General features: G+C 39.2%; 123 protein-coding genes, 1 other RNA gene, 1 pseudogene and 3 riboswitches (1 of these 128 running past the window's edge). Of the genes and pseudogenes, 90 read left to right on the top strand and 35 right to left on the bottom strand.

Going from position 1 to position 115,343, the window contains the following annotated elements:
- The 15 genes from COD92_RS17340 to COD92_RS17270 form a co-directional block, all read left to right on the top strand.
- On the top strand, positions 1 to 795 hold the 3' portion of the coding sequence (locus tag COD92_RS17340) for a GvpL/GvpF family gas vesicle protein (RefSeq protein WP_098527531.1). Its footprint begins 36 nt before the window's first position; only the last 795 of its 831 coding nucleotides appear in the window; its start codon lies beyond the left edge, outside the window; it ends in the stop codon at positions 793 to 795.
- Positions 795 to 1,034, top strand: coding sequence for a gas vesicle protein GvpJ (gvpJ, locus tag COD92_RS17335; protein WP_098527532.1), 240 nt, complete (start codon positions 795 to 797; stop codon positions 1,032 to 1,034). Before COD92_RS17340 ends, gvpJ begins: the two co-directional genes overlap by 1 nt.
- Entirely contained in the window at positions 973 to 1,269 is a 297-nt protein-coding gene (locus COD92_RS17330) for a gas vesicle protein K (RefSeq protein WP_098527533.1), read from the top strand. Before gvpJ ends, COD92_RS17330 begins: the two co-directional genes overlap by 62 nt.
- A 14-nt stretch (positions 1,270 to 1,283) precedes the next feature.
- On the top strand, positions 1,284 to 1,628 hold the full coding sequence (locus tag COD92_RS17325) for a gas vesicle protein (protein ID WP_098527534.1): 345 nt from the start codon (positions 1,284 to 1,286) through the stop codon (positions 1,626 to 1,628).
- A 197-nt stretch (positions 1,629 to 1,825) separates the two neighbouring features.
- Positions 1,826 to 2,335, top strand: coding sequence for a metallophosphoesterase family protein (locus tag COD92_RS17320; RefSeq protein ID WP_098527535.1), 510 nt, complete (start codon positions 1,826 to 1,828; stop codon positions 2,333 to 2,335).
- Complete coding sequence (locus COD92_RS17315) at positions 2,328 to 2,567, top strand: glutaredoxin family protein (RefSeq protein ID WP_098527536.1); 240 nt, start codon at positions 2,328 to 2,330, stop codon at positions 2,565 to 2,567. The genes COD92_RS17320 and COD92_RS17315 overlap by 8 nt, the downstream gene beginning before the upstream one ends.
- 65 nt (positions 2,568 to 2,632) lie before the next feature.
- A riboswitch (TPP riboswitch) is annotated at positions 2,633 to 2,743 on the top strand.
- An 89-nt stretch (positions 2,744 to 2,832) separates the two neighbouring features.
- Complete coding sequence (gene thiM / locus COD92_RS17310) at positions 2,833 to 3,639, top strand: hydroxyethylthiazole kinase (protein WP_098527537.1); 807 nt, start codon at positions 2,833 to 2,835, stop codon at positions 3,637 to 3,639.
- 14 nt (positions 3,640 to 3,653) lie between these two features.
- On the top strand, positions 3,654 to 4,463 hold the full coding sequence (thiD, locus tag COD92_RS17305) for a bifunctional hydroxymethylpyrimidine kinase/phosphomethylpyrimidine kinase (RefSeq protein WP_098527538.1): 810 nt from the start codon (positions 3,654 to 3,656) through the stop codon (positions 4,461 to 4,463).
- Positions 4,460 to 5,104: a thiamine phosphate synthase gene (gene thiE, locus COD92_RS17300; RefSeq protein WP_098527539.1), complete on the top strand. Its 645-nt coding sequence runs from the start codon at positions 4,460 to 4,462 to the stop codon at positions 5,102 to 5,104. The genes thiD and thiE overlap by 4 nt, the downstream gene beginning before the upstream one ends.
- Before the next feature lies 1 nt (position 5,105).
- The gene (gene thiW, locus COD92_RS17295) at positions 5,106 to 5,621 is read left to right on the top strand and encodes an energy coupling factor transporter S component ThiW (protein WP_098527540.1); all 516 of its coding nucleotides are present in this window, start codon (positions 5,106 to 5,108) and stop codon (positions 5,619 to 5,621) included.
- A gap of 12 nt (positions 5,622 to 5,633) precedes the next feature.
- Complete coding sequence (locus COD92_RS17290; protein ID WP_098527541.1) at positions 5,634 to 6,917, top strand: acetylornithine deacetylase; 1,284 nt, start codon at positions 5,634 to 5,636, stop codon at positions 6,915 to 6,917.
- Between the two features lie 4 nt (positions 6,918 to 6,921).
- A complete protein-coding gene (gene tenA, locus COD92_RS17285) occupies positions 6,922 to 7,593 on the top strand; it encodes a thiaminase II (RefSeq protein WP_098527542.1) in 672 nt (223 codons plus the stop codon).
- Positions 7,594 to 7,600: 7 nt separating this feature from the next.
- Positions 7,601 to 8,341 (top strand): ABC transporter ATP-binding protein, encoded by a 741-nt coding sequence (locus tag COD92_RS17280; protein WP_098527543.1) that lies wholly within the window; start codon positions 7,601 to 7,603, stop codon positions 8,339 to 8,341.
- Complete coding sequence (locus tag COD92_RS17275; RefSeq protein ID WP_098527544.1) at positions 8,328 to 9,101, top strand: ABC transporter permease; 774 nt, start codon at positions 8,328 to 8,330, stop codon at positions 9,099 to 9,101. The genes COD92_RS17280 and COD92_RS17275 overlap by 14 nt, the downstream gene beginning before the upstream one ends.
- A gap of 18 nt (positions 9,102 to 9,119) precedes the next feature.
- Positions 9,120 to 10,127, top strand: a complete 1,008-nt coding sequence (locus tag COD92_RS17270) for an ABC transporter substrate-binding protein (protein ID WP_098527545.1) — start codon at positions 9,120 to 9,122, stop codon at positions 10,125 to 10,127.
- Between the two features lie 92 nt (positions 10,128 to 10,219).
- Here the strand turns inward: COD92_RS17270 and COD92_RS17265 are convergent, their stop codons facing one another.
- A complete protein-coding gene (locus COD92_RS17265; RefSeq protein WP_098527546.1) occupies positions 10,220 to 10,948 on the bottom strand; it encodes a protein-glutamine gamma-glutamyltransferase in 729 nt (242 codons plus the stop codon).
- 127 nt (positions 10,949 to 11,075) lie between these two features.
- The gene (locus COD92_RS17260) at positions 11,076 to 12,314 is read right to left on the bottom strand and encodes an MFS transporter (protein WP_098527547.1); all 1,239 of its coding nucleotides are present in this window, start codon (positions 12,312 to 12,314) and stop codon (positions 11,076 to 11,078) included.
- Between the two features lie 334 nt (positions 12,315 to 12,648).
- On the opposite strand from COD92_RS17260, the gene COD92_RS17255 reads away from it, so the two are divergent.
- From COD92_RS17255 to COD92_RS17240, 4 genes are all read left to right on the top strand, one after another.
- Positions 12,649 to 12,849 (top strand): cold-shock protein, encoded by a 201-nt coding sequence (locus tag COD92_RS17255; protein WP_098527548.1) that lies wholly within the window; start codon positions 12,649 to 12,651, stop codon positions 12,847 to 12,849.
- A gap of 146 nt (positions 12,850 to 12,995) precedes the next feature.
- Positions 12,996 to 13,805 (top strand): hypothetical protein, encoded by an 810-nt coding sequence (locus COD92_RS17250; RefSeq protein ID WP_098527549.1) that lies wholly within the window; start codon positions 12,996 to 12,998, stop codon positions 13,803 to 13,805.
- A gap of 120 nt (positions 13,806 to 13,925) precedes the next feature.
- Positions 13,926 to 15,296 (top strand): MATE family efflux transporter, encoded by a 1,371-nt coding sequence (locus COD92_RS17245; protein ID WP_098527550.1) that lies wholly within the window; start codon positions 13,926 to 13,928, stop codon positions 15,294 to 15,296.
- Between the two features lie 136 nt (positions 15,297 to 15,432).
- Entirely contained in the window at positions 15,433 to 15,801 is a 369-nt protein-coding gene (locus COD92_RS17240; protein WP_098527551.1) for a hypothetical protein, read from the top strand.
- Positions 15,802 to 15,834: 33 nt separating this feature from the next.
- Here the strand turns inward: COD92_RS17240 and COD92_RS17235 are convergent, their stop codons facing one another.
- Both COD92_RS17235 and COD92_RS17230 read right to left on the bottom strand, forming a co-directional pair.
- Positions 15,835 to 16,032, bottom strand: coding sequence for a hypothetical protein (locus COD92_RS17235; protein WP_098527552.1), 198 nt, complete (start codon positions 16,030 to 16,032; stop codon positions 15,835 to 15,837).
- Positions 16,033 to 16,151: 119 nt separating this feature from the next.
- A complete protein-coding gene (locus COD92_RS17230) occupies positions 16,152 to 16,349 on the bottom strand; it encodes a hypothetical protein (RefSeq protein ID WP_098527553.1) in 198 nt (65 codons plus the stop codon).
- 313 nt (positions 16,350 to 16,662) lie between these two features.
- On the opposite strand from COD92_RS17230, the gene COD92_RS17225 reads away from it, so the two are divergent.
- The 3 genes from COD92_RS17225 (at position 16,663) to clpP (ending at position 18,226) form a co-directional block, all read left to right on the top strand.
- Positions 16,663 to 16,803 (top strand): YrzI family small protein, encoded by a 141-nt coding sequence (locus tag COD92_RS17225; RefSeq protein WP_098527554.1) that lies wholly within the window; start codon positions 16,663 to 16,665, stop codon positions 16,801 to 16,803.
- A 107-nt stretch (positions 16,804 to 16,910) separates the two neighbouring features.
- On the top strand, positions 16,911 to 17,615 hold the full coding sequence (locus COD92_RS17220; protein ID WP_098527555.1) for a sigma-70 family RNA polymerase sigma factor: 705 nt from the start codon (positions 16,911 to 16,913) through the stop codon (positions 17,613 to 17,615).
- 29 nt (positions 17,616 to 17,644) lie between these two features.
- Complete coding sequence (clpP, locus tag COD92_RS17215; protein ID WP_098527556.1) at positions 17,645 to 18,226, top strand: ATP-dependent Clp endopeptidase proteolytic subunit ClpP; 582 nt, start codon at positions 17,645 to 17,647, stop codon at positions 18,224 to 18,226.
- A 262-nt stretch (positions 18,227 to 18,488) separates the two neighbouring features.
- Here clpP and COD92_RS17210 read toward each other — a convergent pair whose 3' ends face one another.
- From COD92_RS17210 to COD92_RS17200, 3 genes are all read right to left on the bottom strand, one after another.
- Entirely contained in the window at positions 18,489 to 19,598 is a 1,110-nt protein-coding gene (locus COD92_RS17210; RefSeq protein ID WP_255286515.1) for an AbrB family transcriptional regulator, read from the bottom strand.
- Positions 19,599 to 19,921: 323 nt separating this feature from the next.
- Positions 19,922 to 20,923, bottom strand: coding sequence for a DUF3231 family protein (locus tag COD92_RS17205; RefSeq protein WP_098527557.1), 1,002 nt, complete (start codon positions 20,921 to 20,923; stop codon positions 19,922 to 19,924).
- Between the two features lie 241 nt (positions 20,924 to 21,164).
- The gene (locus tag COD92_RS17200) at positions 21,165 to 21,455 is read right to left on the bottom strand and encodes a DUF2642 domain-containing protein (protein ID WP_098527558.1); all 291 of its coding nucleotides are present in this window, start codon (positions 21,453 to 21,455) and stop codon (positions 21,165 to 21,167) included.
- Between the two features lie 182 nt (positions 21,456 to 21,637).
- Positions 21,638 to 21,739: riboswitch (SAM riboswitch) on the top strand.
- 69 nt (positions 21,740 to 21,808) lie between these two features.
- Between COD92_RS17200 and COD92_RS17195 the strand changes: the two genes are divergently transcribed.
- The 10 genes from COD92_RS17195 (at position 21,809) to COD92_RS17150 (ending at position 32,199) form a co-directional block, all read left to right on the top strand.
- Entirely contained in the window at positions 21,809 to 21,964 is a 156-nt protein-coding gene (locus COD92_RS17195; RefSeq protein ID WP_480254348.1) for a YezD family protein, read from the top strand.
- A 74-nt stretch (positions 21,965 to 22,038) separates the two neighbouring features.
- The gene (locus tag COD92_RS17190; RefSeq protein WP_098527560.1) at positions 22,039 to 22,755 is read left to right on the top strand and encodes a phosphoadenylyl-sulfate reductase; all 717 of its coding nucleotides are present in this window, start codon (positions 22,039 to 22,041) and stop codon (positions 22,753 to 22,755) included.
- 154 nt (positions 22,756 to 22,909) lie between these two features.
- The gene (locus COD92_RS17185) at positions 22,910 to 23,977 is read left to right on the top strand and encodes a sulfate permease (protein WP_098527561.1); all 1,068 of its coding nucleotides are present in this window, start codon (positions 22,910 to 22,912) and stop codon (positions 23,975 to 23,977) included.
- Positions 23,978 to 24,040: 63 nt separating this feature from the next.
- Positions 24,041 to 25,192 (top strand): sulfate adenylyltransferase, encoded by a 1,152-nt coding sequence (sat, locus tag COD92_RS17180; RefSeq protein ID WP_098527642.1) that lies wholly within the window; start codon positions 24,041 to 24,043, stop codon positions 25,190 to 25,192.
- Between the two features lie 15 nt (positions 25,193 to 25,207).
- Positions 25,208 to 25,807, top strand: a complete 600-nt coding sequence (gene cysC, locus COD92_RS17175) for an adenylyl-sulfate kinase (RefSeq protein WP_098527562.1) — start codon at positions 25,208 to 25,210, stop codon at positions 25,805 to 25,807.
- Between the two features lie 21 nt (positions 25,808 to 25,828).
- The gene (gene cobA / locus COD92_RS17170) at positions 25,829 to 26,608 is read left to right on the top strand and encodes a uroporphyrinogen-III C-methyltransferase (RefSeq protein WP_098527563.1); all 780 of its coding nucleotides are present in this window, start codon (positions 25,829 to 25,831) and stop codon (positions 26,606 to 26,608) included.
- Positions 26,609 to 26,626: 18 nt separating this feature from the next.
- On the top strand, positions 26,627 to 27,352 hold the full coding sequence (locus COD92_RS17165; RefSeq protein ID WP_098527564.1) for a sirohydrochlorin chelatase: 726 nt from the start codon (positions 26,627 to 26,629) through the stop codon (positions 27,350 to 27,352).
- A 190-nt stretch (positions 27,353 to 27,542) separates the two neighbouring features.
- Complete coding sequence (locus COD92_RS17160) at positions 27,543 to 29,342, top strand: assimilatory sulfite reductase (NADPH) flavoprotein subunit (protein ID WP_098527565.1); 1,800 nt, start codon at positions 27,543 to 27,545, stop codon at positions 29,340 to 29,342.
- Between the two features lie 28 nt (positions 29,343 to 29,370).
- Positions 29,371 to 31,089, top strand: a complete 1,719-nt coding sequence (gene cysI / locus COD92_RS17155) for an assimilatory sulfite reductase (NADPH) hemoprotein subunit (RefSeq protein ID WP_098527566.1) — start codon at positions 29,371 to 29,373, stop codon at positions 31,087 to 31,089.
- A gap of 402 nt (positions 31,090 to 31,491) precedes the next feature.
- Positions 31,492 to 32,199: a rhamnogalacturonan acetylesterase gene (locus COD92_RS17150; protein WP_218011255.1), complete on the top strand. Its 708-nt coding sequence runs from the start codon at positions 31,492 to 31,494 to the stop codon at positions 32,197 to 32,199.
- 155 nt (positions 32,200 to 32,354) lie between these two features.
- Here COD92_RS17150 and COD92_RS17145 read toward each other — a convergent pair whose 3' ends face one another.
- Positions 32,355 to 33,350: an NADPH:quinone oxidoreductase family protein gene (locus COD92_RS17145; protein ID WP_098527567.1), complete on the bottom strand. Its 996-nt coding sequence runs from the start codon at positions 33,348 to 33,350 to the stop codon at positions 32,355 to 32,357.
- A gap of 387 nt (positions 33,351 to 33,737) precedes the next feature.
- On the opposite strand from COD92_RS17145, the gene COD92_RS17140 reads away from it, so the two are divergent.
- Positions 33,738 to 34,301 carry a DUF2062 domain-containing protein gene (locus COD92_RS17140; protein WP_098527568.1) on the top strand — a complete coding sequence of 188 codons (564 nt, stop codon included), beginning with the start codon at positions 33,738 to 33,740 and terminating at the stop codon, positions 34,299 to 34,301.
- 60 nt (positions 34,302 to 34,361) lie between these two features.
- On the opposite strand, the gene COD92_RS17135 is transcribed toward COD92_RS17140, so the two are convergent.
- The 3 genes from COD92_RS17135 to COD92_RS17125 all read right to left on the bottom strand — a co-directional run bounded on the left by COD92_RS17135 (position 34,362) and on the right by COD92_RS17125 (position 37,410).
- Positions 34,362 to 35,180, bottom strand: coding sequence for a GDSL-type esterase/lipase family protein (locus tag COD92_RS17135; protein ID WP_176541046.1), 819 nt, complete (start codon positions 35,178 to 35,180; stop codon positions 34,362 to 34,364).
- Between the two features lie 87 nt (positions 35,181 to 35,267).
- The gene (locus COD92_RS17130; protein ID WP_255286516.1) at positions 35,268 to 36,272 is read right to left on the bottom strand and encodes a C40 family peptidase; all 1,005 of its coding nucleotides are present in this window, start codon (positions 36,270 to 36,272) and stop codon (positions 35,268 to 35,270) included.
- A gap of 232 nt (positions 36,273 to 36,504) precedes the next feature.
- Positions 36,505 to 37,410, bottom strand: coding sequence for an MBL fold metallo-hydrolase (locus tag COD92_RS17125; protein ID WP_098527571.1), 906 nt, complete (start codon positions 37,408 to 37,410; stop codon positions 36,505 to 36,507).
- A 266-nt stretch (positions 37,411 to 37,676) separates the two neighbouring features.
- On the opposite strand from COD92_RS17125, the gene COD92_RS17120 reads away from it, so the two are divergent.
- The 4 genes from COD92_RS17120 to COD92_RS17105 all read left to right on the top strand — a co-directional run bounded on the left by COD92_RS17120 (position 37,677) and on the right by COD92_RS17105 (position 41,272).
- Positions 37,677 to 37,859: a Fur-regulated basic protein FbpA gene (locus COD92_RS17120; RefSeq protein ID WP_098527572.1), complete on the top strand. Its 183-nt coding sequence runs from the start codon at positions 37,677 to 37,679 to the stop codon at positions 37,857 to 37,859.
- 185 nt (positions 37,860 to 38,044) lie between these two features.
- The gene (locus COD92_RS17115; protein ID WP_098527573.1) at positions 38,045 to 39,475 is read left to right on the top strand and encodes an amino acid permease; all 1,431 of its coding nucleotides are present in this window, start codon (positions 38,045 to 38,047) and stop codon (positions 39,473 to 39,475) included.
- A 186-nt stretch (positions 39,476 to 39,661) separates the two neighbouring features.
- Positions 39,662 to 40,129, top strand: a complete 468-nt coding sequence (locus COD92_RS17110) for an SRPBCC family protein (protein ID WP_098527574.1) — start codon at positions 39,662 to 39,664, stop codon at positions 40,127 to 40,129.
- A gap of 138 nt (positions 40,130 to 40,267) precedes the next feature.
- On the top strand, positions 40,268 to 41,272 hold the full coding sequence (locus COD92_RS17105; RefSeq protein WP_098527575.1) for a DUF3231 family protein: 1,005 nt from the start codon (positions 40,268 to 40,270) through the stop codon (positions 41,270 to 41,272).
- A 71-nt stretch (positions 41,273 to 41,343) separates the two neighbouring features.
- On the opposite strand, the gene COD92_RS17100 is transcribed toward COD92_RS17105, so the two are convergent.
- The gene (locus COD92_RS17100; RefSeq protein ID WP_098527576.1) at positions 41,344 to 42,207 is read right to left on the bottom strand and encodes a YhcN/YlaJ family sporulation lipoprotein; all 864 of its coding nucleotides are present in this window, start codon (positions 42,205 to 42,207) and stop codon (positions 41,344 to 41,346) included.
- 193 nt (positions 42,208 to 42,400) lie between these two features.
- Here COD92_RS17100 and COD92_RS17095 point away from each other — a divergent pair, with 193 nt between their 5' ends.
- The gene (locus COD92_RS17095; RefSeq protein WP_098527577.1) at positions 42,401 to 43,426 is read left to right on the top strand and encodes a threonine aldolase family protein; all 1,026 of its coding nucleotides are present in this window, start codon (positions 42,401 to 42,403) and stop codon (positions 43,424 to 43,426) included.
- A 172-nt stretch (positions 43,427 to 43,598) separates the two neighbouring features.
- Here the strand turns inward: COD92_RS17095 and COD92_RS17090 are convergent, their stop codons facing one another.
- The 3 genes from COD92_RS17090 to COD92_RS17085 form a co-directional block, all read right to left on the bottom strand.
- On the bottom strand, positions 43,599 to 43,943 hold the full coding sequence (locus COD92_RS17090) for a YkgJ family cysteine cluster protein (RefSeq protein WP_098527578.1): 345 nt from the start codon (positions 43,941 to 43,943) through the stop codon (positions 43,599 to 43,601).
- 151 nt (positions 43,944 to 44,094) lie between these two features.
- On the bottom strand, positions 44,095 to 44,253 hold the full coding sequence (locus COD92_RS32065) for a hypothetical protein (protein WP_176541047.1): 159 nt from the start codon (positions 44,251 to 44,253) through the stop codon (positions 44,095 to 44,097).
- Between the two features lie 70 nt (positions 44,254 to 44,323).
- Positions 44,324 to 44,545, bottom strand: coding sequence for a hypothetical protein (locus COD92_RS17085; RefSeq protein WP_098527579.1), 222 nt, complete (start codon positions 44,543 to 44,545; stop codon positions 44,324 to 44,326).
- Positions 44,546 to 44,709: 164 nt separating this feature from the next.
- On the opposite strand from COD92_RS17085, the gene COD92_RS17080 reads away from it, so the two are divergent.
- The gene (locus COD92_RS17080; RefSeq protein WP_098527580.1) at positions 44,710 to 45,027 is read left to right on the top strand and encodes an antibiotic biosynthesis monooxygenase family protein; all 318 of its coding nucleotides are present in this window, start codon (positions 44,710 to 44,712) and stop codon (positions 45,025 to 45,027) included.
- Between the two features lie 103 nt (positions 45,028 to 45,130).
- Here COD92_RS17080 and COD92_RS17075 read toward each other — a convergent pair whose 3' ends face one another.
- Positions 45,131 to 45,481, bottom strand: coding sequence for a VOC family protein (locus COD92_RS17075; RefSeq protein ID WP_098527581.1), 351 nt, complete (start codon positions 45,479 to 45,481; stop codon positions 45,131 to 45,133).
- A 154-nt stretch (positions 45,482 to 45,635) separates the two neighbouring features.
- Between COD92_RS17075 and COD92_RS17070 the strand changes: the two genes are divergently transcribed.
- From COD92_RS17070 to COD92_RS32060, 7 genes are all read left to right on the top strand, one after another.
- Positions 45,636 to 46,403 carry a TSUP family transporter gene (locus tag COD92_RS17070; protein ID WP_098527582.1) on the top strand — a complete coding sequence of 256 codons (768 nt, stop codon included), beginning with the start codon at positions 45,636 to 45,638 and terminating at the stop codon, positions 46,401 to 46,403.
- Positions 46,404 to 46,423: 20 nt separating this feature from the next.
- On the top strand, positions 46,424 to 47,035 hold the full coding sequence (locus COD92_RS17065; RefSeq protein ID WP_098527583.1) for an NUDIX hydrolase: 612 nt from the start codon (positions 46,424 to 46,426) through the stop codon (positions 47,033 to 47,035).
- Positions 47,036 to 47,568: 533 nt separating this feature from the next.
- Entirely contained in the window at positions 47,569 to 47,958 is a 390-nt protein-coding gene (locus tag COD92_RS17060; RefSeq protein WP_098527644.1) for a VOC family protein, read from the top strand.
- Between the two features lie 229 nt (positions 47,959 to 48,187).
- Entirely contained in the window at positions 48,188 to 49,765 is a 1,578-nt protein-coding gene (locus tag COD92_RS17055) for a phytoene desaturase family protein (protein WP_098527584.1), read from the top strand.
- Positions 49,766 to 49,934: 169 nt separating this feature from the next.
- Positions 49,935 to 50,168 (top strand): DUF3231 family protein, encoded by a 234-nt coding sequence (locus COD92_RS33360; RefSeq protein WP_306418530.1) that lies wholly within the window; start codon positions 49,935 to 49,937, stop codon positions 50,166 to 50,168.
- A gap of 4 nt (positions 50,169 to 50,172) precedes the next feature.
- A complete protein-coding gene (locus tag COD92_RS17050) occupies positions 50,173 to 50,955 on the top strand; it encodes a DUF3231 family protein (RefSeq protein ID WP_306418531.1) in 783 nt (260 codons plus the stop codon).
- Between the two features lie 145 nt (positions 50,956 to 51,100).
- Positions 51,101 to 51,238 (top strand): hypothetical protein, encoded by a 138-nt coding sequence (locus tag COD92_RS32060; protein WP_176541048.1) that lies wholly within the window; start codon positions 51,101 to 51,103, stop codon positions 51,236 to 51,238.
- Positions 51,239 to 51,305: 67 nt separating this feature from the next.
- Here the strand turns inward: COD92_RS32060 and COD92_RS31615 are convergent, their stop codons facing one another.
- Entirely contained in the window at positions 51,306 to 51,458 is a 153-nt protein-coding gene (locus tag COD92_RS31615; protein WP_141561117.1) for a lmo0937 family membrane protein, read from the bottom strand.
- Between the two features lie 158 nt (positions 51,459 to 51,616).
- On the opposite strand from COD92_RS31615, the gene COD92_RS17045 reads away from it, so the two are divergent.
- A complete protein-coding gene (locus COD92_RS17045; protein WP_098527585.1) occupies positions 51,617 to 52,459 on the top strand; it encodes an aldo/keto reductase in 843 nt (280 codons plus the stop codon).
- 58 nt (positions 52,460 to 52,517) lie between these two features.
- On the opposite strand, the gene thiC is transcribed toward COD92_RS17045, so the two are convergent.
- Complete coding sequence (thiC, locus tag COD92_RS17040; protein ID WP_098527586.1) at positions 52,518 to 54,302, bottom strand: phosphomethylpyrimidine synthase ThiC; 1,785 nt, start codon at positions 54,300 to 54,302, stop codon at positions 52,518 to 52,520.
- 133 nt (positions 54,303 to 54,435) lie between these two features.
- A riboswitch (TPP riboswitch) is annotated at positions 54,436 to 54,550 on the bottom strand.
- A gap of 173 nt (positions 54,551 to 54,723) precedes the next feature.
- Between thiC and COD92_RS32055 the strand changes: the two genes are divergently transcribed.
- Complete coding sequence (locus COD92_RS32055; protein ID WP_176541049.1) at positions 54,724 to 54,894, top strand: hypothetical protein; 171 nt, start codon at positions 54,724 to 54,726, stop codon at positions 54,892 to 54,894.
- Between the two features lie 99 nt (positions 54,895 to 54,993).
- Here COD92_RS32055 and COD92_RS17035 read toward each other — a convergent pair whose 3' ends face one another.
- From COD92_RS17035 to COD92_RS17025, 3 genes are read right to left on the bottom strand one after another with little or no spacing between them, the layout of a single operon-like run.
- Entirely contained in the window at positions 54,994 to 56,109 is a 1,116-nt protein-coding gene (locus COD92_RS17035) for a Ger(x)C family spore germination protein (RefSeq protein WP_176550451.1), read from the bottom strand.
- A gap of 6 nt (positions 56,110 to 56,115) precedes the next feature.
- Entirely contained in the window at positions 56,116 to 57,585 is a 1,470-nt protein-coding gene (locus COD92_RS17030) for a spore germination protein (protein ID WP_098527588.1), read from the bottom strand.
- The gene (locus tag COD92_RS17025) at positions 57,575 to 58,651 is read right to left on the bottom strand and encodes a GerAB/ArcD/ProY family transporter (RefSeq protein WP_098527589.1); all 1,077 of its coding nucleotides are present in this window, start codon (positions 58,649 to 58,651) and stop codon (positions 57,575 to 57,577) included. The genes COD92_RS17030 and COD92_RS17025 overlap by 11 nt, the downstream gene beginning before the upstream one ends.
- Before the next feature lie 217 nt (positions 58,652 to 58,868).
- Between COD92_RS17025 and COD92_RS17020 the strand changes: the two genes are divergently transcribed.
- Positions 58,869 to 60,437, top strand: coding sequence for an amidase family protein (locus COD92_RS17020; RefSeq protein WP_098527590.1), 1,569 nt, complete (start codon positions 58,869 to 58,871; stop codon positions 60,435 to 60,437).
- A 476-nt stretch (positions 60,438 to 60,913) separates the two neighbouring features.
- On the opposite strand, the gene COD92_RS17015 is transcribed toward COD92_RS17020, so the two are convergent.
- On the bottom strand, positions 60,914 to 61,594 hold the full coding sequence (locus COD92_RS17015) for a GntR family transcriptional regulator (RefSeq protein WP_255286523.1): 681 nt from the start codon (positions 61,592 to 61,594) through the stop codon (positions 60,914 to 60,916).
- A gap of 340 nt (positions 61,595 to 61,934) precedes the next feature.
- On the opposite strand from COD92_RS17015, the gene allD reads away from it, so the two are divergent.
- Both allD and COD92_RS17005 read left to right on the top strand, forming a co-directional pair.
- Positions 61,935 to 62,960, top strand: a complete 1,026-nt coding sequence (gene allD / locus COD92_RS17010) for an ureidoglycolate dehydrogenase (RefSeq protein WP_098527592.1) — start codon at positions 61,935 to 61,937, stop codon at positions 62,958 to 62,960.
- 208 nt (positions 62,961 to 63,168) lie between these two features.
- Positions 63,169 to 64,431: an MFS transporter gene (locus tag COD92_RS17005; protein ID WP_098527593.1), complete on the top strand. Its 1,263-nt coding sequence runs from the start codon at positions 63,169 to 63,171 to the stop codon at positions 64,429 to 64,431.
- 227 nt (positions 64,432 to 64,658) lie between these two features.
- Here COD92_RS17005 and COD92_RS17000 read toward each other — a convergent pair whose 3' ends face one another.
- On the bottom strand, positions 64,659 to 65,888 hold the full coding sequence (locus tag COD92_RS17000) for a Bcr/CflA family efflux MFS transporter (protein ID WP_098527594.1): 1,230 nt from the start codon (positions 65,886 to 65,888) through the stop codon (positions 64,659 to 64,661).
- Positions 65,889 to 66,124: 236 nt separating this feature from the next.
- On the opposite strand from COD92_RS17000, the gene COD92_RS16995 reads away from it, so the two are divergent.
- The 4 genes from COD92_RS16995 (at position 66,125) to COD92_RS16985 (ending at position 68,787) form a co-directional block, all read left to right on the top strand.
- The gene (locus COD92_RS16995) at positions 66,125 to 66,571 is read left to right on the top strand and encodes a MarR family winged helix-turn-helix transcriptional regulator (protein ID WP_098527595.1); all 447 of its coding nucleotides are present in this window, start codon (positions 66,125 to 66,127) and stop codon (positions 66,569 to 66,571) included.
- 241 nt (positions 66,572 to 66,812) lie between these two features.
- Complete coding sequence (locus COD92_RS16990; RefSeq protein WP_098527596.1) at positions 66,813 to 67,844, top strand: NADH:flavin oxidoreductase/NADH oxidase; 1,032 nt, start codon at positions 66,813 to 66,815, stop codon at positions 67,842 to 67,844.
- A gap of 163 nt (positions 67,845 to 68,007) precedes the next feature.
- The gene (locus COD92_RS32885) at positions 68,008 to 68,136 is read left to right on the top strand and encodes a hypothetical protein (RefSeq protein WP_255286518.1); all 129 of its coding nucleotides are present in this window, start codon (positions 68,008 to 68,010) and stop codon (positions 68,134 to 68,136) included.
- A 105-nt stretch (positions 68,137 to 68,241) separates the two neighbouring features.
- Positions 68,242 to 68,787 carry a hypothetical protein gene (locus COD92_RS16985; RefSeq protein ID WP_098527597.1) on the top strand — a complete coding sequence of 182 codons (546 nt, stop codon included), beginning with the start codon at positions 68,242 to 68,244 and terminating at the stop codon, positions 68,785 to 68,787.
- 33 nt (positions 68,788 to 68,820) lie between these two features.
- Here the strand turns inward: COD92_RS16985 and COD92_RS16980 are convergent, their stop codons facing one another.
- On the bottom strand, positions 68,821 to 69,717 hold the full coding sequence (locus COD92_RS16980) for a TetR/AcrR family transcriptional regulator (RefSeq protein WP_098527598.1): 897 nt from the start codon (positions 69,715 to 69,717) through the stop codon (positions 68,821 to 68,823).
- Positions 69,718 to 69,909: 192 nt separating this feature from the next.
- On the opposite strand from COD92_RS16980, the gene COD92_RS16975 reads away from it, so the two are divergent.
- From COD92_RS16975 to COD92_RS16960, 4 genes are all read left to right on the top strand, one after another.
- Entirely contained in the window at positions 69,910 to 71,436 is a 1,527-nt protein-coding gene (locus COD92_RS16975; RefSeq protein WP_098527599.1) for a DHA2 family efflux MFS transporter permease subunit, read from the top strand.
- A gap of 386 nt (positions 71,437 to 71,822) precedes the next feature.
- Positions 71,823 to 72,998: a glucose-1-phosphate adenylyltransferase gene (locus tag COD92_RS16970; protein ID WP_098527600.1), complete on the top strand. Its 1,176-nt coding sequence runs from the start codon at positions 71,823 to 71,825 to the stop codon at positions 72,996 to 72,998.
- A gap of 286 nt (positions 72,999 to 73,284) precedes the next feature.
- Positions 73,285 to 73,884 (top strand): hypothetical protein, encoded by a 600-nt coding sequence (locus COD92_RS16965; RefSeq protein ID WP_098527601.1) that lies wholly within the window; start codon positions 73,285 to 73,287, stop codon positions 73,882 to 73,884.
- Between the two features lie 190 nt (positions 73,885 to 74,074).
- A complete protein-coding gene (locus tag COD92_RS16960; RefSeq protein WP_098527602.1) occupies positions 74,075 to 75,658 on the top strand; it encodes a glucose PTS transporter subunit IIA in 1,584 nt (527 codons plus the stop codon).
- 73 nt (positions 75,659 to 75,731) lie between these two features.
- On the opposite strand, the gene COD92_RS16955 is transcribed toward COD92_RS16960, so the two are convergent.
- The gene (locus COD92_RS16955; protein WP_098527603.1) at positions 75,732 to 76,118 is read right to left on the bottom strand and encodes a GNAT family N-acetyltransferase; all 387 of its coding nucleotides are present in this window, start codon (positions 76,116 to 76,118) and stop codon (positions 75,732 to 75,734) included.
- Positions 76,119 to 76,454: 336 nt separating this feature from the next.
- On the opposite strand from COD92_RS16955, the gene COD92_RS16950 reads away from it, so the two are divergent.
- Entirely contained in the window at positions 76,455 to 76,745 is a 291-nt protein-coding gene (locus COD92_RS16950; RefSeq protein WP_098527604.1) for a hypothetical protein, read from the top strand.
- A gap of 109 nt (positions 76,746 to 76,854) precedes the next feature.
- On the opposite strand, the gene rnpB is transcribed toward COD92_RS16950, so the two are convergent.
- An RNA gene (rnpB, locus tag COD92_RS16945) (RNase P RNA component class B) lies at positions 76,855 to 77,237 on the bottom strand.
- Between the two features lie 227 nt (positions 77,238 to 77,464).
- Between rnpB and COD92_RS16940 the strand changes: the two genes are divergently transcribed.
- The 3 genes from COD92_RS16940 (at position 77,465) to COD92_RS16930 (ending at position 78,991) form a co-directional block, all read left to right on the top strand.
- A complete protein-coding gene (locus COD92_RS16940) occupies positions 77,465 to 77,839 on the top strand; it encodes a MerR family transcriptional regulator (RefSeq protein ID WP_098527605.1) in 375 nt (124 codons plus the stop codon).
- 18 nt (positions 77,840 to 77,857) lie between these two features.
- Positions 77,858 to 78,166: a thioredoxin family protein gene (locus tag COD92_RS16935; RefSeq protein WP_255286524.1), complete on the top strand. Its 309-nt coding sequence runs from the start codon at positions 77,858 to 77,860 to the stop codon at positions 78,164 to 78,166.
- A 690-nt stretch (positions 78,167 to 78,856) separates the two neighbouring features.
- Positions 78,857 to 78,991, top strand: a complete 135-nt coding sequence (locus COD92_RS16930) for a BA3454 family stress response protein (protein ID WP_098527607.1) — start codon at positions 78,857 to 78,859, stop codon at positions 78,989 to 78,991.
- Positions 78,992 to 79,134: 143 nt separating this feature from the next.
- Here COD92_RS16930 and COD92_RS16925 read toward each other — a convergent pair whose 3' ends face one another.
- Positions 79,135 to 79,623, bottom strand: coding sequence for a hypothetical protein (locus tag COD92_RS16925; protein ID WP_098527608.1), 489 nt, complete (start codon positions 79,621 to 79,623; stop codon positions 79,135 to 79,137).
- Between the two features lie 381 nt (positions 79,624 to 80,004).
- On the opposite strand from COD92_RS16925, the pseudogene COD92_RS32880 reads away from it, so the two are divergent.
- The 19 genes and pseudogenes from COD92_RS32880 to COD92_RS16825 all read left to right on the top strand — a co-directional run.
- A pseudogene (locus tag COD92_RS32880) lies at positions 80,005 to 80,206 on the top strand (hypothetical protein); the annotation flags it as partial.
- Positions 80,207 to 80,765: 559 nt separating this feature from the next.
- Entirely contained in the window at positions 80,766 to 81,578 is an 813-nt protein-coding gene (locus COD92_RS16910; RefSeq protein WP_098527609.1) for a formate/nitrite transporter family protein, read from the top strand.
- Between the two features lie 156 nt (positions 81,579 to 81,734).
- Positions 81,735 to 84,707, top strand: a complete 2,973-nt coding sequence (gene fdhF / locus COD92_RS16905) for a formate dehydrogenase subunit alpha (protein ID WP_098527610.1) — start codon at positions 81,735 to 81,737, stop codon at positions 84,705 to 84,707.
- A complete protein-coding gene (locus COD92_RS16900) occupies positions 84,707 to 85,186 on the top strand; it encodes a helical membrane plugin domain-containing protein (RefSeq protein ID WP_098527611.1) in 480 nt (159 codons plus the stop codon). The genes fdhF and COD92_RS16900 overlap by 1 nt, the downstream gene beginning before the upstream one ends.
- Positions 85,187 to 85,223: 37 nt before the next feature.
- The gene (locus tag COD92_RS16895) at positions 85,224 to 85,580 is read left to right on the top strand and encodes a Na-translocating system protein MpsC family protein (protein WP_098527612.1); all 357 of its coding nucleotides are present in this window, start codon (positions 85,224 to 85,226) and stop codon (positions 85,578 to 85,580) included.
- A 16-nt stretch (positions 85,581 to 85,596) separates the two neighbouring features.
- Positions 85,597 to 86,403: a formate dehydrogenase accessory sulfurtransferase FdhD gene (gene fdhD, locus COD92_RS16890; protein WP_098527613.1), complete on the top strand. Its 807-nt coding sequence runs from the start codon at positions 85,597 to 85,599 to the stop codon at positions 86,401 to 86,403.
- A 402-nt stretch (positions 86,404 to 86,805) separates the two neighbouring features.
- Positions 86,806 to 88,305: a nitrate/nitrite transporter gene (locus tag COD92_RS16885; protein ID WP_098527614.1), complete on the top strand. Its 1,500-nt coding sequence runs from the start codon at positions 86,806 to 86,808 to the stop codon at positions 88,303 to 88,305.
- Positions 88,306 to 88,409: 104 nt separating this feature from the next.
- Complete coding sequence (locus COD92_RS16880) at positions 88,410 to 88,874, top strand: hemerythrin domain-containing protein (RefSeq protein WP_098527615.1); 465 nt, start codon at positions 88,410 to 88,412, stop codon at positions 88,872 to 88,874.
- Entirely contained in the window at positions 88,867 to 89,163 is a 297-nt protein-coding gene (locus COD92_RS16875; protein WP_098527616.1) for a hypothetical protein, read from the top strand. Before COD92_RS16880 ends, COD92_RS16875 begins: the two co-directional genes overlap by 8 nt.
- 15 nt (positions 89,164 to 89,178) lie before the next feature.
- Positions 89,179 to 89,469, top strand: a complete 291-nt coding sequence (locus COD92_RS16870) for a hypothetical protein (protein ID WP_098527617.1) — start codon at positions 89,179 to 89,181, stop codon at positions 89,467 to 89,469.
- Positions 89,456 to 93,121 (top strand): nitrate reductase subunit alpha, encoded by a 3,666-nt coding sequence (locus COD92_RS16865; protein WP_098527618.1) that lies wholly within the window; start codon positions 89,456 to 89,458, stop codon positions 93,119 to 93,121. Before COD92_RS16870 ends, COD92_RS16865 begins: the two co-directional genes overlap by 14 nt.
- The gene (gene narH / locus COD92_RS16860; RefSeq protein WP_098527619.1) at positions 93,111 to 94,613 is read left to right on the top strand and encodes a nitrate reductase subunit beta; all 1,503 of its coding nucleotides are present in this window, start codon (positions 93,111 to 93,113) and stop codon (positions 94,611 to 94,613) included. The genes COD92_RS16865 and narH overlap by 11 nt, the downstream gene beginning before the upstream one ends.
- Complete coding sequence (gene narJ / locus COD92_RS16855) at positions 94,610 to 95,212, top strand: nitrate reductase molybdenum cofactor assembly chaperone (protein WP_255286519.1); 603 nt, start codon at positions 94,610 to 94,612, stop codon at positions 95,210 to 95,212. The genes narH and narJ overlap by 4 nt, the downstream gene beginning before the upstream one ends.
- 16 nt (positions 95,213 to 95,228) lie before the next feature.
- A complete protein-coding gene (gene narI, locus COD92_RS16850) occupies positions 95,229 to 95,912 on the top strand; it encodes a respiratory nitrate reductase subunit gamma (RefSeq protein WP_098527620.1) in 684 nt (227 codons plus the stop codon).
- Between the two features lie 450 nt (positions 95,913 to 96,362).
- Complete coding sequence (locus COD92_RS16845; RefSeq protein WP_098527621.1) at positions 96,363 to 96,926, top strand: hypothetical protein; 564 nt, start codon at positions 96,363 to 96,365, stop codon at positions 96,924 to 96,926.
- A gap of 334 nt (positions 96,927 to 97,260) precedes the next feature.
- The gene (locus COD92_RS16840) at positions 97,261 to 97,506 is read left to right on the top strand and encodes a cation transporter (RefSeq protein WP_098527622.1); all 246 of its coding nucleotides are present in this window, start codon (positions 97,261 to 97,263) and stop codon (positions 97,504 to 97,506) included.
- Between the two features lie 38 nt (positions 97,507 to 97,544).
- Positions 97,545 to 98,255 (top strand): Crp/Fnr family transcriptional regulator, encoded by a 711-nt coding sequence (locus COD92_RS16835; RefSeq protein ID WP_098527623.1) that lies wholly within the window; start codon positions 97,545 to 97,547, stop codon positions 98,253 to 98,255.
- An 84-nt stretch (positions 98,256 to 98,339) separates the two neighbouring features.
- Positions 98,340 to 98,795, top strand: a complete 456-nt coding sequence (locus COD92_RS16830) for a flavodoxin (RefSeq protein ID WP_098527646.1) — start codon at positions 98,340 to 98,342, stop codon at positions 98,793 to 98,795.
- A 114-nt stretch (positions 98,796 to 98,909) separates the two neighbouring features.
- Complete coding sequence (locus COD92_RS16825; protein ID WP_098527624.1) at positions 98,910 to 99,410, top strand: hypothetical protein; 501 nt, start codon at positions 98,910 to 98,912, stop codon at positions 99,408 to 99,410.
- Positions 99,411 to 99,625: 215 nt separating this feature from the next.
- Here the strand turns inward: COD92_RS16825 and COD92_RS16820 are convergent, their stop codons facing one another.
- From COD92_RS16820 to COD92_RS16810, 3 genes are all read right to left on the bottom strand, one after another.
- Complete coding sequence (locus COD92_RS16820; protein WP_098527625.1) at positions 99,626 to 100,057, bottom strand: HIT family protein; 432 nt, start codon at positions 100,055 to 100,057, stop codon at positions 99,626 to 99,628.
- 106 nt (positions 100,058 to 100,163) lie between these two features.
- On the bottom strand, positions 100,164 to 100,442 hold the full coding sequence (locus COD92_RS16815; RefSeq protein WP_098527626.1) for a hypothetical protein: 279 nt from the start codon (positions 100,440 to 100,442) through the stop codon (positions 100,164 to 100,166).
- Between the two features lie 57 nt (positions 100,443 to 100,499).
- Complete coding sequence (locus tag COD92_RS16810; protein ID WP_098527627.1) at positions 100,500 to 101,024, bottom strand: CarD family transcriptional regulator; 525 nt, start codon at positions 101,022 to 101,024, stop codon at positions 100,500 to 100,502.
- 148 nt (positions 101,025 to 101,172) lie between these two features.
- On the opposite strand from COD92_RS16810, the gene COD92_RS32875 reads away from it, so the two are divergent.
- Together COD92_RS32875 and COD92_RS16805 are read left to right on the top strand one after the other, a co-directional pair.
- Positions 101,173 to 101,472 carry a YoaK family protein gene (locus COD92_RS32875; protein ID WP_255286521.1) on the top strand — a complete coding sequence of 100 codons (300 nt, stop codon included), beginning with the start codon at positions 101,173 to 101,175 and terminating at the stop codon, positions 101,470 to 101,472.
- 11 nt (positions 101,473 to 101,483) lie between these two features.
- A complete protein-coding gene (locus tag COD92_RS16805; RefSeq protein WP_369689366.1) occupies positions 101,484 to 101,873 on the top strand; it encodes a YoaK family protein in 390 nt (129 codons plus the stop codon).
- A 414-nt stretch (positions 101,874 to 102,287) separates the two neighbouring features.
- On the opposite strand, the gene COD92_RS16800 is transcribed toward COD92_RS16805, so the two are convergent.
- The gene (locus COD92_RS16800; protein ID WP_098527628.1) at positions 102,288 to 103,439 is read right to left on the bottom strand and encodes an SLC13 family permease; all 1,152 of its coding nucleotides are present in this window, start codon (positions 103,437 to 103,439) and stop codon (positions 102,288 to 102,290) included.
- A gap of 186 nt (positions 103,440 to 103,625) precedes the next feature.
- Here COD92_RS16800 and COD92_RS16795 point away from each other — a divergent pair, with 186 nt between their 5' ends.
- Together COD92_RS16795 and COD92_RS16790 are read left to right on the top strand one after the other, a co-directional pair.
- On the top strand, positions 103,626 to 104,714 hold the full coding sequence (locus tag COD92_RS16795; protein ID WP_098527629.1) for a CdaR family transcriptional regulator: 1,089 nt from the start codon (positions 103,626 to 103,628) through the stop codon (positions 104,712 to 104,714).
- Between the two features lie 113 nt (positions 104,715 to 104,827).
- Entirely contained in the window at positions 104,828 to 105,967 is a 1,140-nt protein-coding gene (locus tag COD92_RS16790) for a glycerate kinase family protein (protein ID WP_098527630.1), read from the top strand.
- Positions 105,968 to 106,022: 55 nt separating this feature from the next.
- Here COD92_RS16790 and dctA read toward each other — a convergent pair whose 3' ends face one another.
- Complete coding sequence (gene dctA, locus COD92_RS16785; protein ID WP_098996430.1) at positions 106,023 to 107,297, bottom strand: C4-dicarboxylate transporter DctA; 1,275 nt, start codon at positions 107,295 to 107,297, stop codon at positions 106,023 to 106,025.
- A 601-nt stretch (positions 107,298 to 107,898) separates the two neighbouring features.
- On the opposite strand from dctA, the gene COD92_RS16780 reads away from it, so the two are divergent.
- Both COD92_RS16780 and COD92_RS16775 read left to right on the top strand, forming a co-directional pair.
- Positions 107,899 to 108,996, top strand: coding sequence for a tartrate dehydrogenase (locus tag COD92_RS16780; protein WP_098527632.1), 1,098 nt, complete (start codon positions 107,899 to 107,901; stop codon positions 108,994 to 108,996).
- A 188-nt stretch (positions 108,997 to 109,184) separates the two neighbouring features.
- On the top strand, positions 109,185 to 109,970 hold the full coding sequence (locus COD92_RS16775; protein WP_098527633.1) for a GntR family transcriptional regulator: 786 nt from the start codon (positions 109,185 to 109,187) through the stop codon (positions 109,968 to 109,970).
- A 224-nt stretch (positions 109,971 to 110,194) separates the two neighbouring features.
- Here COD92_RS16775 and COD92_RS16770 read toward each other — a convergent pair whose 3' ends face one another.
- Genes COD92_RS16770 through COD92_RS16760 form a run of 3 tightly spaced genes read right to left on the bottom strand, consistent with a single transcriptional unit; the run spans position 110,195 to position 113,926 of the window.
- On the bottom strand, positions 110,195 to 111,304 hold the full coding sequence (locus tag COD92_RS16770; protein WP_098527634.1) for a Ger(x)C family spore germination protein: 1,110 nt from the start codon (positions 111,302 to 111,304) through the stop codon (positions 110,195 to 110,197).
- Entirely contained in the window at positions 111,301 to 112,401 is a 1,101-nt protein-coding gene (locus COD92_RS16765) for a GerAB/ArcD/ProY family transporter (protein ID WP_098527635.1), read from the bottom strand. The genes COD92_RS16770 and COD92_RS16765 overlap by 4 nt, the downstream gene beginning before the upstream one ends.
- On the bottom strand, positions 112,382 to 113,926 hold the full coding sequence (locus COD92_RS16760; protein WP_098527636.1) for a spore germination protein: 1,545 nt from the start codon (positions 113,924 to 113,926) through the stop codon (positions 112,382 to 112,384). The genes COD92_RS16765 and COD92_RS16760 overlap by 20 nt, the downstream gene beginning before the upstream one ends.
- 385 nt (positions 113,927 to 114,311) lie before the next feature.
- Here COD92_RS16760 and COD92_RS16755 point away from each other — a divergent pair, with 385 nt between their 5' ends.
- Both COD92_RS16755 and COD92_RS16750 read left to right on the top strand, forming a co-directional pair.
- On the top strand, positions 114,312 to 114,530 hold the full coding sequence (locus COD92_RS16755) for an SMI1/KNR4 family protein (RefSeq protein WP_098527637.1): 219 nt from the start codon (positions 114,312 to 114,314) through the stop codon (positions 114,528 to 114,530).
- Between the two features lie 165 nt (positions 114,531 to 114,695).
- A complete protein-coding gene (locus COD92_RS16750) occupies positions 114,696 to 114,974 on the top strand; it encodes a hypothetical protein (protein ID WP_098527638.1) in 279 nt (92 codons plus the stop codon).
- The last annotated feature ends 369 nt before the right edge of the window (positions 114,975 to 115,343 follow it).

Raw genomic sequence — 115,343 nt, 5'->3', positions numbered from 1 at the left:
TTGTATGGGGTCATTCTTGCAAAGGAACTTCAAACTTCAGAAGTTCCTTCCATAATGGGGATAGATGGGAATTCGGTCATAATTAAACATTTAAATGAGTTAGCAGCCATTATTACAACCGTCAATGCCCAACACTTTTCACAGGAGCAAATAGATTTGCAGATTAAAGATGCTGATTGGCTGAAAGAGAAGGCCTTTCACCATCATGAAATCATCTCCACTTTTCATAAGGAATTTACGGTTTTGCCAATGTCGTTTTGCACTGTTTTTCAAAATACCGAAAATTTAGAGACCATCCTGAATGATCAATATCCTGAAATATATCAAATGCTGCTTTCCCTAAAAGATAAACAGGAGTGGAATTTAAAGGTTTATTGTCAAGTCGATAAAACATTAGCGTACGTATACGAACATAATTCGGCCGTTGTGGGGTTAAAAGAAAAATTAACCTCTATGCCAAAAGGAAAGCAATACATTATGAAGAAAAAGCTTGAACAGCTGATTGCTTCTGAAGTTGAACTCGAGCAGTCCAAATGGTGGCAGGGAATGAGTGAAGAATTATCTCCTTATGTAGGAGCAACAAATCTTCGGAAAATTTGGGGTCGAGATGTGACGGACCGGATAGATGACATGATGGTTAACTGTGATTTCCTGGTTGATCGGGTAACATCGAGCGGATTTTTACACAAATTACAAGATCTGGAAAAGAAGTATGAAGCATTAGGCTGCAGTTTTCACATAACCGGACCATGGCCTCCATATCACTTTTCAAAAATTGATAAGGGGTCTCCATGATGGAGCAGTATGAACTTTTTGAGAACAAAGAAATGACGTTATTGGACCTCTTGGATGGTATCATCGACACAGGCGTCGTCGTACGAGGTGAAATACTGATTTCCATTGCAAATATTGATTTAATCATCATAGATTTGAAGCTGCTGATTTCATCGATTGAAAGTGCATTTGGGACCTATGAGCACAAAAACCGCAGGGAGGCAATCGACCGTGGAACGATTACCGCTGGACTCAAGTAAGGTGGAGCAAGGATTAGCTAAGCTTGTCTTAACAATTATCGAACTCCTCCGTCAACTAATGGAGAGGCAGGCAATGCGAAGAGTGGAGAATGATTCGCTGTCGGATGAACAATTAGAGGAACTAGGGTTGACCCTGATGAGACTGGAAGAAAAAATGGATGAATTAAAAGTCATTTTCGGTCTGGAAAAGGAAGAGCTCAATATTGAACTCGGACCGCTGGGGAAACTTCTTTGAGAGGAGAGAAAGTTATGCCCATTCAACATCCTTCAAACTCATCCAATTTACTAGAAGTGTTAGAAAAGATCCTAGACAAGGGCGTAGTTATTGCAGGGGATATAAAAATATCGTTAGCTGATGTGGATCTGTTAACGATCAAAATAAGGCTGCTTGTTGCCTCTGTTGACAAAGCAAAGGAAATCGGCATGAACTGGTGGGAAAATGATTCGTACTATTCTTCAAGAGCCAAACTAGCGGAGCAAGAAAATGCCTTATTACTAGAGAGAATCGACCGTTTGGAACAACTAGTAGAAGCAAAAGCGCTACCGGTTTTACAAGAGCCAGTTAAAGAGAAAGATCAACAAGAGAGAGATTAAAAGAAACCTTGACTTTTCCTCAAGGTTTTTTTGGTTTGACATTTTGTTCTATAACAGTAGTTTTTCCGACATGACTACGCGAGAAATGTCTGTTCCTGCGCTTTCCCGAGCAATAAAAGGCAGAAATCACGAGATTTCAACATACAGAAGCCTTTGTTATATAATAGTGATAGACTATTTTGAACGAGGGATAAAATATGAAGATTGTTGTTATTTCCGACACCCATATGCCTAGACGAGCCAAGGGACTTCCAGCCAGATTGAAAGAGGAATTATCGGACACGGATTTGATCATTCATGCCGGCGACTGGCAGACCATAGACGTTTTCCATGAGCTTCAATCCTATGCGAAAGTGGAAGGGGTCTTTGGGAATGTCGACGATGATAACATTCAGGAACAATTCCCCGAAAAAAGGATTCTAGAGCTAGGCGGGTTTAAGATAGGTATTACCCATGGACATGGTAAAGGGAGAACGACTGAAAAGCGGGCCACTCTAGCATTCAACGGGGAAGCAGTAGATTGTATCATTTTTGGTCACTCTCATATCCCGATAAAACGCTATGAAGACGGTGTGCTTCTTTTTAACCCTGGCTCACCCACAGATAAACGGCGTCAGAAGATGTATTCCTTTGGAATTTTTTATATTGGTGATACCATAGAAGCACAGCATATCTTTTTTTCAAATAAGGGAGAAACCAATGAATAAAACAGTGATTGTCTATACAACCAACGATTGCATTGAATGTACAATGGTTAAAAAGGTACTAACGGAGGAAGGAATACCGTTTGAGGTCAGGGACATTTCAAAAAATGCTTCCTTTCAAAAAGAAGTCGAACACTATGGCTTCCTAGGGGTTCCAGTAACTGTACTAAATGACCGGGCAATAAAGGGATTTACAAATGAGTTAAAGGATATTATTGACTTAGCAAAATGTTAAGGTGTCAATAAAAATTCTTTACATTGTAGAAAATTAGCGTTAATATGAGTGTAATTTAATAACCAAAGATCTACTAGGGGTGCCCTGTGTATCAGGCTGAGAGAAAACAATAAAGTTTTTAACCCTTTGGACCTGATCTGGGTAATACCAGCGTAGGAAAGTAGCTAAACGAGATATTTTTTTGCGTTTTTCTTTCAAAACACTAACCAGATCCATTTTAGGGGTCTGGTTTTTTTATTTTTAAAAAAGAAAAGGGGAGTTTAGATTGGAAACAAATTTCGTATATGAAACATTACAGAAAGTAAGAGAGGTTAGCCCGCTTGTACATAATATTACGAATGTCGTTGTGACAAATTTTACAGCAAATGGTCTGCTTGCCTTGGGTGCATCGCCTGTCATGGCTTATGCCAGTGAAGAGGTAGCGGATATGGCAAGGATTGCAAGTTCACTGGTTTTAAATATCGGTACGTTAAATGCCCAAAATGTTAATAGCATGGTGATTGCAGGGAAAGCGGCTAATGAGCAGGGCGTTCCTGTCATTTTTGACCCAGTGGGAGCTGGGGCAACCACATATCGAACCGAAACGGCCCACAAAATCATGAGCGAAGTCAAAGTTTCAGTGGTCCGAGGAAATGCAGCTGAGATTGCCAATGTAATTGGTGAAAAATGGCAAATAAAAGGTGTTGATGCAGGTGCGGGAAATGGAGACAAAGTCGAACTTGCGATCAAAGCAGCTAAGATAAGTGGATGTGTTGTTGTCATAACTGGTAAAGAGGATATTGTATCAAACGGTGAAACCACTTATGTCGTATCGGGCGGACATCCAATTTTAACAAAAGTGACTGGTACGGGCTGCCTATTAACTTCCGTTATCGGTGCCTTTGCTGGAGTGGAAAAGGATGTACTTCGAGCAGCGGTTGCTGCGTTAGCCTATTACGGGATTGCTGCGGAAAAGGCGGCAAAGAAAACAGCTGAAGCGGGACCAGGCAGCTTTCAAATTGAATTTTTAAACCAATTAGCATTAGTCACTGAAGAGGATATTAAGGCAAATGCTTCAATTAAAAAGATTTAACGGAGGTTTGTAAGATGAATAAAGCATTAACAATTGCCGGCTCAGACAGCGGAGGCGGCGCCGGAATTCAAGCGGATTTAAAGACCTTTCAAGAATTAGAGGTCTTCGGTATGTCCGCCATAACTGCAGTCACCGCGCAAAACACCTTGGGCGTTCATGGGGTTTATCCGATGACACCGGAAGCGATCATTCAACAAATTCAAGCGATTGGAGAAGATATCGGTACGGATGCGGTGAAAACGGGGATGCTGTTTAGCTCAGATATTATTGAAGCTGTTTCTGAGCAAGTGCGGAAATATAGATGGGAGAATCTCGTCGTTGATCCTGTGATGATTGCTAAAGGCGGTGCATCTCTACTGCAGCAGGAAGCTATTTTCGCGATGAAAACCTATTTATTACCGCTCGCAAAGGTGATTACACCGAATATTCCTGAGGCGGAGGTTCTAACGGGATTGACCATAAGAAGCGCCGAAGATAAAAAGGAAGCTGCCTTAAGATTGGTTGAGCTGGGTGTTCAAACGGTCGTCATCAAAGGCGGTCATGATGAAGATGAATCAGAGTCAACGGATTTACTATATGATGGTGCAGAGTTTCATACCTTTACCAATAAACGAATTCCGACAAAAAATACACATGGAACCGGGTGTACGTTCTCAGCGGCGCTAACGGCTGAACTTGCGAAAGGTGCTTCAGTATATGATGCAGTCTTAACAGCCAAGGAGTTCATTCAAGCGGCAATCGAGGATGGCATTGAGGTCGGCCATGGACATGGGCCGACAAACCATGGAGCGTTTCGGAAGAAAAGGGAGCGGGGAAATCGATGAAAAACCTGAGCGAGGCTTTAAAGGTATATTTTATCATGGGCAGTCCTAACTGCCTCAAAGGACCGGTCGAGGTTTTAAAAGAAGCAATCGCTGGCGGAGTTACCATTTTTCAATTCCGTGAAAAAGGGAAGGGTGCTTTAACTGGGGCAGAAAAATACGAACTGGCTAGACGGTTACAAAGTATCTGCAAAGAACATCAAATCCCCTTCATCGTGAATGATGACATTGAGTTGGCAATCGAGCTGGATGCGGACGGAGTACATATCGGGCAAGAAGATGAGCCAGTAAAGGTGGTACGTGAAAGGATTGGTGACAGTAAAATCCTTGGTGTATCCGTCCATACCCCGGAAGAAGCCGAGACGGCACTTAACGATGGTGCTGATTATTTCGGAATTGGACCCATCTACCCCACTAGCTCAAAGGATGACGCGAAGCCTGTCAGGGGAACAGAGCTAATCGAAATTCTCCGCCAACAAGGCTATACCATTCCAATGGTCGGAATAGGTGGTATTACTAGTGAAAATGCAGCGGCAGTCGTAAAGGCCGGAGCAGATGGTGTTTCCGTTATTACGGCCATCAGTCATGCAGATTCACCACTCGAAGCAACGAAGGCATTAAAAAATAGTGTGGAGGGCCGATAACATGAATAAAACGTATAAGCTGACACTAACGGCGATGATGGTCGCGATAGGCACGATTACTAGTAATCTCGTAGCTATACCTATCGGGTTTACAAAGGTATTCCCCATGCAGCATTTTTTAAATGTTTTATCTGCTGTCTTACTAGGGCCCTATTACGCCGTTGCCCAGGCCTTTTTGGTCTCATTGATCCGCAATTTAATGGGTACAGGCTCTATTTTTGCCTTTCCTGGCAGTATGGTCGGTGCCCTACTCGCATCGCTTTTATTTTTAAAAACAAAAAAGATGTACCTTGCATTTGCCGGTGAAGTAATCGGAACAGGGATCCTTGGTGCGCTTCTATCCTATCCGATCGCCACGTTAATCCTTGGACAAAAAGCAACACTATTTGGATTTATTCCGTTATTTATCTTCAGCTCGTTTGCAGGTGCACTGCTTGGATTTGTGGTCTTAGTCGTATTTTTAAGAAAGAAAGTATTAGTAATGAATGATAGTAAATCTCCAGCTATAAAAAACTAGGGTGTGTGAAAATTGAACGAGGAATTGATTGCAAAAATCACGAGTGAAATTGATGCGAGAAAAGGGGAATTGTTAGACCTTTTATCTGATCTTGTTGCCTTTCCAACAGTCAGTCCTCCCGCCCGTAATACGAATGAGGTTCAGGAATTTATTAAAGGATATCTTGAAGAGTTAGATTTCAGCACGGATAAATGGGATGTCTATCCTGGTGACCCAAACGTGGTCGGGATTTTACAAGGTAAATCTTCTGGTCAGTTTAATAGTTTAATCATAAACGGCCATGTAGATGTCGCCGAGGTTGGCGACACAAAAGAATGGAGCTCCTCCCCATTTGAGGCTTACCAAAAGGATGGCTATATATATGGACGGGGCGTCGCGGATATGAAAGGCGGAATTGCCGCATCACTCTTTGCCATAAAACTATTAAAAGAATTAGGTGTCACCTTACAAGGCGACCTTCAATTCCAATCCGTCATTGGCGAAGAGGTCGGTGAGGCCGGAACTCAAGACTGTGTCGAGCGCGGATATAGTGCAGACTATGCCGTAGTGGTGGATACAAGCGACTTACATATTCAAGGACAAGGAGGCGTCATTACCGGCTGGATCACCATTCAAAGCAAGGAAACCTATCACGATGGCATTCGCCGGAAAATGATTCATGCCGGCGGTGGTGTTAAAGGGGCTAGTGCGATTGAGAAAATGATGAAGGTTATCGCTGGCCTCCAAGAACTTGAACGCCACTGGGCTGTAACCAAAAGCTATGAAGGTTTCCCGCCAGGTACTAATACTATTAATCCTGCGGTAATCGAAGGTGGCAGACATGCGGCGTTTGTTGCGGATCGCTGTGCATTATGGGTGACGGTTCATTTTTATCCGAATGAAGATTTCGAAGAAGTGATTACGGAAATTGAACAGCATATCAATGCCGTTGCCGCTGCTGATCCGTGGCTCAGAGAAAATCCTCCACAGTTTGTCTGGGGAGGGAAATCTATGATTGTCGACCGCGGTGAAATTTTTCCTTCATTAGAAATAGACCCGGAGCATCCAGGTACAAAACTGTTAACGAACTCCTTTGAAAAAATGTTACACCAACAGCCGAATGTAGGCATGTCAACAACGGTGACTGATGCAGGCTGGCTAGGTCGTGCCGGGATTCCGACTGCTATATTTGGACCTGGAAAGTTAGAGGATGCACATGCAGTGAATGAAAAGCTGCAAATCCAGCAGCTGCTGGATTTTACCAAGGTATTAGCTATTTTTATCGCGGAGTGGTGTAACACCAAGAAGGAGGAATAACAGCATGACATTTTCTGAGCGACTTTTTCAAAAAGTAAGTGATATTTGGGAGAAAACCCATCAGCATCCATTCGTTGTCGGGATGGGGAAGGGGGACCTTCCGGTTGAATCATTTATTCGCTACATGAAACAAGATTACGTGTTTTTAATCGATTATTCGAAGCTGTTTGCTTTTGGTACTGTGAAAGCAAGAGACATTGAAACAATGGCAGCCTTTGCCAAGCTACTTCATGAGACATTGCATGGAGAAATGGATTTGCATCGCCAATATGCGGAGAAATTTGGGATAACGAATGAACAGCTTGAAGAGACAAAACCAACTCCGATGAATTTAGCCTATACCCGTTACATGTTAAATGTCGCACAAAATGGTTCATTAGAAGAATTGATTTCGGCATTATTGCCTTGTATGTGGAGCTATTGGGAGATTGGCAAGATGCTAGCAAAAGAATATCAAGGTGCTAGCAACCACTATCTTTATGGTGAGTGGGTGAAAATGTACTCTTCTGATGAATTTGGTGCCCTAGCCCAGTGGCTGATCGATTTATTGAATCAATTGACTGAAGGAAAGCCAGAATGGGAATTAACCATCCTAGAAGAACACTTCCTGACGACATCCCGTTTTGAATATATGTTCTGGGATATGGTCTATCAGGGGGGCGAGTGGCCTGTCTAATTCATCAATGCTACAGATCAACGAACTATCTTATACCTTTGGTGCCGAAAAACCGATTTTTGAAAAAATTTCACTCGACGTAAAAGCTGGGGAATTTGTTTCCGTTATCGGGGCGAGTGGTTCTGGTAAAAGCACTCTCTTTAAGTTGGTAACCGGGTTACTCGAACCTCAACAAGGAGAAATTCTGATTAATGGTGAGCAGGGTGCCGGAAAGAGACTAGGAAGTGTGGGCTATATGCCGCAAAAGGACTTGCTTTTACCCTGGAGAACCGTTTTAGACAATGTTCTACTTCCGCTCGAGGTGTCGAAGGAAAATAAGAAAGCGAAATTACCAGAAGTGCGGGAGTGGCTGGCTCGCTTTGGACTTGCCGATTATGAAAATGCTTATCCCAAAGAACTGTCAGGAGGAATGCGGCAGCGGGTCGCTTTTTTACGAACTCTTATGACTGGGAAAGACCTATTATTGTTAGATGAACCGTTTGGTGCACTGGATTCGATGACGAAACGTAATATGCATAGCTGGTTATTGGGATTGTGGGGCGATTTACAAAAGACAGTACTGTTTATCACCCATGATCTAGAGGAAGCCTTACTGCTAAGCGACAGGATTTATGTGCTAAAAGTGGATGGAATAGAAGAATGGAAGGTTAACCTGCCGAGACCGAGAAGTTCAGAACTAATCTATGAAGCTGATTTTATCAGGATGAGAAAAGAACTGGAGTGGCTGATTCAACATGAAAACAACTAGATTAAAAAAATGGACGAGTGATTACGGTTTATTTATTATCGTCGTCATTCTTCTGGTCAGCGTATGGGAAATGGTTGTAGAGCGGGGAATCATTCCAGCCTTTATCTTGCCGTCACCTTCAGCTATCTGGAGCTCATTAATAGACAACCGTGAGCTTTTGTTTGAGGAGCATTTGCCAGCCACTCTGAATGAGGTGCTGATTGGGTTTGCGATTTCCGTTACTGCCGGAACCCTACTCGGAGTAGGCATGCACTTTTCGCGTCCATTAGAGAAAGTACTTTATCCGTTTCTAGTGATTTCACAAACGATTCCGCTGATCGCGATTTCGCCAATATTTATTATGTGGTTTGGCTATTCGATTTGGAGCAAAATTGCCGTCACGATTTTAACGGCGTTCTTTCCGATTGTCGTTAGTACTTATGATGGGTTGAAGTCGGGTGGTCAGGAATATCGTGAATTATTGTTAACAATGGGGGCAAACCGCTGGATGATTTTTAAGAAAATACAGGTGCCAATGGCCCTGCCAGCGTTTTTGTCAGGTTTGAAAATGTCGGTTGTCTATTGTGTTGTCGGGGCGACGATAGGGGAATGGCTTGGAGCCAGTGAAGGTCTGGGCTACTTTAGCCGCCGGATGTCGGGGAGCTTAAAGGCAGATGCCGTGTTTGCCGCGATATTTTTATTATCGTTACTTGGAATTATTCTGTTTTTATTGATTAGTTTCATCGAAAAACAATTATTGAAAAATAAATACCACATCTAAGAGGGGAAGTAGAAATCAATGAAGAAAACTGCTTTAATCCTGTTTAGCCTTTTGCTGCTAATATTAAGTGCATGCGGGAAAAACGACGAAAAGGCAACAGAAAAGAACACAACAAGTGGGGACAAGAAGCTTGAGAAAGTGACCTTAATGTTAGACTGGTATCCAAACGCCGTACACTCTTTCCTTTATACAGCACAGGATAAGGGCTACTTTAAAGAGCAAGGCTTGGATGTAGAGATTCAAATGCCTGCCGATACAAATGATCCGTTAAAACTTGTCGCTGCCGATCAAATCGATATGGCGCTCAGCTATCAGCCGCAGGTATTGGTGGCACGCGGGGAAGATATCCCTGTTCAATCGTTTGGAGCGATTGTCCGTCATCCGCTTAATCAATTAATGGTGCCAGCAGATAGTTCAATCAAATCACCTAAGGACTTAGCAGGTAAAACAATCGGCTATCCATCGATTCCTTTGGATGAAGCAATCGTCCAATCCATGGTTAAGTCTGACGGTGGAGATGCTTCTAAGATTAAAATGGTTGACGTTGGCTGGGACTTAATCCCGGCGATGGCAACGAAGAAAACAAACGCTCTAATTGGCGGTTATATTAATCACGAGAAGTTATTGCTTGACAAGGAAGGTCATCCAATGCGCACTTTAAATCCTGCTGACTACGGGGTACCAGATTACTATGAATTAGTATTGGTCGGAAGTGAAAAGGAACTAAAAGCAAAGCCGGAAGTATTTAAGAAGTTTATGACTGCGATTGGGAAAGGACAAAAATATGTTCAGGATCACCCAGAAGCAGGCTTGACCGTTTTATTAAAGCATGAAGACAAATCATCTCCATTAGAGAAGGACATTGAGACAAAGAGCTTACAAATCCTCTTGCCGCTCATGGACGCAAAAGACAAATCATTCGGCTACCAAGACCCACTAACATGGGAACAAGTTGCAGAGTGGTTAAAAGAAAACAAAGTAATTAAGAACAACGTAAAAGCAGAAGACGCATTTATTAACTTTTAGTATATAAATAGAGTAAAAAAAGGTGACAGGCACCGCCCGTGGACATTGCCCACGAGCGGTGCCTGTCACCAATTTCACTATTTCTACATTCATCAGTTTGACAATGATAGATAGTAGGGGCGTGTAATCATGTTCATGAGGTAAGCTGAATTCTTTGGATTCGGCATTCTTTTTTTGTTTAGGAAGTTGATGATCGTACTGGCTGGCTGGATGCCAACGCCATGACCGTAATACTTGTCATCGCCAAAATAGACAACATTTTCGGCGCGCCAATGTGGCTGTTTCGGGTCAAAATCAGGATTGTTAAAATGTAAGATATCGCCAGGCAGGAAATCATCCGAATACATATTATAAACCGGCAGATCCTCATCGAATTGCCAGCCCATTAAGTAAATCCGGGCAAATAACACATCAAACCTCTGACGTCCAATGGAATAAAGAGTGGCAATATATAAAACGATCGCAATGGCAGTGGAACATTCAAACGCATAAAGTTTCCCGTTTTTCAGGATGTCCAGGATCGCAACAGATGGGCTTACCGATGGCTTCAGCAAAAATCCACCGTTCGATAGCCGATCCCAGTACGTCTTATTACAAAAAGCATACGTGAATGTCGTAAACTTTGCCCCGCTCTTGTTAAGTTCTTGAGCTGCTTTCATTGTGTTGGTACGAAACAAGAGTTCAAATTCCAGCTGATTTACTGATTCATATCCAAACGTCGAATGATAACCCGCCATAAGTTTAATAATATTTCTTTCACCTGGTTTGGTAATTCCCTTTAGGTCTCCCGGCTCAACAACCTGATGATTGATTTTAATCATTGGCCCCTCCCGTTTTCAGAAATCAACTCCTTCTAAAAATATGAACCTTTTTTAAATATATTAGCAGGTTTAAAAATTTACAGGTATCTCACCACAATTTTCGCTGTAAAAAAACGCCCCATCAAAATTAAGATGATGGGGACGCACTTTTGGATGAAATCATTTTGGTTGATCTTTTGTTTCTCATAAATTTTACATACATCAAGAAAAAGACAAAGGCGCTGATACCTCGCAAGATCGTGCAGATCTCCATCGATATCCGCATGTTGGAGAGTTCTAAAAACCAAATGCCAATTTGTGGAGCAATAAAAGCTACAAAAGATAAGAGGACATTATAGGTAGTTATACAATAGGTTCGCTTTTCTTCTGGTGATTGCTCCAACAATAGATTAAACAATAAAAGCGTTGTACCAGAAACAAAAAATCCCGAGGTCATCGAAACAAAGGTTATATAAAATACATTTGTCGACAAAATGTTTAACACAGGGGCTGTAGCCATTCCCACTGCTACCCAGACGAGCATTAAAGTGTTAGACCTTTGCTCCGCCCATTTCTTCCACAAGGGAAACGAGAAAATCTGGACTAGCTGATTGGCAACCGAAAAAATACTAATCCAAAGGATGGTGGCATGCACATATTTAACATTGTAAATATTAAATAACCCCCAAGCCATCTGCCAAGTAAAATTAAAGCAAAGTGCCGTAATCAGAAACCATTTGTAGCCTCGATCCTTAAAAATCGACCAATCCATCGAAGATTTCTTTTGCTCCTGTATTATTTGTGGTTCTTCCCGATGCTTCATTAAATAAAATACTTCTAGAAAACCAAACAGGAAAGCAATCACAAACAAAATTTGATAGGCCCAGGCATGATGGGTTTGACTTTTCATCACCACCCCGATAATTAAAGTAGTGATCATTCCCACGACCGTCAAGAGCCGGTTGCGGTCACTAAAAAAGGCCCCGCGCCGATTTTCTTTTATCATCCCACTAATCAACGTCTGCCAGCCTATATTCGAAATCGTTCCAGGAACATTCATAAGCGCTACGATAATCAGAAATGTCCACGCTTGATAGGAGGTATGAATGAAAACGACGCCTGCCAACAGTAAAAACATCATTCTCGCCCAGAGAACAGACATGGCGACCGTTTTCTTTTGCAGTTCCAACCGGTTTAGTAAAATAGCTGCCGGAATCGTCATCATCAATGCGACCAAAGGCGGTAGAGAGCTGATTAAGCCCACTTGGTAATTGGTGGCACCTAGAATTGAGATAGCGAAGATAGGAAAATAATTACTTGCAAGATTCACAGCAATGGTAGACACCATTCCATGGTAAATACTGATCTTTTCGTTATATGTGCGCATGTGTCGTCACCGATTTCTTTTTAAATTCCATAGTAATTATACAATCAAAAACCACAATCTAATAGAAGAATATTAGAAGTTTTTAAAAAAAATTCGAAACACTAAATATAAAGTAAAGCGCTTACAAAATTTGGCTTAAATGGCCGACTTTTCTACCAAAATAAAATTAAAAGTCCAAATGAGTTTGCTTTATAGATATCATTCTGCTATAGTTAAGTAGAATTATTTTTGTGAGTCGGAAAGAACGTTAAAGTGAACACTGCTTTTTGTCTTGAAGATTTGAGCAAGGATAGTAACAAATTGTGTGCAAAGCACACAGCAGGAGGAACCACACATGGAACAAGGTAAAGTAAAATGGTTTAACGCAGAAAAAGGATTTGGATTTATCGAGCGCGAAGCTGGAGACGACGTATTCGTTCACTTCTCTGCAATCCAAGGCGAAGGCTTCAAATCTTTAGACGAAGGTCAAGCAGTTTCTTTCGACGTTGAACAAGGTCAACGTGGACCACAAGCTTCTAACGTTCGTAAAATATAGTTTTAAGCCAAATGAAAAAAGACTCTCTTGCGGAGTCTTTTTTTTATGCCGATTGATCGATCAGTGTTAGAGTGGTCAAATTATTCTTTTCTAAAATAAATGTTATAATCAAAGAACATACATAAATAATGGAGGGAATTGTCAGTATGGCCATTCTGCGTTCACAATTAGAACAGTCCGATTTAACTAAATATATTCCGCCCAAAGGGGATTATGAACCATTTCGAGATGATGATCATTATAAGGAAAAGCTTAAGGAATGGGGCCTGCCAACGGCGAAAAAGGAGTTTTGGTACAAAGAAGGCAACTATCAGCGTCTTGTAACAATTAAAGGCTATGAGACCTATGGGAATACCGGAGAATTTAACACACTTGTGATTGAATTTCAAGATGGCAATTTGACCTGTATTCATCCTGCTTTTTTAAAAGAAATGCAGTCGTCCAGCTTCGGCAAGGAGAGTTTAATTAACCTTGAAGACAAGGATAATTCGGATGAAGGAACAGTGCCTAAATCAGCAGAGGCCACACAGCAAACCGAAACAGTCTCACCTGTAGAAGCTCCCAAGAAGGAAAAGGCAGCGAAACCAGCCAAGGAACCTAAACCAAAGAAAGAAAAAGCTCCAAAAATTGAACTCCCTGCCGATAAAGTACATTTTACCGCTAAAGTTAAACAGTTTGCGCTTGTCTATAATCCTTTTAATGAAGAAAATGACGAAGTGGTTGTTTTGGAAAATGTCGAAATTGTTCTAGAAAATCCAATTGAATTAGGACTAGCCTGGTGCAGTCATAGTAAGACATTGAAAAAGTTTGAATTGGCAGCTGGGGATGTACTTGAATTCGATGGAAAAGTGGCCGCTAAGAAAATGGGGAAAGGTAAAGATGCCCCGGAGGAATTTGTGGTGGATACAGCGGTGTTATATAAAATCAATAACCCATCCAAAATCGTGAAGAAATAGAACTTCGAATGAAGTTCTATTTTTTATATCCTAAACTAATTCTTTTTGCGGAAAATTAGCCCATAGTAGGGTATAATGAAATTTCGGATTTTTATTTTTTTATAGGAGTACATAAATAGTATGAATCAAACCTTTACACTTAAAGAAAAGACAAAGCAAATTTTTGTTTTGCTTGTGCCGATTTTAATTACCCAACTTGGCATGTTTTCAATGGTATTTTTTAATACGATCATGTCAGGAAGATATAGTAGTTCTGATTTAGCAGGAGTGGCTATTGGCACGTCGATATGGAGTCCAATCTTTACCGGAATTAGCGGGATTTTTCTTGCTGTGTCGCCGATTGCTGCCCAGCGCTTTGGAGAAAAAAAGAATGATGAAGTAGCTACTGTAGTCAAACACGGGATGTATCTATCAGTATTAATTACAGTCGTTGTCATCCTTCTTGGAACTTTTTTGTTAAATCCCATTTTAAATTTTATGGAGCTTGCACCAACAGTACATGATACAGCCTTTGATTATTTAGTTGGACTTAGTTATGGAATGCTCCCACTTTTTCTTTTTAATGTACTAAGATCCTTTATTTATGCCTTAGGAAAAACACGTGTTATTATGGTCATCATGCTGTTATCATTGCCGATCAATTTAATATTGAATTACGTTCTTATCTTTGGGAAGTTTGGATTCCCAGAGCTTGGCGGTGCAGGGGCAGGCTATGCGACAGCTATTACCGATTGGATATTTCTGGGGATGACGATATATATCGTAAAAAGTAAAGACCCTTTTTCTTCTTTCCAAATCTTTTCAAATTTAAAAGAGTTTTCATGGGAACAGTGTAAGGAAATCTTAAAAATTGGTGTGCCGATGGGACTGTCCGTTTTCTTCGAGACCACCGTGTTTGCCATCGTAACCATCTTATTGAGTAAGTTTAATGTAACGACGATTGCAGCATATCAGTCGGCTCTTAATGTCGTCTCATTCATTTATATGATTCCGATTAGTATTTCAACAGCGCTAACCGTGCTTGTCGGTTTTGAAGTAGGAGCGCGAAGATATAAGGATGCCAAACAGTACAGTTGGTTAGGTATTGGGACAGCAGTGCTAATTGCCATTGGGACGGGGTTGGTTGTCGTCGCATTTCGTTATCAGGTTGCCGGGCTTTATTCTACTGAAGCAGCAGTTATTAACTTAACGGCGAACTTCTTAATCTTTGCCCTGTTTTTCCAAATTTCGGATGCCATCCAGGCAACCGCGCAAGCTGCATTAAGGGGCTATAAAGACGTAAATATTGCCTTTATCATGACACTTGTCGCTTATTGGCTTATCTGCCTGCCAACAGGCTATCTCCTGGCCAATTTCACAAGCCTGGGAGCAAGAGGGTACTGGATTGGACTTACCATAGGGCTGCTCGCAGCAGGAATTGCCCTCTCCATCAGACTCATCCAAATCCAAAAGAAAAAATTTAACGCCTTGGTGTCAGGCACCATTAACTAATTTTGTATTGTTCTTATGATGGGAACATGTCAAATGGTGCCTGACACCATTTTTTTATTGATCTAGTTTCCTAATTCTGTAAGTGTTAAAATAGAGGAAGAAGGTATGAATCAAAACCGTAAGTGAGGGGACCATTATGACAAGGAAAGTCCACTTTGATGAGGAAGAGTTCGTACTTAGATTAAATGGTGTTGAAAGTATTTTTGCGCTGAAATGGCAGTTGAAAATTCCCTATAAGGCTATAAAAAAGGTGTATCTAGATGAATTTGAACCGCCGATGTGGATGCTCAAGATGCCCGGCACCTCGATTGCACCACTCCATATTTACGAAGGTAGCTTTAAATTTGGTAACGAGTGGTATTTCCTTTCATTCGAACACAATGTACCCTTATTGCACTTGGAAATCGAGGGAGCTGGAAAATATAAATATGTCATATTTGAACTGGAAAACCCAAAAGCGGTGATGATTGAGCTGCGTAAGAGGATCAGGGAATTGGAAGACTAAAAGCAAAAAAATGCAATGGCGAGACAACCGCCATTACATTTTCTCTGCTTTCTTTTTTTGCTTTCTTTTCTTCGCAACACTTCTTATTATGTATACACCTGCTAGCAAAGCTAATAAGTTCAAGGAATCACCAAAATGAACCGTTAAACTAAAGCGATTATGGACCCTAATATTATTCGTATTGTTCACGGTCTTCGATTGTCCTTCTTTCTCCACCAATTCATTCGTCAAAACGAACACCTCCTATTTAGAAAATAATACCATATTTATTTATATGCAGTTATTTTACTGTTAAATTATTAAGTTATCAAAAGCAAAACGCCATTCATGCGAGAGAATGGCGTCTGTGGTTAATATAGTTTTTTTAGGCCGAACCATTTGGAGAATAAACTTTGTTTTTTATCCTTAATGATGAGTTCATCCATAACTAATTTTTCACGATTGTTGTGGATCCATGTCTGTAATTCTTGTTTATCTTTACAAAGAGTATAATATGTTTCCCCACCTTTTCCAAGTGCGTTGACAACATATCGACTTGTGTTCTCCATAATGCCCACCTTTAACATGTATTGTATAATTTGCATTATATCAGGCTGATAAAAATAATCCATGGTTATTTTTCATCAAAATCATCACATTTTTTATCAAACGATGCTACAACCATTGTAGGATGTCTTGCCGCCTATTACAAGCCTTATTAACTTAATAGTTTTTTATTTACATATTTTTTACAAACTACATAATAATATTATGTAAAGTTGATAATCATCCCAAATAAATTTGGGCTATTACCCCGTATCTTAAATAGCTCAAACAAACGTTATAAAGAAAAATGAGCGCAGAGAGAAAGAGGGGAATAAAATGACCATTAATCTCTTATTCTTTACCATTTCCTTCAATAAACGTAAAATCACTCTAGAAGAAGCAGCCAGAGAAGAATACGTGACAAAAGTGTATCAGCAAATTAAAGAAAAGCAGATCTCCATCCATCGATTTATGTGATCCTTCGAAAATTAACATATAATAAAATAAAAAAATGAATTTGACCCGTATCTTATCATCCTTCTTGAAACGTTTATATAGCAGAGAGTGCATAAGGAGTGAAAAACATGTCAGTTAAGCTTAACCCATTCAGGACCATGGGTTCAAAAGAGGAAGAGAACCACTGGACTGAATATTATCCTAAGCTACAGCGCTATTGCCGTTTTCTAGCCCAGAATGAATGGGATGGAGATGACATCGCCCAGGAGACCTATCTAAAGGCTTTAAGGTATCATCAGCACAAGATAAGTCCGGCTTTATTAAACAAAATTGCGTATCATCATTGGATTGATCAACTTCGAAAAAGAAAACATGAAACGTTAGAGGCTGAACTAGACTTTTCTAGTCAAGAATCAACGAAACAACTCGATGAAGTCCGTAATGCAGTTGAAATGCTGATTCGTAAATTTACCCCTAAGCAGGCCGTCATCTTTTTGCTAAAAGAGGCATTTCAGTATCAGCTAAAGGAAATTGCTGAGATATTAGGCACAACCGAAATGGCTGTAAAGGCCAGTCTTCATCGTGGAAAAAAACGGCTGGAAAAAACAATTGAAGAAGGGGAAGCCTTCTCAGTTGAATCATTTTGGGATGAAGAAGAAAAAGAGGAGCTCACTGAAATTTTTTATGAGGCCTTGAAAGAACAGGACCCATCTGTGCTGATTGAAGCCATTCCTTCAATCAAGGCCATAAGCAATGTAACAAGTTTCTATGCAAATGCAAAATCATCTTATAAAAATCAAGCTCCTTCTAGCACTCTCTGTATGGCTGCATAGCCTAATAAATCGCTTCAAGGAGGAAAAAAATGAGTACGATTCCATATGTAATTGAACAATCCAATCGCGGTGAGCGTTCTTATGATATTTATTCCCGTCTGTTAAAGGACAGAATTATCATCATCGGGGAGGAAATCAATGATCATACCGCCAATAGCGTCGTGGCACAATTATTATTTTTAGCAGCGGATAACCCGGATAAAGAAATTTCTCTCTATATAAACAGCCCAGGAGGCTCGACTACAGCGGGATTTGCGATCTACGATACCATGCAAATAATTAAACCTGACGTTCGTACAATTTGTACCGGTATGGCCGCTTCTTTCGGCGCCATGTTGCTCCTGGCCGGAACAAAAGGGAAGAGGTGTGCACTACCGAATAGTGAAATCATGATCCATCAGCCATTGGGCGGGGCTAGAGGGCAAGCAACAGAGATTGAAATCTCGGCCCGGCGTATCCTAAAACTTAGAGAACATATTAATCAAATTATTGCAGAGCGAACAGGACAACCGGTTGAAAAAGTGGCCAAAGATACGGATCGGGATTATTTTATGAGTGCTGAGGAAGCAAAAGCGTACGGGATTATCGATGAAATCCTTTATCCAAAATGATAGGGTAATAAGCAATGCGGAGGTGAAATTGTGAGGTGACCCCCGAAAGTTAGATTTTCACTCTAACTTTTGGGGTGCACTTCATTGCCGCATTGCTTTTTTATGAATAAAAGCAGGATAAGGTAATCAATAGTGCTTATCGATGACAGTTAGCCAAAAAAATGAATCAACAAGGTAGTCAATAACCAATCAAATTGGTTATACATTATCAAATACAATTCCAGTAGTAATTCCATCTTCTAGAGTCTAATTTTAATAGAAACTATGCAGTCTTCTTTTTTATCTTTCCAGATCCAACCTTAAAAAACAGCCGCAGCATGGGTGGAACGACAAAATAAATGAAAAAGAGCCGGAATAATTGATAGCCTGTAACCATGGATAAATCGGCGTTCACTTCATGGGCGAGAATGGCCATCTGATCCATTCCTCCAGGAGCCAGGCTTAATAAACTAGTGGACGGTGTAATATGGTAAAAATATATAAGCAGCATTCCTAATAAGACAGCCCCGACAATCATAAATAGACCACTTAAAAATGCAAGGCTAATGACTTTTGCTTTATGCTCGAGTTTCTCCGGTTTCAACAATAAACCAATATAGGAGCCAATCATAAACTGCGAAACATCCAATACAGATGGCGGCAAAACAGGTCCATGCAGCCCGGAAATACCGGCAATCGCTGTTCCGAGGATAGGTCCTAATAAGTTGGGAGTAGGAAATTTAAGCTTCCGAGCCAGGAATGCACACAAAATACAGATCATTGCTAACAAAAACAAATTAGGAAAAACCGGCCCTGAGGTTTGCATTGCCTTATCGACGACATCCGCTGCGGCACCGCTGCCCGAATGATAAAACAACGGACCCAAAATCAAAAAGGGGACGACAAAGATAATCATCATCAATCGAGCTACTTGCAGGAAAGTAACAGTGGTAATGTCGATTCCTTTCATTTCTTCCGCAAAAATAATCATCTGCGAAAGCCCGCCAGGAATACTTCCTGTCAGGACCGTTGGATAATCGACCCCAGTCAGTTTAGAAACAACCCAAGCAATTCCAGCGCAGAAGCAGACTAATAAAGTTGTCATGAGCAGCATCGAAGGGAGTTTCGCGATAATCTGTAAGAGCGCGTCTTTTGTAAACGATAAGCCAATCGAATAACCAACGATAATTAAGCCCGTATCACGAATTCCTACCGGCCAGAAAAAGGCAATTTTTCCAAACCTGGCGCCGATCAATACAGCTGCCATCGGTCCGAGCAGCCAAGGAATCGGTGTATGCAAGACGGTGAACAATAGTCCACCCAGAAAAGCAGTAATCAAGGTAACCGAAAAACGAAGTAATTTATTGTCTGAATTCATTGATGATTTAATCAAGAAAAAACCCTTCTGTCTATAAAAATTTAATCTCGTCCTTTCATTAAGGAAACTCGAAATTTATGTAATTCGCATCTTTCAATTCAATATTTTATCACGTTGATACGTAAAAGGGTAATGAGATGACACCTTGATTTGAATAATGCAGACATTATCCCAATGTACCTATTTGCAATTGAGGTTAAGTAGACAATTCCTTTTTTTATGGATATACATCAAAAAACCATCCTCTTTATATAAAATTAGGATGGTTTTTTTAATAATTGGACAAACAGTTAGGGCAATGCACCACAAAACCATTCAAAAAGGAAACAATCTATTCACTACATTTCTTTGGCAATTTCTTGTCTATTAGGAGCAAGAGGCGGTTGTTCTAGCCACTTATTTTCTACCATCAAATCAAACCATTTTTTTGTTATTATTAGATTTTCTAGAATGGTACCCTCATAAGCGGTGACAAGGTCTGTCCGCATGGCTGAAGCTAGACCTGCGCCATGATAGTTTTGTGCAGCTTGAAATAAGAATCCCGTATGATAAAGCATTAACTTATCAGAAAAAGGGGATTCTGTTGAAGTTGTGACTTCTGTTTCCCAAGATTTCGGAACTGGTAAGTTATCGGCTTGCATTAATTTTGTTAAGACTTTTATTTGTTGATCAGCCGTTTTTTCGGATTTAGTCAAAAATTTTCTTATTTCTTTTGATTGAGCGACCTGACTAAATGCAATAGAAAGAGTTTTAGCCATTATGCTCTTTTTAATGTTGATAGAAATACTGATCATTTCTGTCGCTGCTAATTTTCTACCCTTTCCGAAAAAGCCATCTATGAAATCTTTGCTGGAAACATATTCTGGGGTTTTTGCTGGATAAAATAAAGGATCTCTTTGAAAATTTCCTTTTTCAAGCAATAATTCAATGGTTTGGTGATACATTCTTTTTGCATCGTTATCGCATGAATCGTAAAAATCCCTTAAGTCTTTTCTAACTGATACCCCTATTGAAGTGGTGTGCCCTAGTAGGCCATGTAATGACATAATATGTAAATAATTTAGACAAAAAATATCGGTGAACAATCTCTGCTTGCATTTATATAGGTCTGATTCAGTAAATCCATTTGGGATTGGAAATCCTTCGCTTTCCATAAAAATGACGATTTGTTGCTTTTGCTTTTCGAACGTCTTAATTGCATCCTGAAAAATAGCTTTAATAGCCTCGTCATCAATAATAGTTACCATATATCGATTTACCACATCTGTCATGGTGCCGTTAACATACTCTGCCCATAATGTTCCGATCTCGGAAGATGTGAGTCTTAATTTATCATCCACTTTATCACCTCGTGGCTAGTATTTCCCAATTTAGGAAGTGATATAAACTTTTATTAAGAAATTATTGAAGAGTTTTAAATCATCCGAAATTCATGCCGGGTCGATAATGCAAGATCCTTAATCTAAAAAAATATCTTTGAATTAACTTTAAAGAATAGAGTTTATCCAGCTTAACAATCAATGGACCTCCCCAATTAGGTAAGAAAGAGAAAGCAATAAATTGCTTTCTCCTTTTTCGTCCTTAATGACTGCTGCTACTGCTGCTTTCCTCGTGTCCTGGTGAATGTTCAACTTCCCCTGGACCAAATCCAAATGGTCCTCTAGGTCCAATATTTTCTACCCGGAAAATCGCCACGATGGTTTCAATTCTGATCGCTAAAACACGTGGGCGAACCCTGCCTCTCGATTCCAATACAATGACATCGCGGCCAACATCGAGAAGTCTGCCAACAAAGTTCCCTTGAAGGGTCACCACTTCTACTTCTTTTTTTAACAGTTCATGGGCAATATGATGAAAATTCAATTCCGTCACATCTATCATCCTCCTTCACATTACAGTAAATGCAAAAATTCAAAAAAGGGCATTGGTTTCACAAAAAATTTTGCTAAAAGTTCACAACGAAAGAGAGGGGAGACTAAGAATTTTTTAAATTTTGTATTTTTTTATTTACATAAATCCTATTGGTATGGTAGGATTAATTCCATCAAATAAAATTCTTATCTAGAGAGGCTTAGGGACTGGCCCGATGAAGCCCGGCAACCTGCCAAGCAAGGTGCCAATTCCAGCAAAATGTTTTTCATTTTGGTAGATAAGGTGTTTACTGGTTTAGTAACGCCTTTCCTAAAATGGGGAAGGCGTTTTTTGTAAAAAGGAGGCGAATCAAGCTGAACAGTGCTGAAAGGGAAGAACTAATTACTCATTTAGAGAACATGTTGGTTTCTTTAAAATTTGGCTCGATTACACTAGTAGTTCAGGATGGCAAGATTGTACAAATAGAAAAAAATGAAAAGGTTCGTCTTAAACAAAATAAAATCCGCTGACCAGAACACTGGAGGCTGACCACACGTCAACCATCCAGGAAGACGTTTTTTTATGAAAAAAGGAGGCATGTAGAATGACGGCTGCAATAACGTATCAAAATTGGCAACAAATTTCAGACACATTTTCTTTTGATGATGAAACAAAAGGGGCACGTGCGGTATTAGAATGGGCCTATAACAACTATCCCGATGAAGAAATCGTATATGCATCAAGTTTTGGTGCAGAAGCGATTGTGTTGATTGACCTCATTCATCAGGTAAAGCCTGATGCCCATATCGTATTTTTAGACACAGGGCTCCATTTTCCTGAAACCTACGAGGTAATCGACAAAATCGAAGCCCGCTTCCCAACACTGCGGATTGAGCGAAAACAACCGAAAGTAAGTCTTGATGAACAAGCAGCACAATATGGCTCAGCTTTATGGCTTAGAGATGCCAATCAGTGCTGCAACATTCGTAAGGTAATCCCACTAAGGGAGACATTGACTGCTAAACAAGCGTGGATCTCAGGACTGCGCCGGGAACAGTCACCAACAAGAGCCAACACTGAATTCCTTAATAAGGATGAAAAATTCGAAAATATTAAAGTTTGCCCATTAATCCATTGGACTTGGGATGAGGTTTGGGATTACATCAAGAGTAAGGATCTTCCATACAACACCTTACATGACCAAAATTACCCTAGTATTGGCTGTTTCCCTTGCACAAAGCCGGTTGGAGATGGCGGGGATTCACGCGCAGGACGCTGGTCAGGCAGCGGCAAGACAGAATGCGGCTTACATACCCGTTAAGCCAGAGCATCACCACCGTGGAAATCCCCACTGTGGATTTTGAACCATTCCGGTATTGATGGGCAGTGCCCACCTCTTCGGGCTCTTAATCCATCATTATTTTAAAGGCGGGGGTTAAAAGTCCGTAATGCGGGATTAAAGGAGGGTATTTTATTTGCTCACAATTATTGCCATGATGATTGGTTTGTTTTTCGCCATTAATATAGGTGCCAGCGGGGCAGCAGCTTCGATGGGGATTGCCTACGGAGCAGGTGTCGTAAAAAAAAGGCTGGCCTTGCTGTTATGCAGTATCACCGTTTTCTTTGGAGCATGGCTTGGCGGCGGAGAAGTTGTGAAAACGCTGGGAAGCGGGATTGTCCCAAGCAGCACGTTTACGGTCCCGGTTGCCTTAATTGTTTTAACTTCTGCGGCACTGTCATTGTTCCTAGCGAATATCTTCGGAATTCCGCTTTCAACGAGTGAAGTAGCGGTAGGTGCTGTGATTGGTGCAGGGATTGTTTATCAATCCGTGTTTGTCAGCAAATTAGTTTGGATTTTGCTATTCTGGCTGCTGACGCCATTTGTTGCCTTTATCATTGCGATCTCGGTTACGTATCTATTAAAAAATAAACACTTGAAAAAATGGATGGAAGCACCGAAGGCAGTCCCTTTTCTTTCTGTATTAGTCGTTTTTATGGGATTGTTCGAAGCCTTTTCAGCTGGAATGAACAATGTGGCCAATGCCGTAGGTCCTCTGGTCGGGGCCCAAATAATTTCTACCGAAGATGGGATCTTGTGGGGCGGTTTATTCGTAGCCGGCGGGGCACTCATCCTCGGTCATCGCGTCCTTGAGACGAATGGGAAGAAAATTACGGCACTGCGGTTAGAAGAGGGCTGCGTGATCTCAGGAACAGGTGCAACGATTGTAACGATTGCTTCTGTTTTTGGAATTCCAGTTCCGTTGACACAAATTACCACATCCTCGATTATCGGGATTGGATTTGCTAAAAATGGCAAATCTGTTTTAAAAAAAGATATCGTCGTACAACTTCTTACAGTTTGGATTGTATCACCGGTTTTATCCATGGTATTATCATATACATTAATCCAAATGATTATTGAACATAATTTTTACCCTATCATCGCAATGGCCGGGGTGTTAATATCCGTCTTTGGTGTAATGTCCTTAATGAAAAGACAAAAACCAAGTATTACGGTACACCAGGAGATTGCGAAAGATTAAATCTGCTAGTTTCATATTTTTATTGATATATAACTTCTCAAAAAAGAAAGGACTTGATTGAAAGTGTCATTTTTACCAGCACCTCACGGAGGAAAACTAATTCAAGCATTCGACCCAACTTATGATTTAACAAACATCGAGAAAGAACTTGAGATTGATGCCATTGCATTGAGTGATCTAGAGTTGATTGGTGTAGGACTATTCAGCCCTCTAACAGGGTTCCTTGGAAAAGCCGACTACGAAAATGTTGTTTCTAACATGCGTTTGGCAGACAATACCATCTGGTCCATTCCAGTTACATTGCCTGTTTCCTATGAAACGGCTGCAACACTCAAAGTAGGAGAAGAAATCAAGTTAGTTTTTCAAAACGAGGTTTATGGTGTAATCAAAGTATCTGAATGGTATGAGCCAGATTTAGATAAAGAAGCAATTGAAGTTTACAAAACAGACGAAGTCGCCCATCCAGGCGTTAAACGTTTATATGAAAGAGGACCTGTTTATGTAGCAGGGGATATTACACTTGTTAAAAAATCTGATAAAGGCGTATTCGCGGATGTTTGGTATGAGCCAAAAGAAACACGTGCGATGTTCGAAGCAAAAGGCTGGAAAACAATCGTTGGCTTCCAAACCAGAAATCCAATCCACCGTGCACATGAGTACATCCAAAAAGCTGCCTTAGAAACAGTTGATGGACTATTCGTAAGCCCGCTTGTAGGGGAAACAAAATCAGACGATATTTCAGCAGAAGTTCGTTTAAAAAGCTACCGTGTATTACTAGATAATTACTATCCTGCTGAACGTGTACAACTTGGTGTATATCCAGCAGCAATGCGTTATGCCGGACCAAGAGAAGCGATTTTCCATGCGATTGCCCGTAAAAACTTTGGCTGCACGCACTTCATCGTTGGCCGCGACCATGCTGGTGTAGGCAACTATTACGGAACATATGATGCACAGTACATTTTCAGCAATTTCGCTGAAGGCGAACTTGGCATTAAACCAATGTTCTTTGAACACAGCTTCTATTGCACAAAGTGTGAGGGTATGGCATCTGATAAAACTTGCCCGCACAGCAAAGAAGACCGCGTGATCCTTTCTGGTACTAAAGTTAGGGAAATGCTTCGCGCCGGTGTCCTTCCTCCTGCTACATTCAGCCGTAAAGAAGTAGTGGAAGTATTAATCGAAGGTATGAAAGAAGAAGCCGCAACGGTCTAAGGAGGATAAACAACAATGACTAAAGCAACGAATATTACATGGCACTCTGCAACGGTTTCGAAAGCAGACCGCCGCGCTCAAAATGGTCATGGAAGCTGTGTTCTTTGGTTTACTGGCCTTTCCGGTTCTGGTAAATCAACGATTGCTAATGCCGTTTCAAGTGAATTATATCGTCAGGGAATTAATGAATATGTCCTAGATGGTGATAATATCCGTCATGGTTTAAACAAGGACTTAGGCTTTTCAGATTATGACAGAACAGAAAATATCCGCCGAATTGGAGAAGTGGCAAAATTATTTGTCGACAGCGGTGCAGTTGTCACAACGGCGTTTATTTCTCCATTCCGCTCCGACCGTGATCAGGTTCGTGCATTGTTTGAAGAGGGCGAGTTTGTTGAAGTATACATTGACTGCCCAATAGAACAATGTGAAGCTCGTGATCCAAAAAAGCTTTATGAAAAAGCTCGCCGCGGCGAAATTAAAGATTTTACAGGAATTGATTCTCCATATGAAGCACCCGAGCGTCCAGAAATCACTATACGCTCTGACAAATTTTCAGTGGGTGAAGCAGTCGAGCAGATTTTTCAATACTTGCAAAGTAAGAACATTATCTAGTTAGGGAAAGGATGAACAGCCATGGCTGGCAAGGTTTATTTAGTGGGTGCGGGTCCAGGAGATCCAGATTTAATAACGGTCAAAGGATTACGATGCCTGCAGGAAGCCGATGTCATCCTCTATGATCGGCTCGTAAATCCTGAACTACTTGAGTTTGCAAAAGAAGGGGCGCAGCTTGTTTACTGCGGAAAGCTCCCCAACTACCATACAATGAAGCAAGAAACCATTAACCATTTTTTAGTTAAATACGCGAAAAAAGGCTATCAGGTTGTGAGGTTAAAAGGCGGCGATCCATTTGTATTTGGACGCGGCGGCGAGGAAGCGGAAGAATGTGTGAAGCACGATGTTCCGTTTGAAGTGGTTCCCGGGATTACTTCCGGGATCGCCGCATCCGCTTATGCCGGAATTCCAGTCACCCATCGCAGTTTGAGCAAAAGTTTTGCTTTTATCACGGGACATCAGGCCGCTGGTAATGTTGCAGCGGAACATCAATGGTATCATTTGGCTAATGGAGTGGATACGCTTTGTATTTATATGGGTGTATCTCATCTTCCGACCATAACGGAGCAGTTAATCTCAGCCGGCAAATCACCCGATACTCCAATTGCGCTTGTACATTGGGGGACGCTAAGTGATCAGCAAACGGTTGTTGGAACGCTTGAAACCATCGAGGATCTTGTGAAGGAAGCTGCAATCTCAAATCCAAGCATGATTGTGATTGGCGAGGTTGTAAAGCTTCATAATCGGTTAAACTGGTTTCAAGAGGAAATTGTTCCTAAACTGCCGGTTGTTCATGGGTAGTGTTTGGAGGGGATGAAGATGAAAGCCATTTTATACATTGGTCATGGTACACGCTCGAAAAAAGGAGCAGACGAGGCAAGGGCCTTTTTTGCAAGAGTAAGTGAGCGCGTGGATGTGGCGCTGCAAGAAATTAGTTTTCTAGAGTTAACAGAGCCGTCGATTGAAGAAGGTTTTAGGCGGTGTGTAGAGAAAGGCGCAACGGAAGTAACGGTTGTTCCCCTGTTTTTATTGGCTGCAGGGCATATAAAGCAGGATATTCCAAATGTGCTTAAGGTGTTAAGCTCGGCTTACCCGAATATTTCGATCAATGTAAAGGATCCTTTCGGTGTTCAAAGTAAGATTCTGGATGCAGTGGCTGAACTAGTTCGAGTGACCGCAGGTCCAGTCGGGTTTCAGGATCGAGTGTTGATTGTCGGAAGGGGGAGCAGTGATCCTGCTACTCTGGCAGATTTCGGCTTAATTGCAGATGGCGTGAAGGAACGGCTTGGTATTACAGGCGTTTCGGTATGTTATTTGGCGGCAGCGGAACCTCGCCTGCAAGAGGGGTTAGCGGCGGTGCTGAATGATGCTGAGGGTAAGGTGATTGTGATTCCTTATTTATTATTCACTGGGCTCCTGATTGCGGAGGTAACGGCAGAGATCCGCAAGTGGTCGAAGCTGGGCCGTGAAATTTATCATACAGGTATTTTGAGCAGCCATCGGGTAATTGAGGATATTGTGGTTGAGCGGGCAACGGAAAGCTAGTTGTCTAACCGTTTTTATGCCCGTATCCTCAAAAAAATTGAATGAACGATAATTAATATTAAAAATTCAGTGTATTTTTTAGATTAATAGTTGTCTGAATCATAAAAAAATGGCATGCTAGATTATTAGAGAGACTTTTCTCAATAATTTTCTAAAATAATAATTTTTTATTCCATGTGAGGTGGTATAGTTGCAACTTCAGGTATTGAACAGCCCGTTTACAGAGGAGCAGGTGGAGCTTCTAAACAGACTCCTGCCAACCTTGTCAGAAACACAAAAAGTTTGGCTAAGCGGCTATCTTGCCGGCTCCCAATTGGGAACCGCATCAGCCCAATTAGCACAACTTCCAGCTGAAAATCAAAAAATCTCTAAAGAGGTAACCATCCTTTACGGTTCTCAAACTGGGAACGCACGAGGTTTAGCAAAAAAATCAGCACAAACTCTTGAAGCAAACGGATACCAAGTAACCGTCAGCGCCATGAGCGATTTTAAACCAAACAATCTTAAGAAGCTTCAAAATCTTCTAATCATTGCGAGCACTCATGGAGAAGGGGATCCGCCTGATAATGCGATTAGCTTCCATGAGTTCTTATATAGCAAAAGAGCACCAAAACTAGAAGACTTACATTTCTCTGTTTTAGCACTTGGCGACAGCTCCTATGAATTTTTCTGCCAAACAGGAAAAGACTTCGATGGTCGGCTTGAAGAACTGGGAGGAACACGTCTATATCCACGTTTTGATTGTGATGTTGACTTTGATGAACCTGCTGCAGAATGGCTTGAAGGAGTTCTTGCAAGTTTAGGTGAGGCCGCTGGAGTGACTCAAGCACAAGCTCAAACGACAGTAAACCCAGCAGTCGAATCGGTTTACTCAAGAACGAACCCATTTAAAGCAGAAGTTCTTGAAAATATCAACCTGAACGGCAGAGGCTCAAATAAAGAAACACATCACCTTGAGATTTCACTTGAAGGTTCTGGCCTAACATTCGAGCCGGGAGACGCTCTTGGAATTTATCCAGACAACGATCCAGAGTTAGTGGATCTATTAATCAAGGAATTAAATATGAACCCTGATGAAAAAGTAACAATGAAACAGGGAGACGTTCGTACCTTACGAGATGCGCTTGTTTCTTATTATGAAATTAGCGTTCTAACAAAGCCATTTCTTCAAAAAGCAGCAGACCTGACAGGAAATAAAGAGTTACAGGATCTTCTTGCACCTGGTAAAGAAGAAGAGGTAAAAGCTTATATTCATGGACGTGACTTAATTGATTTAGTTCGTGACTACACGCCTTGGAACGTAACAGCACAGGAGTTCGTCTCTATCTTAAGAAAAATACCAAGCCGTCTTTATTCAATTGCTTCAAGCTTAGCAGCTAATCCTGATGAAGTTCATTTGACGATTGGCGCTGTTCGCTACGATGCACATGGACGCAGCCGGAATGGGGTTTGTTCGACATTAGTAGCTGACCGTATTAATCCTGGGGATATCCTCAATGTATACGTCCAGCAAAACGAAAACTATAAACTGCCACAAAACCCAGAAACACCGATTATTATGGTTGGACCTGGTACGGGTGTTGCGCCGTTCCGTTCCTTCATGCAGGAACGAGAAGAAACTGGGGCAGAAGGAAAATCATGGCTGTTCTTCGGTGATCAGCATTTCGTGACTGACTTCCTTTACCAAGTTGAATGGCAAAAGTGGCTGCAAAACGGTACATTAACGAAACTAGATGTAGCCTTTTCAAGAGACACTGACCAAAAGGTTTATGTACAGCACCGCATGCAAGAACAAAGCAAGGAATTATTCCAATGGCTTCAAGACGGTGCGGTCGTATACATTTGTGGTGATGAGAAGCACATGGCACATGATGTTCATCAAACACTTATCGACATCATTGAAAAAGAAGGCAGCATGAGCCGCGAACAAGCAGAGGCATACTTAGCCGACATGCAGCAGCAAAAACGTTACCAGCGGGATGTATATTGATTTTAAGGGGAAGGAGTTTTAATTCAACATGGTTAATCAAATTTTAAAAGCACCAGATGGACCACCAAGTGATGTTGAGGATATAAAAGTACGAAGCAACTATCTGCGCGGTACGTTGAAAGAAGTTATGCAGGATCGAATCAGCGCCGGTATTCCAGACGACGATAACCGTCTAATGAAACACCATGGCAGCTACTTGCAGGACGACCGCGATCTTCGCAACGAGCGTGCCAAGCAAAAACTCGAACCAGCTTATCAATTCATGCTTCGTGTCCGCCTTCCAGGGGGAGTGGCAGCACCGAGCCAGTGGCTTGTTATGGATGAACTTGCTGACAAATATGGTAACGGCACTTTAAAGCTGACCACACGTGAGACATGGCAAATGCACGGCATTCTAAAATGGAATATGAAAAGCACCATTCAGGAAATTAATTCTGCACTTATGGATACCATCGCAGCCTGCGGTGATGTAAACCGTAACGTAATGTGTGCTTCGAATCCATATCAATCGGAGATTCATGCTGAAGTGTATGAATGGTCTAAAAAATTAAGTGATGATCTTCTTCCAAAAACAAGAGCTTATTATGAAGTATGGCTGGATGAAGAAAAAGTGGCCGGCACTCCTGAATTCGAAGAAGTGGAACCAATGTATGGTCCAACTTACCTGCCTCGTAAGTTCAAAATTGGTATCGCTGTTCCGCCTTCCAATGACATCGATGTCTTTTCACAAGACCTTGCCTTCATTGCGATTGTCGAAGATGGCAAACTAATCGGCTTTAACGTAGGTATTGGCGGAGGTATGGGGATGTCACACGGTGATACCGCAACATATCCACAGCTTGCAAAAGTGATTGGCTTCGTTAAGCCGCACCAACTTTATGAAGTGGCTGAAAAGACAATTACAATCCAACGTGATTACGGTAACCGTTCCGTTCGTAAAAATGCGCGCTTTAAGTACACAGTTGACAGACTTGGTCTGGAAAACGTCAAGGCTGAACTTGAAAACCGTCTTGGCTGGAGCCTGGAAGAAGCGAAGCCATTTAAATTTGATTCTAACGGCGACCGTTATGGCTGGGTAAAAGGTGTTCAAGGGAAATGGAACTTTACTCTATTTATTGAAAACGGCCGTGTAGCTGACTACCCAGATTATAAATTAAAGACCGGCTTGCGCGAGATCGCCAAGGTTCATACTGGTGATTTCCACTTGACCGGTAACCAAAACGTAATTATTGCCAATGTTTCTAGCCAGAAAAAGAAGAAGATCAATGAATTGATTGAAGAATATGGTTTAACAGACGGCAAGCATTATTCTGCTCTCCGCCGCAGTTCAATGGCTTGTGTCGCTCTTCCTACATGCGGATTAGCGATGGCAGAAGCAGAGCGCTATTTACCTTCTCTGATTACAAAAATTGAAGAGATCGTTGATGAGAGCGGCTTACGTGATAAAGAAATTACCATCCGGATGACAGGCTGTCCAAACGGTTGTGCAAGACACGCCCTTGGAGAAATCGGTTTTATCGGTAAAGCGGTTGGAAAATACAATATGTATCTAGGTGCAGCACATGACGGTTCACGTCTAAGTAAAATGTACCGTGAAAATATCGGCGAAGAAGAAATTCTAAAAGAGCTGCGTGTAATTCTTCCTCGCTACGCGAAAGAAAGACAGGAAGACGAGCACTTCGGTGACTTTGTGATTCGTGCGGGTATCGTGAAAGCAACAACCGATGGTACTAATTTCCACGAATAATGTAATTGAGAGGCAGGAATTCTGCCTCTCTTTTTTATTGGCCCAGGAAATTATAGATTTACTACTTGTGGATAACTTTTTACAGGTATAGACACGTCCAGCTTCAGCGCCTAGCCCCTCGAGGTCATAAGCCANNAGGCGCTTGCGCTTTTGTTCATTAGAACTGAAAAACTTATGTAAAAAGAATTAAATTGCTGTACAGAAACCTGAAAAAGGTGTAAAAATGGATTGATTGGGAATGTTACAAGAACAATATTTTTAATGAGCGGTTTTTTTATAGGGGGAAAGAAGTTGAAAAAAAGGTTTGGCATGAAGCTTACATTTATCTCAGTTCTCGTCATCCTAGCGGGTTTTGCCGCTTACATGGTTAATAATAGATCAGAAGCGGCACCAAAGCCCGCGATGGCAGAGCAAGCACCAAAACCTGTCACCATCTATCTTGCTGGGGATTCAACGGTATCCGATTATCCAAGTTCACTATTTCCGCGTACAGGCTGGGGTCAGGTGCTTCCAACCATGCTTGACCAACAGGTAACAGTCCGAAATTTCGCAAAACGGGGAAGAAGTTCGAAAAGCTTCATCCATGAGGGTAGATTAGAATGGATTTTGAACAGTATTCAAAAGGGTGATTATCTGTTTATACAGTTTGGCCACAATGATGAAAAAGTTAGTTATCCAAATCTCTACACAAATCCAAATACAACCTATAAAATTTATTTAAAACAGTATATTGATGGGGCACGGAAAAAAGGGGCATTTCCCATTCTGGTCACACCTGTTCAACGGATGAGTTTTTCAAACGATGGCAGGGCATTGGATACTCACGGCCGTTATCCGGAAGCCATGAAGGCTCTTGCAAAAGAGGAAAACGTCCCTGTGATTGATTTAGCGGCAAAAAGTAGAAGATTATACCAACAGCTAGGGACCGATGATACAAAGAAATTATTTTTATGGCTAAAAGCCGGCCAATATCCGAATTACCCTCAAGGAGTTAAGGATCCAACCCATTTTCAGGAATATGGGGCAGAACATATTGCTAAATTGGTGATTGAGGGGATTGAGGAATTACATCTACCTATAGAAAATCATATTCTGGCTAAATATCGTTAAATAATGAAAGAAAGACTGCTTCTTTTCGAAAAAGAGCAGTCTTTCTTTATGTTTTGTTTTAGGAAATTCACCTTATCGGTGTTTTTTTAGGATATATCAGCGATTCGACACCTTTTTCGGCGATTTTTCAATTTTTTGCAGCGAAATACACAATACTAAATTAAACTCACAATCATTCTCCCCCGTGCCTGACCCTTTAAGAGAGTGGGAAGCACCTCAGGAAGCTGCTCAAGTGTAACCTCTGACTGGATGAGCTCTTCTAGGTTTGCTGGTTTAAAATCTGAAGCGAGACGATCCCAGATTTTTAATCGCGTCTCCATTGGACAGTAGACCGAGTCTATGCCTAGTAAATTAACTCCTCTTAGAATGAACGGGAACACGGTTGTGGGAAGCTTAGTCCCTGCTGTTAAGCCACTTGCCGCCACGGAACCGCCGTATTGAATTTGACTTAATAACGACGCAAGCGGCTCACCACCGACCGGATCGACTGCGGCGAACCATTTTTGCTTGCCTAAGGCTCTAATTTTTCCGTCATAAACTTCTTCACGCGGAATGACCTCTGTCGCACCAAGCTTTTTCAAGTAATCATGCTCTGAAATTTTCCCGGTGCTAGCTTCTACCAGGTAGCCAAGTTTTGAAAGAATAGAAACAGCAAAGCTGCCGACCCCGCCCGTAGCACCCGTTACGAGAACCTTGCCCGAATCTGGAGTAACGTTATTTTCTTCTAAACGTTGCACGGAGAGTGCAGCCGTGAAGCCGGCTGTACCAATGATCATTGCTTCTTTCATAGTTAAACCACTAGGAAGTGGAACAATCCAGTTAGCAGGAATCCGCGCGTACTCACTGTAACCGCCAAAATGGGAAACTCCGATTTCATAACTTGTAGCGATGACCTCATCTCCTGCTTGGAAACGATCGTCACTTGAAGAAACGACTACCCCTGCTAAATCAATTCCCGGTACAAATGGATAGCGTGTAACAATGTTGCCATTCGGGATGCTGGCTAAGCTATCTTTATAATTGACGCTTGAATAGTGAACACGAATGAGGACTTCGCCTTCAGGCAGATCGGTTAAAGATAGATTTTGTACTTCAACCGAAAATTTTTCATCCTGCTTATCCACAATCAAGGCATTAAACGTTTGTGACATAGTGTTTTTACTCCTTTGTTTAAAAAAAATATAGGTTTAATTTCATCATACAATAAATATTAGCACTTTACCTTTTTAGTACATGAGCTATTTGTGAAATTTTTAAGGATAAGAAAAGGGATTCCTTATCGTGAAGCTCCCTTCTTAATGGGTTAATAGTCCTGAAAACGGAACATGATTTGATAACATGAATATCTTATGTAAAATTAAAGTACCATTAAAGGTATCGCTTCCACTTAATTTAGGAAAACATTCCCTTATTAGATTAATTTTTAATTAATATTCAAAAAACCAGCAATATCTTGTATAGTACTTCTGGTTTATTTAGCTTATTTGGAATATAATTAACTTATAATCATTTATTGTATTCGGTTGGGGGGTTAACTTATGAGCATAAAACATAAAAAGCATAATTTCTTTCAACGTCTAGGACGTGCTTTTAAGTTAAACTTTTTAAAACTTCTCCGTTCTCCAGGAGGGGCAAAAAAGGTATCATTGGGATTTGCAATTGGATTCGGGCTAGAGATGTTAGTGATTTCGTCTGCCTCCCTTATCTATATATTATTTGTACCCATTGTCCGCTTAGCAAAAGGGTCACTACCAGCTTCAATAATCGGTAATGTGATTGGAAAACTCACCCTGCTGCCAGTTATTCTATTGCCATTTGCCAGAAAATTGGGGAAACTAATCTTTCCAATGAAGGTGAAACTAGGTCACAATGGAACATTTTCATTTCAAAAACTCCTTCATGGTGATTTCCATAGCTTAGTAAGCCTGATCCACGGCGGGTTTCATGCGCTTATAGGAATGACGATTTTTGGTATTATCCTAAGTGTAATTTCCTACTTTATTGTTCATTATTTTTATGAAAAAGAACGAGTAAATCGTCTGAAAAGAAGACGTAATAAAAGTGAAATTCGAATCAAAAGAGTAAATAAAAATTTTATTTGACCTGTGAAAACGTTCGCATTAAATTTTAAAAAAACGAAGGAGTTATGCTCCTTCGTTTTTTTATGCTGCCGTTTTTCGATATTGATGTTTAAATTGGTACATCATTTGCTCGGAGATGGCCGTATAGCCCGCCAAATTTGGATGAACACCATCGGCTGATAAATTTTGTAAGTGTTCCCCGTTAATTACCTTTGTGGTTTCTATCACAATGGAAGAGGGAAGCCTGTTTGATGTTTCGTATATATGGACATTCCATTTTGGCAGAAGTTTATCAGCAAGAGCGTACATTTGATTGTCAGGAGATAACGGGTTATATAATTCTAATAACACAACTGTGGCATTAGGATTTAGTTTAGTTACTCTGGACGTAATATCAGTTAAATTTTTCGTAAAAGTGGCTTGGAGCTCGTCGTAGGTCTGGAATACAGACTGGAGGTCGAGTCCCTTGGCAGCATGAATGATATCATTTCCGCCTACATTAATGGTGATAATGTCCGCCTGCTTAATGGAATTATCAAATTGCCCGGTCTGTACGAGCTGATTTAATTCGCTGCTTGTAATCCCGTTAATCCCTTGGTTGTCGGACTCTATCTTTTTATGGGTTTGTCCGCTCAGCAAATTAGAAAATTGCGTCACCATATTTTCGCTCTGCCCGGCACCAACCCCGCGGATAATTGAATCACCTAAGGCTAAATGATGCAAGGTGTCATCTTTTGTGTTTTTAAAATAGGTTAGATAAGAGACTTGATTGTCCGTTTGACTCGCTTTAACGGTATGTTTTTTCATTTGGTAAAGTTGATAATGAGGATAATAAATCCATATGGAGGTCCCAACTCCAATTAACAGTACGAAACAAATCAAGTATTTTAAAAGCTTCATATCATTCACTCCCTGATATTCCATTATAGCAAGGAAAACAACAGAAATATGTAGGAGTTGGTTTCCATTCGATAGGGAAGGTGGTCATTAAATCCGGATGACCTGTCCATTAAATACAGACTTCCAGTAACCCTTTGTCATATCGGCAATCGCCACTCCTGTAGAGGATTGAGAACCGATGAATTTACCGTCTCCGATATAGATCCCAACATGACCATCTTTTTTATATGTGTCGAAAAACACAAGGTCACCCGGCTGCATATTAGCCGCAGAAACCTGTCGGCCATCATTTTTGATGGAAGAGGTATCTCGTCCAATTTCAATACCAGCCTGAGAAAACGCCCAGTGAACGAAACCGGAGCAATCAAAGCGTCCTTGGGCGATATCAGAGGCTGTTCTCCCGCCGCCAAACACATAAACGGAGTCTCCAATATACTTCCTGCCAGCATTTATAACTGTATGTACGTATCCATTTTGAGCGTTAATAGGGTTAACGATGTGAGACGGAGAAGCTTCAAGCTGCAGTGCCATTTGTTTAAACTCTGCCTGCTTTTTTTCAAGTTGTGTTCTTCTTATTTTTAGATTATCTGTTAATTCAGCAAGGGATGTCAACTTCTTGTTTAAATTTGCTTGTTTTCTTGCATATTCCTGCTGCTCACTCTTCTGTTGTTCGATCAGTACCTGATCAGCCTCTGCGAATGCTGCCACTGCACCCACACGGTCCAAAAAGTCATTTAAACTAGACGCTTCAAGCAACACTTCGATATATGTAAGTTGTTTATCACTCTGCTGATAGGCAAGGGCGCGTTCTTTTAAAATAGTAGTTCGTTTTTCCAGGCGAACTTTGACTACCTGAATATCTTTTTCTAGGTTTTGAATGTCTACCTGGAGCTCGTTTTGACTTTTGTCTGCCGCTCGGATGGCCTCCGTATTCTCTTGGATGTCTTGGGAAACTTGAACCAGGTTGTTGGATAGAGTGGAGGTATTCGGGAATTTTGGTTCTGTGGTTTTGGGAGCAGGAGGAAGGGCAGCATTATGATTTTGAGTATCTAAGTCAACTAACGATTCGGCTTGAACCTTATGTATGGACAAGTTAATCCCGCCTACTGCAAGCAAAATTGACAAGCTTAAAAGTATTAGTACCTTGTTAATCACTATAACACCACTACTTTCATGATTTTTCTGATTATTCTTAATACATGTTGTACATTGTAGCAAATCATTTTATCAGCGGTGTTATCAGAGTATTACAGTTTAGTATCAGGCGTAAGAGGGTATAAAAAAGAAGGATGTTTGCTGTGGAACAAACATCCTCCTTATAAAACTACATGACCGTTTCGCCTAGTAAAAGTACTTTTAATTGTTCCTTTGGAAGCTGCTGATTATCCCATGCGCGGTATAACCGTTCTAATGCTTCCGGTCCGGTATCGTCCGCTAAGCGATAGGCGCCGTAATGCATTGGAACAAATGTTTTCGCCTTTAACTCCAGAAAGGCTTTGACGCTGTCCTCAGGGTTAATATGAGAAACAGCCATAAACCATTCTGGTTCATATGCGCCAATTGGCATAAATACGGTATCAATGTCAAAATGCTCGGCAATTTTTTTAAAACCGGTGAAATAGCCGGTATCACCAACAAAATAAAAGGTTTCTTGCCCGGTTTGAAAGATCCATCCGCCCCAATGGGACGTATTCATATCATTCAATGACCGTCTGGTCCAGTGCTGGGCAGGGACGAAATGAATGGAAATGCCTTGATGCTCAGCATTTTCCCACCAGTTTAGCTCCGTTACATTTTGATAACCCTTTTTTAAAAAGAGTGATTTTAATCCAGCTGGTACATAATAATGAGGGCTGCATGTTAATTTTTTTAACGTTGGAAAATCTAAATGGTCATAGTGGCCATGCGAAATCATAACCATATCAATCTCTGGCATGTCCTCCAAGGCAATTCCAGGTGCTGTTAATCTTTTTTGAAAACCCATCCGCTTGGCCCAGACTGGGTCAGTTAAAATATTTACGCCATTTAGCTGGAGTAAAAAGGTGGAATGGCCAATCCAGGTATAGGTAGTCTTGCTCCTGTTTTCATTCAATTCTTGAATCTTTTTCACAGGCGATTGTTCAATGTTTTTTGTTAAATCTTTTATCTTGGATTTTCTTTCTTTTTGCCACTTACGCATATCTTTAAACGTTTTTTTATTTTCAACACCATCTAAATTTGCATATCTCATTATCGATATCACCTCGGGTCTCTCGGGAGTTTGAATCTACAACGAGTATAGCAATTATTTTTTCAACCATCAAAAATGAACAAATGTAACAATCTGATTAAATATCTTGAAAAAACATTATGTCCATATTCAAAAATTGTTGCGTTCATTAAAATAACGTTAAAGTTTACGATGATGTGAGGTTTCGACAATATTTTAAAATAGGACTATTTATAATTAAGGGCAGAAGGTCAAAAATAAAAGTCTATGAATGGAGGTTTTCTCGGGTGAGCGAATTACTTCAGGAAGCTGTCCACGATAAAAGACAAATTTTGATTGATCAATTAATCCAATCAGGGGTGTATAAAATAAAAAATAAGCATCTGTATGAGATGTCCCTGAGCGAATTAGAAAAGGAATACTTAAACACTGGTTTGGCAGAGCCGCCGAATCAACATACTTATATGTAAACTTAAATTCAGTTAAACATAGAAAAAGAGGGAGCTGCTCAGATTTTTGAGCGGTTTCTTTGTGTGAGTCCAGTTCTCGTCATAGGGTCCAACTTGTCTCATTCTAGAATCAATTTATAAACGGGAGCTAATAATATCCTTGTCATGTTTCATGCGAAAATTTAAAGTATGGGAGAAAACGTTTAATGGAGACAAAAAGTAAAGGACTGTCCGCGTGGCAGTTAACGATGATGGCCTTAGGAAGCGTCATTGGAGGTTCCTTTTTTCTAGGTTCATCCGTTGCCATCCATGCAGCTGGACCGTCTATTTTATTGTCCTACATTTTAGCAGGCGTCCTGGTTTATTTAATTCTCTATGCATTGTCAGAAATGACAGTAGCAGCTCCTACTGTTGGATCGTTTAGTAATTTCGCAGCACGAGAACTTGGTCCTGGATTTGGCTTTGTCGTGGGCTGGCTGTACTGGACAGGTACCGTTTTATCGATGTCGAGTGAAGCTACCGCCATTTCGATCCTGCTCCGAGAATGGTTTCCCCATTTATCGATTGCCATTTTCGGAAGTTTTCTTATTGTTGGGGTAACACTGGTGAACTTATTAGGGGCGGACAAGTTTGGGAAAATCGTAAGTGGACTATCCGGAGTGAAAATATTTGCGATTATTTTCTTTATCATTACCGCTATTGTGTTAATCACGGGTTTACTCCCTCACAAAGGTCCGATAGGGGCTGGGGAGTTAACGAGAGAGTCAATCATGCCAGGCGGGATTAAGGGGATCGCCGGAAGTATGTTACTCGTGGTTTTTGCCTATGCAGGTTTTGAAATCATTGGATTAGCAGCTTCAGAAGCAAGGAATCCCCGTGATACCATTCCTAAGGCGATTCGATACACAGTGTTTGCTCTAGTTGGTTTGTATATCCTTTATGCAATAGCACTACTTCCACTCATCCCGACAGCGGCACTAAATGAAACGGTTAGTCCGATGGTAGCATCTTTGGATCGATGGGGGATTGGCTGGGCTGGTTCCGCCCTCAATGGGGTGTTAATTTCGGCGAGTTTATCAGCGATGCTTGCAGCGATTTTTGGGCTGGGCAGAATGGTTCGGTCATTAGTTGATGAAGGACATGCCCCACAGTTGCTCAAAGATAATAAAGATGTGCCATATCGCGGCATTCTTTTTTCTGGTCTTGCTATGCTTTTAGGCTTAGGTTTTGGCCTGCTGTTCCCTAGGGTCTATTTGGTATTGATCAGTACGAGCGGTTTCACATTGATTTTTACTTATGCGGTGATTATGGCCAGTCATATCCGCTTTCGCAAAAGGGAGGGCTGCCCTCCTGAAGGCATCTGTCAAGTAAAGGGCTTTCCGTATACTTCGTATATTGCGTTAATTAGCTTAATTATTGTTCTTTTAAGTATGCCGTTAATTCCCGGTCAAGGTACAGGGCTTGTGGCCGGAATTGTCATGCTGGTTTTGTTTTCCGCCATTTACTTTGTAATGAGATATCGGATTAGCACACAGAACAAGACGACAGTTAGGGGAGGAAAACAACCCAAACCAGGTTTGTTAACGGAATTCTCGGAAGAAATAACTCCAGATAAAGAAGAAAATAAGGACAATTGAGCTGAAAACGTATAAAAAATGCTGACTCCGAAAAATCGTCACATACGATGGATCGAGTCAGCTTTTCTATTCTACCTTTTCTTTTTCTATTTATTATGTAAATAAATACATAAAGTTTCTTTTAACATCTCCGCCCAACCATGAATATGAATAAATCATAATCTACTGGCAACGGGAGGAGAAACTGTGGAAATCGAGTACCAATACCACTTCAGTTTACCAAGAAACTTGGTCTGGAAGTATATCAAAAATGAAAAAGTCCTTCATAATGCACTACCAGGATGCAGGTCCCTTTCCATAGTGTCAAATGGTGTATATAAAGCGGAAATTGAGACCCACATAGGGCCAATCCAAGACTTGTTTACACTAGAAATCCGATTAAATGAAGATCAAGCCCCAAGCCTTTTACGACTCCATATTAAGGGGAATGGAAATATGGGACAGCTGAATGGCTATTGCTTACTTATGCTTAAAGAGAACCAAGGGTCTACCATGTTAACCTGTAAGGCAAATGGCCAAGTTACAGGGGCACTAGGTTTAGCCAGCAAGCGAATTTTAGATTCCGGTGCCAACAAAGGATTAGAAAATTTTTTTCAAAATCTTGAAAAGGAAATCAAGCGGTGTATTTATGAACGTAAAAGACGAAACAGATGAGGGAGCGGTTGATAAATCGCTCTTTTTGTCTTTTTGGGAATCATTCATAACTTTACCATCGATAGGAAAAGATAATTCCATATAAACGAATGCAAGACATTTATTAGTAGGCAATTCATTACGAGGGGAGTGTTCTATTTGGAGGATCAATCAGAAATCCGCTTAACGGCTGCTGAAATGGCGGTATTATGGTCTCAATACATAAATGATACATCAGTAATATGTATGAATAACCACTTTTTAGAGAAATCAACGGACCCGGAAGTACGTACGATTATTGAATTTACTTTATCTGTGGCAAAAAGTAATATCGAGTTTCTTCAAGGTTTTTTTAAAAATGAGGATTTTCCCATTCCCTTTGGATTTACCGAAAAAGACGTATTGCCGGAAGCGCCAAAACTGTTTTCTGATACGTTTGTTCTCATGTATTTAAGACAAATGTCCATTCTCGCCATGGCTGCCAGCAGCGCAGCTCTGGGATTAGCTACTCGTGAAGATGTGGTCGCTTTTCATAAAAAAGTATTACAAGCAGCCGTTAAAGCACAGGACCTCACGCGCCGCTTGATGTTAAAACAAGGGACCTATATTAGACCGCCGTTTATATCGACACCAGATAAAGTTGACTTTGTTGAGAAACAGCAATTTTTAAATGGATTCTTTGGTAAAAAAAGAGCTTTGACAGTTGTGGAGATTACTCATCTGTTTATGAATGTACAAACAAATGCAATAGGAAAAGCCTTAATCACAGGGTTTGGACAAATTGCTAAGAGTGAAGAGGTCAAACAATACCTGAAAAGAGGTAAACAAATCGCCCAAAAACATATGGATATCTTTAGTGGTTTTCTTATAAAAGAAGATCTTCCCGCACCAATGAGCTGGGATGCTGCTGTCCTGGATTCCACGTCATCTATATTTTCGGATAAATTAATGATGTTTTTGACATCAGCGATGATTGCTGCAGGAGTTGGAAACTATGGTATGGGAATGGCAGCAAGTCCAAGAAAGGATTTAGGATTTCAGTATGCATCTTTAATTCCGGAAATAGCATTGTATGCAGAGGATGGTGCTAATATTATGATTAAAAATGGCTGGATGGAGGAACCCCCACAAGCTGATGACAAGGATCAATTAATGGATAGTTAAAACGGGCAAATGGGCAAAGAAAGAAGCATTGCTTTTCCTATGGAGAAAAGACAATGCTTCTTCCTGAAAATTTAACGGAAGATGTTATTGACCGTATTGTTAAAGTCGTTCCAAATGTTGTTATTCAGGTTACGGCCTTTTCTGTTTAAATCATTTGAGTAGTCGGTCATTTGACGGAAGAAATCTCGATCATACGAAATATAGACACGATTGACAGAGCGATCAGCAGTTCGTACCTGTTTTTCTATTTTTTGATCTAAAGCAGTCGTAACATTACGAAAGTTCGTTCGAGTGGTACCATCATTTGTTCCTGCAGTACCATCGTTTGTACCTGTAAAAGTGTTGTTTAGGTTACCAGTTGTGCCATTATTGGTGCCGGTGCCACGAATACCGATCGTACCACGAGTATTTGATGTTCCACCAGCTCCAGGGTTTAAACCAGTAGCTGTATTGTCAAGCGCATTTACACCGGTAGTACTCGGATAGTTTCCATTCAGACCAGTTCCAGCGCCACGAGAAGTAAGGTGGTTGTCACGGCCATTGGTACCGGTAGTACCTAGGTTATTATTTGTACCAGTGATGCCTGTTGTACCCATGTTGTTACGATTGTTTGTGGTACCAGTTCCCGTTTGGAATCGATTGTTTTTTAAGCGAACTGCGACATAGGCATTGTTATTTCGGATGATGACATGCGCTAAATCCACTTCTTGCAGTTTTTCAACCGCCCTTCCGGCACGGTTTGAATATCGTAGGTTATTATCCTGATCATTTACATTTTGAACACTTAAGCGGTTATCATTGTTGTTCCTGACGTTGCGTACATCCATACCATTGTTTACGTCATTTCTTAGGTTGTTTTTGGTCGCATTATCAGCACAGCCAGTTAAACCAACAAGGGTAGAAGCTAACACGAAAGTGACTAAACCTTTTTTCAAGAACTTCACTCCCTATAAATAATGTGTTACATATATATCGTCACCTATTTGTGTGGAACTATTCGAAGCTGGGATGAGGTAAATATTGATATGACTAATCTATCATTGGGTAATCGTATTCACTTAAATTGACGGATTATGGTACGATTAAGGGTGAATGAAAAATGGAAATTTAATAACGGAGGAACGGAAAATGTACAGCTTTAAGAATGATTACAGTGAAGGAGCACATCCACAAATCCTAAAGGCATTGATGGAGACCAATTTAGTTCAAGAAGAAGGATATGGAGAAGACGACTATTCTATAAAGGCAATTAAGCGAATAAAGGAGAAATTGGGCCGTACTAACGTGGATGTTCATCTGTTAACTGGCGGAACACAAACAAACCTAACAGCGATTTCAGCATTTTTAAGACCGCATGAGGCAGTAATATCCGCGAGTACTGGCCACATTCTGGGTCACGAAACGGGAGCCATTGAAGCTACAGGCCACAAAGTTCTCTCTGTTGAAAGTAAAGATGGAAAACTAACTCCTGCGGGTGTAAAAGCCGTACTTGAGGGCCATCCGGATGAACATATGGTAAAACCTAAGCTTGTATACATATCTAATTCAACGGAAATCGGCTCGATTTATAAAAAGGAAGAGCTGCAGCAGTTAAGTGATTTTTGTCGTGCGAATCAGCTTCTTTTATATATGGATGGGGCAAGACTAGGGTCTGCTCTTTGTTCGAAGGAAAATGATCTTCAATTAAGTGATTTGCCTAACCTTGTTGATGCGTTCTATATTGGCGGGACGAAGAATGGGGCGTTGTTGGGAGAGGCTTTAGTAATTTGTCGAGATTCTCTTAAGGAGGATTTTCGTTATCATATTAAGCAAAAAGGAGCACTACTGGCGAAGGGAAGATTGTTGGGGATTCAGTTCCTCGAATTGTTTAGAGACAATTTGTTTTTTGAGTTAGCCGAGCACGCCAATCGGATGGCAGGGTTGCTTCAAGATGCGTTGACGCAAGCTAATGTGAAGTTTCTGACGCATTCTCCGTCTAATCAAATATTTCCGATTTTCCCTAATACGTTAATTGCTGAATTGGAGAAGAACTATGCCTTTCATGTTTGGGAGAAGGTCGATGCTGATCATTCAGCGATTCGTTTGGTAACTTCTTGGGCAACGAAAGAGGAAGAGGTTGTTGGGTTTATTGAGGAATTGAAGAGGTGGCTATAGGCTTTTTTTAAAAGAAAATGAAGGTTTGGTTTGGACTAGGCGGAGTGAAAAAAGCCAGAGTGTGTCCGACTACGGACCTCATTTGGACAAATGAAGGAAAAAAGCTCACTCAGGAGTTTGAATGGAAGCAAAAAAATACCAGAGCACTCCATGGAGTAAACTCTGGTATCTTCTATTTAAAATCCTTCCAAGTAAAATCAATCGAAAGAATCCCAACCGGTTCTTCAATAAAATCATGATTTTTCGTTGCTAACTCAGGCTTACGAAAACAAGTCATACCCTTATAATACCCAAACATACTGCACGCTTTCGGACGGGCAGAATAAATGCCGCACCGGTCTTTTTCCGTATCATAAAAAATACAAGTTCCATGGAAGCGGAGTTGATTTTCTAATTGATCACGTGTCTTCCTCGGCATAGTTTTAATCTTCTTTTTTATCTTCTTTAATTCCACTTCGGATATAGCAACTGGACCACAGCACAACCCTTTGCAGTCCTGACATGGTAATTGCTCCATCTGTTTCCCCATTTCTTCGATTCTATATATCTACTAAGGTGATAAAAGGAATATGTTTCCACCAGTATTTTTACCATGTTAACGGTTACAGGTCAATAGAAAAAGCACTTATGATGAGGAAAAAACCATCATAAAAATTTGATGGTTTTAATCATTGGCGTTTATTGATATTCTCATATTTTTCCAGGTTTTTCATTAATTCATTTAATTTCTTTTCAAGGGCATCCAGTTTTATCTTTTCTTTCTTGATAATTTTCTCTAAGCTGTCTTCTAGCGAATCATCATTCAAGTTTGTTTTGTCATCACTCATGGGTAATCTTTCCTTTTTGTAAATGACATTCTTACATAAAAAGAGACCGTGGACTGAATCCTGCAAGATATTACCGTTTTCTCTTTTTGGATTGGTCCACGACGGCTGTTTTGCCTTTAGTGACTTTTTCTATGACTACTTGGACATGAAACTTATTTTCTTCCACATTGGTAACACTTGAAACCTTTCCTTTACGGCCTTTTATCTTTAATTCTTCCCCGACGTCAGGGACCCGTTGAAGGAGCTGGCTTAACAAAAGGTTTTTGTTTTCAAAAAAATGAACAGCAAACATTTGGTCTCACCTAATTTCATATAAAATGTATTAGAAATAAATCCTCATCTAAATATATGATAATAGTTGTATTAGAGACCATGATCCTAAAAAAATCATAAAAAGACTCCATGTTTTAAATTTATTATAAAATAAATTATGGTGACAAAAAGGGGGAATAAAAAATGAGTGAAACACTACAACCGCCGTATTATGCTGTGATCTTTACTTCACAACGGACAGAAGGGGATAATGGTTATGGAAAAATGGCTGAAACAATGGAGAAACTGGCCTCGGCACAGCCAGGTTTTTTAGGAATCGAAAGCGCGAGGGACACAAAATTAGGAATTACGGTTTCCTATTGGAATTCATTAGAAGCCATTGAGAAATGGAAGAACCATGCAGCGCATATAATCGCTCAACAAAAGGGCAAAGAGGAATGGTATAAAAACTATATAGTCAGAGTTTGTAAGGTGGAAAGAGCGTATTCTTTTGAAAAATAACGGAAGATATCGAAACAAAAAGGTAACTGGAAATTCCATGTTACCTTTTTCATATTTTGAAATGATAGTTGGAATAGCATGCTAACCAATATAATAAAAAAGTTTAACACCGGCAAACCATTAAATGGTTTCCATCAGGATCTTTGAAATTAAACCAATGGTTATGCTCTATACCTGTTGTTAATTCAACATCCTTTTCTTTCATATAATCGTAGGCATTTTCTATGTTGGCAGTGTTGAAATGAAAAGGAGGAGTTTTATAAATGGTATTTTTGGAATAAATCTTGCTATCTAATACGATTCCAGTGCCTTTCATGGGTAATACGTATAAATGGCCGAATAAAATATCTCCTTCAACGGGCAGGCCTAATAAATCACAATACCAATCACGTGCGCTACTAATATTACTGACAGGAATAAAAATAGTTCCTATTTGATTTAATATAGGGCTCATAAACTACCTCCAAAATGATATAGGAATAATTTCGCTAAAAAGGTTAAAATCCCTTTTTAGTACGATCATTCATAATTAAAACTAGCGAATCCTATTTACATTAGTTAAAACTTTAGCTACTATTTCAATAGTTATAAGAGAGAAGGTTGAATAGATGCCATTTGATTTAGATCCATCGTTATTAGTTATTTTAATTGTATTTGGTTTTTTAGCCGCATTTATTGATTCGGTTGTTGGCGGCGGCGGTCTGATTGCATTGCCGGTATTTTTATTTACAGGATTATCACCAGCGGCAGCTGTTGCTACCAATAAATTAGCCGGAACCATCGGCTCTTTAACCAGCACCATCATGTTCTACCGCTCAGGCAAGCTTGATATCAAGTCCGTATATAAGTTATTTCCCTTAACGTTTATTGGTTCAATGATTGGCGCCTGGACGGTCGATTTGATGAATCCTGAAGTCCTAAAACCATTGATGCTGGTCATGCTCGGGGTCGTAGCGATTTATACGATTTTCAAAAAGGATTGGGGAAGTGTAGCAACCAACAAAAAATTATCAAACAGGCACTTAACGATATTTATGATCCTCATTTTTGCCATTGGATTTTATGATGGATTTATTGGTCCGGGAACCGGCTCATTTTTAATCTTTGCCTTTTTAATGGTTGGCTTTGATTTTTTAAAGGCAGCGGGGAATGCCAAGTTTTTAAATTTTGGCAGTAATATTTCGGCATTGCTTATGTTCATGTATTTGGGGCATGTCAATTATGCCTATGGTATTACCATGGGAATTGCCCAATTAGTTGGGGCCATTTGCGGTTCGAAATTTGCGATTGCGCGAGGAAGTGGTTACGTACGGGCCTTGTTTATCGTCGTGACCTTTTTACTACTAGCAAAAAATACGTATGATTATCTCCATTAACAAGTGATAGGGGGAGCAAGATGAATACGGAACAATTAAAAATTTTCGACCAAGCGAGAAATGAAATGGGTGTGGCTACGCGTGAAGAGGTACATAAAAAGGGATATTGGCATGAAGTTTTCCATTGTTGGTTTGTGAGTGGGGATAATCTCATTTTGCAGCTTCGCAGTGAACAGAAAAAGGAAAATCCTTTACTCTTCGATATCACCGCTGCGGGTCATCTATTAGCAGCTGAAACGATAGTAGATGGAGTGCGCGAAGTGAAAGAGGAACTGGGTGTCGATCTTACCTTTGACGAATTACAGCCACTAGGAATCATTAATTATTGTTCGATCCAAGGGGATTATATTGATAATGAAATCGCCCATGTATTTTTATATAAATGTCATGTGGAGATAGATGAATTAATCCTGCAAAAAGAAGAAGTGGCAGGGATCGTAATAGTTGATTTTAACGACTTTCGCGAACTGTGGACTGGAATCAAAGACACAATTCGAGTGGCAGGTTATGAAATAAAAGCTGATGGCAGTAAGCATGTGGTTGATAAACTAGTTGGACGAGATCAATTTGTGCCACACCCAGCTGGATATTATGAAACCATTATTGAAAAAATAGAAGAGGAAATCAAATAGAACGGAACGATGGGAGGGCTTTGCAAATAAACGCCTCCCTTTTTAATGGTAATAGGATTCCATTATGATTGCACATTTAGATTAAAATACACATGCACTCATTACTTCTTATTTGCCAAATTTTCTCGATCATCAGCTAATGGCGGTTTGTTCTAACCATCCGTATTTTATTAATAGTTGTGCTCCATCCTCTGGATACAGATGGTTAATGTATCGTTTATATATTGTATCCAAAGGTTAGCAATTTCTGCTGATGTAAGTTCAACGTTATGACTATTTTCTTTCACAAAAATGCCCTCTAATATTTTTTTGACAGTAGAGACCTCTTAAACAATATGTATATAATATTTTCCAAAAAGTGTAACACTAACACTTATACCCTACTTTAATAGCAGTAATTTTTATAGTGAAAATATTGCTAAAGATGATATGATTAAATTTAATTGTGTAAACAATCGATTTAGTTTTAGAAACGGTTTAAAGAGAAGATTGCCTTTATTTTTATTATAAATTAATTGAAAGAAGTGATTGGTTTGATTAAATATCAATGCCTCCATCATGTAAGTCTTACTGTTACAGATTTGGTCAAAGCAAAAGAATTCTATGGGAAAACGTTATGTTTAATAGAAATACCTCGTCCTGATTTTGATTTTTCAGGTGCTTGGTATGAAATAGAGGGGCAGCAGCTCCATTTGATAGTCGATCCCTCATCACAGACGATTCGTAAGGATAAAAGCTTATCCAGCAGAGAAGGTCACTTTGCTCTTAGAGTAGAGAACTACTATGATACTCTTAAATGGTTAAAACAGAATAAAGTGGAAATCCTTGAAAAACCAAACGGTAAAAGTGGATTTGCACAAATTTTCTGTGCCGATCCAGATGGTAACTTGATTGAACTAAATGTTGATCAAAAATATCTATAAGTAAGAGATTATTGGATTATTTTTGCAGAAGTTAAATAAAGAGTTTGATTTAATCCATGCTCTTACTTATTTTAATAGTTTAGTATTTCTCTTCTATATGGAAATATTTCCTACGTAAATTAGAACATAACACGAAATATTTCAAAAAAATCCTGCTAGAATTAGTACTTAATATCCAGATGCCAGAATATCTTTTTAACTATATTTGGCTTACTGGAGGAGAGATTTGGTGGATAAATTTGATGTGATTTTCATTGGGAGCGGCCATAATGCGTTAATTGCGGCTGCCTATTTGACTCGCGCAGGACGTAGTGTACTAGTTTTAGAGAAAAATGATCGCCCTGGAGGTTTTCTTCGCACAGAGGAATTGACGCTTCCTGGATTCAAGCATGATGTCTATGCAGCGGCACATCCTCTCTTCACAACAGGGCCTGCTTACGCTGAACTAAGAGAGGACTTAGAAAAGCGAGGGTTGCGTTATTTAAATACAGACCTCCCTACAGGGGTTTCGATGGAAGATGGACAGACAGCTGTTCTTCCGACTGCATTTAACGCGCTAATGGAGGAAGCAGAACGGCTTGCTCCAGGTGATGGTGCGGCTTTAGCTGCGATGTTTGAACTATTAAATCCATATGTTAACGATGTATTCGGCTTGTTTAACATGGACCTTTCTAGCGCTGAAGCTGCGCCTATTATCAAGCGCTTGCTTCATGAAGAGGGTGGTGCTGGTTATTCTACTTTTGCGGCCACACTGATGACAACTGCACGTAACACAGTTAGTGCACTAAAATCGCCAGTAATGCGGGCGATGCTCGCATCCTGGGTCACACATTTGGGGCGTACTCCGGATGAAGTGGGCAGTGGTATTTGGGTGCCTTTGACGACAATGGCACTGATGGGCGGGGGGATGCCTACTCCAGAGGGAGGCAGTGAAAAACTCGTTCAAGCCTTGGTACAATTAATCAAGGATCATGGCGGGGAGATTCAAACCAACACACTAGTCGAGCGCATCATAGTTGAGAATGGTAAAGCAGTTGGTGTTCGGACAGCAAAAGGGAGAAAAATCCTTGCCAAACAGGCAGTGGTGGCCACCACCACACCAGACCAGCTTTATCTCTCACTCTTAAAAGATACCGAAATATCGCCGCCACTCCGTGCGCAAGCAGAAAAGTTTCGATATGGCCGCGGGTGTGTGCAGATTCATTTAGCCCTTAGTGAACCGCCCAAGTGGCCGGATGAACGGTTTAACCGGGTAGGGCAGCCACACTTGACCGACGGCTTAGATGGGTTTACTTTGGCTATTGCCCAGGGGATGGCGGACCTTCTTCCTGCAAAACCGACCTTCACTGTAGATTGCTCAACGAATTTAGATCCAACTCGTGCCCCAGAAGGCAAGGCAATTATGAGGGTACAGGTGTTGGAAGTGCCAATCCGTCCACGCGGGGATGCGGCCAACCAAATTGAGGTGGGGGACGGAACTTGGACTTGTGATTTAACAGAGCGTTTTACAGAACGGGTGATAAATGTGGTAAGCAAACATATTCCGAACATTCCTAGTGCTGTCATCGGAAAATATGTTGTTACGCCTGACACGATCGCAAGATATAACCCGAACGCAGGACCTGGCGACCCATATGGCGGTGCACATGATTTGGCGCAAAGTTATCTGTTTAGACCACTTCCAGGGCAGCCGGGGCATCAAACAGCAATTCCAAATGTGTATATGCTTGGAGCTGCTACATGGCCTGGCCATGGAGTGAATGGCGGTTCTGGTTATATTGTGGCTCAAAAGTTATTGGCCAACTAACTTTTTTGGAAGGGAAAATGCAAAAGATCCTATTTCTTTTTTTTGAAATAGGATCTTTTCTTGCTGATTTTGTGAAGATTTTCATCAAGGATAAAAGTTATTTGGTGACCAATAAGAATAAAAAGTGATCAAATTAAAAATTATTGTAGTCTTTGGAGGTTCTAATGTAATGTCTAAAACCAACATACCTTTAACCTCTTCTGAAATAGCATCTATTTGGGCAGCTTATTTAAATGATAGTATGGCTATTCAATTTCTAAGCTATTTTCTAAACATCGTGGAAGATCCAAAAGTCAGGCTCATAATTGAGACGGGGCATAGCATTTCCTCTAACCACCTTTCCTTTTTAACAGATCTCTTTAAGCCAAGAAGGGATTCCAGTTCCCACCGGCTTTTCTTCTAGCGATGTGAACCTCAATGCTCCTAGACTATACTCAGATTCATTTTTGCTTACATACCTCAACCATATGTCAAAAGCAGGAATGCTGGGCTATAGCGGTTTTTTAGCGATGAGTGCAAGAAGAGATGTTCGGCAATACTTTAAGAAAGCACTTCAGCAAACTTCTGACCTATATGATAAAAGTTCAGAGGTTCTCCTGGAAAAAGGGCTATTTATCCGTTCACCTTATATTGATTATACAAAGCAAAAGGATTTTGTTGATAGTAAGAGCTATTTAAGGGGTTTAAACCCGTTTTCAAACAAACGACCATTAAATACAGTAGAGCTTTCACACTTAAATTTGAATATACAAAATAACCTGATTGGAGCAAATTTATGTCTTAGTTTTGCTCAAACGTCCCCCAGAAAAGAAGTCCAAAAACTTATGCTGCAAGGAAAGGATATTTCTGATAAGCATGTGAAAATTTTTACCTCTATCTTACTTGATAATAATACACAATCTCCTGTATCTGCTGATGTAGCCATTACAAATTCAACAGCAGAGGTATTTTCTGATAAATTAATCATTTTCCATATGAGCTTGTTAACAGCATCGGGGACTGGTAACTATGCTACTGCTGCTGCGGCAAGTCAACGTAGTGACCTAATTTTAAATTATGAGCGGCTATCCTTTGAGATTGCTCAGTATGCAAAGGACATTGCCTATTTCATGATCAAAAATGAATGGTTCGAACAACCTCCTGGTACGTTAGATAAAGTAAAATTAGCCCGACAGAAGAAGCAAAATTAACGAGAATGAAGAGATGCGGCTGCTGCGGCAGCCTCTTTCTTTAATTTTGGGCTCGCTTAATAACGTTGAAATTTAGATTCACATATTTTTACATTCGTCATATAGTAACTTCTGTGCAAGAAATGTTAGAAAGGAAGAATGAACAATGAATAACAATCAATTAATAATAACTAAGAAGAATGAATATAAAGGTGGGGGAAATGGATACAAGATCATTGAATTTAATGTCTCCGATCCAGCCGAAAATTTATTTGCCGTTGTTACTCCTATTAAAAAGCAATAATGGAAGCACGGGGACGGTTCTCATGCTCCAAAAGAAGCACTAGAACCGTCCCCTCGTGTTTTAGTCGTTAGGCTCTATTTTTTGTCCTGCCCGAAATAAATTTAAAGATGATTACCACGGCAGCAACTACTAATAGAAGGTGTATAAGTCCTCCTGCGATATGGAATACAAGCCCAAGGACCCAAAATAATAGTAATAATCCAACGATTGTCCAAATCATCCTAATCCCTACTTTCTTTGAAATAGTGGTTTGTTATGTATCATACCCATAAATGAGAAAAGTATATCAATTAGTATTTGATATATATTGATCTATTACTATGAAATTTATTGATAAATATGGTAATTTAAAAATAGGACTGAAAGGAGTGAATAGTTATGGAGAAGAAAATTCCAGAGATAACACTAAATGATGGGCTTACTATGCCAGTTATCGGTTTGGGAACCTATAAGCTAAAAGGAAATGAAGGGGTCAATTCTATTATAAGTGCGATTGATATCGGCTATAGACTGATAGATTCGGCTTATAATTACGAAAATGAAGGAACGGTAGGGGAAGCTGTTAGACGCAGTGCAGTTCCAAGAGAAGAATTAAAGATTACCTCTAAACTGCCAGGCCGCTATCAAAACTATGATAAAGCCATTACGACCATTCAAGAGTCGTTATATCGGGCAAATTTAGATTATTATGATGTTTACTTGATTCATTGGCCAAATCCAAAACAAGATACATACGTAGAAGCATGGCATGCATTAATTGACGCTAAAAAATGGGGTCTGATTCGTTCAATTGGTGTTTGTAATTTCTTGCCTGAACATATCGAGCGTTTAGAAAAGGAAACTGGCGTTAAACCGAGCATGAACCAAATAGAATTACACCCATTTTTCAATCAAGCACAACAAAGAAAATGGCATGAAGAGAATAATATTGTTACCGAATCTTGGAGTCCCTTAGCTCGGGCAAATGAAGTGTTACAAAATTATCTGCTTCAGAAGATTGCTGACCATCATCATAAATCGATTTCACAAGTGATATTACGTTGGCATTATCAACTAGGAGCTATTTCGATCCCTAAATCATCATCACCTGAACGGCAGCTAGAAAATATCTCCATTTTTGATTTTTCATTAAATGAAACTGAAATGAGCTTAATTTCAGGATTAACTCGCCCAGAGGGAAGAATCAACAATCAAGATCCAGCTACATACGAGGAGTTTTAGGGAAGCATGGGGACGGTTCTCATGCTTAAAAAGAAGCGCAAGAACCGTCCCCGTGTTTCTATTGATAAAGATTACCACCAGATTGTTTAAACTCTTTTGCTTTTTCTCGCATTCCTTTTTCAATCGTTTCTTCTGTTTCAAGTTTGTTTTCTCTTGCAGAGTTTCGAATATCGTGAGAGATTCTCATGCTGCAAAATTTTGGCCCGCACATGGAGCAGAAATGGGCTGTTTTGGCCCCTTCGGCAGGCAGGGTTTCATCATGATATTCTAGTGCACGTTCAGGATCCAATGATAAATTAAATTGATCTCTCCAACGGAATTCAAACCGAGCTTTAGATAAAGCATCATCTCTAATTTGTGCACCGGGATGCCCTTTAGCTAAATCAGCCGCATGTGCAGCAATCTTGTAGGTAATAACTCCTTCACGAACATCATCTCTATTTGGTAAGCCAAGATGTTCTTTTGGAGTTACATAACATAGCATAGCGGTACCGAACCAGCCAATCATCGCAGCTCCAATCGCAGAAGTTATATGATCATATCCGGGCGCAATATCCGTTGTAAGAGGTCCCAGTGTATAGAAGGGCGCTTCCTTACAAATTTCTAGTTGTTTATCCATGTTCTCTTTAATGAGGTGCATCGGTACATGTCCTGGACCTTCGACCATCACCTGTACGTCATGTTCCCAAGCAATCTTCGTTAATTCTCCTAGAGTTTCTAATTCCGCAAATTGTGCTTCATCATTTGCATCGGCAATAGAACCTGGACGTAAACCATCTCCTAATGAGAAGGCCACATCGTATGATTTCATAATTTCACAGATCTCTTCAAAGTGAGTATATAAAAAGTTTTCTTTATGATGGTGTAAACACCACTGGGCCATAATCGATCCGCCACGTGAGACAATTCCGGTTAACCGTTTCGCTGTTAACGGAACATATCGTAAGAGAACACCGGCATGGATGGTAAAGTAATCGACACCTTGTTCAGCCTGCTCAATTAAGGTATCACGGTAAACTTCCCAAGTTAGATCTTCGGCAATTCCATTTACTTTTTCTAAGGCTTGATAAATCGGAACCGTACCAACAGGAACGGCTGAGTTTCGAATAATCCACTCACGAGTCGTGTGGATGTTTTTCCCTGTAGAAAGATCCATAATCGTGTCGGCACCCCAGCGAGTGGCCCATGTCATTTTCTCCACTTCTTCTTCAATCGATGAGGAAACCGCCGAATTCCCAATGTTGGCATTAATCTTTACATGAAAATGGCGTCCGATGATCATCGGTTCTGTCTCTGGATGGTTGATATTAGAAGGGATGATTGCCCGTCCTCTTGCCACTTCATCACGAACAAATTCCGGCTTCATATTTTCCCTGATGGCGATGAATTCCATTTCAGGTGTAATGATTCCTTTCTTTGCATAATGGAGCTGTGTCACGTTTTTCCCTTTTTTTCCTCGTAATGGCTTACGCTTTAATCTAGGAAATACTTTATGATTAGCCCTAGGGTCATTTAGATCTTGATATCCATTATCTTCTGGTTTGATTTCACGGCCTTCATATTCTTCAACGTCAGATCGTTCATTTATCCATGTACTACGAAGGGCAGGCAGACCTTTTGTAATGTCTACGGAATAATTTGCATCTGTATAAGGTCCGCTTGTATCGTACACCCGTACTGGGGGATTCGCTTCCTCTCCAAAGGTACTTGTTGTCGGACTTAGTTCAATTTCCCGCATAGGAACTTTAATATCGGGTCTTGAACCCTCTACATAAACTTTTTTACTGCCTGAAAAGCTTGACATAATGGAAATGTTTTTTTCATTTAATGAGGTGGATACCATTGATAAATCTCTCCCTTTTTATTTAGTAAAAGGACGAGTTCTAGAACATGAATGGGAAAAAAGAAGCACATAAAAAAGCCGGGTCCTTTAAAAGGATGGACCCGGCAAATGTATGTAGAAGTTAATCTTAATAAAAGATGCTTATCAACTTCCCCACGCTGGTATGATCCAGATCAGGTCCGAAGGGTCAAGAAACTTAAACGTGTTTCTCTCTCAGCCCAAACTATTGGACTCCCCTAGTTATGTTTATTTAACTTGCTCAAGTATACAAAAATAGAAATAGAAAAGATAGGTAATTTTTAAAAAAATTACAATATGAGGAATAAGGCGGGGGTCTTTTTGACTAAATTTGAAGGAAGTGTATAATCTTCAATCTCCAAACAGAAAATAAAAAGTAAAAGAAAATAGTGGAGGAATAGACATGGTACGCAACCGAGCTCACAAAGATCCGGAAAATAAAATGAAAATTTTTAAAAACATTAATCAGTCCGGTTTAAACTACGTGCAGTCTGCGATTGAGAACACGGCAGAATCGACGGATGATGCCACGCAAAACCTGGTTAACCAAACAATGAAAAACCCAGGAAAGTGATAAGTCTGGTTTAACTTTATAGGGTGTATTGTTTCTTAACACAACTTATAATACACATTTTCAGGAAGGGTGCCCCAAGCCGGAGCATCCTTTTGCGTGTTAGCGTTTATAATTTATGTTTTGTTGTATCTTAATCTTAACATGGATATGTTTTACAGAGTTCTTATTAATGTTATTGATAACATTAATGTCCCACTTTTTGTGATGATACCGATAAGGTATTTCAGTAATATTTAAAAGGTCCGCATTTATTTGATTGCTTTTTTCCAAGGTTATTAGGATTTCATTTTTTACTTTTTGTGCTAATTCTTTTTCAATATTACTCACACTCAAATTTTCTACGTTTTGATTGATATAGGCGTTGGCTTTTACAATTAAGTCATAGGCAGGTTTGGGATCACTTATCACTTTAATGGTGCTTTTGGGTTTTATAATTTCTACACTCACTCGCTCGTTAAAGAGTGAAATTGGGATTCGCGCTGCCTTTTCGGAAAACCACTTTAAGCCAATCAGATCATGTTTTTTGACCCAGCCCTTGTATTGCTGCTGTGAAACAACAAATCCTCCGGTCAAAGCTGCAATATTTATGGGCTTTTCATCCTGCATGAAAATCTTTTTCTCTATATCAATAGATGGGATGATTAAGGTACCTACTGACTGGTTATATTTTGAAATAATCCGGTTGTATTTTTCAATCTGCATTGAATAGTTTTCCTTTAATAACGGACTAGGACTATGGAGGACGGTATAGATAGAGGGGTAATTAAAAAAACTTTCTGCTGAAAGAACCTTTTTAATATCACCGTTTGTTCCATACAGCCAACAATTATACCTGAGGAAAGAGTTCTGCCCGATAAACTCAATAACAGAAGCTAAATGTTTCTCAATAACATTTTTACTTAAAACAAAAGTATTCACATGACCGTAGTACAGCGGAAGAGCAGCATGCTGCTCTAATTTACTGATTGCGGCCTGGATACTTTTACCTGTGGCTTGACCAATTAAAATCGGTGAAGCCTGTTGCAATCCAGAACCGCCTTCTTGTTTGGCGATATTGGAAAAATTCAATGCTTGAAGATACACGGTATACTGTCCTTTAGAATAATCAAATCCGATGGCCGTTATATAAGTTTCATTTTGAATTTCTTTTGCACCTGTACAACCGGTCACAACCAAGAGGAGACAACTGAGTATAGAAAGGAATATATATCTCATCATTAATTACTCCTTTTGACTATCGGGATCGATAGGACGATAGGCTTTGTTCCGTTTCTTGAGAAATGGAAATGGAAGCTTTAAGAAGTTTTTAAGAATGTCGAATCTATTTGGATTGGATAAATAAGAGATATAAGGCTGTCCAAAACTTTCCAATGAGACGACATGGGTTAATAACAGAAAGAAAGCAATAAAGAAACCAAATAATCCTAAAAAGGATGAAAATAGTAAAACAATCATACGAAGCAGGGCAATATTACCGCCAATGTTTTGGTTAATCAATGTATAACCAGAGATCACGGTGATAGCAACAACCACTAACATAGAGGGAGAGGTTAACCCGGCACGGATGGCAGCGTCACCGATAAATAACCCGCCAAGAACAGCCACCGTCTGGCCAACCGCTTTCGGAAGCCGTACACCAGCTTCTTTAAATAATTCAAATAAAATCAACATGATCATAGCCTCTGCAGGTGCTGTTAAAGGCAGCCCGATTCGCGTGATGGCAATGGTTGCCAATAGTGAGTAGGGTACCTGATCTAATTGAAACGTAATTAAGGCAATGTAAAAGCCTGGTAAAAAAACGGTAGTAAAAACACCAATGATCCGTTGGATTCGAATAAAACTTATATAATAAAAACTTTGGTGTACGTCTTCGGGTGAGAATAGAACTTGGTTGAAATTAGTTGGACCTATAATAACAGAAGGATTTCCATCTACGACAATGACAAACCTCCCTTGGTTTAAAGATTGAACAACAAAGTCTGGTCTCCCGATATGGTCCATTAATGGAAAAATAGAATAGAGATTATCATAAAGATGCTCTTCCAGCTCGTAGCTGCTGACAATAATATCAATCTTGATGGATTCTAAACGTTTTTTTACTTCATCTAGAAGGGAAGGGTTGATAATGTCATCGATATAAAGCAACAATACTTTGGTTTGGCTACGCTCACCTAGTGTATATTCAATACTTTTTAAAGAAGAGGTTTTTAATCTCTGCCGGATTAATGCCATGTTATCCGATACATTTTCAACAAATCCATCTCTCGGTCCTCGGACGGAAGTCTCTAAAGTGGATTCTTCTGGACTTCTCTTTGGAGCGTTGGAGATAGGGATCGATAAGAAATCATTCACATCATAGCAATAAATAAGTAGTTCTCCTGAAAACAGTTTCTTTTCCAATTCAGCTTTGATGTTTTTACCTTCTTTAAGCTGGCTTACCTCCATAATCTTGCTTAAAAGCTCAATGGTGAAAGAACCATGCTTTTCTATCACCATATTAATTTGAGGAAAAATGATTTCGTTCAAGGATTTTATATCCACTAAATTGGGACAAAAGAAGAATTCTAATGAGCAAGTGGCATTCTTCTCTTTATAGTTTCTTTGTTTGACTGTAATATCAGAAGAACCTTCAAACCAACTTTTTACTTGGACAATGTCTATGGTTTGTTTTGAAGACTGATTATTTTTCATGGCTCACACCTTTTAACTTGATGAGTAGGAAAACCAGCAGCAGTAGGCAAATCTGAAAGATTAGGTTAATGGGAAAGTAAAAGTTTTTCAAAAAATAAATAAATGAGACGGAATCCCAATGAATGCTAGCTGCAATAATTAATAAAACATAAAGCATTGGAAGGACCCATTTATGTTCCGTATTCAACGAAAAGCCCTTTGCAGCGATAAATAAAGATAAACTGATTCTGACAAAGGCACCTGACAGCCACTGGAAAATAGAAAGAAAATCAAGGCGAGTGACATGCATTCCAATTGTAAGCAATCTCCACTCTTCATAAGCCGGATTCCTCATTTTTTCCGCTTCTACTGAGCCAAATTCGGCAATCGCACCCGCTAAAGGTCCAAAAGATAATCCTGCAAGTATGATCCCCGTTAATATGAGCCATTTCATTTTTAACTTACCTTTAAGGTTTGAGGTTAAAAATAAGATAAAGGATACTTCAACTAAACCGGAACATGCATATCCTAATCCTTTAAAAAAATCGAAATAGCCATTTTCAAAAATAGGAAACAATTGTTCGTAATCCTTATTCGGTATATTTCCCACCCCAACTAATAAACCAAATAAGACAACAAAGGGCAGGATCAGCATAGCCATGGTACAGATGGTGCTAAGCCCTTTAGCGGATGAATAATAGCAAATCAAGGCAAACAATGAAACAACCACATAATTCGGAACATCAAAGGTATAGTTGGCATTCGCCCAATAAATCGTAAATTTAAGAGTAATTAATGCGATAACAAAGAAATGAGCACAAAACATGATTGAAAAAATAATCGAGACCCATTTGCTATAAGCATGATTTAGAAATGAGAGAAGGTCATATGGGTTTGTTTTTTTATAAATATAGAAAATGAACAACAACCAGAGCGTAATAGGAACACCACTAGCAAGAGCGCTAAGCCAAGCATCTCTTTTAGCCGTTGATAACAAAATTGGGAGGCTTAAGACATGAACCATAAACCCTGAAAAAAGAATTAGTAAGATATAAATATGTGAGGCTTGGATTAGTTTTTGATTCATTCGGGACCACCTGTCAAACACTTTTTATTAGTATAACCCCAGCATAATGGGATATGTATGGATTTTCCAATTCTCGTTGACTTCATATAGGGTATTTTTTGGGTAGTAGACTTACCAAACATTTGCATTTTCTTTGTTAGAAAATCTCCCGTATTTTAGGACAATTAAAAATAAGATTGCTATATTCATAGAATCTTAGAATAAGGGGAGAATCAGAATGGGGAAGTGGCGTAAGAAATCTATTTCGTTTGTAACTAGTTTTGTATTAGCAGGAAGTTTGCTTGCAGTGCCAGTAGGTTCCACGGCACAGGCCGCTGCGACCCATGCCAGTCCTGTCGCGAAAAGTGTTTTATCCGTTAAGATTGAGGATGCGACGATCTCAGAATTGGAGCAGGCTATGGAGACTGGGAAGTTAACCTCTGAACAATTAGTCCAATTCTACTTGGATCGTATCGCGGAGTACGATGATAGTATTAACTCTATTATTACGATTAACAAAGATGCGCTGGCAGAGGCAAAACAGTTGGATCAAGAACGGAAAGCCGGTAAAGTTCGTGGCGCCTTACATGGAATCCCGGTTATTTTGAAAGACAATTTTGATACATATGATATGCCTACAACAGCCGGTTCCTTGTCACTTGAAGGATCAATTCCATTGGATGATGCCTATCAAACAAAGAAATTAAGAGAAGAAGGAGCTATTATCCTTGGAAAAGCGAATCTTCATGAATTCGCGTTTGGATTTGAAACGATCAGTTCTTTGGGAGGACAAACATATAATCCATATGATACAACAAGATATCCTGGCGGCTCGAGCGGCGGTACAGCAGCGGCCGTTACATCAAATTTCGTTACGGTCGGTTTAGGAACAGATACAGGAGGTTCAATACGGATTCCTTCATCGTTTAATGATCTTGTTGGAATTCGGCCTACCATGGGACTAGCCAGCAGAGATGGAATTATTCCTCTTGCACTTTCTCAGGATGTGGGCGGACCGATTGCTCGTACGGTGGAAGATGCAGCAATCGTGCTGGATGCGATCGCCGGGTACGACCCTGCTGATCCAGTTACAGAGGCCAGCATAGGAAAAGTACCACAGACGTATACTCATTACCTTAAGAAGAATGGCTTGAAAAAAGCCAGGATTGGGGTGGTACGAGCCTTATTCGGAACAGATCCACAAATCAATAAGGTCATGGACCAAGCAATTGCTGATATGAAAAAGCAAGGGACTGAAGTATACGAGGTAACGATTCCGAATCTTAATGAAATTCTAGCGTTTCCTAGTCTTAGTGGTTTTGAATTTAAATTTCAGTTGAATGATTACCTAACTTCACTCGGGCCCAATGCACCTGTTCACACATTGACTGATATCATCAATAGCGGATTATTTCATCCAAGTTTACAAAGTGGTTTAATCGCTAGAAATAATAAAGTATCTTTGGAGAATGATCCGGAATATCAAAGGATCATTACGAATCGTCCGAAATTGAGCAAGGAAAGCTTAATGACAACCTTTAATCAATATGGACTGGATGCGCTTATCTATCCAACTTCTAGTGCATTACCAGCAGTGGTTGGAAGTGGTCAGGGAGCAGGAAATGCCAATCGTTTAAGTCCGTTTTCAGGCTTCCCGGCTATATCGGTGCCGGCCGGTTTTAGTGATAGTGGTCTTCCAATCGGGATGGAACTACTTGGAAAAGCATTTGACGAATCAACATTAATTAAACTTGCATATTCCTATCAAGAAGCAACCAATAATCGAAAAGCACCTGTATTAAAATAACGATTGGCTTTCTATAAAGGGAGGCAATAAACTATCATAAGCCCGGAAGACCTTGCGTAATGTGATGTAATCGAATACTAGGCATATTTGAACAGGCCAACCAGGAAGTTACAGATGATAGTCCGAATAAGACCGTTTAAAAGTGAACGGTCAGAATAGGGACCTTTTTATAAACAGCAAACTATCAAAAAACAGCATATAAGAAACAATGGCTTGAAGAAAACTTCGAGCCATTGTTTAAGTATATTTTACTGCGTATTCAATGGCCAATTTTTCTGATAAGTAGTGAGATTCCTCCCGCGATTTATAGATTTGATTTACACCTCACAAATCAACCTCAAGTGGAAAGGGTGTTAGGTAAAAGATGGGACAATCGTTGAAGTTAAAGTTGGAATTAGTTAATTATGTTCATTGGTTTAATCACCTGTTTTGAAGACAAACCTTTACTTTATAAAAAAAATGCAAAAAGGTTGAGATTAAATCGATTCATCAATTGGTCCATACAATTGTTCATTCCAATGTAACTTTAAGTCTTCTTTTAAGGAATGATTGTGTTGTTGCAATGCATCAACCAAGGAGGAGAGGTCTTGATTTTTTAATGCTTCGAACATATTTTGATGGTCTTTGTGTCTTTTTAAGCTATTTTCAAAAACTTCATTGTACCCAACTCGTGCTAGTGAAATTAGTGGGTTAATAGAATTATAAATATGTTGTACCTTTTGATTCCTAGCCCATTGTACTAATAATTGATGAAATTCCATATCTAGTTTACTGTATGATTCATACGAAAAGGGCTGTACTATTAATAGTGCATCCATTTTATCCATTATTTGTTTCCAAATGTCTATTTCTTTATCGGACACATGCTTAATAGCTTGTGATGCCGACCATGTTTCAACCATAAATCGAGTATCAAGAGCTTCTATACAATCTTTGAAACGCAATTGGGTAATGTAAGTTCCTTTTCTTGGCAATATTTCAATTAACCCTTCATGAACCAGTTGATTTACCGCTTCTTTTACGGGTGATCGACTGACTCCATATTTATTTGCTAATTCATTTATATCTAATTTATCTCCAGGTGCAAAAATCCCACTAATAATTTCATTTCGAAGTACTTTATAAATTTGTGTTGCGAGAGCAGAAGTTTCAATCATTGCAGCCAAAGTAACCCTCCTATTATTAAAGATAATTTGTAACATTAAAAATATAACATCTAGTATGTAAAATGTTACATTTTTAATAAAATTATAGGGTAATTAGATAAATGAAGTCAATTTCTTTTGTAATTAATTTACAAGCAATGACGATGAAAATGAGAAGTGTATAAATTTTGAATTTTTTTTCATAAAAGAATTGACTGATTATGTATATTGTTTTAATATCTAACATGTAACATGTGAAATGTTACATGTTATTAAAATAAAAAGTAAGCGTTTTATATGCGACTAAGTTTTATTTTAGAAAAAGATTTATATAAAAAGAGGAGGAATGGATATGACAAATGTAATTGTAAACCACGAAAAATTAAAAGGATTAGTAATCGATAAGCTCGTTAAAGGTGGATTAGTAGAAGAGCACGCGAAAATCGTTGCCGACGTACTTGTTCATGCTGATTTGAGAGGTGTAAGTTCACATGGTGTATTGCGAACGGAGCACTATGTCAAACGTCTTTTAAAAGGTGGAATGAATCCCAATCCTGAATTCTCAATTAAAAATACAGGTCCATCTTCAGCTATTTTTGATGGAGATGATGGCATTGGGCATGTGATCGCTAAAGAAGCAATGGATTATGCTATCAATCTTGCTAAGAAGAATGGCATTGGTACAGTTGCGGTTATAAACAGCAGTCATTGCGGAGCACTATCTTACTTTGTTAAGCAAGCAGCAGAAGAAGGTTTGGTTGGTATGGCAGTGACACATACTGACAAAGTCGTAGTCCCATTTGGGGGTGCAGAACCTTATTTTGGTACAAATCCAATTGCATACGGTTTCCCGGCCAAAAAAAATAAACCAGTTATTTTGGATATGGCAACAAGTAACGTAGCATTTGGTAAAGTGCTTCATGCGAGAGAGGCAGGAACATCTATACCTAGTGATTGGGGCGTTGATGTAAACGGTTCACCAACAACTGATCCTAACGAGGTAAACGCTTTATTACCTTTCGCTGGTCCAAAAGGATATGGTCTGGCAATGGTAGTTGATGTATTATCAGGTCTTTTAACGGGATCAGCTTTTGGTCCTCATATTGCTACAATGTATGGTGATTACAATAAAAAGCGTAAGCTAGGTCATTTTATGTTTGTGATAAACCCAGCTGTTTTTACAGATAGTGAGACCTTCTTAGAAAATATGGATAAAATGATAGATGAAATTCATCAAACCACGCCAGTTCAAGGGTTCAGTAAAGTGATGGTGCCAGGAGAACCTGAGCAGCAACGAGAAGAGGAAAGGCTGGTTAATGGCGTTCCTGTTACTCAAACAGTATACGATTACTTAAGTCAAATTAAGGAAATGGTGTAATTGTGTGAAATGTACATCAGTTCGGGAGAAATTTTAGAGGAGAAGTGTCTTACCAGGCAAAAGTAAAAAAATGAGGGAGACTCCGCTTTTACTAGGACATCCGACATTTAGAAGAAAAACGATAATTTCAAACAAGAGATTCAGAAATTTATTTCTAATAAAAGTAAGCGCTTAATCTTAAGCGTCCGCAAAAACAGGGGGTATATTAATGTTTGTCAAGAATAAATTACCAGTACTCATTTTGTTATTCTTAGCTGGAGTTGTTAACTATTTGGATCGTTCTGCCTTGTCCATTGGTGCTCCTTTCATTTCACATGATTTATCTTTATCAGCTACTCAGATGGGCCTTATTTTTAGTAGTTTTTCAATTGGATATGCGATTTTTAACTTTATTGGTGGAATGGCAGCTGATAAATATGGTGCAAAAATGACACTTTTCGTTGCCATGATTGTCTGGTCACTATTTAGTGGAGCTGTTGCACTAGCAGTTGGTTTTGCAAGCTTAATTGTGATTCGTATTTTGTTTGGTATGGGAGAGGGCCCACTTTCAACGACCATTAGTAAAATGGTTAATAACTGGTTCCCGTTGGAACAGCGTGCCTCTGCTATAGGTTTGGCTAATAGTGGAACTCCGCTTGGTGGCGCTATTTCAGGACCAATTGTTGGGTTTATCGCGATTTCCTACAACTGGAAAATTTCGTTTATCCTCATTATGTTCATCGGTCTTATTTGGGCATTTTGCTGGCTTAAATTTGTTAAAGAAAAACCTGTAAAATCTGCAGGAAATGTAACAATTGTAAAAGGAAATCAAAGTCCGCAACAGAGCTACCCACTAAGCTTTTATTTGAAAGAAAAAACGGTCCTATTTACAGCATTTGCATTTTTTGCCTACAATTATATTTTGTTTTTCTTCTTAACTTGGTTTCCAAGTTACTTGGTTGAAGCGCGTGGTTTGGATGTAAAGAGTATGAGTGTTGTTACGATCATTCCTTGGGTCCTTGGGTTCATCGGGCTAGCTGCAGGCGGATTTGTATCAGATTGGGTTTTCAAAAAGTTCTCTCAAAAGGGTGTATTATTCTCACGTAAAGTCGTTCTGGTATCCTGTTTATTCCTATCAGCAGTTTGTATCGGGATAGCTGGTCTTGTAGCAACAACAGTTAGTGCGGTTACATTAGTAGCCCTCTCGGTATTCTTTCTTTACTTAACGGGAGCGATCTACTGGGCAATTATCCAGGATGTTGTGCAGCAAAAAAGTGTAGGATCTGTAGGCGGTTTCATGCACTTTTTAGCGAATACTGCCGGTATTATTGGACCTGCTTTAACGGGTTACATAGTTGATAAATCTGGTTCTTTTACAGGAGCATTCTTATTGGCAGGCGGCTTAGCAGTTTTTGCCTCCTTAGCAGTTATTCGTTTTGTACGTCCAATCATTTATAAAAATGAAAGTAAAGACATTGAAATGACTGTATGAAAATGAAACTATAAAAATATAAGAGGTTGACTAAAAGGGTCTTCATACGCCCTAAGTCGCCTCTTTTTTTTTTTTGCAGTTTAATGATTCTTTACGAATTTAAAAATGTAATTCAAACGTTAGCGTTAAAATATTGGAAAGATCGATATGTGGGAGCCAAAGGAGTTTAAAAGAATAGAAATCTACAGGAAAGAGCTGCTCAGCTATCAGCTCTTTCCTTATAAAATTTAACCTTCTACATGTAATTCCACTCTTACTGGCGCTGATTTCTTTTTTGATAAGGTAAAGAAGAATATACAACCAATAGTAGAAGTTGTAAACAATATAGCCCCCATAGGTACAGCCGTTGTCTCATTAATCCCGACGAGAGGGGATACAATGGCACCTATTACTAAAGGGAGCATGCCTAACACAGCACTTGCACTCCCAGCGCGATGTCCTTGTTTTTCCATTGCAAGGGTAAATGAACTTGTTAAAATCATTCCGATTGTGGTCATGTAGATAAAGATTGGGATCACTATCGTAGCTAGTGGCCCTTCGATAATCGTCATTATAAGAAGGACAAATGTGGCACTTACAGCCGTCATAACGGCGATCCGAAGCAGACTTCTTTCAGGAACAATCCCTGCAAACCGCCCAATGAGAAAACTTCCCGTAATAATCGCCAGCCCATTCATCCCAAATAAAACACTAAAGACTTGAGGAGAAACATCATAGATTCCTTGATAGACAAAAGGAGTACCCGAAACGTATGCAAAACTGCCCCCGTGTACAAATCCTACGATTAAGGCATAGCCAATAAACGAGCGGTCCTTGCATAAACTCCCCGTTGTACGTAAAGAATGACCAACAGAACTCGGAACTCTCTTTTCCTCTGGTAAGGTTTCTTGTAGACGCAAGGCCACCACTAAGACAATAAAAATCCCTAGAAAAAATAAGAAGTAGAAAATGGTATGCCAGCTGGCAGATGGCAAGAGAAGGATGGCCCCGCCTGTCATGGGAGCAATCATCGGAGCTGTTGAATTAATCACCATTAAAAGGGCAAAGAATTTTGTAAGTTCTTTACCACTAAACACATCACGTACCACTGCCCGGGAAAGGACGATTCCTGCGGAGGCAGTAAAACCTTGTAAAAACCGGGCTGCGATTAAAATGATTATATTTGGAGCAATCGCACAGAGAAGGGAAGCGAATGCAAATAAAGTAATAGAAATGAATAATGGCTTTCTTCTGCCTTTAGCATCACTGATCGGTCCAACAATGACTTGACCGACCGCTAGCCCAATTAAACACGCAGTTAAACTTAGCTGTACAAGTGAGGCACGCGCCCCAAAATCATGTCCAATACTCGGGAAACTTGGTAAATACATATCAATATTAAAGGGTCCAAGCATTCCAAGTAAACTTAGCAGAATAGCCAATCCTAACCGCTGTCTTCCTGTTGGATTATGTAGCATAAACTTAACACCTTCCGTTCTTGTTATCTTGTTGCGATTTTCGAAATTTTCGCAAGACTAAAAAGGACTTTCACAGTATACCATACGATTTTGTTTTATAAGTTGGATATGTTGAAAAATTTATTTTAAAGGCTATCGCAAAAGGTACAATTGACTAGTAAATAAATTAATTGGTAGTATAAAGGTAAATAATACACAGGCTCTAGGGCCTTTTGGACAAGAATAGGGTGGTACAGATGGAATCGACTCCACAAAAACAACTAATAACCAATTGGTTATCTTTCTCCAATCTGCAACTGAAAATTACAAATGAATTAGAAGACAGCCTTCAACAGAAACATCAATTATCGTTGAATGAATTCTACGTTCTCTTATTTTTAGCAGAATCTCCTGAGAAAAAGTTAAAATTGCAACAGCTGCAGAATATGGTGGGGTTAAGTCAGAGTGCCATGTCTAGACTGGTAAGCCGCTTTGAAGCAAGGGACTGTGGAGCCTTAAAAAGGCATATTTGTACAGACGACCGCCGAGCTATTTTTACTTCATTAACAGTAGAAGGGGAGGAAAAGCTTAAACAGGCAATGGTTACGTTTCAAGAAACCCTTGAAAAAGCGTTTTCGAAAGAAACGGTTCTTGGCGAGCTGCAGCAGCTACTGAATCAATTAAAAGAGGATGGGACCGATTAGAATCCGCTAAGGTATGGGTTGCTTGGTCCCATTTTTTTATGTTGAATCAAGTTGCTTGACGGACTAAATAGCCGTATGCTAATTTATATGCATGCACATACATTTTAAAAGCGCTGCAAATTTTAAGCAGATTTAGATGCAAAAATAACGTGGTAAAATTGGCGGAAAAGGTAGACGCTAACGAAAGTAAGACCACTCAACCTTGTATCAATTCATGCTATCACATAAAGGGAGTGTTCGGATGGATCATTTATTTTCACCATACCAAATTAAAGGACTACAGTTGAAAAACCGCGTGGTTATGCCGCCGATGTGTCAATACTCTGTGACCAATAAAGATGGAATTGCCACCGATTGGCATTATGTACATTATGTTAGCCGTGCGATTGGCGGTGCCAGCTTAATTATCATTGAAATGACCGATGTGGAACCAGATGGACGCATCACAGATTATGATTTAGGCTTGTGGTCAGACGAGCACGTCCCTGCATTGAAACGTATTATTGACGCTTGTCACCAACATGGAGCAAAAGTGGGTATTCAAATTGCCCATGCCGGACGAAAAGCACAAGATGCAAACGAGCCCGTTGCACCATCTGCGATTCCATTTGATGAAAAATCCAAAACGCCAAGAGCTCTTTCTACAGAAGAAGTAAAAGAAATGGTAGAGAAATTCCGTCTGGCTGCACAGCGAGCCATCCAAGCAGGAGTGGATGTGATTGAGCTTCACGGAGCCCACGGATATTTAATTCACCAATTCACATCAGCTTTCACGAATAAAAGGACAGATGAGTATGGACAGGAATTAACGAAATTTGGAAAAGAAGTCATTCAGGCCATCAAAGGTGAAATGCCTGAAGATATGCCATTAATTATACGGATTTCGGGAAGAGAGTACGTAGAAGGCGGTTATGGAATCGACGAAGCGATCGAATTTTCAAGAGAATTTCAAAAAGCAGGAGTCGATATGTTCCATGTAAGCGCAGGTGGAGAAGGCCCAATTGCTGCAGAGGGAAGACCGGGCACACATGTAGCCTACCAAGTGCCATTAGCAAGAGCGATTAAGCAAGCACTTAATGTCCCTGTAATTGCAGTTGGCAGATTGGATGAACCAGGACTGGCCAACTCAATAATCGGAAATGAAGATGCAGACCTTGTAGCCGTTGGAAGAGCCATGTTAAGAAATCCTTATTGGGCATTAGAAGCTGCAACCGTACTTCACAAAGAAATAGATATTCCAAGACAATATGAACGCGGATTCCCAAGACGCTAAAAGCATGGGGACGGTTCTCTTGCTTCCTCGGAAGCAAAGGAACCGTCCCCATGTTTTTCCATGTTAGCTGAGAAGCATAGCCCACAAAAAAGAAAGCAAACTAAAATCGTGGGTGCCTATACAGCATCCTTAATTAATTCAATAGTAGGATGGTGTAAAAGACATGGCGAAAAACAAAAAGAGCAAATTTTCAAAGAATAAAAAAGGTGCTCCAGAGGCTGATGTAGAATTTGCAGGAGAAAATGGCCTTGAAAAAATGGCGATAAAGGCACAACAAAATCATAATCAGTAAGCCAGTTGGGACAGTATATCTGTCCCTCCATTTTAACAACGTCATAAGGCGGTCTTTTTACTTTTTCCGATAATGATTGCCTAAAATATAGGTGGAGTGCTGCTTATGATCGTCTATCACGGATCAATAAAAAAATTTGAACAATTTAATAAAGAAACAGTGGTCCAAAAATTGAGTAACGATATCGATACAATTGGATTTTGGTTTACTGCTGATGTCCATTCTGCAAAACCATTTGCCATCGGAACGGAAACCGTTATCGAAAAATCAGAAACGGAGTTTTGGGATGATGGTGAACCAAAAATCGTGCAACTCGAGAAGCCAGTCAGTGGATTTATCTATCGAGTTTTTATTGATGAACCTAATCTAAAGGAATACGAATCCTATGATTTATTTATGAGTGAACGTGACATCTATTGTGATTATCTAGCAACCAAAAAAAGAAACCCTACCTGGAAAGATCAAGTCATTCTATTAAATAAAGAAGAAGCCAATGCCAATCTTCGTAAAAAGTTAATCAAGCAGGGATACGAGGGTTTGGTAATCCGAAACACAACGCTTCATGACAAGATTACAGATTTGTATTGTATCTTTTCGGAAAATTCCCCCTATATAGCCGACGTCATTCCAGTAGATGAATTGGAGCATTGAAAAAAGTGCGAAACCATTTCGCACTTTAGTTGTTTAAATATTTGATTTTACACTAAGAAAATCCTCAATAATTTCCTCAAGCTTTTGTAAATCCGGCTGCCAGATATCTCCTGATATTTCTCTTAATGTGGCAAGAGCACTTTTAATAAGGAATTTTCGCGGCGTCTTGGAATGGATGACTTCCTCCTGAATAAAGTCCAGTAACTCAAAATGTTCAAGTTGATCTGCGCCCTCATTCATATGTTTTTTTAATGCGGAAACGATATGATAAAGTTTTTTCTCAAACACTAGTCCAGTTTTATTACATTCAGGGAGCCATTTAGAAAGAATTTCTGGATCCAATAATTGATCCCCGCTACTTTCCACTTCATCCACCATTTTTACCACTCGTTCCACTGTAAAACGGATAACATGCTTCAAACTGCTATCCATTTCATGTGCCAAAAAATGATAATGAATATTATGATGGAGCATTCCAGTGAACATGACTGCACAATCTAGTAGATATGGGTGTTTGCTTTTTTCAAAAATGTCTAAAAAGCGGTGATAAATCCAACTAAGATGCATAATTTGCATCCTTTTTAAAAATTGTTTTAAGGCCGGGTCATTGGAGACAAAGACTTCTTCGAAAAGGGTTAACAGTTTATTCCTCTTATTAAAAGCCATATGCAACTCAAGCTGTCCGATAAATATTTCAATATCAGCTGGATCTTGTCCAATTAAGAGATGATTCCGCTCCTGATCGATTTTCTTCCCCAATGAAGTAAAAATGGCAATCAACAATTCATTTTTGGATGAAAAATAATTATAGAAGGTACCCTTTGAGATACCGCTGTATTCTAAAATATCAATAATCGAAGTGGCTTGAAAACCTTTTTCGACAAACAATTGATGGGCTTTTGCAATAACTTGCTGCTTTCTATCGTTCATTAAAATCACCTTTATTTTCTGATTAGACTGATAGTACAAAATTATTGTACCTCATTTTTGACTCCTAGACAAATATCGTTAAATTACTGATATTTTTTAGTTGCAAAAAATGAACTAACGGTTTATGATATTGTTTATGCAGAATAATAGTACAAAAAATTGTACCATCAGTTTACACAAGGGGGAATACAAATGGAATCAACGATAACAACTAATCGCCCGCCCTATGGCATTATTGCCATTTTGATGATCGGTGCGTTTATTTCCATGTTAAATGAAACATTATTAAACGTCGCACTGCCCTCCATTATGAAGGATTTAGATGTAAATGCATCGACCGTTCAATGGCTGGCAACCGCGTATATGCTGGTAAATGGGGTTATGATCCCAGCAACTGCGTTTTTAATACAAAAATATTCAGTAAGAGGATTATTTTTGACAGCCATGGGCTTATTTACGGCAGGTACGATTATTGCCGGATTTGCTCATGTTTTTCCACTATTATTAGTGGCCAGGATGATTCAAGCATCAGGTTCCGCAATTATGATGCCACTATTAATGAATGTTATGTTAACAAGCTTTCCGCCTGAAAAAAGGGGAGGTGCGATGGGTCTTTTTGGATTGGTATTCATTTTTGCCCCAGCCGTCGGACCAACTCTATCAGGTTATTTAATTGAACATAATAGCTGGAGAATTTTATTCCACCTCGTATCACCAATCGCGGCTGTTGTCCTATTGGTTTCCATTTTCATATTAAAAGATAAGAAAGCCAAAGTAGATATCCGTCTAGACCTATTATCATTGGTGTTATCAAGTATCGGATTTGGCGGATTGCTTTATGGATTTAGTTCTGCAGGTGATAAAGGCTGGGATAGCCCTCAGGTGTACGCAACCATAATTGTAGGTGCAATCAGCTTGGTGTGGTTTGTGCTTCGTCAAAACAAACTTGAGAAGCCGATGTTGAATTTCAAAGTTTATAGATATCCGATGTTTGCTTTATCCTCTGTCATTTCGATCGTTATTGCCATGGCGATGTTTTCAGCGATGCTGCTTTTACCGATTTATGTGCAAACGATTCTCGGCATCACACCATTAAAATCAGGTTTATTAATGCTTCCTGGTTCAATCTTAATGGGGATTATGAGCCCAATCACAGGGAAATTATTCGATAAATTCGGCGGCAGAGTTCTTGCTATAATTGGTTTATCGATTACGATCTTTACAAGCTATATGTTCAGTACATTAACATTAGATACCAGCTATACGGAATTAATGCTTATATATTCAGCACGTATGTTTGGGATGTCAATGGTTATGATGCCAGTTATGACAAACGGATTAAATCAGCTTCCTGCACGGTACTATCCACATGGTACAGCGATGAACAACACGTTACAGCAGGTATCGGGTGCGATCGGTTCGGCTCTTTTAATAACGATTATGTCAAACCGAACGAAAACACATGCCACTGAACTGGCGGATTCTGCAATGAAGCATGTTACAGGAAAACCGACTGCGGAAATGATCGCACAAATGAAGCAAGAAATTGCCATGAAGGCGATGTTGGAAGGGATTAACGATGCATTCCTAGTTTCCGTTGGGATTGCCCTTATTGCTTTAGTTCTTGCATTCTTTATTAAACGGGCGAAACAAGCAGAAGATCCAGAAGAATCAAAGGCTGCACAACAAAAAGTGGTTAACAAACTCGCACAGAATTAAACCAGAAAGGGTGCCCTATGTTTGGGGCATCCTTTTTTGTTACATAAAAAAATCAATAAATAGCAAACTAACATTGTTGGTAAAGTTTACTAAACATGAAAAATATCCTCAATGAATACAATCAAACTAAGGTGGAGTAAATACATAGTAGTTCAGTTTCTAAAATGGCAGCTGATTTTGGACATGGTGTATGAACAATAATCTATCAAAAACAACAAATTTTCGAAAGCCTTTTCTGTATTATATTGGAAAAATAACTGTAAGAAAAACTAACCGAAAAGTTGTTATTCAAAAATTTTGGATTATTATTTAATTATTAGGATGACAGATTTTGTAAATACCCTAATTACTAATCTCCATAAATAAAAAATAACAAGGAGGAGACCATGACAAAAAAACAATGTATTGCCATGCTTTTAGCCGGCGGCAAAGGGACTAGATTAAAAGACCTAACCACATATACCGCAAAACCTGCTGTGCCATTTGGTGGAAAATATCGAATTATTGATTTTACATTAAGTAACTGCAGCAATTCTGGTATTGAAACAGTGGGTGTTTTAACACAGTATCAACCACACACACTTCAAAATTACATTGGTGACGGAAAGTACTGGGACTTAGCTCGGAAAAATGGCGGCATCACGATCCTTCCTCCTTTTCAAAGTGAGACAGGGGATCGATGGTATGAGGGAACGGCTCATGCTATTTATCAAAACCTTCAATATATTGAGAGTCATAATCCAGAGAATGTTTTAATATTATCCGGAGATCACATTTATAAAATGGACTATAATAAAATGCTCGATCAGCACATAGAAACAAATGCTGATGTCACGATTTCTGTCATTAATGTTCCTTGGAGAGAGGCTAATCGTTTTGGCATTATGAACATAGATGCAGATTCCATGAGAGTACTAGATTTTGTAGAAAAGCCAAAACGGCCTAAATCTAATCTTGCTTCAATGGGGATCTACATTTTTAAATGGAAAATGCTAAAAAGATATTTAGAAATAGAGGAGAAAAGACCATTTTCATCTAAGGATTTTGGAAAGGATGTAATCCCTGCAATTATTAATGATAACCATCAGGTGTATGCTTTTCGCTTTAACGGTTATTGGAAGGATGTTGGTACCGTTCAAAGCCTTTGGGAAGCAAATATGGATTTACTTTCTTATGAAACCAATCCTATTTTACAAAATGAAGAGTGGGGGATTTATACTCGCGAAACCTCCCAACAGCCTTTTTATTTGGACGGAAAAGCTGACCTTTCCCAATCATTAGTTTCGGAGGGCTGTAAGGTGTTTGGTAAAGTAGAAAATTCGGTTCTTTATAACGGAGTTACTGTAAGTAAAGGTGCGGTAATCAAAAATTCAGTCATTTTGCCAAATACGTTTATTGGCGAAAATGTGGTGATTAATCGATCCATCATTGGCAGTGATACGTTCATTTATTCCAATGTTCATGTGGGAAATACTAATCCTTTCAGTGAAATTACTCTAATCGGAAACAACCAAATCATCAAGAAAAATAGGCCGAAGCAAATAAAAGGAAATGTAGTTTAAGTTAATATAAATTTATTAGGTCAAAAATAAAAGCTCACCCAAAAGGATGAGTTTTTATTTTTGGCCTTAATTGCTATAAATAAAGAACTCCCTCTAAAACATTGAATGGTATGAAAGAAATTATAGCTATCCCCAACCTGATTTTTTATAAAAAAACCATACATCAATTGCTAATCCAGGAATACATGTTAGAGATAGCTCCATTCTTCATCTTATAGGAAGATAATGTTTAATGTTATCAATAAGCAGAATCGGATCGTTATTTACCAGATTGAGGGGAATGCTTATGCGATTTAAAAAGTGGACTGTGAGAGTATTTAATAAGAAACATGAGATTACAGTCGGACCGTATAACAAGAATGTGAAGTTAGTCGTAGGGAGCCTGCTCGGTGCGATTGCGGCCATACTTCAATCAGCAGGATTGATAGGCGGAATTGGTTATGCGTTTAGCATTATGGCAACAGGGCCGATTGTCCTCTCGACGGTCATTTCGATCCGAATCGGGCTGTTAACGTATGCGGTCACTACCCTGTTATTAATCATTCTGCAGCCTAGTGAAGTTTTGGTTTTCCTGTTTACCACCGGCTTTCTCGGTATTTCGCTTGGGATTGGATTTAAACTCTATAAAACGGGAACTGTGGTTTCGTTAATGGGAGGAACCTTCCTCACGGCCGGGATCCTTATATTACTTTATCTATTTCAATTCCCCGTATTAGGTCCTTTAGTCTCAAGCAAGGTAAGTGGTACAGTGGGATTAGGCGTTTTCCTTTTTGGGCTGTTTTATAGCTGGATTTGGATGAATCTATGCATGGTTGGAATGAAACATCTAAATAAGGTCATGGTGAGAAAGTTATTAATTGAAAAAGATGAATCAAGCTGCAGGTGATGGAAAATCAATTTCCTTCACCTTTTTTATTTATTTCGAATTGAACCTATACAAGTAATCTATTTGCTGAATGATTTTATGAGAAAAAGTAAAAATAAGATAGAAATCATAACTTGAAGTCTGCACAAAAAGATCTGCTTATTAAATTGGATGGACTGACAGCAAACTTCAACCAAGGGAGTACATAAAAATGAATGCTATTAATACGAGTGATTCTAAGACAGAAAAAAAAGAAACCGTTATGAATAAAATTTTAGGAGCCATCAGCGGAAGTTTCGCGCCAATTCTTGGGGTACTTGCGGGATCTGGCTTAATTTCTGCATTAATATCGATTTTAACGACATTAGGATGGTTATCTCCAAAAAGCGGAACCTATGCTATCCTTGGTGCAGCAGGGCATGCTATTTTTTACTTTTTCCCAGTGTTTCTCGGGATTACATTAGCCTTAAAACTCGGAGCCAATGGCTATGTTGGTGGCGCTATTGGTGCTGCGCTTTTGGAACCGCATTTTACAGATTTAGTTGCTTCACATGCTCAAAATGTCAATTTCTTAGGGATTCCAGTTATACTAGCGAGTTATTCTTCAACCGTTTTTCCTATATTAATTGCGGTTTCCATTTATTCGGTATTAGATAAGTTTTTGAAAAAAGTGATTTATAAAGACTTGCAAATGTTTGTTAATCCACTTATTTCTTTACTTGTTATTGTTCCTTTAACCGTACTTATTTTTGGTCCTTTTGGTACCTATGTTGGAGGTGCGTTAGCAGTTGTTATTAAATTATTAAGTTCAACAAGTGGAATGTTGACAGGAGCGGTGATGGGAGCTGCATGGTCATTCCTGACGATATTAGGTCTCCACTGGGCCGTAATACCAATATTCATTGCAAATCTAGCGGCTGGCGGTGATCCGCTTAGCCCGATGATCGCCGCAGCTCCTTTCGCCCAAATTGGGTTGGGCCTTGGGGTTTTCTTTAAAACCAAAGATAAAGACTTGAAAACACTCGCTGCATCAGGGCTTGTTCCTGGTGCATTAGCAGGAACAACTGAAATTATCACCTATGGTATCCTCGTCCGTTACAAAAGAACGATGTTGATTGTGGCAATTGCTGGAGCTATTGGCGGGGCAATTAATGGAATGTTTGGGGTGAAAGGGACTGCATTTGCTCTCCCTAGTTTCTTGTCTGTTCCTGTATTTACACCAATTGGGCTATATTTAATTGGTACTTTAACGGCTTTAGTTATAGCAATGGTACTTACACTTATTTTGGGATATGAGGGTAAAAGCGACGTAGAACCTGTAAAAACAGTCAAGGATGTAAATAGAGAAACCATTTTAAGTCCCTTAAGTGGAGAAATTGTGCCATTAAGCAAAATTTCAGACCCTCTTTTTTCAACTGAAACGGTAGGAAAAGGAATCGCAATTGATCCAACAAAGGGGGAAGTGGTATCACCTGTAGATGGAGTTGTGACTACCTTATTTCCAACCGAGCATGCGATTGGCATTACTTCGGAAGATGGAGCTGAAATTTTAATTATAGTTGGGGTTAACACCATCAAGCTGAAAGGGCAATTTTTCACTTCTCATGTAAAACAATGGGACACAGTGAAGAAGGGTGACTTGCTCATTGAATTTGACATTGAAAACATCAAAGCCGCTGGCTATGATGTAAAAACACCTGTCGTCATTACTAATACTAATCAATATATAGATGTTGTGCCAACCAGTGATGGAAATGTCCAAGTAAAAGATGAATTAATAAGGCTGGTTGTATAAGGAAAACGGTGAGAGAAAGTTCTCTCACCGTTTTCCTATTGCTTATGTACTTTTAATGTTTAGTGTAAGAGGTTTATGCGAGTATTTCTGACAGTCTGCTTGGGAATGAATCATGTATGTCACATTTTACAAAAAAGGCTTTTGTATGTTCATCGGGAACAAAATGAGGATCTGGATAAAGTTCTTTTAGGGTCTTAATCATTTTTTTACCGATTCCTTTCCCGCGATGGGAGGGGTTTACGGAAATATGTAGTATTTGCATCAGGTCCTTTTCAACAAATAAAACACCGACAAGACCAATAATACCTTCCTCTTCCTTCCACAAAAAAAGCTGCCGGTCTTGTTCTGTTTCATATTGTGTTATGGTCTTCTGAAGCTTTTGGAGATCTTTTTCATTCGGCATAAAAGACAATAGTCCCATGGCAATTTTGTTAAACATTTTTTTGTAACGTGTCAACATAATTAAATCCCTCTCTAAATAAATAGACTGATACTGCTAACCGCTCATGTAATACTTTGTAACTATGATCATTTGATTTTTTTATTATATAACAGAACTACATACAATGTAACATATAAAAAAGCTAATAGTTTTACAATCGTATTAAAAATGGGTTGCAGCGGAATTAATTATCAATTCTGAAAAAATAATATTTGAAATTTTTCGTATTAAATTGATTGAATCTTTCCCGAAAGATTAGTTTACCTGGGAAGACCTGGCTACTTTATTTTTCACATTTTTTTAAAAAAATAAGGAAAAATAATAAAGATAAATCAAGCAGAATGGGTGATTCCAATGTCATTTATATACAATCTTTACAGCTCAAAAGAATTTGGATTTACAAAATCATTTCATATTAAATGCGAGATACCGCCTCATAAATTTCGTTTAATCATGTCGGAATTTCGGCAGAATGGAGAAGAGAACACGGAAGACTTTGTTAAGTATATGAGTGAAAACTTTCCTGATTCATTCCAACTTTTTGAATATGACGATGTTTTACAATATGATGCTGACCAGGAAAACTCTGCTATCCTGGCAAATCTTTTAACAAACGGGAAGGACGACTTCCATGAAACGTTATAATAACGTTTCATAAAGGATATGTATGTAAGGGGCAGGGATTAAGTAGCTGACTAACGAGTTATCCCGCCATAAGTGTGCTTCTATAAACAATTTAATCAGCATATGAAATGGCTGTAAGCCAGGTTCTGTACTTCCGTACTGCAAACGGCTGCTAGCCTTGTACAGGAAGTAGTAGTCATATAACTATCGACCAATGGTCAATTCATCCGTTAGGTTCATTTCCCGCAGGATGATGCCCCTACCTAATTTGGGTTGCTCGCTCGTGGGGTTTACCCGTTCCACCTTTTCCGTTTCCAGAAAAGCATCGTCACTGTGGCACTTTCAGGCTACTCTCAGCATATCCCGAAGGACTTAGCATGATTTCACCGCCGTCAGCCGATTGTTAATCGACTGCCCACCCTTGCAGATGGCACGAACACTACAGGCATCTCAGCACTGTGCGAGCCTGGACTTTCCTCAGCTCCTCAAAAGGAACCGCGACTACTCACCATTTCATATTTAATTCGTTCAGAAGCGACACTACATACTATATCAGGATTAAAAGGTTAAATCTTTAGGAGGTTACTTCCAGTATTACCAATCATGCTATAATCAAAGGAAGGTAAATTTCTTTCCTATATTGTCCTCTTATTGTTAAATTTATGAAAAAACGTATTGACCCTCACATTAATGTGAGGGTTTATAATGTGCTTAAGACATCACGAAGGGGGGAAACCTCATTGAAAATTGGTGAGCTATCTAAATTAACTGGTGTGAGCATTCGGTCATTACGGTATTACGAAGAACAAGGAATTCTAAGCCCATTGCGATTGGAAAACGGCTATCGCGAATATCATGATTTAGCAGTTGAACAAGTCAATACAATTAAGTTTTATTTAAGTTTGGGACTATCGATTGAGCAACTCTCAGGCTTTTTGCATTGCGTTCTGAAAAAAAAGGAAGCGTTCTGTACGGAAGTACTCCCTATTTACGAAGAAAAACTGGAGGAACTGGATCAACAAATTGAATTACTGACAATGATACGCTCCAACCTAGTTGATCGGATAACAGCAATAAAAAACGAACAGATTCCCCCGTTTGGTGATGAAAAATAAAAGGAGGTTTTATCATTGATGAAAGAATTAGACTTTCATACATTTGATAAATTTATAGAAAAAGGAATAACAATTGTTGAATTTGGGGCCCCAAGATGTGCTCCATGCCGTATACAGGAACCTATACTGAAGGAACTATCGGAAGAGTGGGCGGAAAACATTTTAATTGCTAAGGTGGATGCAGATAAAGAATTGGAGCTAACGGCAAAATATAGAATTCAGGGAATTCCCACTATGATTTTATTTAAAAACGGACAAATAGTGGAGTCACTACGAGGTCTCCATTATAAAGAAGAAATAAAATCAAGAATAGAAAGTGTTGTCTAAGAAACCATAAAAAAGTAGTGTTATCATGTTGATAGCAACTACTTTTTTTATGCCATTTTTAATAGGTATAAACCGGTCTTTCTGCCAATCTAGCTGATAAAGATTCATTTAGATCAGATTTAACAAAAAATGCTTTTGTATATTCGTCGAGGATAAAATGAGGAACTTTATATAGTTCTTTTTGGACCTTAACCATTTTTTTCCTATTACTCGGCCACAATGGGATGGGTTTACTGAAATATGTATGATTTGCATGACATGCTCATCTACAAATATAACTCCAACAAGGACTCGGACTTTTTTAGTTAGACTATTTTCGTATAAATTGTTGTTTTCGTATAAGTTCATCAACCCGTGTAGATAGATACTTTGTGGCATCTTTTGTAAGAACATTTGCGGAAATTGCCTAGAAACTTAGTAAATGATCCCTTTTAAGGTCCAAAAGCAACAAAGTTTCCGAATATATTTCGACATTTTTCTTCGTTATAAGAATTGTAACAACATACATAAGAGAATAAATCATAAAAAGTTTGTTGATTTTATTAACTTTTCCAGTCAATACCGTTGATAGGGGGAATATTTCTTGTTTGTTAAGTTGATAATTTGTCAAATCTTGACCTTTTTTTTAGCTTTAATCACTTTCATTTTATTTGTAAAATATAAAAAAGTTAAAAAAGGGGATAGAACAAAATGTACAAGTATACAATCTATGTAACTCATAAAGGGAAAGTTTATCAAACCAATGTAATAGCTCCTAAAAACCAAACAGAAGAAGAAGTTTACCGAATCGCAAAAGAACAAGTTCTGAAACAATGGGCGAATTAAATACGGGATCTTGGATTAAAAGGATTTCGAATGGTACTTCCTCATAAAGGGCATCCGGTCGTTATGTCTGGATACCCTTTTCTTTGAGAGTTTATTTACCTTTACGATTAACTATTCAACACCAACTTATTCTAAAATAACCTCTAACACAAAACTATTATCCTATAGGGTGTCGTTTGGGCGGGGATACTTTTTGTGGAAGGTCCATAGACAACAATTAGATCTCGGTTCGCAGGGTTTCTTTTAAAGGGTTGCCCATTTGTTAAAACAATTTGGGTATATGGAGATATATTTAATTGTAATCGTCCATCACTACTCAGCAATTGACTATCGAAATAATCTACTTTTACATTCTGATAAGGACTATCTTTTACCATTACAAGTGCTCGATATTGTGGTGGATATATAAGAGGAACCGGTGCATTCCCATCATAATATCCGGTTACTCTATCTCCAACAGCCACCATTAAATGATCTACAAAGTAAGTTGTGGGTGAAACCACGAAATTTACGATTGTTCCCATTCCGTTTTCTACAGACATTAATTTATTACAGCTTTCTTCTTCACCATTTTGCCCTATAAGATCACTAATCATGGTGATAGTACCATGAAAAGAATAGAAATTTGTCATTCTTATACCCCCCAGAGATAATACATTTGAACTTGAAACAAGCGTGATTTTTCGACATTAGTAGAGGCTGCTTAACTTTGTTCCAAGTATCGCTGTTGCCAATCTTTCCGATATAAATTGAGTACCATTCCAGGTTAAAAGGTATTCGACCAATCCTAATGTATTCGAATTAGAAATGCCAATTATACTTAAGCTGCCATACATATGATCAGGAATTGTCTGTACAAATAAACCCCTCCAAAACAGCGGCTCATTACTTTGTGTACTATATGTAGGTCGATACCTATATGACTGTGTTGGCGCCCATAATGTAATATAAATGTGCTTTACATTTTGTATTTGATTTGTCAAACACTTGTGAATTGTTCATAAAACTTAGCAGAAGCATATGCGGTCGATGCTGGAGGAATTGCAAGATGTTTATTCAGATACACTTATGTATGGCTATGAGGTTTTGATCAATTTTGGTTTTATCCAACCTTCGTTGGTCGAAACTCTAATCTCAGGGTATCGTTGGACTGGATTTAGATGGGTTTATTTCGGAATAGACTTACGACAAATTCAATCGTTTACTTGCTATTAAATAGAATAGGGGGCCTTACTTCAAAAAGGAGTAGAGCCTTTTTTATTGTTTGACTAACGGTACAGGTTTGTTGAATAAAGAAGAAAAGTACCAACGTATTGAGAGGAATTATTAGTGAAACAAAAGCCGTAGCCACTATCCAGTCATCGATGTTCCGTGGAGTGAAGCTAGCTGGTTTGGCATTATGAATAATGAAAAAAACCAAAAAAAATTCTTAAAATGTTCACAAATCTGTATTTACATGATACTATTAGAAAGGTTTATAGAGTATGGAAAGTTCATTGATGCCAGTTAATAAAAAAATTGACTGCAGCATCCTGTTCTTGACGTAGTGTATTTGGCGGGAAAGATTGCTAGTATGAGATATGCTCAGCTGTCAGCCCACTATAAAACGGTACATGCATTGGCATGAGAACCGATTTATGGTGGGCTTTTTTGCGTTTTTGAAGCAGGAGCGAAGCATGGGGACGGTTCTCCTGCTTCTAAAGGAGCAAGAGAACCGTCCCCGTGCTTCCAGAACCGCCCCCATGCTTACATCAACTAATGGGAGGAAAAGTTTATGGCGTTTCATAGTTCCAGGCGTATTGTGGAGTTAGCAGTTGAGGCTGGTGCCAGAAAGGCATCAATGAAGCCTGGACATGCACTTTTATTAGGATTTTTAGGCGGTGCCTTTATTGCACTTGGATTCCTATTAGATATCCGAGTAACCGCTAATTTACCGGAGGAATGGGGTTCCTTCAGCTCACTAATTGGTGCTGCGGTTTTCCCAATAGGACTAATATTAATCGTAATTGCAGGTGGAGAATTGGTTACAGGAAATATGATGGCACTTCCGATTGCCGTATTAGCAAAGCGTGCTACGCTAGGACAATTAGTGAAAAATTGGCTCTTAATATTAGTAAGTAATTTTATGGGAGCAATCTTCGTTGCCTACTTCTTTGGTCACATAGTAGGGTTAACGGAAACAGGTCCTTTCCTAAACAAAACCGTGGCAATCGCAGAAGAGAAAATAGACGAAACCTTTATTCAAAGCTTAATTTCCGCTGTTGGTTGCAACTGGCTCGTTTGCTTAGCTGTTTGGATGGCTTTTAGTTCAAATGATATTGTTGGAAAAATGTTTGCCATTTGGTTTCCGATTATGGGGTTTGTAGCGATCGGCTTTCAGCAAGTTGTAGCTAACATGTTCGTAATCCCTGCAGCTATCTTTTCAGGGCACTTTACATGGGGAAATTATTTCACTAATTTTGTCCCAGTAGTATTGGGAAATGCTATTGGCGGCGCGGTTTTTGTTGCCTTCATCTATTGGATCATTCATAAAGAATCTCTTCAAACATTAGCAATAGCAAAGCCAAGTATCAAAAAAGCTGTTTAACGACTAGTATTTGTACATTAAACATATTAATAGTTTTATAGAAAAAGAAGGACTAGTTACAGTTAAGGAAGAATTCAGGATAGGATATATTGGTCATAAAAGTGATCTTATTCGTAGATAAATAGATTTCTTGCTTTGAAAGAAGGAGGACTTACAGTGAAAGAAAAAATCAATGTGCTTATTAATGGAACAGCACATGAGGTAGAAAAAGGAACGCGTATTTTAGATTATTTTCTGCAACAGGAAATGGACCATCCGCACATCTGCTATTCTGAAGTTCTAGGTCCAGTGCAGAGCTGTGATACCTGTATGTGTGAAATAAACGGTAACATTATGCGTGCATGTTCGACTGTGATGGAAGACGGCATGGACATTTTGACCTCGTCTGAGCTTGCGAAGGAAGCACAGGAGGAAGCAATGGACCGTATTTTAGAAAACCATCTATTATACTGCACCGTATGTGACAATAACAATGGCAATTGCCGTGTACATAATACGGCAGAAATGATGGGGGTTGAACACCAAACACGCCCTCATCGTTCTAAAGACTATGAGGTAGATATGTCTCATCCGTTTTATCGGTACGATCCAGATCAATGTATCTTATGTGGACGTTGTGTGGAGACCTGTCAGGATCTTCAAGTGAATGAAACGTTAACAATTAACTGGGAAAGCGGTCAGCCTCGTGTTTTATGGGACGGAGGAAAAAGTATTAACGAATCCTCATGCGTATCTTGTGGTCAGTGTGTGTCCGTTTGCCCTTGTAATGCCTTGATGGAAAAATCGATGCTTGGAAATGCTGGATTTATGACAAGCATCTCAGATGACTTGCTTACACCGATGATTGACATTGTCAAAGCGGTAGAGCCTGATTATCAAACAATTTTTGCCGTTTCAGAAGTAGAAGCAGCGATGCGTGAAACACGTATAAAGAAAACAAAAACCGTTTGTACGTTCTGCGGTGTAGGCTGTTCCTTTGAAGTTTGGACAAAAGATCGTGAAATTCTCAAAATCGAACCATCGGAAAACGCTCCTGTAAATAGTGTTTCCACCTGTGTAAAAGGTAAATTTGGCTGGGACTATGTAAATTCAAACGAGCGGATTACGGCACCTTTAATCCGTCAAGGTAATGTGTTTGTAGAAGCAACTTGGGATGAGGCCCTTTCTCTCGTTGCAAAGAAATTGGGTGGGATTAAAGAAAGTTACGGTAGTGATTCCATCGGTTTTATTTCATCCTCTAAGATTACGAACGAAGAAAACTACCTGATTCAAAAATTGGCCCGCCAAGTGTTTGGAACCAATAATGTGGACAACTGCTCTCGTTATTGTCAGTCACCAGCTTCATGGGGATTACAACAAACAGGAGGCATCGGCGGCGACACCGGAACAATTAAAGATATAGCGGGTGCGGGTCTTGTCATACTTGTAGGATGTGCCCCTGCAGAAGGACATCCTGTACTTGCGACACGTATCAAACGTGCGCAAAAACTTCACGGACAAAAATTAATTACCGTTGACGTGCGCCGACATGAAATGGGAGACCGTGCCGACTTGTTCGTTCGTCCGAAACAAGGAACAGACTACGTATGGCTATCAGCTGTTACGAAGTATATGATCGATCAAGGCTGGCATGATGAGCCATTTATTCAAAAGCATGTCAACCAGTATGATGAGTTCTTAAAAATGATGGAGCCATATACTCTTAAAGAGGCAGAAAAGATTACAGGTATTGCTAAAGAAACTTTGATTCAAATGGCAGAAATGATTCATGATGCGGATGGAACAGTGATTTGTTGGGGGATGGGTGTGACACAAAACATCGCGGGTTCACACACTTCTGTTGCGATTGCAAACCTACTCCTTGCAACAGGAAACATGTTACGGCCAAATGCTGGAGCATACCCGTTACGGGGACATAATAACGTACAAGGCGCAGCTGACATGGGGACGATGCCGAATATCTTCCCTGGATATCAGTTAGTAACGGATGACCAAGTACGTGCAAAGTTTGAAAAGGCTTATGGTGTCGACATCCCTGCAGCTTCTGGTCTCGACAATATTCAGATGCTGGAAGCCATTGATAAAGGCGAGATGAAGGCGATGTTCATCGCTGGGGAGGATATGGCATGGGTTGATGCTGACTCCAATCATACACAGGAAATGCTTTCTAAGTTAGATTTCCTTGTCGTACAAGAAATCTTTTTATCAACTACAGCCCAATTCGCAGATGTTATTTTGCCAGGAGCTCCTTCTCTTGAAAAAGATGGAACTTTTACAAATACTGAACGTCGCGTACAGCGTTTGTATCAAGCATTAGAGCCTCTTGGGAATAGTAAACCGGACTGGTGGATTCTTACACAGCTCGCGAAACAGATGGGCTTTGAATGGAATTATACTCATCCTAGTGAAATTTTTGCGGAAATGGCAAGCTTAACTCCTTTCTTCAGCCAATGCAGCTACGATGTTCTTGAAGGGTGGAACAGCTTCCACTGGGGTTCTCCTGATGGATCAGACACACCGCTGCTTTACCAAGACGGCTTTCATTTCCCAGATAAAAAAGCTCGGTTCGGTCTGTTTGATTATGTGCCGCCAGTGGAGTTCCCGCAAGAATTCGATCTTTCATTAGATAATGGACGTCTGTTGGAGCACTTCCATGAGGGAAACTTAACACAGAAATCAGAAGGACTTAACTACAAATTCCCGAAAGTTTTCGTTGAGGTATCCCCCGAACTTGCAGAAGAGCGCGGCGTAAAGGATGGTTCACTTGTACGTCTTGTATCTCCATATGGGGCGATTCGCCTGCCAGTTCTAGTAACAGACCGTGTGACAGGAAAAACGGTGTATGTGCCAATGCATTCCTCCAGCCACGAGAGTGCGGTTAACCTGCTTACTGGAGGGGCAGTAGATGTGGTGACACATACACCGGCATACAAACAAGCCAAAGTTCGGATGGAGGTCCTTGAACTTAACGGGGAAAATCCACTTCCAAGGTACAATCCACGTAATGCGACGCGAACACCACAGATGGGCCTTGAGATTTACCGCAAGTGGGAACGCGGAGATTACGTTCCGATTGCCAGTGTAAACGAGTATGTTAAGCCTGGTTTCTATGACAGGAGGAATGGGTAATGGCTAAGCCAATACAAACTATTCAAAAAACGGAAGTGACAGAAGAAGAAAAGAAAATAGAATCCCTGGAGAATCTTCTTTCCGGGGTCGCACAAAATAAGGATTCGTTACTCGAGACGTTGAATCTATTACAGGAATTGCATGCTAGCGGAATGATGGATGCTTTAGGAAGTCTCTTAAAAGCAAAAGAGAGCGCAGCAAAAATCGCGGTCGGTCAGCTTACACGAAAACCAGTGACAAACATGATTAATAATGCAATGGCTGCTGGCGGCATTTTGACTGAACTGGATCCTGAAACAACCAGTAAGCTTGCCAAAAGCTTGACGGCTGGATTGAAAAAGGCCGAGCAAGGATTAAAAGCCGATACCAAGTTTGGGCTCCTAGACTTAATGAAGGCCGTAAAAGATCCTGATATCAACCGTGCTTTAGGATTTGGATTTAACCTGTTAAAGGGTATTGGAGAAGGATTAAAAGAGTAACAAGGAGTCCGAACTGTAAAGATGAGGAGGGCGGTTAATGACAAAGAATATGGAACATCAATTTAGTATGCTTGTTCGTGAAGTAAGAAAAGAATATGTTGGCAACGGACCGAAGGAAATCACCACGAAATTTATCGGTTCCTGGGCGATCAGCGAAATGAAAGGAAACCTGACAAATGTAGAAAAGTTCATGATCCATTCAGAACAGGGCACACAGATGGTACATGAGACGAGAACAAGATTCGTAAAGGAAATCTATAAAAAGCCAGAGGTCCTGTTAAAATTTGAAACCTTGATGGGTGCAAAGGTTTTGCGGCTTTTTTCCGATATTAATATCGAGGAAGATATAGCAATGACCGTATTCGTCTTTGACCAGTCTATCGAGGAAAAGTAACTAGGAGTGAATAAGTATGGACCAGCCAATGAAAATGGAAAGCTATGTATGGAGGTATGAGAAAGGCGCCATACACAAAGTAACGGATACCATTGTAACTGAATATCCAATAACGATTGTTCTCAATGAACAAGAGTTCGCTACACTTGTTTGCAGCCCTGAGCATATCGAAGAACTAGTAGTGGGTTTTTTAGCGTCAGAAGGGATCATTAGCAGTTATAAAGAAATTAAAGAACTTACGATTATCGAAGCAACAGGCCGTGCGATTGTGAATACGTATAAAGTAAACAAACTCAACGAGATGTTTCACTCGAAACGATATGTAACATCTTGCTGTGGTAAAAGCCGGCAAAGCTTTTATTTTTATAATGATGCTAGAACAGTTAAACCACTTGAAGACGTAGATGTGACGGTTACTATTGACCAATGTTTTCATTTGATGAGACTAATGCAGGAGTCGTCGGTTATCTTTCAGGATACAGGTGGAGTACACAATGCAGCCCTTTGTGATTATAACGGTATCATCATAGACCGTACAGACATAGGACGACATAATGCCCTGGATAAAATTTATGGTCATTGCTTGCAGCATTCAATATCTCTTTCGGACAAAATTATGGTGTTTAGTGGCCGTATTTCCTCAGAGGTATTATTAAAAGTAGCCAAAATTGGATGTGGTATTGTTCTGTCAAAATCAGCTCCGACTGAATTGGCCCTCAGGCTGGCAGAAGAGCTTAATATCACAACCGTTGGCTTTCTCCGCAATCATTCATTAAACATTTATACAATACCCGATCGGATAGAGGTTCCGAGTGTTGTATGACATATATAAAAAAGTGCCGTTTCAGGATTGAAGCGGCACTTTTTTAATGGTTGAAAAGACCGGCTTAATAATCAAGGTTTTAAATTGACTGTTTGAGTGTATGATGATAAAAATCTCTTGCGTTGGTTTTGGGTGTGTTTGTTTTAATATGTTTAAAGATATTTTTGTTCACGTATGAATTGTTGTGTTCTAAATGAAAATATCAAAATTCATATCTAAAACAATAGAAATTTTTAAAAACTTTTCTCTTGAAATGACACATAAGTTTAACAAAATACGGTTGATTTGACCGAGATTTAAAAATAAATTTAGTATAAACTAAGTTTAGATAATCCATATTATGTAAAATTACCTGGGGAAATGGCTCAATTGGTACAAATTTCGAAAGGAGGAAAATGATAAATGCAATCGCAAAAATGGCAATTAACTCTTCAAACGTTAAGCCTTGTGGTTGGGTTTATGTGCTGGGTTATTATTTCATCCCTGATGGCAAAAATTAAATTGGATATACCGCTCACTGCTAACCAAGTCGCCTTAGTAACAGCCATACCAGTAATATTAGGCTCAATTTTACGAATATTTTTGGGGTATTGGACTAACAGGTTTGGTGCGAGAAGCTTGTTTTTTATTAGCTTTCTCATTTTAATTTTTCCCGTCTTCTATTTAAGCATGGCAGATTCATTTTTCGATTTAATTATCGGTGGCTTAGTTCTAGGAATGGGTGGCGCGGTCTTTTCGATCGGTGTTACGTCACTGCCAAAATATTATCCAAAGGAACGGCATGGGTTTGTTAATGGTATTTATGGTGCAGGTAATATTGGCACAGCAATTACTTCCTTTAGTGCACCGGTACTTGCGAATGCTTTGGGCTGGCAAAATACGATTCGATTATTTTTGGTACCTATTATTTTGTTTGCCATATTAAACTTTTTGTTTGGTGATCGGAAAGAACAAAGGGTTCATAAACCCCTTACAGGGCAAATCAAAAGTGTCTACAAAAATGAAAAACTTTGGTTTTTAAGCTTGTTCTATTTTATTACATTTGGTTCATTTGTTGCCTTTACGGTGTATCTTCCTAATTTCTTAGTAACCAATTTTAAATTAACAACGGTTGATGCCGGGCTGAGAACGGCAGGTTTTATTACATTAGCCACCATTCTTCGCCCCATCGGCGGGTGGTTAGGTGATAAATATAACCCCTTTGAAATTTTATTTATCGTATTTGCAGGATTAACCGTATCAGGAGTTCTGCTTTCTTTTTCCCCAACCATAACCCTCTATACAATTGGCTGTCTGGCTGTTGCCGTTTGTGCAGGGATTGGAAATGGAACCATCTTTAAGCTCGTTCCGTATTATTTTTCAGAACAGGCTGGGATTGCAAACGGAATTGTTTCGGCAATAGGCGGATTAGGCGGATTCTTTCCGCCGCTCGTTCTTTCGATGGTATTTGGTATTACTGGTCAATATGCGATTGGATTTATGTCACTTGCGATGTTTTCACTGGCAAGCTTTGTGATTGTGGTATGGATGTATTATCTTGAAAAATTAAACATGGAAACCAAGATTTTAGAGAACGTCGGTCAAAGTATGATGGTAACAAACACAAATGGAGTTATTGAGAAAGTAAACCATGCTTTCACCAGGGTTACAGGCTACCAAACAGAAGAAGCGGTAGGAAAGAACCCCAGTCTATTACAATCCGGGAAACATGATCAGAATTTTTATCAAAAAATGTGGGGTTCCATCCATAACCAAGGTTATTGGCAGGGGGAAATTTGGAATAAGCGAAAAAATGGCGAAATCTATTTAGAATGGCTGACCATTAGTGAAGTGAAAAATGACGCTGGGGAAGTAAAATATTATATTGGTTTATTTAGCGATATTAGTGAGAAAAAGAGCTGAGGGAAAAACTTCAGTTCTTTTTCCCATTTCTGAGAGTATAGTGGGGACTGGGTGGAAAAACTTACTAGTAATAAATAAGACTTGAATAGAAAGGATGATTGAACTTGTCAGGACCGAGTTTACGAAAGCAGGATGCCCATACAGCCATACATGAATCAGCGTTAAATGAAGCGATAGAATTACGGATGTTATTGCAAAAATGCCTAAGAGAAGACCAAAGAGAGAAAGCCCTAAAAGTAGCAGAGGTAGTGATTGAACATTGGGAATCTAGAACCTTACAACATGCAAATTCGGAAGAAGAAGGATTATATAAGGAAATGGTTGAGGAGCATCCCTCTTTACATCCCACTGTCCTCCAGCTCACTCGTGATCATGACCTTATGCGGAAAATGGTAGAACAAATGAAGAATCTGCTGATAAACGATCAGATTGATGAAAGAATGGTCTCCTTACTAGATTCCTTAATTATTGTTGACTCTATCCATAATGAAGATGAAATGAATAACCTCCTGTCACATAACGAAAGCTATACAATGGAAATAATGGAAAAAGGTGAAGATATTGCTTGAAGAAAGACTATTACGTTATGCTGTGCCAGCCCTATATGACAGAATGGCAGACATTTTTGCAGCCTATCATATTCACCCGTATGATGTTCACGCAACGGCGATTAAAGAAGATGATGGCTATGATGTCTCAATAAGGTTTGCGGCTGATTTTTCGCAAGTCTCAACAAAACATTTCACTGGTGAACAGGTAAAACATCCTGGTGAAGACGTGACTCACTTTTTTCAAGAAGCGGCAGAAACATGTAAATCCTTCCTCATTACAGATTACTTTAAAATGATGAAGCAATAAAGGAGCTGAAAGAGTTTGTTCTCATTTGAATCAGATGCACTACTCGTCGATGATCGAGAAGATTTAATCGCTTTACTTCGGATGAGATTTGGATCGATTCCTGGTGAAATGATCGAAGATATTTATTCCATAAATGATATGAATTTGTTGCAACGCCTGATCTTATCAGCAGCAAATGCCGCCAATTGGCCTGTTTTTTTGGAAGACTTTCATTCTGGTAGAAACTCATATCGCTTAGTGGGAGAAAATTTTAACCCGTTAAGAGATTTAATGAAAGGCAGAGATGAATTGAATGGAACAGAATAAAAATAATTTGCTGCATTCCCTCAAACATCTCATCCGAGGAGAGCGCATAAATGAAGGCTGTACAGAAGAAAGTCCTCGCCCGCGTGATTGGGAATCGAGCTATCGAAACAGATGGGGACACGATAAAGTCGTCCGTTCCACACATGGAGTGAATTGCACGGGTTCTTGCAGCTGGAAGATTCATGTGAAAGATGGCATCATCACGTGGGAAACGCAGCAGACCGACTATCCTTCTACAGGGGATGACTTTCCAGAATACGAGCCAAGAGGCTGTCCTCGTGGGGCCAGTTTTTCCTGGTATACCTACAGCCCTACTCGGGTGAAATATCCCTATGTTCGCGGAGACCTTTATGCGTTATGGAAAGAGGAACTTATCAAAGCGGATAATCCTGTCCAAGCCTGGGAAAATATCGTGACGAATCCGGAAAAACGGGAACGATACGTGAAAGCACGCGGTAAAGGTGGCTTTGTCCGTGGAACCTGGAAAGATATATGTGAAATGATTGCGGCAGCAAGTATTTATACCATTAAAAAATATGGTCCTGACCGGGTAGTGGGTTTTAGTCCTATCCCAGCGATGTCGATGGTGAGCTATTCTGGCGGAACGAGGTTTTTATCTCTAATCGGTGGAACGATTTTAAGTTTTTACGATTGGTATGCGGACTTGCCGCCGGCTTCCCCGCAGGTATGGGGCGACCAAACGGATGTGCCGGAAAGTGCAGATTGGTATAACACAAAATATTTTATTATTTGGGGGACCAACATTCCGCAAACTAGAACACCTGATGCTCATTTTATGGTGGAGTCTAGATACAATGGAACAAAAGTAGTCGGCGTCAGTCCGGATTACGCCGAGTATGAAAAGTTTGCCGACCTGTGGCTTCCGGCTAAAGCAGGGACAGACGGAGCTTTGGCGATGGCGATGACCCATGTCATTTTAAAAGAATTCTATGTGGATAAAGAAACACCCTATTTCGTGGAGTATGCCAAGCAATATACGGATCTGCCATGTATCATCACATTAAGCAAAAAGAATGAAAACTATCGTTCAGACCGTTTCTTGCGTGCCTCAGACCTTTCCGACCAGACAGAACTAGGTGAATGGAAAACGGTTGTGTGGGACGAAACGACCGATGACTTTGCGATCCCGAACGGCAGCGAGGGTTTTCGTTGGGATAATGGAAAAGAGTGGAATCTTGATTTATATCAAATTAATCCTCGAATGAGTTTTTTAGATGATTCAGATGACAACGCCATGGTCGAGTTTCCGTACTTTGGTGAAAAAGATGGCGGATTAATTAAACGGGAAGTCCCGATTAAAAAAATAAAAGACAAATCCGGTAATGAATTAATCATTACCACTGTCTATGATCTAATGCTCGCCCATACTGGGATTAGCAGAGGTCTAAAAGGCGATTACCCAACAGACTATAATGACGATAAAAGCCCTTATACACCAGCATGGCAAGAGAGTATTACAGGGGTGAATAGAGCACATGTGATTCAAGTGGCTAGAGAATTTGCCGAAAATGCAGCCCTTACCAAAGGGAAATCAATGATTGCGATGGGCGGCGGAACGAATCACTGGTTCCATAGCGATCAAATTTACCGTTCTATTTTAAATCTGGTTTTATTAACGGGTTCCCAAGGAGTCAATGGCGGCGGCTGGGCTCATTATGTTGGTCAGGAAAAGGTTCGTCCTTTAGAGGGCTTTTCTCAAATTGCCTTTGCCAATGATTGGGTAAAATCCCCAAGATTTATGAACGGTACTTCGTTCTTTTATTTTGCAACGGAACAATTCCGTTATGAATATGAAAAAAGGGAAGAAGAAACCGAATGGGGCAGTCAATACTCCAATATGCATCCGGCCGATTTCAATGCTCTTTCTGCCCGATTGGGGTGGCTGCCAAGCTTCCCTCAGCTATCGCAAAATTCTTTAGATATAGTGAAAGAGGCACGCACTCGGCATAAAGATGATCATGCCGTCATCAAAGATATTACCAAACAACTTGTCGAAGGTAAGCTCGATTTTGCGATTGAAAATCCCAATGATCCTCGCAACTTCCCGCGCGTCTTTTTCAATTGGCGCTCGAATCTTTTGGGGGATAGCGGAAAAGGACATGAGTATTTTGTCAAACATTTAATAGGCTCACAGGATTCTGTGTTAGGCGATCCCACGAATTCTTGGCAGCCGGAACACGTTAATCTTTCAGAAAAACCGCCTGAAGGAAAAACGGATCTGTTTGTCAGCATGGATTTCAGGATGACCAGTTCAGGTCTTTTCTCCGATATCATTTTGCCAGCTGCCACTTGGTATGAAAAGTACGATATTAGTAGTACAGATCTACATCCATTTGTCCACCCATTCAATGCAGCAATTTCTCCTCCTTGGGAGACGAGAAGTGACTGGGATGCTTTCAGGGAAATTGCCAAAAGTTTTTCGGAACTCGCCAAAAATCATCTTCCAGCACAAGAAGACCTTGTGTTATCGCCACTTGCACATGACACGATCAATGAAATTGCGCAGCCATTTGGTAAAGTGAAAGATTGGCGTAAGGGTGAGGTAGAAGCGATCCCTGGAAAAACGCTGCCAAACTTTAATTTCGTCAAACGGGATTATCCCAATGTCTACGACATGTGGATTACCGTTGGACCGAATATAAAGAACGGCTATGGAACAAAAGGGGTAAAAATCCCTGGTGACAAGGTCTACAAAGAATTACTTGATCGACTTGGCCCGTCTAAACACGTGGGCATAGGAAAAGGGTACCCTGACCTTTACTCTGATAAAAAAGCGATTAATGCGATTCTGTTAATGTCGGGGGCCACCAATGGAAAAAGAGCGGTGGAAGGCTGGAAATCGATGGAGGAAAAGACCGGCAAAAAGCTTTCGCATGTGTCTGAAGGGCGCGAGGAAGAGGATTATACCTTAGATGCCTTAACCATCCAACCGAGACCGGCAATCTCTACTCCAGTTTGGAGTGGAATGGAGAACGATAATCGCCGTTACTCTCCTTTTACGGTTAATAAAGAATTTAATATCCCATGGCATACGTTAACAGGAAGGCAAAGCTTTTATCTTGACCATGAAGTCATTTTGGATTTTGGGGAAGGTCTCCCATTATACATTCCTCCGATTACAAAAGGGGCGTTTGTCAAAGGAGAAAAAGAAGTCGAAACACAAGGAAAATCAATTACGCTTAGGTATATGACTCCTCACCAAAAATGGGGGATCCATACCATGTTTACCGACACCAATAATATGGCTCAGTTGTTCCGCGGCTGGCAAGTGGTTTGGATGAATGAAGAAGATGGCGCTTCTATCGGCATTAAGGACAATGATTGGATTGAAATGTATAACCGAAACGGAGTGGTCGTCGCAAGAGCTGTCTTAACATACCGTATGCCAAGAGGGGCCGTTTATATGTACCATGCCCAAGACCGCCATATGGGCGTTCCAGGAAATACGATCAACAAAGTTCGTGGCGGAACGCATAATAGTGTCACCAGAATTTATCCAAAAGCGACCCATATGATTGGCGGATATTCGCAATTAAGCTATGGATTTAATTATTATGGCCCAACAGGAAGTCAAAGGGATACGATGACGATTATCCGGCCGTTAAAGGAGGTCGATTGGCTTGAGGATTAAGGCACAAGTGGCCATGGTCATGCATCTTGATAAGTGTATTGGCTGTCACACTTGCTCTGTCACATGTAAAAATGTTTGGACGAACCGGCCGGGAACGGAATATGTATGGTTCAATAATGTCGAAACCAGACCTGGGGTAGGCTACCCAAGAGAATGGGAGAACACTGATCGCTATAAAGGCGGCTGGGTTCTCCGAAATGGGAAATTACATTTAAGAGCGGGTGGACCTCTTTCCAAGCTGGCGAATATTTTCTACAATCCAAACATGGCGGATTTGAACGAATTTTATGAACCGTGGACGTATGATTTTCAGCATCTGCATAAGCGCGACAAAGGGGAGAGTATCCCTGTTGCACGTCCACGGTCCATGATAACTGGGAACTATATCGACAAACCTGAATGGGGACCGAATTGGGATGATGATTTAGCGGGTGGAAGTGAATCGGTTCCGAATGATCCGAATGTTCGAAAGCTTCAAGAGCATATCAAAACCGAATATGAAAAAACGTTTATGATGTATTTACCGAGGATTTGCGAGCATTGCTTAAATCCATCCTGTGTAGCATCTTGCCCATCAGGTGCTTTATATAAGCGTGACGAAGATGGAATCGTGTTGGTGGACCAAGATGCCTGCCGCGGCTGGCGCTTTTGTACAAACGGTTGTCCCTATCATAAGGTCTACTATAATTGGAATACCCATAAAGCGGAAAAATGTAATTTCTGTTATCCACGCACAGAAGCAGGACTGCCTACGATTTGTTCGGAAACATGTGTCGGCAGGATTCGCTACATTGGGGTTGTTTTATATGATGCAGATAAAGTGAAAGCAGCGGCATCGGTGGAAGACCCAAAAGATTTATATGAATCACAGCTGTCTGTTTTTCTCGATCCGTTTGATCCAGAGGTGATTGAAAAAGCACAAGAACAAGGGATCAATTACAGCTGGATCCAAAGTGCGCAGGAATCACCGGTCTATAAAATGGCGATCAAGTGGAAAATTGCACTGCCACTGCATCCCGAGTACAGGACATTGCCAATGGTATGGTATGTGCCACCACTTAGTCCAATTATGAATCACATTACAAATGAACAAGAATTAAGCGCGGAAGGTTATATTCCAGCTGTGGATCAAATGAGAATTCCAATGGAATATTTAGCCTCACTATTAACTGCAGATGACACGACTGTTATCCGTAAGGTCTTATTAAAAATGGCCGCGATGAGAGTGTATATGCGTTCGAAAACGGTCGGCGGCGTGGATGCGCAAAAATTAACCAAATTGATGGATGAAGCAAGTACGACAAACGAAGAACTAGAAGAAATGGCTCGGCTGCTTGCGGTGGCCAAGTATAATGAACGCTTTGTCATTCCTACTGGCCGTCGTGAAATGAATGATGATTTACATTACAAACAAGGGGCTTGCAGCATCGAAGATTTAGCGCCGCCTGAAGGAATGACCACTTACCCATTTGAAAGAAGTGAAAATGCTTGACCAATGAAAAAAAGGCAATTTTAGTCATCCTGTCACGTGTTATGGATTATCCAGATGAAGCTTTTTATGACGAACGAGAGATGATTATCTCTTTTATTCATGAACAGATTCATTCAGAAGAGATTCAAAAGGAAGTAGTAGAGAGAATCGATCCTCTTTATCAGCTGGTTTTAACGGATTTGCAAGAATTATATGTGAATACCTTTGATTACAAAGATAAAACGAACCTTTACTTAACAGCCCATGAGTTAGGAGACAGCAGAAATCGGGGGATGGCCCTGATTCAATTGCAAAAGCTGATTATAGACGGGGGATTTGAGACCGTTCGGAATGAATTGGCGGATTATATCCCCATGTTGTTAGAATTAGTGGCGGTTGCCCCGGAAGATGATCAATTCGAAAAGTTATCCCGAAGGCTAGCCTATGCGATCAATCGGATTCTTTCTAATCTTCCTGATGAAAATCCGTACAAGAAAGCGATTGAGTTATTAATGATGTTTGTTTTTGAAACGCCTGGAACAGAAGAAATTTCTGCTTTAGAAATACTTCGGGAACAAGCGGATTTAGATGAACTGCCATATCCATTGATGTATCGCTAAAAAGGAGGGCCTCGAGATGGATTTATTTTGGTGGACCATTTTCCCCTATATATGTGGAACTATTCTAATTGTCGCGACGTTTTACCGATTTGTTTTTCGAGGAAAAAGTTGGACGGCGCCATCCACTGAAATTTTTGAAAAAAAATGGCTGCGCGTGGCCTCGGTTGTTTTTCATTATGGGATAATATTCGCATTTATCGGACACATAATGGGGGTATTAATCCCCATTGGAGTTTATAACGCAATGGGTGTAGAAGACGAGGTGTACCATTTCTTTGCGATTGCAGGTGGCGGGTTTGCAGGATTAATGGTGGTCTTAGGGTTAATCTTAATGCTCATTCGAAAATTCTTATTTCCAAGAGTTCGTGCCCATACCACTGGCGGTTCCTATTTCACGATTATCTGGCTCCTTTTGGTGGCAGGTCTAGGAACCTATATGACCCTGATTTATAATACAACCGTGGGAGAATATGAATATCGTTTATCCATCGCTCCATGGTTTAGAAGTTTGTTTACCTTTCATCCCAAATCAGAGCTAATGTTGGGCGTTCCTACACTTTTTAAGGTTCATGTGATTTGTTCGTTTATTTTATTTGCGGCTATTCCATTTACGAAGCTTGTTCATATGTTTAGTTTTCCATTACGTTATCCGGCGCGTGCACCACAGCAGTATCGGTCAAGGAATGGGTATAATAAATAATAAAGATTTAGGAAATGGCTTTGGGATAATACCAAAGCCATTTTTCTTTGTTAACTGGTGTCTTTATTTATGCCTGTATTCAAGAAAATAGATCCTAACAATTATATACACATTGATTTGGTAGCATATAGGAAGCTCGCTCGGCAAAAAGATCTGTTACGACAAATCATTAGACATATAATAGGACTTTTTAATTAAAAATCGTGGAAAATGCAGAATTTTGGAGCAATAAGCAGGATTTTTGAATTTGATAAATGAATATATATATACATAATTATTCACTAGTTTATAGACTTGATTTTGACAGATTACGAGAAGAACTTACGATATAAATACGAATGAGTAAATCGAACCTGGATGTTTTTTTCATAACAAAAAGAGTTGCAGATAGAACAAATATAAAGTGCCTTATTCAATTATTCTATCAACGTATGAAAGAAGGTATACGATATGATTGAAAATTTCTTTGCTGATTATAAAAAGTTTATTGTGGAACCGGAAGATGAAAAACGAGTTGCTGATGTATATGATCCAAAGAATTATGCTGCCTATTATATCCTAACACTGTCTATTTTTGATTCCCGTTTATCGACCTGGAAAGATGCAAGTAAATTTGAAATAGACGTTGAAAAAAGTATCAAAACAGTCCTGAAGGATTTCAATCATAGACAGCGTGAAAAGTACCATCTCCAATTACTAGAATTAGATAAGTTTAAAAACTATTTTATCTTGGCCCTTTCTTCGAAAAATAAATTTAGCCCAGAGGAGGAAAAGGACCGTATAACTTATATCATTGATCATATCCTAACGAATCCTTTTTATGTGGGGCAAAGCTGGTTCAACCTAATTGGTGAAAAAGGAAAAGTGGCCCGTAAACTCTTTAGCTGCTCCTTTAAGGAATACGTATTGGGGGAACAAAACCAAACAGAAAAATATGAAAACATTAGTGAATTAATCCCGAAAAATGGAGAGATAAAGCTGATTAAAAGCGCTCTAAAAAAAGATATTCTCTAATCGTAAAAATGCTTGGGGCAGCCCAAGTGTTTTTTTTTGAATTAAATTTCGATAGGTAACTTCAATATATATATATCAATACGTATTTGACCCTGAATACACAGCAAAAAAACAAAATACAGTTAAAAGATTTTTAATTTAATTTAAAAAATTGATTTAAATCAAGGATGGAGCGTTCAATATCCCATATGATAAGAGAGAAGTTACAAATGAAAATGATAATCAGCTGATAAGAGTAGGTATTACTAAGAATCAGTTCAACTAGACAACCTATCAACTGCCTGCAATACGCCAACTTAATAAATAAATTACTAATAGATTGGAGAGAACATCAATGTACCAAGTTACATTATATGTCCTTGGAATATGCTGCATTAACAGCATTCATTCCATTGAACAAGAGTTAAAAGCCTTGTGTGGAATCATTTCCTTCAAAGGTTCGATGCCGAAAGGAAAAATCGTCATAAAATATAAACCCAGTTTGATAAGCAGCAAGGAGATTATCAATAGCATTGAAGAGCGTGGTTTTGCTATTGCCAAGAAAATACAACATGAACAAAATAATGAAATTTATAATTAATGGAATAATAGAAGACTAATAAGAGAGGAGGGAAGAAAATGGATAACACTCATCAATGCCATCTAAACCATGAATGTTCTAAAACCGGCTCACACAAAACGTGCGTTTCACTAGTTCCCATTTTTAATCATTTGGAAGTGGAACAAATGAATGAAATAATGGCAGTGGTTCAATCCGTCTCTATTAAAAAAGGTGAATTAATCTATCATGAAGGGGACCAATCAAATTCACTCTATATAGTTAACAAAGGAAAAGTTAGAATTTATCGACTCTCGGAAACAGGAAAAGAACAATTGGTCCGAATATTAAATCCTGGTGATTTTACGGGAGAATTGGCTTTATTTAGGAACGACATGCATAAATCTTTCGCAGAAGCGATGACAGATTCTCAAGTTTGTACCATCCATCAAGCAGACCTTAAGAACTTACTTTTGAAATATCCGTCGATATCTTTAAAGATTCTAGAGGAATTTTCTAACAGGTTAGATCAGTCGGAAAAGCAAACTACACGTTTTGCTACGGAAAAAGTGGAAACAAGAATCGCACGTTTCCTTGCTGAATGTCTAGAGGATTCTGATTCGAAGGAAATATTTTTACCGATGAGTAAAAAAAATCTGGCCTCTTATTTGGGAACGACTCCAGAAACCATTAGCCGCAAACTAGCGGAACTTGAAGAACAGGGATTCATTAAGCAGAGAGGACACAAAAAAATTGAAATTGTGGACGTGGACGGTTTGCTTCTTATTTGAAACGAGACTGAATATACTTGTGAACACCCGAACAAGAATACCTTAGGAAGGACAAATTACTAGGTGATTGGAGTAGTGAAAAAAATGGATACAATCATCATTTATGCGAGTATGACCGGAACTACTGAACTCATCGCTCGTTCTATTGCAGAGGAATTAGCTAAGGCAGGTAATAGAGTAACAGTAAAAGATGCCATTGAAACCGATGCAGAGGAACTCCTATCCTATGATAGAATTCTGATCGGCAGCTACACATGGGGAGATGGTGATCCTTCAGATGAGATCATTGGATTCCTTGATGAATTAGTGAACATTGATTTAACAGGAAAATTAGCTGCAGCATTTGGTGCCGGTGACACCTCGTATACGTATTTTGCACGAGCAGTAGATATAATTGAAGAAACTTTACGAAATCAAGGGTGTGAAGTCATCACCAAAGGATTAAAGGTAAATAGATGTACAGAGGAAGTGATTATAAGAATCTGTCAGTCATTTGCGAAACTAATAAATAATTCGCCATATCCAACTGTTTTTTGTTAAGATTCTGAGGGAGAATATTTCGCTTGGACACACAAGGCTTTGTTTATTGAATTGGGGAATATTTAAACTCATGCGAAAACTAAAATGATATCTTAACAAGAAAGAGGGATGTGCGTGTACCATAAGATCTGGTCGGTTGCCAATGTTTTGCTTATTATTTCCTCTATCATTTATATTTGGTTATTTCAGCCGCATGATAGTACATTAATGGTTATCAGCCAATTTTTAGCTCAAATGGCCATCGTCTTATTTATCTTTAATGTGAATATGTATTTTATTTTTTTAATCATTCGAAAAACAAAGCAAAGAAAAGTTAAGATTCGACTTGCAACCTTCTCCAGGTACTTTATGAAATGGCATATTAAAATTGCTATTACGTCTAGTCTTCTCATTGTCGGGCATGTTTGGATTAACCTCATTAAAATTGCTCCAGTTATTGGATATAGTCATATCAAGTTGGTAATCGGCTACACATCTTTTATTTTTCTTTTGGTCACTTTGTTTGCTGGGTACTTACGCCACAAGAAAGCATCAGGATTTCGAAAAAAGTTCCACCGAGTCGTTGCTATGGTCTTTGTGGTTTCATTTTTAATACATATGGTGATTCCTATTTAACCTTTTGACAACGGACTTCCTGAACCCCTTTTTGCCTGTCATATCTAGCTTATATTATCCCGATAAGAGGTTATACGTTAAATTAATTGGCGTTATAACTTAAAGGTAATTCAAAATTCATTAGTTAATAAAAAAAGTGGGAGGGTTCTCCAAGTTAATTTTGTGCCTTTCTATTTAACTACTTAAGCAGGCGAACCGTCCCAGCATTATTATGATTAGTCGATTTGTAATTGTGTTTTTATTTTTTCAATCATATCGTTATATTCGTCGAAAGTTAAGTACGTTTTACCAAGGTTCATTTCGAACGTAGAGCCCCAATTTTCTTTTCCTTCGTATTTAGGTACAATATGCATATGTAGGTGGTGTAACGTATCCCCGTATGCGCCATAATTAATTTTATTCGGTTCAAAGATCTTATCCAATGCTTCGGCAACACGGTTTACATCATGAATAAAGGCAGCAGATTCCTGTTCATTTAGATGAAACAGCTCCTTCACATGACCCTTATAAACCACGTTACATCTGCCCCTATAGGTTTGCTCTTTAAAAAGAAAGACAGTGGATACATCTAGTTTACCAATTTCAATCATCAGGTTATCCCGTCTTTCATCTTCCATGCAGTACATGCAATCTTGATTCTTTTCCATCTTATTCCGTCCCTTCTGGTCAAATAAATTGAGGTATTAACTTACTTAGTATACACCCATTATTGAAGTAGTAGTAAATTAGGTCCTTTACCGAAAACAATGTTAATTAGTCTCCAGCTCTTAAAACAAAATCCTTGTCATAGAAATAACCAAATTTATTTTGATCAAATTCAACACGATATGTATCAATACCTGAATTACAATGATTTTGTTCTATTATCGTACCGATCCAATTCTCAAATTTTTTAAGGTAAAAGTAATCTTCCAGTTCCATAGATTCCTTGTTTATTTTAATGATTTTTACCTTTTCGCCTACTTTACTATTCATTTCACCACTGTGAATAAAATGATCTGGGTAGACTTTTTCTTTCTTCTTCGTTTCCATTAAAAACATCTCCTACGAGCTTCCCCATAATCCAATAAAAAAAGAAAACACCCTTTTTTAATTGAATTGAATAGGTGTTTGATCTGTTGATTCTATCATGCTATTAATCTTTTCAAAAATAACTTCAGGTGAGGTATTTAGGGCGATTGACAACTCTTTAAACAAGATAGTTTGAATGTTGCTTAAAATTTTGTTATCGTGTTCATAAAACTTCTTTCCAGCCATTTTATACTCATACTTTTTCCGCAGAAGTGTATTGACTACGTTAGCAATATCCATTCGATTTCCGGTTTTCACTATATCTTTATACACTTGACCTCGCAATTGAGGTCTTTCTATCCAATTAATTCCTGCCGAATGGAAAGAATCTACTATCTTTTCTGCTTCTTCTTTATTCATTAACTTAAGTATGACAGTCTTGTCATTATCAACTGGGGTACTTATTGTTAAATCATGACTATTTTCAATTGGATGTAAGACGTAGTAAGCTCTAGTAATCCCGGAATAGGTCTTATCACAGATTTCATCTATCCGGCATATACCATGTCCTGAATAGACGATTAAATCACCAATACTAAACATAGCACTCACTCCTTTTAAATCTAACGTCAACCAAGTTGACTAAATTTATTTTAATTCTTTTTTTGCTCTATTGTCAACTAAGTTGACGTTTTGTTGTTCCTTCTTGGAAATACTAATCACGTTTATAAATCGAAACAAGGAGAGTAAGATGAAAGATAAAATCCCTTCGTTATCGTCCAACTCCATTTATTTGGGCGTTTTGTTAGCTATCGTTGGTGGATTTTTAGATGCTTATACGTTTATCAGCCGAGATGGAGTATTTGCTAATGCCCAGACGGGAAATATGGTACTGCTCGCTGTAAAAGCAGCAAATAAGGAATGGAGAGGATCTTTGCTGTTTATTCCGCCTATTTTGGCTTTTGTTTTGGGTGTTTTGGTATCAGAAATAGTGAAAATTCCTCATGTAAGAGAAGTATGCATAGCTATCGGAGGTCTATTCTTATTTTAGAATGTTTGGTATTGATTACGGTAGGTCTGTTGCCTAAAAGTGTCCCTAACATCGTGGTAACAGTTTGTATAGCATTTGTCTCTTCTTTACAAATTTCTACGTTCAATAAACTGGACAAGTGGGCATACAATTCAACGATGACAACAGGTAACCTGCGAACGGCGACACAAGCCGCTTACTTGGCAATAAAAGAACGTGATCGTGAAGCAAAAAAACAATTTAAAGAATTTTTTATGATTATTGTTTCTTTTTTATTTGGTGCGTTGACAGGGACCTTTTCGACTACTTATTTGGGGAATCCATCTATCTACATAGCTGCGGGAATTTTAGTAATCGCTCTTATTTTGTATCATCGGGATAGAGGCTATTTAAGTGAAACCATTAAGTTGAAATTAAAATAACCGATATATGGAAAAGCAAGGATAATCTATTAGGCTTAGTCATTCAAAAAATCAGAAGACAGTCCCAATACTCTTGCTAACGACAAATCTTTTTATTAGAAGTGACAGAAATTGACTATTTGTTATAATAGAAATAAGGAAGTACGTTCGGTAGTAAGACTAAATGATATATACAATTCTCTATAAAAAATAATCCACCCAAAGCAGGATGGATTATTTTTTGTGGTAAATGATATATTTGGCCAGGATAAAGGCTGAAATTCAGAAATGATTATTGTCTTATTAGTTTTTCAATTTATATTCCTTTTTACCTGGTTTGTATGAAGTTATATAGGCATCTTTGAAAATCAACTGCTTATAGCTATTCAAAAAGGATCAAGCAGGGAAATTCGCTGATCGAGGAACCTGCCATTTTTACATCATCTTTAAAAATTTTAAGATGGCAAACTGTACTAGGGCAAAAAATAGTAACAAGGAAAAATTATAAATCGTAAATTTGGTTAAATATTGTTTACCTTCACTTGGATTGGATTGAATAAACAATTTATAAGAGATGACACTGGCTAGTGAAGCAATGATGGTCCCAAGTCCCCCGATATTTACTCCTAATAACAAAGGTTTCCAATCCGTTGTAAAATGTGCCAGAAGGATGGAGGCCGGTACATTACTAATCAACTGGCTGAAAAAGATAGAACTAAAATAGACAGATGCTGAATTTTTTAGGCTAGCATTTGCAAAGGCCTGTACGGCCTCAGCATGAGATATATTCCCGATAAAAATGAAAAAGCAGATAAAGGTCAAAAGCAATAAATAATCAATCTTTACTAATATCTTTTTATTTAATAAAAGCGAAATCATGAAAGTGATAATGAAGACCATTTGATCATGCAAGATTCCAAAAATTGAGGTAATAATGATGATCAGTACAATTCCCCAAACGGCAGCTTTTTTTCCATCAACAAGCAAAACCGGAGGAAGATCCACCTTTAGTTCAGTACTCTTAAGTTTTCGAATGAGAAAATACAGAGAACTGATCCCAAGAATGGCCATAAAGACAACTGAAGCAAAAAAGGGCACCGGTTTAATTCCAAAATAAGAATAGATAAACAAATTTTGCGGGTTTCCCATTGGAGTTAAACTGCTGCCAATATTGGCCGCAATGGTTTGAAGAATGACCGTCTCCATCATGGGCATATTCGTTTTTTTACTAATCACAAGAGTCAACGGTACAAACGTAAGTAGGGCTACATCATTGGTAACGATCATGGAGCTAATGAAACATAAAAAAATAAGGATGGCAGAAACGGATTTACTATTTTTACATTTATTTAAAAGACTTATAGCCAATTTATCTAATACCTTAAGCTCTTCAAAAGCCTTGATGGCCAGCATCAGATTAAATAAACAAACCAGCACATGAAAATTAATATACTCTATTTTTGGCATCTGAATAAAACAGCTTAGGGCTGCTAGTACGAGGGAAATGGTAAAGACCAAGTCTTTTTTTAGTAGACCAAATGTAATCTCAAGTTTATTTTTTTGTTGAATCAGTACAGTTTCTTTCATAGCAATATCACCTACACGCGTATTCTTAATCATTTATAAATTCTCAACCTTATGATTCTAACATGTAGGTTTATGGTTGAATAGAAAAAAGTAAATTCAAAATAACGATAGACCACAGTCTGTCCAGGTGATAATCGAAGATGGTAAAATAGTAAAAGAGATATTCTAATGAAAAGGAAATAAATAATGATGAAAGATAATTTCCATATTAGCCATCCGTTAGCTCAAATGATTGTAGATGCATCAAAAGAAGTGATTGGAAAAGACATCAACTTTATAAAATTAGACGGTGAAATTATTGCGAGTACCGATCCAAAACGTATTGGTTCTTTTCACGAAGCTGCTATACAAGTAAAAGAAAAGGGAGCGATTGTAGAGGTTACTGAGGATGACACATTCATAGGCGCAAAAAAAGGCATTAACTATCCGATTAGGATGGATCAGGAAATGCTTGGTGTCATCGGCATATCTGGCGATCCTGAGGAATGTAAATCTCTTGGATTTTTACTCACCAAAATGACAGAAGTTTTAATTAAAGAACAAATGATAGTTGGTAAAGTTCATTCATTAGATGAACTGCGATCATCAGTAGTTCGCATGCTTATTTTTGAAAATCAAATAAAGGATGCTTCTATGAAAGAACACCTGCACCATCTTCAAATTGAGCTTGAAAAGACGGCGTTTGTAGGTATCATTCAATTACATGGGTTAAACGATCCAACTTCACTTCCCGTTAATATGCACGACATCTTACTAAAGCATGGTATTAAGCTTTTTAGCTATTTTTTTCCAAACCAATATGCCATCATTATCAATGAAACGCAATATAGAACCATAATTCAAACAATAGAAGCTTATTTTCGCTCGATGCAGATAAACTGTACGATTGGTATTGGCAGCGTCTCTGTGTGGGAGAAACTTGCAACTTCTTATCAACATGCGAAACTTGCCTTAAAACATGCTCTCTCTAAGGAAATCCTTATAGGTGAATATGCCAAACTTGAATTAGAAATGATTATGGAAAATATCGATCCTAGTATTAGAAGTGATTATACATCGAAATTGATCGGTGAGCTTTCAAAAGATGAAATAACCCTTCTCCACACTTATTATAAAAATAATCTTTCTTTAAAAGAGACAGCTGCAGAGTTATTTATTCATAAAAATACGTTACAATACCGCCTAGAGAAAATTGCCGAAAAAACAAAGGTAAATCCCAGAGATTATCATGACTCTGTTAAACTTTATGTTGCCCTATTACTTCAAACTCTTTAGTTTGAAGTATTTTTGTCACCGAAAACAAAAAACAGCCCAATCCTTTGTCATATAGACCATTACATCCACTCTTAGCTTTTCCTATAATCATAGGTAAAAGGGGTGCTATATAAATGAAAGTTTTAATTGCAATGGATTCATTTAAAGGAAGTATTTCTTCTGATGATGGTAGTAAAGCGATAGCTTTGGGTATCAGAGATGTCTATTCTGATGCTGAAATTATCGCTCTTCCTTTAGCAGACGGTGGGGAAGGTACTGTAGAAGCGTTGGTAAAAGCGACAGGTGGAAAATCCATCAAAAAGGAAGTCGCAGGACCGTTAAAAGAAAAAATAGATGCTGTATACGGTATTCTAGGGGATAAGAAAACGGCAGTTATTGAAGTAGCAGCAGCATGTGGTCTACCACTCGTCCCTTCCGACAAGCGCAATCCAGCTGTAGCTACTACATATGGTGTCGGCGAACTTATTCGTGATGCAATAGATAAGGGGTGTCGGGAATTCGTGATCGGTCTTGGTGGCAGTGCTACCAACGATGCAGGTGTTGGGATGCTTCAAGCGCTGGGCTTCATCTTTTTAAATCCATACAATGAGGAAGTCGGTTTAGGAGGGCAAGAACTGTCCAACATCCGAAAAATTGATCTATCTAGTGTTATCCCGGAGTTGAAGGATTGTACCTTTAAAGTAGCTTGTGACGTGAATAACCCTCTTTACGGACCAAAAGGAGCAGCTCATATTTTTGGTCCCCAAAAAGGTGCAACGGCAGAGATGATAAAGGAGCTCGATAAGGGGCTTGAAAACTTTGCCCAAATTGTTCTTCAAGAGCTTGGGAGGGATATTCAGAACATAGCTGGCGCTGGAGCGGCAGGTGGACTTGGTGCTGCCTTTGCTGGATTATTACACGCACATCTCCAGTCTGGAATCGAACTAGTATTAGAAATCATTGAGATGGAACAGAACATGCAAGGTGTCGATTTTGTTATAACAGGTGAGGGGAAAATGGACGGACAAACATCCATGGGAAAGGCACCCCTTGGGGTAGCACAACTTGCTAAAAAGCATGAAATACCTGTCCTTGCACTGGCAGGTTGTATTACGGAAGAGACAGCTTTATTAAATGAACTTGGGATCACTTCTTATTTTTCGATTGTCAATGCACCGATGACATTAGAAGAAGCAATGGATTCAACCGTTACATCCGACAATTTAAGAACTACGACAAAGCAAATATTCAGGTTAATTCAATCAGTTAAATAATGTAAAAGCCATCCCTGATAAAATGAAGGGATGGCTTCTTATATTCATTTACTATTTAAAGTGTCGCAGCTTCTTTGTCATCAACTGGAACTGATTGCAAAGGGTTAAATTGTTTCTCGCTCTTGGCAATAACAACAGTTGCCACTGCATTACCAATCACGTTTGTAATTGCACGTGCTTCAGACATAAAACGGTCAACACCAAGCAATAGAGCTATGCCTTCCACTGGAATAGGGCTGTTCGGAAGGGACGTTAAGGTTGCTGCTAATGTAATAATGGCAGATCCCGTTACACCTGCAGACCCTTTTGAGGTAAGCATTAGTACACCAAGCAATACAAAGATTTGCATCCAAGAAAGCTCGATACCGTAGGCTTGGGCAATAAATAAACAAGCCATCGTATAGTAGATGCACTGTCCATCCGGATTAAAAGCATATCCTGTCGGGACAACAAAACCGGTAATTGACTTTGAACAACCGTATTTTTGCATTTTAGTAATCAGGCTTGGTAAAGCAGACTCTGAAGAAGAAGTTCCCAGAACAAGGAGAATCTCCTCTTTGATATGTTTAATCAAGTTAAAAATACTAAAACCGTAAAACTTGCAAACGGCACCCAATACAACGACTACAAAAAGAATCATAGTAGAGTAAACGGAGCCAATCATTTTACCGAGGGAGAAAAGAGAGTCGATTCCAAAATTCCCGATGGTATATGCCATAGCACCACCTGCTGCAAGAGGGGAGAAGTTCATGATGATGGCAACGATCTTGAAAAACACTTCACTGAGCTTTTCGCAGAAATAAATAACGGGTTTCCCTTTCTGGCCTAAAGAGGAAAGAGCAATGGCAAACAATAAAGCAAAGAACAAGATGGGAAGCATATAACCATCAGCCAGAGCACCTACAGCACTCTCTGGGACAATGCCTAATAGAAAATCTTTGAATGTATGACCGGTTTCTGATGCTGTCTCTGTAATTTTTGCGACATCCGCAGCAGCGTCTTTGGCATGACTAGTATCCATGCCGTCACCAGGTCTAACGATAAACATAACGACTAATCCTACGACCAAAGCAAGGGTCGACATAACTTCAAAATAAATGATGGATTTAGTACCAATTTTCCCGATTTTTTTCTTATCTCCCATATTAGCAAAACCAAGCACAATGGTAAGAAAGATAATGGGACCAATGACCATTTTTATCATTTTAATGAAAATGTCTGCTAGAATCTTTAATTCAATCCCTAGGGCAGGGAAAAATTGTCCGATCGCAATACCAATGATAATCGCCAAAATTACTTGCACTGTTAAGTTTTTTCTAAGGCTCTTCATTTACACTCCCCCTTGTTACTGCTAATTAATAGGATCATTCACAATCACTTTCGCCCTTTGGAAAGTCTTTTAATAATTCCATGAAAGTAAACGCATACAAAAGAATTCTTTTAAACTGGCATTCAAGGAACAAAGGATGAAAAAAAGCTAACTTAGTACTAATTGGATCAAGGAGAACTATACACCAGCTAAAAGCAAAAGTCCTTTCTTAATTAATAATAGAGCTGAGAATATGAAAACGTATACAAATTTATCCCTCCTCAGTTCTTTTTTTGATGATTAACATGGATAAGTTAGGTTAATCTTTCTGAATTGTATATTAACGTATACGTTATTGTCAACACTTTTCGGAATATTTTAACATTGCTGAATAGTATAAGACTGCTTTTTATGGGTAAACTCTATATAATTATTCGTTTTTTTGTAGAATATAAGCGATTTAATCTGATAGCATAAGAGATTTATATAGATCTAATTAGAAATAATTAAAATTTTTAGAAAATACATTGACAATAACGTATACGTTAATTAGTATTGTGAGTATAAGATACACATTTTGCTAAACCGTTTAATATGGAAGAATAAAAAGGAGGAAATTGTAATGAGTGCAACCAAAAAATTTCGTTTAGCCGTAATTCCAGGAGATGGAATTGGAACAGAAGTTGTGGAGGCTGGTCTTCGTGTCATTCAACATTTAGCAAAAAATTCACTTGGTGCGTTCGAATTTGAAACCGATTACTTCCCTTGGGGTTGTGAATACTATTTGAAACATGGAAAAATGATGGATGAAGACGGAGTAGAAAAACTAAGAGATTATGATGCTATTTATTTTGGTGCTGTTGGTTTTCCGGGGGTACCGGACCATGTTAGTTTATGGGGCTTACGTTTAGCGATCTGCCAGGGGTTTGATCAGTGGGCGAATATTCGTCCGATTACATTTTTGCCAGGTGTTCCAAGACGACTTAACCATCCAGATGTAGATTCTCTAAACTGGGTATTGATTCGTGAAAACTCAGAGGGAGAGTACTCAGGTATTGGGGGCCGCAATTTCTCGGGACGTGGGCATGGAAAAGAAGTAGCTGTGCAATCTGCCTTATTTACAGAGCATGGTTGTGAACGTATTATCCGGTATGCTTTTGAACTTGCGCGGACACGAAAAAGAAAAAGAGTCACGAGCATTACGAAAAGTAACGCACAGCAATATGGAATGGTGCTTTGGGATGAAGTATTTGCACGTGTAAGTAAAGAGTATCCCGATGTTGAGGCAAACCAATGGCTTGTTGATGCTGCGGCTGCGCTATTTGTATTGAAACCTGAGGAACTGGAGGTTGTAGTTGCTTCCAATTTATTCGCTGATATTCTTTCAGATTTAGGCAGCGCTCTTGCTGGAAGCTTAGGATTAGCTGCAAGCGCCAATCTCAATCCTGAAGGGCGCACGCCAAGTATGTTTGAATCAGTTCATGGATCGGCACCTGACATTGCAGGTCAAGGGATTTCTAATCCGATTGGTGCAATAGGAAGCGCTGCACTAATGTTAGATCATTTAGGGCTAAAAGAAGAGGCGGAACTAATAAACAAGGCAATTGAGGAAACGACACGCCAAGGTATTTTAACTCGGGACCTTGGGGGAACCTATAATACAAACGAAATAACGGATGCCATTATACAAAATCTGTATAAAGTGAAAGCAGAAGTATAAAAAAGGGCTGGTGGGTTTCTATGAAACTCCCAGCCTTGTTTTATTATTTTGAGTCTCTAATATTTCAAAATATTTTCGGTAATTAGAGCAAGTTTTGCAGAGCGTTCTCTTTCATTTGACAATACATATTTTGGTTTGCAAAATGAAAGGAGAATCCTTTTTTATCGGTACGAAGGGAAGTATTAAAAATGAAGAATTTTAAACCCAAAGAAGAGAATGAAAAAAATGATTCATTAAACGAAACAAGTTTAGAGAAAGAAGCTCTTCTCTTTTTTTATAATTTGAAGGAATATGATGAATATGATGAATATCGTTTACCACACCGGGCCTATCATCAAATCCGGCTGGCTATCCGTGAATTAATTCTTCCTCCTGGGAAAACTATATTGGAGAGAGAAATGGCCGAGGTATTACAAATGAGCCGAACACCTGTAAGAGAAGCGCTCGTTCGTTTGGAGACAGAGGGTAAGGTTCGGATTATTCCAAGACGAGGATTCATTGTAGAGCCAATCGAGAGAGAGGATCTTAAACAAATTTATGAAATTGTAGAAACACTCGATGGACTTGCCGTAAGTCTTGCTACTGAAAAGGTTGGAGAAGTAGAACTTCAACAACTGGAATCCTTAATTGAACAGCAGGAAGAAGCACTTGAGCAAGGGGATTTAAAAAAGTGGGCCGCTTTGGATGATGAATTTCATCATTTGATTATCGAATTTGCAAAAAATAAACGGCTTAATGCGGTCATAGATATTCACTCCGATCAATTATATCGTGCCAGATTATTTACTATTAATCAGCGTCCAGTCCTTAGTAAGTCGATCATAGAGCATAAAACGATTATTTCTTGTATGAAAACAAAAGAAGGTGCAGCTGCCCGTTTGGTGATGCAGTCCCACAGAAATCGTGCCCGACAAGAAATTTTAGCAGCTCTAGATAAGATATATAATAGGGAGACAGGAGAAACACATACTTAAAAACTAGTATCTTCTCCTTTGCCCAATAGTTAACAGAGGGTTGCTGCGGCACCGAGCCAATTTCATGATTGAAAATGTGTGGTTAGAACAACTTCCGAAAGTTCATGATAGAAATGAAAAATAATATATATTACTAAGGAATGATAGCCCTACTGTAAACACAGTAAGGCTATTTTACAGCTTCCGCCATGTTTTCTTAGTGCTCATAGTTGATTACTAAAAAATTACAAGACAATACCTTGTTTGATGATTTCAACTTTTACATTCGTGTTAAACTTTACATTTTTAAAATAATCCTTCTTATCTAGCATTTCCCAAGTTTTAGGGTGAAACGCGATCAATCTCCTCCCAATTCCAAATGCATCACAATTCGACTGCTGTAATTTTGTAATAACCTGTTTCGCGTCTTCTGTAAAATCCTTTGTTAATACCTTATTTAGTCGTTCTATATCCTTTGGAACATCCCCTTTGGGATATTCATCAACATTTACCTTTAAATGTAATTTTAGTTGAACTGAGACCTCTCCATTTTTTACATGAACTTTTAATTTTCTTTTCATATTGTTGACATTAAGCGAAATATAATTTCTTAATTTCTGCTTTTTTTCATTATTGACTCGTTTTGTAAATCGTGCGTATTTTCCTTTTTTGTTATTCAATAAAAGAAGTAGGCAAGAATCTTGCGGAGATAATTTTCCCGAATATTTTTTTTCATCCATTAGAGCTAGGCCGACTACTACTGCGCTTTTCTTATTATTCATTTTAAGGTAAGGGAGGACGATGTCTTCTCCCGGGTCAAGCATTTCTGAAGCTAGGGTCTGGATGGTTTGATTCGGAATGACCGAGTTTTCTTCTGCGCTAGTAAGAGCGTCTTGTATATATTCGCTCACGTTTGTCTCATGTTTTGGATTAATTTCAAGCAGGTCCACCGCTTTTCCATCCACTACACCTAGTGTCGCCCCAAGTGAATTTCGCGCATCTCTCCAAACGACATCTAATGGTGGATAAATACCTTCAGCCGCCATTCGCTCGCCGAACATAATCAGTTTATTTTTAGACGAATCTAATATTCCAGATACTTCTCGATCGATTTTAAGTCGACAATCTCTTGGTGTATGACCTTTTGCGGAAAGTGTTTCACTTTTTACTCGGGCTTGCGGTCCCGCGGAGGACTCATCGATTATGGGAATGGAAACCCCTAATAACATTTCGTCGTTATCTGCTAAATCATAACTTAATATCTGTACCAATACGGCATTTTTCATCAGGTGCTGGTCCCAGCATCCAGAAAGTAATAAACATAGAAGTAAAATGATAGGCTTTTTGCTTTTCATGGCTTACTCACCACTTCTTTTTTCGACAAAACCCAAGAGAGAATAAGTAGAAGTACAGGGATGAGGCCGATAAAAATATAGTGCGTCGGCCCAAGAAAGTGATTAAAATTTTCAAAGTCTCTTCCTTGATCAGGAAGAAGAGCTAAAATTAAATAAACACCTGCAACAATAGGCAGAAAGCGGGCATAGTGTTTTTTTGTAAAAAGGCTGGCTAGCCCCATTGCAGATAATAATAACCAGTTGGCGATCGAAGTGGCAACGATGATAAGCCAGAGTGATAAGAAAAATAAATCCGTCCTTTCGATAACCTGAAAGGAATAGGCTTTAATCATATATAATAATGGCTCTGGAGTCAGCCCGATATCTAAATTGGGCTCGAAATAGACAAGGGCTGCAAACACCAAGAAGGTATAAAAGAAGGTGACAAAAATGTTCGCAGTTGTGATGGCAATCAGCTTCTCTTTTTCGGAAGATTGCACATGGGGATGGATAAAAAGAAACAGTTCAAAGCCCAACATGGAGAAAGCAGCTTCTTTTGAACCTTTCAATATTGTTAGAATACTATGATCCCCGACTGGAAAGATATACAGGAAGTTCGCATCCTTCATTGCATACGCAATCAACACTAATAATACAAACAGAATGGGGGATACCAGTACATAAAATCTCGCGATACTAGTTAAACCTTCATTAACGATGTAAATGCAAGTGATGAGGATTAAAACCATTGTAATCCAATTAGGGGTACGCGGTAAGATCCATTTATCCAGGATATCACTATATCTTGCTAAAACTAAGCTCCCTGTTACCATAAAATAGAGTGCGTAACAAAGGATGAGTAGCTTCCCGGCAAATTTACCTAGTAATTTTGGCAGTATTTGGTACAAAGATAACGAAGGAAATCTTCTACTTAGTCCCCAATAGGAAAAGATAATCCCCTGTGAGATGACTCCTGCTATTAGAGTGGACATCCAGCCATCCTGTTTGGCTATTAATGCAACATCATGGGGCAACGATAATATTCCTACACCAATTTGGGCCTGGATAATCATAAAGACAAGCTGCTTTTTCGTAATTTTATTCTTGTTTTTTTTCATTACTATCCCAGCCCCTTGCCAAAGATTGCTTTTTCAGGATGTTCGGTTTTGAATCTTGCGGACGTGTATTAAATTTCCATAAGGGTAAACGGATAAACGTATCTTTAATGTCTTTTAATCGAAATGGTGCCCAAGGTGTAAAGTAGGCTGTGCCGAATGATTCTAACCTGCATAAATGAGCTAAAGTAAACATAAACCCAAAGATGATCCCTACAAATCCAAAGGTTGACGCCAAAATCATATGGGGAAACCGCAAAAATCGTACGGCATCACTCATTTCTGTGGTCGGGATGCTGTAGGCCGCAATGGCCGTAATCGCCACAACCACAATCATGGTATTCGAAATGAGGCCTGCACGAACAACGGCATCACCAATAACCAGACCTCCGACAATACCGATGGTTTGGCCAATCCTTGATGGAAGGCGTACCCCCGCTTCACGAATCAGTTCAATGGTCAACTCCATGACAAGTGCTTCAATTAACGGAGGAAAAGGTATATTTTTAATTGAACTTACAACAGGGAGTACTAAATCATCCGGCAGTACTTCAAAATGAAAACCAATCACCGCAATATAAATAGCTGGTAAATTAATCGCAATTAAAATGCTCACGAGTCTCATGGTACGGATAAAGGTCCCGATCATCCAGCGCGAATTATAATCATCAGGTGAATGGAAAAATGCAAAAAAAGTGACGGGAATAATTAAACAAGAAGGATACCCTTCCATCAACACCGCTACTCTTCCTTCATTTAGATGACTTACTACACGATCTACTCTCTCAGTACTTAAAATCTGAGGAAAGGGTGACCAAGTGGAATCTTCGATCAATTCCTGAAGAGCTCCAGTACCGGGGAGATGATCCATTGAAATGTGATGGACCCTCCGTTTGAATTCGCTGACCATTTCATTATTGGCAAGATTTTTCATATAAACCATGGCTATTTTGGATTGAATCTGGTCACCCAATGTTATATGTTCCATGGTAAGGTTTACGGTTCTAAACGATTTCCTAATTAAATGAAGATTGGTTGAAAGATTCTCGATAAAACCTTCATGAGATCCCTGAATAACTTGTTCATTACTAGGTTCTATAATACTCCTATCTTTGGAGAGGCCAATTTCGACCATGTACAGTTCTTTGACACCATCCAAGAACATGATACAGGACCCATTTAAAAGTGCTTCTTGAGCTTTGATTAAGTTATTTGATTTAAGAAAGACAGAATGAAGAACATTTTCGAACTGGGCACCCTCTGCTTCCATTATAGGTTTTATAACATCTCTGTTAATTTTATCCTTATCTGCCATCGTATCTAAGAAAACCAAAATTCCGCGATGATTTCTTTCATTGAATTCCTTAATCTTTAAATCAGCTGAATCAGAAAATGTATGTTTAAAAAAAGAAATATTTTCATCGATTGTATGAAATACCTCTTTAAACGATATAGGGTTCTGATTTGAATCAACCGGTTGGATATCCCTTTTCAAGAACTTTTTTAAAGCAGGGAAAATGAATTTCATTTTTTTACTCCATTATCAAAATGTTTCCATTAACATCCCCAAAATATGGTATAACTATGTATTTGTTTGTTCTGGTAAAAAATAATAAAAGGCAGATCTTCTAGTAGATCCACCTTTCTATTGTCCAATGGAAAATTTCTTCTTTTTATATAAGGTTTTATTGAATTAACGTGTTTCCTATTGGAGACAAAAAATATTTAATAAATTAGATAGCAGACTTTATAAATTTGTCTTTCATTTTTCGGAGGTACGACTTTTCATATAAGAAATTACGGCTCAATGCTGTAGCAGCTCTTGATAAGATATATGAAATGGAGACAAAAGTTTAAGCACTTTATCAAAAATAGGAACATTTGTTCTGTTATAATAGTAATGAGGTGATTAGATGTCTTATCATATCATGCTGACAAGGAAAATTTCAGACATCAAAGGTCATTCACAGATCCAAGTCCAAGTAATGGATGCAGCCACTCCTCAGATCATTTACTTTACACTAGATGAGCTAGAAAAAGATGACTTGCCGGAAGACCTAAAGGAATACATAAGAGGAATATTATCAGAGATTGAGGAGGGAAGATGGCATTATAGTGGGAAATATAAATAAAGGATATATCATATACAAATGATTCAAATAGTAAGGTGGTAAATATGTAGAAAACCGGAGTAATTGGGCCATTTCCCTTCCATCAGTAAAGAAGTTTAATTGAAGAAGGTTTTAATATATATGTTGTAGAATGTGTTCTAGAAAGGGAAATATTGGGAGGTAATCATGAATAAAAATCTAATTTCTTTTTCCATTATCTTTTTAGGACTTTGTATCGTTTTAAGTTCTTGGTTTATTTCACAATCCTTAAAATCGTTCCAGAATAATGAGGACAAAGTAAAACGGGATGACCCATTTAGATATGAGTTAATCTCACCGAATGAGAGCAATATCATTATTTTTGATAAGCAAAGTGGGGATTATTGGCGAAAGTACATTGAACCTAATGAGGGGCCTACTGATTGGGAAAAACAACAATCTCCTGTCTCTTCAGGAACTAACTAATCATTCATGTTATATAGATGTCAAAAATGAATAAAGAATTAACGGGTTTAATAATTTGCGATAACACACAACCATCCAATATTCCTTTTAATAATTGACTTCTTAAGGACATTGTATAACTTCCTTTCCTATTAAAAGTTGCACAGCTATTTTGTAAAGCAAGGTAGTTAATGAAAAAAGAACTACTTTGTTATACGTAGTAGTTAAAATTTAGGTAAGTAATATTTTAAATGTGAATGGAGAAAATACATTAGACAAATGATTTTTAACCGAAAAGGGAGGAAAGGAAAAATGACAAAAGTACAAGATTTAATGTCAAAAGATGTAAAAGTATGTACCCCGCATGAGCCAGTGACAGCTGCAGCAAAA

This window comes from Bacillus sp. AFS037270 (assembly GCF_002585305.1).
Note: the sequence above shows the minus strand (reverse complement) of the source record. Positions and strands in the feature narration are given on the sequence as shown.

What these genes read in the sequence shown, in the direction of transcription:
- gvpJ (WP_098527532.1), top strand. Translation starts at nt 795, where the DNA reads ATGGAGCAGTATGAACTTTTTGAGAACAAAGAAATGACGTTATTGGAC.
- COD92_RS17330 (WP_098527533.1), top strand. Translation starts at nt 973, where the DNA reads ATGAGCACAAAAACCGCAGGGAGGCAATCGACCGTGGAACGATTACCG.
- COD92_RS17325 (WP_098527534.1), top strand. Translation starts at nt 1,284, where the DNA reads ATGCCCATTCAACATCCTTCAAACTCATCCAATTTACTAGAAGTGTTA.
- COD92_RS17320 (WP_098527535.1), top strand. Translation starts at nt 1,826, where the DNA reads ATGAAGATTGTTGTTATTTCCGACACCCATATGCCTAGACGAGCCAAG.
- COD92_RS17315 (WP_098527536.1), top strand. Translation starts at nt 2,328, where the DNA reads ATGAATAAAACAGTGATTGTCTATACAACCAACGATTGCATTGAATGT.
- thiD (WP_098527538.1), top strand. Translation starts at nt 3,654, where the DNA reads ATGAATAAAGCATTAACAATTGCCGGCTCAGACAGCGGAGGCGGCGCC.
- thiE (WP_098527539.1), top strand. Translation starts at nt 4,460, where the DNA reads ATGAAAAACCTGAGCGAGGCTTTAAAGGTATATTTTATCATGGGCAGT.
- thiW (WP_098527540.1), top strand. Translation starts at nt 5,106, where the DNA reads ATGAATAAAACGTATAAGCTGACACTAACGGCGATGATGGTCGCGATA.
- tenA (WP_098527542.1), top strand. Translation starts at nt 6,922, where the DNA reads ATGACATTTTCTGAGCGACTTTTTCAAAAAGTAAGTGATATTTGGGAG.
- COD92_RS17280 (WP_098527543.1), top strand. Translation starts at nt 7,601, where the DNA reads ATGCTACAGATCAACGAACTATCTTATACCTTTGGTGCCGAAAAACCG.
- COD92_RS17275 (WP_098527544.1), top strand. Translation starts at nt 8,328, where the DNA reads ATGAAAACAACTAGATTAAAAAAATGGACGAGTGATTACGGTTTATTT.
- COD92_RS17270 (WP_098527545.1), top strand. Translation starts at nt 9,120, where the DNA reads ATGAAGAAAACTGCTTTAATCCTGTTTAGCCTTTTGCTGCTAATATTA.
- COD92_RS17265 (WP_098527546.1), bottom strand. Translation starts at nt 10,948, where the DNA reads ATGATTAAAATCAATCATCAGGTTGTTGAGCCGGGAGACCTAAAGGGA.
- COD92_RS17260 (WP_098527547.1), bottom strand. Translation starts at nt 12,314, where the DNA reads ATGCGCACATATAACGAAAAGATCAGTATTTACCATGGAATGGTGTCT.
- COD92_RS17255 (WP_098527548.1), top strand. Translation starts at nt 12,649, where the DNA reads ATGGAACAAGGTAAAGTAAAATGGTTTAACGCAGAAAAAGGATTTGGA.
- COD92_RS17250 (WP_098527549.1), top strand. Translation starts at nt 12,996, where the DNA reads ATGGCCATTCTGCGTTCACAATTAGAACAGTCCGATTTAACTAAATAT.
- COD92_RS17245 (WP_098527550.1), top strand. Translation starts at nt 13,926, where the DNA reads ATGAATCAAACCTTTACACTTAAAGAAAAGACAAAGCAAATTTTTGTT.
- COD92_RS17240 (WP_098527551.1), top strand. Translation starts at nt 15,433, where the DNA reads ATGACAAGGAAAGTCCACTTTGATGAGGAAGAGTTCGTACTTAGATTA.
- COD92_RS17230 (WP_098527553.1), bottom strand. Translation starts at nt 16,349, where the DNA reads ATGGAGAACACAAGTCGATATGTTGTCAACGCACTTGGAAAAGGTGGG.
- COD92_RS17225 (WP_098527554.1), top strand. Translation starts at nt 16,663, where the DNA reads ATGACCATTAATCTCTTATTCTTTACCATTTCCTTCAATAAACGTAAA.
- COD92_RS17220 (WP_098527555.1), top strand. Translation starts at nt 16,911, where the DNA reads ATGTCAGTTAAGCTTAACCCATTCAGGACCATGGGTTCAAAAGAGGAA.
- clpP (WP_098527556.1), top strand. Translation starts at nt 17,645, where the DNA reads ATGAGTACGATTCCATATGTAATTGAACAATCCAATCGCGGTGAGCGT.
- COD92_RS17190 (WP_098527560.1), top strand. Translation starts at nt 22,039, where the DNA reads ATGACGGCTGCAATAACGTATCAAAATTGGCAACAAATTTCAGACACA.
- cysC (WP_098527562.1), top strand. Translation starts at nt 25,208, where the DNA reads ATGACTAAAGCAACGAATATTACATGGCACTCTGCAACGGTTTCGAAA.
- cobA (WP_098527563.1), top strand. Translation starts at nt 25,829, where the DNA reads ATGGCTGGCAAGGTTTATTTAGTGGGTGCGGGTCCAGGAGATCCAGAT.
- COD92_RS17165 (WP_098527564.1), top strand. Translation starts at nt 26,627, where the DNA reads ATGAAAGCCATTTTATACATTGGTCATGGTACACGCTCGAAAAAAGGA.
- cysI (WP_098527566.1), top strand. Translation starts at nt 29,371, where the DNA reads ATGGTTAATCAAATTTTAAAAGCACCAGATGGACCACCAAGTGATGTT.
- COD92_RS17150 (WP_218011255.1), top strand. Translation starts at nt 31,492, where the DNA reads ATGGCAGAGCAAGCACCAAAACCTGTCACCATCTATCTTGCTGGGGAT.
- COD92_RS17145 (WP_098527567.1), bottom strand. Translation starts at nt 33,350, where the DNA reads ATGTCACAAACGTTTAATGCCTTGATTGTGGATAAGCAGGATGAAAAA.
- COD92_RS17140 (WP_098527568.1), top strand. Translation starts at nt 33,738, where the DNA reads ATGAGCATAAAACATAAAAAGCATAATTTCTTTCAACGTCTAGGACGT.
- COD92_RS17135 (WP_176541046.1), bottom strand. Translation starts at nt 35,180, where the DNA reads ATGAAGCTTTTAAAATACTTGATTTGTTTCGTACTGTTAATTGGAGTT.
- COD92_RS17125 (WP_098527571.1), bottom strand. Translation starts at nt 37,410, where the DNA reads ATGAGATATGCAAATTTAGATGGTGTTGAAAATAAAAAAACGTTTAAA.
- COD92_RS17115 (WP_098527573.1), top strand. Translation starts at nt 38,045, where the DNA reads ATGGAGACAAAAAGTAAAGGACTGTCCGCGTGGCAGTTAACGATGATG.
- COD92_RS17095 (WP_098527577.1), top strand. Translation starts at nt 42,401, where the DNA reads ATGTACAGCTTTAAGAATGATTACAGTGAAGGAGCACATCCACAAATC.
- COD92_RS17090 (WP_098527578.1), bottom strand. Translation starts at nt 43,943, where the DNA reads ATGGAGCAATTACCATGTCAGGACTGCAAAGGGTTGTGCTGTGGTCCA.
- COD92_RS32065 (WP_176541047.1), bottom strand. Translation starts at nt 44,253, where the DNA reads ATGAGTGATGACAAAACAAACTTGAATGATGATTCGCTAGAAGACAGC.
- COD92_RS17085 (WP_098527579.1), bottom strand. Translation starts at nt 44,545, where the DNA reads ATGTTTGCTGTTCATTTTTTTGAAAACAAAAACCTTTTGTTAAGCCAG.
- COD92_RS17080 (WP_098527580.1), top strand. Translation starts at nt 44,710, where the DNA reads ATGAGTGAAACACTACAACCGCCGTATTATGCTGTGATCTTTACTTCA.
- COD92_RS17075 (WP_098527581.1), bottom strand. Translation starts at nt 45,481, where the DNA reads ATGAGCCCTATATTAAATCAAATAGGAACTATTTTTATTCCTGTCAGT.
- COD92_RS17070 (WP_098527582.1), top strand. Translation starts at nt 45,636, where the DNA reads ATGCCATTTGATTTAGATCCATCGTTATTAGTTATTTTAATTGTATTT.
- COD92_RS17065 (WP_098527583.1), top strand. Translation starts at nt 46,424, where the DNA reads ATGAATACGGAACAATTAAAAATTTTCGACCAAGCGAGAAATGAAATG.
- COD92_RS33360 (WP_306418530.1), top strand. Translation starts at nt 49,935, where the DNA reads ATGTCTAAAACCAACATACCTTTAACCTCTTCTGAAATAGCATCTATT.
- COD92_RS32060 (WP_176541048.1), top strand. Translation starts at nt 51,101, where the DNA reads ATGAATAACAATCAATTAATAATAACTAAGAAGAATGAATATAAAGGT.
- COD92_RS31615 (WP_141561117.1), bottom strand. Translation starts at nt 51,458, where the DNA reads ATGATTTGGACAATCGTTGGATTATTACTATTATTTTGGGTCCTTGGG.
- COD92_RS17045 (WP_098527585.1), top strand. Translation starts at nt 51,617, where the DNA reads ATGGAGAAGAAAATTCCAGAGATAACACTAAATGATGGGCTTACTATG.
- thiC (WP_098527586.1), bottom strand. Translation starts at nt 54,302, where the DNA reads ATGGTATCCACCTCATTAAATGAAAAAAACATTTCCATTATGTCAAGC.
- COD92_RS32055 (WP_176541049.1), top strand. Translation starts at nt 54,724, where the DNA reads ATGGTACGCAACCGAGCTCACAAAGATCCGGAAAATAAAATGAAAATT.
- COD92_RS17035 (WP_176550451.1), bottom strand. Translation starts at nt 56,109, where the DNA reads ATGAGATATATATTCCTTTCTATACTCAGTTGTCTCCTCTTGGTTGTG.
- COD92_RS17030 (WP_098527588.1), bottom strand. Translation starts at nt 57,585, where the DNA reads ATGAAAAATAATCAGTCTTCAAAACAAACCATAGACATTGTCCAAGTA.
- COD92_RS17025 (WP_098527589.1), bottom strand. Translation starts at nt 58,651, where the DNA reads ATGAATCAAAAACTAATCCAAGCCTCACATATTTATATCTTACTAATT.
- COD92_RS17020 (WP_098527590.1), top strand. Translation starts at nt 58,869, where the DNA reads ATGGGGAAGTGGCGTAAGAAATCTATTTCGTTTGTAACTAGTTTTGTA.
- COD92_RS17015 (WP_255286523.1), bottom strand. Translation starts at nt 61,594, where the DNA reads ATGATTGAAACTTCTGCTCTCGCAACACAAATTTATAAAGTACTTCGA.
- allD (WP_098527592.1), top strand. Translation starts at nt 61,935, where the DNA reads ATGACAAATGTAATTGTAAACCACGAAAAATTAAAAGGATTAGTAATC.
- COD92_RS17005 (WP_098527593.1), top strand. Translation starts at nt 63,169, where the DNA reads ATGTTTGTCAAGAATAAATTACCAGTACTCATTTTGTTATTCTTAGCT.
- COD92_RS17000 (WP_098527594.1), bottom strand. Translation starts at nt 65,888, where the DNA reads ATGCTACATAATCCAACAGGAAGACAGCGGTTAGGATTGGCTATTCTG.
- COD92_RS16995 (WP_098527595.1), top strand. Translation starts at nt 66,125, where the DNA reads ATGGAATCGACTCCACAAAAACAACTAATAACCAATTGGTTATCTTTC.
- COD92_RS16990 (WP_098527596.1), top strand. Translation starts at nt 66,813, where the DNA reads ATGGATCATTTATTTTCACCATACCAAATTAAAGGACTACAGTTGAAA.
- COD92_RS32885 (WP_255286518.1), top strand. Translation starts at nt 68,008, where the DNA reads ATGGCGAAAAACAAAAAGAGCAAATTTTCAAAGAATAAAAAAGGTGCT.
- COD92_RS16985 (WP_098527597.1), top strand. Translation starts at nt 68,242, where the DNA reads ATGATCGTCTATCACGGATCAATAAAAAAATTTGAACAATTTAATAAA.
- COD92_RS16980 (WP_098527598.1), bottom strand. Translation starts at nt 69,717, where the DNA reads ATGAACGATAGAAAGCAGCAAGTTATTGCAAAAGCCCATCAATTGTTT.
- COD92_RS16975 (WP_098527599.1), top strand. Translation starts at nt 69,910, where the DNA reads ATGGAATCAACGATAACAACTAATCGCCCGCCCTATGGCATTATTGCC.
- COD92_RS16970 (WP_098527600.1), top strand. Translation starts at nt 71,823, where the DNA reads ATGACAAAAAAACAATGTATTGCCATGCTTTTAGCCGGCGGCAAAGGG.
- COD92_RS16965 (WP_098527601.1), top strand. Translation starts at nt 73,285, where the DNA reads ATGCGATTTAAAAAGTGGACTGTGAGAGTATTTAATAAGAAACATGAG.
- COD92_RS16960 (WP_098527602.1), top strand. Translation starts at nt 74,075, where the DNA reads ATGAATGCTATTAATACGAGTGATTCTAAGACAGAAAAAAAAGAAACC.
- COD92_RS16955 (WP_098527603.1), bottom strand. Translation starts at nt 76,118, where the DNA reads ATGTTGACACGTTACAAAAAAATGTTTAACAAAATTGCCATGGGACTA.
- COD92_RS16950 (WP_098527604.1), top strand. Translation starts at nt 76,455, where the DNA reads ATGTCATTTATATACAATCTTTACAGCTCAAAAGAATTTGGATTTACA.
- COD92_RS16935 (WP_255286524.1), top strand. Translation starts at nt 77,858, where the DNA reads ATGAAAGAATTAGACTTTCATACATTTGATAAATTTATAGAAAAAGGA.
- COD92_RS16930 (WP_098527607.1), top strand. Translation starts at nt 78,857, where the DNA reads ATGTACAAGTATACAATCTATGTAACTCATAAAGGGAAAGTTTATCAA.
- COD92_RS16925 (WP_098527608.1), bottom strand. Translation starts at nt 79,623, where the DNA reads ATGACAAATTTCTATTCTTTTCATGGTACTATCACCATGATTAGTGAT.
- COD92_RS16910 (WP_098527609.1), top strand. Translation starts at nt 80,766, where the DNA reads ATGGCGTTTCATAGTTCCAGGCGTATTGTGGAGTTAGCAGTTGAGGCT.
- COD92_RS16900 (WP_098527611.1), top strand. Translation starts at nt 84,707, where the DNA reads ATGGCTAAGCCAATACAAACTATTCAAAAAACGGAAGTGACAGAAGAA.
- COD92_RS16895 (WP_098527612.1), top strand. Translation starts at nt 85,224, where the DNA reads ATGACAAAGAATATGGAACATCAATTTAGTATGCTTGTTCGTGAAGTA.
- fdhD (WP_098527613.1), top strand. Translation starts at nt 85,597, where the DNA reads ATGGACCAGCCAATGAAAATGGAAAGCTATGTATGGAGGTATGAGAAA.
- COD92_RS16885 (WP_098527614.1), top strand. Translation starts at nt 86,806, where the DNA reads ATGCAATCGCAAAAATGGCAATTAACTCTTCAAACGTTAAGCCTTGTG.
- COD92_RS16865 (WP_098527618.1), top strand. Translation starts at nt 89,456, where the DNA reads ATGGAACAGAATAAAAATAATTTGCTGCATTCCCTCAAACATCTCATC.
- narI (WP_098527620.1), top strand. Translation starts at nt 95,229, where the DNA reads ATGGATTTATTTTGGTGGACCATTTTCCCCTATATATGTGGAACTATT.
- COD92_RS16845 (WP_098527621.1), top strand. Translation starts at nt 96,363, where the DNA reads ATGATTGAAAATTTCTTTGCTGATTATAAAAAGTTTATTGTGGAACCG.
- COD92_RS16840 (WP_098527622.1), top strand. Translation starts at nt 97,261, where the DNA reads ATGTACCAAGTTACATTATATGTCCTTGGAATATGCTGCATTAACAGC.
- COD92_RS16835 (WP_098527623.1), top strand. Translation starts at nt 97,545, where the DNA reads ATGGATAACACTCATCAATGCCATCTAAACCATGAATGTTCTAAAACC.
- COD92_RS16830 (WP_098527646.1), top strand. Translation starts at nt 98,340, where the DNA reads ATGGATACAATCATCATTTATGCGAGTATGACCGGAACTACTGAACTC.
- COD92_RS16820 (WP_098527625.1), bottom strand. Translation starts at nt 100,057, where the DNA reads ATGGAAAAGAATCAAGATTGCATGTACTGCATGGAAGATGAAAGACGG.
- COD92_RS16815 (WP_098527626.1), bottom strand. Translation starts at nt 100,442, where the DNA reads ATGGAAACGAAGAAGAAAGAAAAAGTCTACCCAGATCATTTTATTCAC.
- COD92_RS16810 (WP_098527627.1), bottom strand. Translation starts at nt 101,024, where the DNA reads ATGTTTAGTATTGGTGATTTAATCGTCTATTCAGGACATGGTATATGC.
- COD92_RS32875 (WP_255286521.1), top strand. Translation starts at nt 101,173, where the DNA reads ATGAAAGATAAAATCCCTTCGTTATCGTCCAACTCCATTTATTTGGGC.
- COD92_RS16800 (WP_098527628.1), bottom strand. Translation starts at nt 103,439, where the DNA reads ATGAAAGAAACTGTACTGATTCAACAAAAAAATAAACTTGAGATTACA.
- COD92_RS16795 (WP_098527629.1), top strand. Translation starts at nt 103,626, where the DNA reads ATGATGAAAGATAATTTCCATATTAGCCATCCGTTAGCTCAAATGATT.
- COD92_RS16790 (WP_098527630.1), top strand. Translation starts at nt 104,828, where the DNA reads ATGAAAGTTTTAATTGCAATGGATTCATTTAAAGGAAGTATTTCTTCT.
- dctA (WP_098996430.1), bottom strand. Translation starts at nt 107,297, where the DNA reads ATGAAGAGCCTTAGAAAAAACTTAACAGTGCAAGTAATTTTGGCGATT.
- COD92_RS16780 (WP_098527632.1), top strand. Translation starts at nt 107,899, where the DNA reads ATGAGTGCAACCAAAAAATTTCGTTTAGCCGTAATTCCAGGAGATGGA.
- COD92_RS16775 (WP_098527633.1), top strand. Translation starts at nt 109,185, where the DNA reads ATGAAGAATTTTAAACCCAAAGAAGAGAATGAAAAAAATGATTCATTA.
- COD92_RS16770 (WP_098527634.1), bottom strand. Translation starts at nt 111,304, where the DNA reads ATGAAAAGCAAAAAGCCTATCATTTTACTTCTATGTTTATTACTTTCT.
- COD92_RS16765 (WP_098527635.1), bottom strand. Translation starts at nt 112,401, where the DNA reads ATGAAAAAAAACAAGAATAAAATTACGAAAAAGCAGCTTGTCTTTATG.
- COD92_RS16760 (WP_098527636.1), bottom strand. Translation starts at nt 113,926, where the DNA reads ATGAAATTCATTTTCCCTGCTTTAAAAAAGTTCTTGAAAAGGGATATC.
- COD92_RS16755 (WP_098527637.1), top strand. Translation starts at nt 114,312, where the DNA reads ATGTCTTATCATATCATGCTGACAAGGAAAATTTCAGACATCAAAGGT.
- COD92_RS16750 (WP_098527638.1), top strand. Translation starts at nt 114,696, where the DNA reads ATGAATAAAAATCTAATTTCTTTTTCCATTATCTTTTTAGGACTTTGT.